This window comes from Pseudomonas fluorescens, assembly GCF_001902145.1.
Lineage (GTDB): Bacteria > Pseudomonadota > Gammaproteobacteria > Pseudomonadales > Pseudomonadaceae > Aquipseudomonas > Aquipseudomonas fluorescens_BV.
The window spans coordinates 57,672-171,591 of sequence record NZ_MRST01000019.1 but is presented as its reverse complement, the minus strand read 5'-3'; the positions used below and the strand labels follow the sequence as shown (position 1 = coordinate 171,591).

General features: G+C 60.3%; 107 protein-coding genes (2 of these 107 only partly in view). 61 read left to right on the top strand and 46 right to left on the bottom strand.

Annotated elements, in window-relative coordinates; translation table 11 throughout:
- From lysS to BUE92_RS06795, 7 genes are all read left to right on the top strand, one after another.
- On the top strand, positions 1–224 hold the final stretch of the coding sequence (gene lysS, locus BUE92_RS06825) for a lysine--tRNA ligase (protein WP_073522705.1). It extends 1,279 nt beyond the left edge of the window; 224 of the gene's 1,503 nt are visible here — the last part of the coding sequence; the start codon falls outside the window, past its left edge; it ends in the stop codon at positions 222–224.
- A gap of 106 nt (positions 225–330) precedes the next feature.
- Positions 331–1,047, top strand: a complete 717-nt coding sequence (locus tag BUE92_RS06820; protein ID WP_073522702.1) for a TetR/AcrR family transcriptional regulator — start codon at positions 331–333, stop codon at positions 1,045–1,047.
- A gap of 128 nt (positions 1,048–1,175) precedes the next feature.
- Positions 1,176–2,453: a flavohemoglobin expression-modulating QEGLA motif protein gene (locus tag BUE92_RS06815; RefSeq protein ID WP_014717201.1), complete on the top strand. Its 1,278-nt coding sequence runs from the start codon at positions 1,176–1,178 to the stop codon at positions 2,451–2,453.
- A 147-nt stretch (positions 2,454–2,600) separates the two neighbouring features.
- Complete coding sequence (locus tag BUE92_RS06810) at positions 2,601–3,506, top strand: alpha/beta hydrolase (protein WP_073522701.1); 906 nt, start codon at positions 2,601–2,603, stop codon at positions 3,504–3,506.
- On the top strand, positions 3,503–3,829 hold the full coding sequence (locus BUE92_RS06805; protein WP_054917825.1) for a hypothetical protein: 327 nt from the start codon (positions 3,503–3,505) through the stop codon (positions 3,827–3,829). Before BUE92_RS06810 ends, BUE92_RS06805 begins: the two co-directional genes overlap by 4 nt.
- Before the next feature lie 109 nt (positions 3,830–3,938).
- Positions 3,939–4,277 carry a hypothetical protein gene (locus BUE92_RS06800; protein WP_073522700.1) on the top strand — a complete coding sequence of 113 codons (339 nt, stop codon included), beginning with the start codon at positions 3,939–3,941 and terminating at the stop codon, positions 4,275–4,277.
- Positions 4,278–4,351: 74 nt separating this feature from the next.
- Positions 4,352–4,546 (top strand): hypothetical protein, encoded by a 195-nt coding sequence (locus BUE92_RS06795; RefSeq protein WP_034126515.1) that lies wholly within the window; start codon positions 4,352–4,354, stop codon positions 4,544–4,546.
- A gap of 24 nt (positions 4,547–4,570) precedes the next feature.
- On the opposite strand, the gene BUE92_RS06790 is transcribed toward BUE92_RS06795, so the two are convergent.
- The 3 genes from BUE92_RS06790 to BUE92_RS06780 form a co-directional block, all read right to left on the bottom strand.
- Positions 4,571–5,356, bottom strand: a complete 786-nt coding sequence (locus BUE92_RS06790) for an OmpA family protein (RefSeq protein ID WP_005785517.1) — start codon at positions 5,354–5,356, stop codon at positions 4,571–4,573.
- A gap of 56 nt (positions 5,357–5,412) precedes the next feature.
- The gene (locus BUE92_RS06785) at positions 5,413–5,838 is read right to left on the bottom strand and encodes a DUF4398 domain-containing protein (RefSeq protein ID WP_034126517.1); all 426 of its coding nucleotides are present in this window, start codon (positions 5,836–5,838) and stop codon (positions 5,413–5,415) included.
- A gap of 283 nt (positions 5,839–6,121) precedes the next feature.
- On the bottom strand, positions 6,122–6,466 hold the full coding sequence (locus tag BUE92_RS06780) for a pilin assembly protein (RefSeq protein ID WP_073522699.1): 345 nt from the start codon (positions 6,464–6,466) through the stop codon (positions 6,122–6,124).
- A gap of 197 nt (positions 6,467–6,663) precedes the next feature.
- On the opposite strand from BUE92_RS06780, the gene ppc reads away from it, so the two are divergent.
- From ppc to BUE92_RS06750, 6 genes are all read left to right on the top strand, one after another.
- A complete protein-coding gene (ppc, locus tag BUE92_RS06775; RefSeq protein ID WP_073522694.1) occupies positions 6,664–9,309 on the top strand; it encodes a phosphoenolpyruvate carboxylase in 2,646 nt (881 codons plus the stop codon).
- A 280-nt stretch (positions 9,310–9,589) separates the two neighbouring features.
- Positions 9,590–10,237: an adenylate kinase gene (adk, locus tag BUE92_RS06770; RefSeq protein ID WP_003189104.1), complete on the top strand. Its 648-nt coding sequence runs from the start codon at positions 9,590–9,592 to the stop codon at positions 10,235–10,237.
- Between the two features lie 90 nt (positions 10,238–10,327).
- Positions 10,328–11,014 carry a tRNA (adenosine(37)-N6)-threonylcarbamoyltransferase complex dimerization subunit type 1 TsaB gene (gene tsaB, locus BUE92_RS06765; protein ID WP_034126520.1) on the top strand — a complete coding sequence of 229 codons (687 nt, stop codon included), beginning with the start codon at positions 10,328–10,330 and terminating at the stop codon, positions 11,012–11,014.
- A gap of 160 nt (positions 11,015–11,174) precedes the next feature.
- Positions 11,175–11,477 (top strand): hypothetical protein, encoded by a 303-nt coding sequence (locus BUE92_RS06760; protein ID WP_034126521.1) that lies wholly within the window; start codon positions 11,175–11,177, stop codon positions 11,475–11,477.
- Complete coding sequence (locus BUE92_RS06755; RefSeq protein ID WP_038449171.1) at positions 11,477–12,337, top strand: DUF72 domain-containing protein; 861 nt, start codon at positions 11,477–11,479, stop codon at positions 12,335–12,337. Before BUE92_RS06760 ends, BUE92_RS06755 begins: the two co-directional genes overlap by 1 nt.
- Before the next feature lie 10 nt (positions 12,338–12,347).
- Complete coding sequence (locus tag BUE92_RS06750) at positions 12,348–13,046, top strand: extensin-like domain-containing protein (protein ID WP_073522692.1); 699 nt, start codon at positions 12,348–12,350, stop codon at positions 13,044–13,046.
- Positions 13,047–13,049: 3 nt separating this feature from the next.
- On the opposite strand, the gene BUE92_RS06745 is transcribed toward BUE92_RS06750, so the two are convergent.
- On the bottom strand, positions 13,050–13,670 hold the full coding sequence (locus BUE92_RS06745) for an energy transducer TonB (RefSeq protein WP_073522690.1): 621 nt from the start codon (positions 13,668–13,670) through the stop codon (positions 13,050–13,052).
- A gap of 96 nt (positions 13,671–13,766) precedes the next feature.
- Between BUE92_RS06745 and BUE92_RS06740 the strand changes: the two genes are divergently transcribed.
- Positions 13,767–14,549: a class I SAM-dependent methyltransferase gene (locus BUE92_RS06740; protein WP_073522689.1), complete on the top strand. Its 783-nt coding sequence runs from the start codon at positions 13,767–13,769 to the stop codon at positions 14,547–14,549.
- Between the two features lie 539 nt (positions 14,550–15,088).
- On the opposite strand, the gene BUE92_RS06730 is transcribed toward BUE92_RS06740, so the two are convergent.
- A complete protein-coding gene (locus tag BUE92_RS06730; protein ID WP_073522687.1) occupies positions 15,089–15,745 on the bottom strand; it encodes a TetR/AcrR family transcriptional regulator in 657 nt (218 codons plus the stop codon).
- 93 nt (positions 15,746–15,838) lie between these two features.
- Between BUE92_RS06730 and BUE92_RS06725 the strand changes: the two genes are divergently transcribed.
- Together BUE92_RS06725 and BUE92_RS06720 are read left to right on the top strand one after the other, a co-directional pair.
- Positions 15,839–16,939, top strand: a complete 1,101-nt coding sequence (locus tag BUE92_RS06725) for an efflux RND transporter periplasmic adaptor subunit (protein ID WP_073522685.1) — start codon at positions 15,839–15,841, stop codon at positions 16,937–16,939.
- A 5-nt stretch (positions 16,940–16,944) separates the two neighbouring features.
- Positions 16,945–20,010 (top strand): efflux RND transporter permease subunit, encoded by a 3,066-nt coding sequence (locus BUE92_RS06720; protein WP_073522684.1) that lies wholly within the window; start codon positions 16,945–16,947, stop codon positions 20,008–20,010.
- Positions 20,011–20,742: 732 nt separating this feature from the next.
- Here the strand turns inward: BUE92_RS06720 and BUE92_RS06710 are convergent.
- From BUE92_RS06710 to plsB, 3 genes are read right to left on the bottom strand one after another with little or no spacing between them, the layout of a single operon-like run.
- Positions 20,743–21,432 carry a DUF4197 domain-containing protein gene (locus BUE92_RS06710; protein ID WP_073522681.1) on the bottom strand — a complete coding sequence of 230 codons (690 nt, stop codon included), beginning with the start codon at positions 21,430–21,432 and terminating at the stop codon, positions 20,743–20,745.
- Between the two features lie 27 nt (positions 21,433–21,459).
- The gene (locus BUE92_RS06705; RefSeq protein ID WP_014717218.1) at positions 21,460–21,861 is read right to left on the bottom strand and encodes a YbaY family lipoprotein; all 402 of its coding nucleotides are present in this window, start codon (positions 21,859–21,861) and stop codon (positions 21,460–21,462) included.
- A 51-nt stretch (positions 21,862–21,912) separates the two neighbouring features.
- Complete coding sequence (gene plsB / locus BUE92_RS06700) at positions 21,913–24,432, bottom strand: glycerol-3-phosphate 1-O-acyltransferase PlsB (protein ID WP_073522680.1); 2,520 nt, start codon at positions 24,430–24,432, stop codon at positions 21,913–21,915.
- 181 nt (positions 24,433–24,613) lie between these two features.
- Here plsB and BUE92_RS06695 point away from each other — a divergent pair, with 181 nt between their 5' ends.
- Entirely contained in the window at positions 24,614–24,823 is a 210-nt protein-coding gene (locus BUE92_RS06695; RefSeq protein ID WP_034126819.1) for a cold-shock protein, read from the top strand.
- Between the two features lie 137 nt (positions 24,824–24,960).
- Here the strand turns inward: BUE92_RS06695 and BUE92_RS06690 are convergent, their stop codons facing one another.
- The 4 genes from BUE92_RS06690 to BUE92_RS06675 all read right to left on the bottom strand — a co-directional run bounded on the left by BUE92_RS06690 (position 24,961) and on the right by BUE92_RS06675 (position 30,169).
- A complete protein-coding gene (locus BUE92_RS06690; RefSeq protein ID WP_073522679.1) occupies positions 24,961–25,338 on the bottom strand; it encodes a hypothetical protein in 378 nt (125 codons plus the stop codon).
- A 54-nt stretch (positions 25,339–25,392) separates the two neighbouring features.
- Positions 25,393–26,202 carry a putative RNA methyltransferase gene (locus BUE92_RS06685; RefSeq protein WP_073522678.1) on the bottom strand — a complete coding sequence of 270 codons (810 nt, stop codon included), beginning with the start codon at positions 26,200–26,202 and terminating at the stop codon, positions 25,393–25,395.
- Positions 26,202–27,353 (bottom strand): succinyl-diaminopimelate desuccinylase, encoded by a 1,152-nt coding sequence (gene dapE, locus BUE92_RS06680; RefSeq protein WP_073522677.1) that lies wholly within the window; start codon positions 27,351–27,353, stop codon positions 26,202–26,204. The genes BUE92_RS06685 and dapE overlap by 1 nt, the downstream gene beginning before the upstream one ends.
- 224 nt (positions 27,354–27,577) lie before the next feature.
- Positions 27,578–30,169 carry a glycosyltransferase gene (locus tag BUE92_RS06675; RefSeq protein WP_073522676.1) on the bottom strand — a complete coding sequence of 864 codons (2,592 nt, stop codon included), beginning with the start codon at positions 30,167–30,169 and terminating at the stop codon, positions 27,578–27,580.
- Between the two features lie 217 nt (positions 30,170–30,386).
- Here BUE92_RS06675 and tcdA point away from each other — a divergent pair, with 217 nt between their 5' ends.
- Positions 30,387–31,196 carry a tRNA cyclic N6-threonylcarbamoyladenosine(37) synthase TcdA gene (gene tcdA / locus BUE92_RS06670; RefSeq protein ID WP_371915182.1) on the top strand — a complete coding sequence of 270 codons (810 nt, stop codon included), beginning with the start codon at positions 30,387–30,389 and terminating at the stop codon, positions 31,194–31,196.
- Positions 31,197–31,312: 116 nt separating this feature from the next.
- Here tcdA and BUE92_RS06665 read toward each other — a convergent pair whose 3' ends face one another.
- The 4 genes from BUE92_RS06665 to BUE92_RS06650 form a co-directional block, all read right to left on the bottom strand.
- Entirely contained in the window at positions 31,313–31,726 is a 414-nt protein-coding gene (locus BUE92_RS06665; protein WP_073522672.1) for a SufE family protein, read from the bottom strand.
- Complete coding sequence (locus BUE92_RS06660; RefSeq protein WP_073522670.1) at positions 31,723–32,928, bottom strand: aminotransferase class V-fold PLP-dependent enzyme; 1,206 nt, start codon at positions 32,926–32,928, stop codon at positions 31,723–31,725. Before BUE92_RS06660 ends, BUE92_RS06665 begins: the two co-directional genes overlap by 4 nt.
- A 68-nt stretch (positions 32,929–32,996) precedes the next feature.
- Positions 32,997–34,031 (bottom strand): 2,3,4,5-tetrahydropyridine-2,6-dicarboxylate N-succinyltransferase, encoded by a 1,035-nt coding sequence (gene dapD, locus BUE92_RS06655; RefSeq protein WP_073522668.1) that lies wholly within the window; start codon positions 34,029–34,031, stop codon positions 32,997–32,999.
- Between the two features lie 31 nt (positions 34,032–34,062).
- Positions 34,063–34,371, bottom strand: coding sequence for an arsenate reductase (locus BUE92_RS06650; RefSeq protein WP_371915183.1), 309 nt, complete (start codon positions 34,369–34,371; stop codon positions 34,063–34,065).
- A 278-nt stretch (positions 34,372–34,649) separates the two neighbouring features.
- Between BUE92_RS06650 and BUE92_RS06645 the strand changes: the two genes are divergently transcribed.
- Complete coding sequence (locus tag BUE92_RS06645; protein WP_073522665.1) at positions 34,650–36,293, top strand: Na+/H+ antiporter; 1,644 nt, start codon at positions 34,650–34,652, stop codon at positions 36,291–36,293.
- Here BUE92_RS06645 and BUE92_RS27755 read toward each other — a convergent pair.
- The 4 genes from BUE92_RS27755 to map all read right to left on the bottom strand — a co-directional run bounded on the left by BUE92_RS27755 (position 36,202) and on the right by map (position 41,944).
- Positions 36,202–36,855: a M12 family metallopeptidase gene (locus BUE92_RS27755; RefSeq protein ID WP_143169952.1), complete on the bottom strand. Its 654-nt coding sequence runs from the start codon at positions 36,853–36,855 to the stop codon at positions 36,202–36,204. The genes BUE92_RS06645 and BUE92_RS27755 overlap by 92 nt on opposite strands.
- A gap of 274 nt (positions 36,856–37,129) precedes the next feature.
- Positions 37,130–38,329, bottom strand: a complete 1,200-nt coding sequence (gene dapC, locus BUE92_RS06635; RefSeq protein ID WP_073522661.1) for a succinyldiaminopimelate transaminase — start codon at positions 38,327–38,329, stop codon at positions 37,130–37,132.
- A gap of 65 nt (positions 38,330–38,394) precedes the next feature.
- On the bottom strand, positions 38,395–41,097 hold the full coding sequence (locus tag BUE92_RS06630) for a [protein-PII] uridylyltransferase (RefSeq protein ID WP_073522659.1): 2,703 nt from the start codon (positions 41,095–41,097) through the stop codon (positions 38,395–38,397).
- A 64-nt stretch (positions 41,098–41,161) separates the two neighbouring features.
- The gene (gene map / locus BUE92_RS06625) at positions 41,162–41,944 is read right to left on the bottom strand and encodes a type I methionyl aminopeptidase (RefSeq protein WP_073522657.1); all 783 of its coding nucleotides are present in this window, start codon (positions 41,942–41,944) and stop codon (positions 41,162–41,164) included.
- Positions 41,945–42,331: 387 nt separating this feature from the next.
- On the opposite strand from map, the gene rpsB reads away from it, so the two are divergent.
- The 23 genes from rpsB (at position 42,332) to ispD (ending at position 68,481) form a co-directional block, all read left to right on the top strand.
- A complete protein-coding gene (gene rpsB / locus BUE92_RS06620; RefSeq protein ID WP_003189158.1) occupies positions 42,332–43,069 on the top strand; it encodes a 30S ribosomal protein S2 in 738 nt (245 codons plus the stop codon).
- 191 nt (positions 43,070–43,260) lie between these two features.
- Complete coding sequence (gene tsf, locus BUE92_RS06615) at positions 43,261–44,124, top strand: translation elongation factor Ts (protein ID WP_003189160.1); 864 nt, start codon at positions 43,261–43,263, stop codon at positions 44,122–44,124.
- A 210-nt stretch (positions 44,125–44,334) separates the two neighbouring features.
- On the top strand, positions 44,335–45,078 hold the full coding sequence (gene pyrH / locus BUE92_RS06610; protein ID WP_003189161.1) for a UMP kinase: 744 nt from the start codon (positions 44,335–44,337) through the stop codon (positions 45,076–45,078).
- Positions 45,075–45,632 (top strand): ribosome recycling factor, encoded by a 558-nt coding sequence (frr, locus tag BUE92_RS06605; protein ID WP_003189163.1) that lies wholly within the window; start codon positions 45,075–45,077, stop codon positions 45,630–45,632. The genes pyrH and frr overlap by 4 nt, the downstream gene beginning before the upstream one ends.
- Before the next feature lie 17 nt (positions 45,633–45,649).
- A complete protein-coding gene (gene uppS, locus BUE92_RS06600) occupies positions 45,650–46,405 on the top strand; it encodes a polyprenyl diphosphate synthase (protein WP_073522656.1) in 756 nt (251 codons plus the stop codon).
- Positions 46,406–47,212: a phosphatidate cytidylyltransferase gene (locus tag BUE92_RS06595; RefSeq protein ID WP_070415440.1), complete on the top strand. Its 807-nt coding sequence runs from the start codon at positions 46,406–46,408 to the stop codon at positions 47,210–47,212. It abuts the gene before it with no gap.
- Complete coding sequence (ispC, locus tag BUE92_RS06590; RefSeq protein WP_073522655.1) at positions 47,209–48,399, top strand: 1-deoxy-D-xylulose-5-phosphate reductoisomerase; 1,191 nt, start codon at positions 47,209–47,211, stop codon at positions 48,397–48,399. Before BUE92_RS06595 ends, ispC begins: the two co-directional genes overlap by 4 nt.
- A gap of 53 nt (positions 48,400–48,452) precedes the next feature.
- Positions 48,453–49,805, top strand: a complete 1,353-nt coding sequence (rseP, locus tag BUE92_RS06585) for a sigma E protease regulator RseP (protein WP_073522654.1) — start codon at positions 48,453–48,455, stop codon at positions 49,803–49,805.
- A gap of 73 nt (positions 49,806–49,878) precedes the next feature.
- Complete coding sequence (gene bamA, locus BUE92_RS06580; protein WP_073522653.1) at positions 49,879–52,266, top strand: outer membrane protein assembly factor BamA; 2,388 nt, start codon at positions 49,879–49,881, stop codon at positions 52,264–52,266.
- 45 nt (positions 52,267–52,311) lie between these two features.
- A complete protein-coding gene (locus tag BUE92_RS06575; protein ID WP_003172279.1) occupies positions 52,312–52,815 on the top strand; it encodes an OmpH family outer membrane protein in 504 nt (167 codons plus the stop codon).
- 3 nt (positions 52,816–52,818) lie between these two features.
- On the top strand, positions 52,819–53,874 hold the full coding sequence (gene lpxD / locus BUE92_RS06570; RefSeq protein WP_073522652.1) for a UDP-3-O-(3-hydroxymyristoyl)glucosamine N-acyltransferase: 1,056 nt from the start codon (positions 52,819–52,821) through the stop codon (positions 53,872–53,874).
- Between the two features lie 111 nt (positions 53,875–53,985).
- Positions 53,986–54,426: a 3-hydroxyacyl-ACP dehydratase FabZ gene (gene fabZ / locus BUE92_RS06565; RefSeq protein WP_003172281.1), complete on the top strand. Its 441-nt coding sequence runs from the start codon at positions 53,986–53,988 to the stop codon at positions 54,424–54,426.
- Entirely contained in the window at positions 54,423–55,199 is a 777-nt protein-coding gene (lpxA, locus tag BUE92_RS06560; protein WP_073522651.1) for an acyl-ACP--UDP-N-acetylglucosamine O-acyltransferase, read from the top strand. The genes fabZ and lpxA overlap by 4 nt, the downstream gene beginning before the upstream one ends.
- Positions 55,200–55,201: 2 nt before the next feature.
- The gene (gene lpxB, locus BUE92_RS06555; protein ID WP_073522650.1) at positions 55,202–56,341 is read left to right on the top strand and encodes a lipid-A-disaccharide synthase; all 1,140 of its coding nucleotides are present in this window, start codon (positions 55,202–55,204) and stop codon (positions 56,339–56,341) included.
- Positions 56,342–56,343: 2 nt separating this feature from the next.
- Positions 56,344–56,970, top strand: coding sequence for a ribonuclease HII (gene rnhB / locus BUE92_RS06550; protein WP_161793220.1), 627 nt, complete (start codon positions 56,344–56,346; stop codon positions 56,968–56,970).
- 76 nt (positions 56,971–57,046) lie between these two features.
- Positions 57,047–60,568: a DNA polymerase III subunit alpha gene (dnaE, locus tag BUE92_RS06545; protein WP_032877369.1), complete on the top strand. Its 3,522-nt coding sequence runs from the start codon at positions 57,047–57,049 to the stop codon at positions 60,566–60,568.
- Between the two features lie 129 nt (positions 60,569–60,697).
- Entirely contained in the window at positions 60,698–61,645 is a 948-nt protein-coding gene (locus BUE92_RS06540; protein WP_003189182.1) for an acetyl-CoA carboxylase carboxyltransferase subunit alpha, read from the top strand.
- Between the two features lie 162 nt (positions 61,646–61,807).
- Positions 61,808–63,127 (top strand): tRNA lysidine(34) synthetase TilS, encoded by a 1,320-nt coding sequence (gene tilS, locus BUE92_RS06535; protein ID WP_073522649.1) that lies wholly within the window; start codon positions 61,808–61,810, stop codon positions 63,125–63,127.
- A 273-nt stretch (positions 63,128–63,400) separates the two neighbouring features.
- Positions 63,401–65,032: a CTP synthase gene (locus BUE92_RS06530; RefSeq protein WP_073522648.1), complete on the top strand. Its 1,632-nt coding sequence runs from the start codon at positions 63,401–63,403 to the stop codon at positions 65,030–65,032.
- 5 nt (positions 65,033–65,037) lie between these two features.
- Positions 65,038–65,883 (top strand): 3-deoxy-8-phosphooctulonate synthase, encoded by an 846-nt coding sequence (gene kdsA, locus BUE92_RS06525; protein ID WP_003189190.1) that lies wholly within the window; start codon positions 65,038–65,040, stop codon positions 65,881–65,883.
- A 157-nt stretch (positions 65,884–66,040) separates the two neighbouring features.
- Entirely contained in the window at positions 66,041–67,330 is a 1,290-nt protein-coding gene (gene eno, locus BUE92_RS06520; RefSeq protein WP_073522647.1) for a phosphopyruvate hydratase, read from the top strand.
- A gap of 171 nt (positions 67,331–67,501) precedes the next feature.
- The gene (ftsB, locus tag BUE92_RS06515; RefSeq protein ID WP_003189195.1) at positions 67,502–67,780 is read left to right on the top strand and encodes a cell division protein FtsB; all 279 of its coding nucleotides are present in this window, start codon (positions 67,502–67,504) and stop codon (positions 67,778–67,780) included.
- Entirely contained in the window at positions 67,777–68,481 is a 705-nt protein-coding gene (ispD, locus tag BUE92_RS06510; protein WP_073522646.1) for a 2-C-methyl-D-erythritol 4-phosphate cytidylyltransferase, read from the top strand. The genes ftsB and ispD overlap by 4 nt, the downstream gene beginning before the upstream one ends.
- A 168-nt stretch (positions 68,482–68,649) precedes the next feature.
- Here ispD and BUE92_RS06505 read toward each other — a convergent pair whose 3' ends face one another.
- Positions 68,650–69,102, bottom strand: a complete 453-nt coding sequence (locus BUE92_RS06505) for a hypothetical protein (protein WP_073522645.1) — start codon at positions 69,100–69,102, stop codon at positions 68,650–68,652.
- A 161-nt stretch (positions 69,103–69,263) separates the two neighbouring features.
- Positions 69,264–70,169: a LysR substrate-binding domain-containing protein gene (locus BUE92_RS06500; protein ID WP_073522643.1), complete on the bottom strand. Its 906-nt coding sequence runs from the start codon at positions 70,167–70,169 to the stop codon at positions 69,264–69,266.
- Positions 70,170–70,278: 109 nt separating this feature from the next.
- Between BUE92_RS06500 and BUE92_RS06495 the strand changes: the two genes are divergently transcribed.
- The 8 genes from BUE92_RS06495 to rpoS all read left to right on the top strand — a co-directional run bounded on the left by BUE92_RS06495 (position 70,279) and on the right by rpoS (position 77,402).
- Entirely contained in the window at positions 70,279–71,391 is a 1,113-nt protein-coding gene (locus BUE92_RS06495) for an S-(hydroxymethyl)glutathione dehydrogenase/class III alcohol dehydrogenase (protein ID WP_003189203.1), read from the top strand.
- Positions 71,392–71,399: 8 nt separating this feature from the next.
- Positions 71,400–72,245: an S-formylglutathione hydrolase gene (gene fghA / locus BUE92_RS06490; protein WP_058410376.1), complete on the top strand. Its 846-nt coding sequence runs from the start codon at positions 71,400–71,402 to the stop codon at positions 72,243–72,245.
- 54 nt (positions 72,246–72,299) lie between these two features.
- Positions 72,300–72,773, top strand: coding sequence for a 2-C-methyl-D-erythritol 2,4-cyclodiphosphate synthase (gene ispF, locus BUE92_RS06485; RefSeq protein ID WP_073522641.1), 474 nt, complete (start codon positions 72,300–72,302; stop codon positions 72,771–72,773).
- Positions 72,770–73,828: a tRNA pseudouridine(13) synthase TruD gene (gene truD, locus BUE92_RS06480; protein WP_034126844.1), complete on the top strand. Its 1,059-nt coding sequence runs from the start codon at positions 72,770–72,772 to the stop codon at positions 73,826–73,828. Before ispF ends, truD begins: the two co-directional genes overlap by 4 nt.
- Complete coding sequence (surE, locus tag BUE92_RS06475; protein WP_003189210.1) at positions 73,816–74,565, top strand: 5'/3'-nucleotidase SurE; 750 nt, start codon at positions 73,816–73,818, stop codon at positions 74,563–74,565. The genes truD and surE overlap by 13 nt, the downstream gene beginning before the upstream one ends.
- A 41-nt stretch (positions 74,566–74,606) precedes the next feature.
- A complete protein-coding gene (locus BUE92_RS06470; protein WP_169850588.1) occupies positions 74,607–75,242 on the top strand; it encodes a protein-L-isoaspartate(D-aspartate) O-methyltransferase in 636 nt (211 codons plus the stop codon).
- 209 nt (positions 75,243–75,451) lie between these two features.
- Complete coding sequence (locus BUE92_RS06465; protein WP_032893170.1) at positions 75,452–76,288, top strand: peptidoglycan DD-metalloendopeptidase family protein; 837 nt, start codon at positions 75,452–75,454, stop codon at positions 76,286–76,288.
- 106 nt (positions 76,289–76,394) lie between these two features.
- Positions 76,395–77,402, top strand: a complete 1,008-nt coding sequence (gene rpoS, locus BUE92_RS06460) for an RNA polymerase sigma factor RpoS (protein WP_003189214.1) — start codon at positions 76,395–76,397, stop codon at positions 77,400–77,402.
- Positions 77,403–77,620: 218 nt separating this feature from the next.
- Here rpoS and BUE92_RS06455 read toward each other — a convergent pair whose 3' ends face one another.
- The gene (locus BUE92_RS06455; protein WP_002554837.1) at positions 77,621–77,830 is read right to left on the bottom strand and encodes a cold-shock protein; all 210 of its coding nucleotides are present in this window, start codon (positions 77,828–77,830) and stop codon (positions 77,621–77,623) included.
- Between the two features lie 388 nt (positions 77,831–78,218).
- On the opposite strand from BUE92_RS06455, the gene dcd reads away from it, so the two are divergent.
- Positions 78,219–78,785, top strand: coding sequence for a dCTP deaminase (gene dcd, locus BUE92_RS06450; RefSeq protein WP_003189215.1), 567 nt, complete (start codon positions 78,219–78,221; stop codon positions 78,783–78,785).
- Between the two features lie 108 nt (positions 78,786–78,893).
- Positions 78,894–79,091, top strand: a complete 198-nt coding sequence (locus BUE92_RS06445) for a hypothetical protein (protein ID WP_005785769.1) — start codon at positions 78,894–78,896, stop codon at positions 79,089–79,091.
- Positions 79,092–79,107: 16 nt separating this feature from the next.
- Here BUE92_RS06445 and pdeM read toward each other — a convergent pair whose 3' ends face one another.
- From pdeM to BUE92_RS06370, 14 genes are all read right to left on the bottom strand, one after another.
- On the bottom strand, positions 79,108–79,758 hold the full coding sequence (pdeM, locus tag BUE92_RS06440) for a ligase-associated DNA damage response endonuclease PdeM (RefSeq protein ID WP_073522640.1): 651 nt from the start codon (positions 79,756–79,758) through the stop codon (positions 79,108–79,110).
- Positions 79,758–82,238: a ligase-associated DNA damage response DEXH box helicase gene (locus tag BUE92_RS06435; protein WP_073522639.1), complete on the bottom strand. Its 2,481-nt coding sequence runs from the start codon at positions 82,236–82,238 to the stop codon at positions 79,758–79,760. The genes pdeM and BUE92_RS06435 overlap by 1 nt, the downstream gene beginning before the upstream one ends.
- A 158-nt stretch (positions 82,239–82,396) precedes the next feature.
- On the bottom strand, positions 82,397–83,161 hold the full coding sequence (locus BUE92_RS06430; RefSeq protein WP_073522638.1) for an ABC transporter ATP-binding protein: 765 nt from the start codon (positions 83,159–83,161) through the stop codon (positions 82,397–82,399).
- A 13-nt stretch (positions 83,162–83,174) separates the two neighbouring features.
- The gene (locus tag BUE92_RS06425) at positions 83,175–84,293 is read right to left on the bottom strand and encodes a succinylglutamate desuccinylase/aspartoacylase family protein (RefSeq protein WP_073522637.1); all 1,119 of its coding nucleotides are present in this window, start codon (positions 84,291–84,293) and stop codon (positions 83,175–83,177) included.
- A 9-nt stretch (positions 84,294–84,302) separates the two neighbouring features.
- A complete protein-coding gene (locus BUE92_RS06420) occupies positions 84,303–85,013 on the bottom strand; it encodes an ABC transporter permease (protein ID WP_073522636.1) in 711 nt (236 codons plus the stop codon).
- Positions 85,010–85,738, bottom strand: a complete 729-nt coding sequence (locus tag BUE92_RS06415) for an ABC transporter permease (protein ID WP_014717254.1) — start codon at positions 85,736–85,738, stop codon at positions 85,010–85,012. The genes BUE92_RS06420 and BUE92_RS06415 overlap by 4 nt, the downstream gene beginning before the upstream one ends.
- 57 nt (positions 85,739–85,795) lie before the next feature.
- The gene (locus BUE92_RS06410; RefSeq protein WP_073522635.1) at positions 85,796–86,575 is read right to left on the bottom strand and encodes a transporter substrate-binding domain-containing protein; all 780 of its coding nucleotides are present in this window, start codon (positions 86,573–86,575) and stop codon (positions 85,796–85,798) included.
- Between the two features lie 227 nt (positions 86,576–86,802).
- Complete coding sequence (locus BUE92_RS06405; RefSeq protein ID WP_073522634.1) at positions 86,803–88,437, bottom strand: ATP-dependent DNA ligase; 1,635 nt, start codon at positions 88,435–88,437, stop codon at positions 86,803–86,805.
- Positions 88,434–89,438 (bottom strand): ligase-associated DNA damage response exonuclease, encoded by a 1,005-nt coding sequence (locus BUE92_RS06400; RefSeq protein ID WP_073522633.1) that lies wholly within the window; start codon positions 89,436–89,438, stop codon positions 88,434–88,436. The genes BUE92_RS06405 and BUE92_RS06400 overlap by 4 nt, the downstream gene beginning before the upstream one ends.
- A gap of 817 nt (positions 89,439–90,255) precedes the next feature.
- The gene (locus BUE92_RS06390) at positions 90,256–92,697 is read right to left on the bottom strand and encodes a penicillin acylase family protein (RefSeq protein ID WP_073522629.1); all 2,442 of its coding nucleotides are present in this window, start codon (positions 92,695–92,697) and stop codon (positions 90,256–90,258) included.
- A gap of 246 nt (positions 92,698–92,943) precedes the next feature.
- Positions 92,944–93,144, bottom strand: a complete 201-nt coding sequence (locus BUE92_RS06385; protein ID WP_003189235.1) for an SEC-C metal-binding domain-containing protein — start codon at positions 93,142–93,144, stop codon at positions 92,944–92,946.
- Positions 93,141–93,623: an LEA type 2 family protein gene (locus BUE92_RS06380; RefSeq protein WP_054897983.1), complete on the bottom strand. Its 483-nt coding sequence runs from the start codon at positions 93,621–93,623 to the stop codon at positions 93,141–93,143. Before BUE92_RS06380 ends, BUE92_RS06385 begins: the two co-directional genes overlap by 4 nt.
- A gap of 21 nt (positions 93,624–93,644) precedes the next feature.
- On the bottom strand, positions 93,645–94,115 hold the full coding sequence (locus BUE92_RS06375) for a YchJ family protein (protein ID WP_073522628.1): 471 nt from the start codon (positions 94,113–94,115) through the stop codon (positions 93,645–93,647).
- Between the two features lie 4 nt (positions 94,116–94,119).
- The gene (locus BUE92_RS06370) at positions 94,120–94,617 is read right to left on the bottom strand and encodes a DUF6231 family protein (RefSeq protein WP_073522627.1); all 498 of its coding nucleotides are present in this window, start codon (positions 94,615–94,617) and stop codon (positions 94,120–94,122) included.
- Positions 94,618–94,796: 179 nt separating this feature from the next.
- On the opposite strand from BUE92_RS06370, the gene BUE92_RS06365 reads away from it, so the two are divergent.
- Positions 94,797–95,555 carry a collagen-like triple helix repeat-containing protein gene (locus BUE92_RS06365; RefSeq protein WP_073522626.1) on the top strand — a complete coding sequence of 253 codons (759 nt, stop codon included), beginning with the start codon at positions 94,797–94,799 and terminating at the stop codon, positions 95,553–95,555.
- Positions 95,556–95,672: 117 nt separating this feature from the next.
- On the opposite strand, the gene BUE92_RS06360 is transcribed toward BUE92_RS06365, so the two are convergent.
- Positions 95,673–96,137, bottom strand: a complete 465-nt coding sequence (locus BUE92_RS06360; protein WP_073522625.1) for a CopD family protein — start codon at positions 96,135–96,137, stop codon at positions 95,673–95,675.
- 99 nt (positions 96,138–96,236) lie between these two features.
- Here BUE92_RS06360 and dinG point away from each other — a divergent pair, with 99 nt between their 5' ends.
- The 6 genes from dinG (at position 96,237) to BUE92_RS06330 (ending at position 104,697) form a co-directional block, all read left to right on the top strand.
- Positions 96,237–98,381, top strand: coding sequence for an ATP-dependent DNA helicase DinG (gene dinG, locus BUE92_RS06355; RefSeq protein ID WP_073522624.1), 2,145 nt, complete (start codon positions 96,237–96,239; stop codon positions 98,379–98,381).
- Between the two features lie 88 nt (positions 98,382–98,469).
- Positions 98,470–100,767: a beta-galactosidase gene (locus BUE92_RS06350; RefSeq protein ID WP_073522621.1), complete on the top strand. Its 2,298-nt coding sequence runs from the start codon at positions 98,470–98,472 to the stop codon at positions 100,765–100,767.
- Positions 100,768–100,849: 82 nt separating this feature from the next.
- Positions 100,850–101,995, top strand: a complete 1,146-nt coding sequence (locus BUE92_RS06345; protein WP_060764380.1) for a serine hydrolase domain-containing protein — start codon at positions 100,850–100,852, stop codon at positions 101,993–101,995.
- 142 nt (positions 101,996–102,137) lie between these two features.
- Positions 102,138–103,292 (top strand): OmpA family protein, encoded by a 1,155-nt coding sequence (locus tag BUE92_RS06340; protein WP_073522620.1) that lies wholly within the window; start codon positions 102,138–102,140, stop codon positions 103,290–103,292.
- A gap of 27 nt (positions 103,293–103,319) precedes the next feature.
- Positions 103,320–103,967 (top strand): pyridoxamine 5'-phosphate oxidase, encoded by a 648-nt coding sequence (gene pdxH / locus BUE92_RS06335; RefSeq protein WP_073522619.1) that lies wholly within the window; start codon positions 103,320–103,322, stop codon positions 103,965–103,967.
- Between the two features lie 265 nt (positions 103,968–104,232).
- Complete coding sequence (locus tag BUE92_RS06330) at positions 104,233–104,697, top strand: glycine zipper 2TM domain-containing protein (protein WP_003189251.1); 465 nt, start codon at positions 104,233–104,235, stop codon at positions 104,695–104,697.
- Between the two features lie 171 nt (positions 104,698–104,868).
- Here BUE92_RS06330 and nhaA read toward each other — a convergent pair whose 3' ends face one another.
- Positions 104,869–106,053, bottom strand: coding sequence for a Na+/H+ antiporter NhaA (gene nhaA / locus BUE92_RS06325; RefSeq protein WP_073522618.1), 1,185 nt, complete (start codon positions 106,051–106,053; stop codon positions 104,869–104,871).
- A gap of 216 nt (positions 106,054–106,269) precedes the next feature.
- Here nhaA and BUE92_RS06320 point away from each other — a divergent pair, with 216 nt between their 5' ends.
- Positions 106,270–107,364 (top strand): PLP-dependent cysteine synthase family protein, encoded by a 1,095-nt coding sequence (locus BUE92_RS06320; RefSeq protein WP_073522617.1) that lies wholly within the window; start codon positions 106,270–106,272, stop codon positions 107,362–107,364.
- Positions 107,365–107,496: 132 nt separating this feature from the next.
- Here the strand turns inward: BUE92_RS06320 and BUE92_RS06315 are convergent, their stop codons facing one another.
- The 3 genes from BUE92_RS06315 to BUE92_RS06305 all read right to left on the bottom strand — a co-directional run bounded on the left by BUE92_RS06315 (position 107,497) and on the right by BUE92_RS06305 (position 110,584).
- Positions 107,497–109,110 carry an NAD(P)/FAD-dependent oxidoreductase gene (locus BUE92_RS06315; protein ID WP_073522616.1) on the bottom strand — a complete coding sequence of 538 codons (1,614 nt, stop codon included), beginning with the start codon at positions 109,108–109,110 and terminating at the stop codon, positions 107,497–107,499.
- 106 nt (positions 109,111–109,216) lie between these two features.
- Positions 109,217–109,888, bottom strand: a complete 672-nt coding sequence (locus tag BUE92_RS06310; RefSeq protein WP_073522615.1) for a COG3650 family protein — start codon at positions 109,886–109,888, stop codon at positions 109,217–109,219.
- 96 nt (positions 109,889–109,984) lie between these two features.
- Positions 109,985–110,584, bottom strand: a complete 600-nt coding sequence (locus tag BUE92_RS06305) for a short chain dehydrogenase (protein ID WP_073522614.1) — start codon at positions 110,582–110,584, stop codon at positions 109,985–109,987.
- 216 nt (positions 110,585–110,800) lie between these two features.
- Between BUE92_RS06305 and BUE92_RS06300 the strand changes: the two genes are divergently transcribed.
- Positions 110,801–111,715 carry a LysR family transcriptional regulator gene (locus tag BUE92_RS06300; protein WP_073522612.1) on the top strand — a complete coding sequence of 305 codons (915 nt, stop codon included), beginning with the start codon at positions 110,801–110,803 and terminating at the stop codon, positions 111,713–111,715.
- Here the strand turns inward: BUE92_RS06300 and BUE92_RS06295 are convergent.
- The 4 genes in view from BUE92_RS06295 to BUE92_RS06280 are tightly spaced (at most 22 nt apart) and all read right to left on the bottom strand, a layout consistent with a single transcriptional unit that may run on beyond the window.
- Positions 111,706–112,191 (bottom strand): DoxX family protein, encoded by a 486-nt coding sequence (locus tag BUE92_RS06295; protein ID WP_073522609.1) that lies wholly within the window; start codon positions 112,189–112,191, stop codon positions 111,706–111,708. The two genes, BUE92_RS06300 and BUE92_RS06295, sit on opposite strands and share 10 nt — an antisense overlap.
- Complete coding sequence (locus tag BUE92_RS06290; protein ID WP_073522607.1) at positions 112,188–112,964, bottom strand: HvfC/BufC N-terminal domain-containing protein; 777 nt, start codon at positions 112,962–112,964, stop codon at positions 112,188–112,190. Before BUE92_RS06290 ends, BUE92_RS06295 begins: the two co-directional genes overlap by 4 nt.
- Entirely contained in the window at positions 112,961–113,839 is an 879-nt protein-coding gene (gene bufB, locus BUE92_RS06285; RefSeq protein ID WP_073522604.1) for an MNIO family bufferin maturase, read from the bottom strand. The genes BUE92_RS06290 and bufB overlap by 4 nt, the downstream gene beginning before the upstream one ends.
- A gap of 22 nt (positions 113,840–113,861) precedes the next feature.
- On the bottom strand, positions 113,862–113,920 hold the end of the coding sequence (locus BUE92_RS06280; RefSeq protein WP_034125953.1) for a BufA1 family periplasmic bufferin-type metallophore. Its footprint extends 238 nt past the window's final position; 59 of the gene's 297 nt are visible here — the last part of the coding sequence; its start codon lies beyond the right edge, outside the window; its stop codon occupies positions 113,862–113,864.

Below are 113,920 nucleotides of genomic sequence, written 5' to 3'. Positions count from 1 at the left end.
ACGCGGAAGACCAGGCCGAGCGCTTCATGGCCCAGGTGGCCGACAAGGACGCCGGCGATGACGAAGCCATGCACTACGATGCCGACTTCGTACGTGCCCTGGAATACGGCATGCCGCCGACTGCCGGTGAAGGTATCGGTATCGACCGTCTGGTGATGTTGTTGACCAACTCGCCGTCGATCCGCGACGTGATCCTGTTCCCGCACATGCGGCCACAAGCGTAACCGTAGCGAAATCCGAAGCCGCCTTTTATAAGGCGGCTTTTTTATGTGGCCTGTACTAGTGTCAAGCAAACAGCGCCAGGTTTTGTTCTATTCAAGGATGTGTGTGGTGAACCGCGTAATGGCTCAAGAAGGTGCCGCCGGCATTGCTGCTGCCGTGGCTGAAAGCGTTCAGTACCAGGGCCGCAAGGCCAGTCGGCGGGGCAGCGAGCAACGCCGGCAAGACATTCTCGATGCGGCCATGCGTATCGTCGTGCGCGATGGCGTGCGGGCCGTACGTCACCGGGCAGTGGCGGCAGAGGCGGGGGTGCCGCTGTCGGCCACCACCTATTACTTCAAAGACATCGACGACCTGCTCACCGACACCTTCGCCCAATACGTGGAGCGCAGCGCCGCTTTCATGGGCAAGTTGTGGGTGCGCAACGAAGGCCTGTTGCGCGAGATGGTCGCCTATGGTGACGGCAGCCCGGAGTCGCGCTCGCAACTGGCCGATGATATCGCGCGCCTGACCGCCGATTATGTGCTGCGCCAACTGACTAACCGCCGCGAATACCTGATGGCCGAGCAGGCTTTTCGCCAGGAAGCCCTGCTCAACCCGCGCCTGGCCGAACTGGTACGCTCCCATCAACAGATCCTGTTGCAGGGCACCGGGCAGTTTTTCCAGGTATTGGGTTCCCGTGAGCCACAGCAGGATGCCAAGGTGTTGACGGCTATCATCAGTCGGATGGAATATCAGGGCCTGTTGGGCGGCGCAGAGCCTCTGACGGGTGACGAGATGCTTGAAATCCTCAAGCGTCACATGCACCTGGTATTGGCCTCGGCCTAGCCCTGTGCGCAATCTGCTTTGGGTGGGTGCAGGCAAGCCAGCTCCCACCTCTGATGGGCCTGCTGCTCAGATGTGAAGCCGTGCGCTACCTGCGCGTGGGCCAATAACGTTTAAAGAGGAAGCATCGGGTGGACGATTACCAGCAGACGATACGCACCTTGTCCGATCGCATTGTGCTGGCGCAAACACCGATCCGCGTCCTCGATGCGGTGAAATGGGACGAGAATATTCGCCAGGGATTTCTCAAGGCCAAGGGCAAGGCGATGCCTGCCGTAGACCGTGATTACTACCTGAACCGGCCGCTGTCGTTCGATTCCAGTGCGGTGAAGCTGGAATTCCAGAACATCGAGCGCGACATTACCCGTCGCCTTGGGCAATTCAGTCCGGTGGGGCAGATCATGCGGCGCATGTGCCGTGAATACCGCATGGTGGTGCGCATGCTTGAAGCGCGCGGCACCGAGGACTTCGGCCTGATTTCCCAAGAGCTTTACGGCGCCGCCTCCGATGCGTTCCACGCCGGCGACCCGACCCTGGCCGACCTTGGCCTGATGCTCTCCGACTACCTGAACAACATCGATGGCCGGGGTGACCTCAAGGACGAAGCCAAGACCCTCACCGCCAAGGACGCGGTCAGCCTGCTGCAAACGCGCCTGAACAAGGTGTTTGGCGAAGCCGAAGAGACCATCCGCGTGTTCGAGTCCGACGGCATCGTCGCCGATGCGGCGGCGGGCGCCGACTACATCAAGATCCGCGCCGATGCGATGTTCAACGACCGCGACGTGCGCGCCCTCGAAGTGCATGAAGGGTTGGTGCATGTGGGCACCACCCTCAACGGCCAGAACCAGCCGATCTGCACGTTTCTGTCCAAGGGCCCGCCGTCGTCTACCGTCACCCAGGAAGGCCTGGCGATCCTGATGGAAATCATCACGTTTGCCTCCTACCCCAGCCGCCTGCGCAAACTCACCAACCGGACTCGCGCCATCCATATGGTGGAGGAGGGCGCCGACTTCCTGCAGGTGTTCGAGTTCTTCCGCGAGCAAGGCTTTGAAATGGCCGAAAGCTATGGGAATGCCAGCCGGGTATTCCGTGGTTCGGTGCCCACCGGCCTGCCATTTACCAAGGATTTGTCCTACCTCAAGGGCTTTATCATGGTCTACAACTACATCCAGCTCGCTGTACGTAAAGGCAAGCTGGAACAAGTGCCGCTGCTGTTCTGCGGCAAGACCACCCTTGAAGACATGCGTACCCTGCGCCAGTTGGTCGACGAAGGCCTGGTGGTGCCGCCCAAGTACCTGCCGGAGCAGTTCCGTGACATGAACGCGCTGGCGGCCTGGATGTGCTTCTCCAACTTCCTCAACCACTTGAGCCTGGACCGGATCGAGGCGGATTACTCCAATATCCTCTGACCAGTGCAATCCTATTTGTAGGAGCGAGCTTGCTCGCGAAGAACTCTCGGGCGCCGCGTTTCTTCAGTATTACTGCGTTATCGTTGACGATCTTCGCGAGCAAGCTCGCTCCTACAGTGGGCGTCAATCACCATGAGGTTTCAACGGATGAGAATCCTCGGCATTGTATGCCTGCTACTCACATTGAACGGCTGCAGCTCCTTGCTGTTCTACCCCGAGCCCGGCCTACCCTTCACCCCGGAAAAAGCCCACCTGCAATACCGCGACATCACGCTCACCACCGCAGATGGCGTGAAACTGCACGCCTGGTGGCTGCCGGCCAAACCCGGTGTACCGCTCAAGGGCACAGTCCTGCATTTGCACGGCAACGGCGGCAACCTCGCCTGGCATCTGGGGGGCAGTTGGTGGTTGCCGGAGCAGGGTTATCAAGTGCTGTTGCTGGACTATCGCGGCTATGGGCTGTCGGAAGGCAAGCCGTCGTTGCCGGCGATCTATCAGGATATCGACGCCGCATTCGGCTGGATCGACAAGGCGCCTGAAACCCAGGGTCAACCGCTGATTATTCTCGGCCAAAGCCTGGGCGGTGCACTGGCGGTGCATTACCTCGCAGCCCACCCGGAGCGTCTAGCCCAACTAAAAGCCTTGGTACTGGATGGCGTGCCTGCCAGTTATCGTGATGTAGGACAATTCGCCCTGAGCACTTCCTGGTTAACCTGGCCGTTGCAGGTGCCGCTGTCGTGGCTGGTGCCCGACGCCGACAGTGCGATCAATGCCATGCCCCGGTTGACCGGTGTGCCCAAGCTGCTGTTCCACAGCCTGGATGACCCGATCGTGCCGGTGGCCAATGGCATCCGCCTGTATCAAGCGGCGCCACCGCCCAGGGTGTTGCAACTGACCCGTGGCGGTCATGTGCAGACCTTTGCCGACAAAACCTGGCAAACCGTCATGCTGCGTTATCTGGACGACCCGCTGCACTTCAACGGCTTGCGCCGCCTGGGCGAAATTCCGAATTACCCTATTCCTAAAGTTGACTCATCAGAGAGCCCGCAATGAGCGAAGAACGCAACATGATCCCGCTGATCCTCACCGGCATCGGAACCATCATCGGCACCGTTGGCTGCCTGTGGTACTACGGCTACCTGCACTTCGCCAAGCCGGAAGATGCGTTGCTGCTCAGCGATTTCACCATGCTCAAGACCATACCGGGCGAAGATTACAAAGTCTCCCTGACCCCTGCCGCGCAAGTGGCGCAGTGTGTTGACGGTGTGTTGGTGATGTTTGATACCGAGCAGAAAGGCTTGAGCGGCGTGCTGGTGAACAACAAGAAGCAGGCCGTGCGTTGTATAGGTCAAGAAACGCCGAAACTGGAGCAATAGGACAGGCAATGTGGGGAAAGCTGGAACCATTTTGAGTGAGTTACCACTGATTTGGGACCGAGCAGCAACGCTGATTCGGTTAACTCTTTAACTTGATTTGGAGTCACATATGTCTATAGGTGGAGTTGGTCCTTCCCAAGGTGGTTTTGGCGCTCAAGATGCAGGTCAACAATCCGGTGACGTGGGCAGCCTCAAGAAAGAGATTGAGGGTCTGAAGAAGCAAATAGGTCAGATGCAATCTCAAGGTGCCGGTGGTTCAGAGGGCGGCGGCGGTTCAGAAGGCGGCGGCGATTCGCAAGGCATTATGGATGAACTTAAAAAATTGCTGAAAGGACTCGAGGAAAAGCTTAAAGCTATGGAAGGCCAAGAGGGTCAAGGCGCTGGTGGCGAAGGGAGTAAGCCTGGTGGCGAGGATGGAACAAAGATTTCCATTGATTTCCAGCAGTAACATGAACAACGGGAACCGTCTTGCGTCAGAAGCCACAAAAAGCGTCATGACTCATAAAGATTGGGGCCGAGACAGTGGCGATTACTATTGCTGCGATACGCAACATGTTGAACATGGCGAGAGGGCATGAAGAACTGGAGCGCAAAGTTGCCCAGACGCATGAGCTTAGCCAGCTGATGGACAAGCTGTCGAGCGCGAAGATAGAAATGCCGCTCGAAGATACACATCGTCCAGTCGGGTTCGACGAACCCAAAAAAAACCCACCGTAAGGTGGGTTTTTTATGCAGCATCAATCAGTTAGCAACGGAAGACCGTGGCTTGACTGGCTGGTTGTCGTTGGAGATGGTCACTTCCACGCGACGGTTCATGGCACGGCCGGAGACACTGCCGTTATCGGCAACCGGGTATTCCTTGCCATAACCCTGGGTCACGATACGCGAGATATCCACGCCTTGTTGAGCCAGTGCACGCTGAACAGAAGCGGCACGACGCTCAGACAGGCTCTGGTTGTACGAGTCGGAACCGGTGCTGTCGGTGTAGCCTTCGACGATCACTTTACGGTCTGGGTTATCGCGCAGGAACTGAGCCAGCTTGGTGATGTTCACCAGGCCGCTGGATTTCAGGTCGGACTTGTTGGTGGCGAACAGCACGTCACCGAAAGTCACCAGGGTGCCTCGATCGGTTTGCTTGGCGTTCAAGCTGTTTTGCAGTTGCTTGATTTGCGCATCACGGGCGTCCAGCAGGGCGCGGGCACGTTCGTCACCGGCGTTTTTCAGCTTGGCTTCGGATTCGCGCAGGACGATGGTGTCCTTGGCTACTTCAACGCGCTGGTTGGTCAGGTAGGCCAGTTGGTCGACTTTCTTCTCGTCTTCGTTGTCGCGATAGGCCTTGTCAGCCTTGTCCAGCCATTCGCTGGCATCTTTGGTTTCAAGCGCCGCCAACTTGGTGGCTTGCGGGTTGGTTTGCAGGGCCGAGAAATTGGTCCGCGCATTTTCCAGGTTCGCGTTAGGCGGGGTGGAGCAGGCCGCCAAGGCAACGCTCATCGCGAGCAGGGCAGGGATCATCAATTGTTTACGCATAGTCGTGTCGTCCTTTCAATTCGATATCAGGTGCGATGCAGTCAAGGGGCTGCGGCTTACTTCTGCATGATTGCAGCTGGGCGCATGCCTTCCTTACGCAGCTCTTCAACAGCCTTCTGGGAATCCTTCACAGCCTGTTGAGCCTTAGCAGCCTGGGCCTTGCGCTCGGCGACGCGGGCATCCCACTCGGCTTGTTCAGCCAATTGGCGAGCCTTGTCGTAGTTCTTGTCGTGCATGGCAATCTCAGCTTCTTTGAGCTTGTCCTGGGCCGACTTCATTTCCACCGCCGCATACTCGGTACCGCCCGCGCTGACTGCGCTGTTGACGGCCGATTGGGTCACGGCGTACTGCTCGGTTGGAGGGTTGCCGGCGCAGCCCGCCAGAACGAAGCTGGTGCCGATTGCCAGCGCGGCCAATTTGAGCCCGCGCAGGTGGTTAAACGAGGATTTGGCAGTGCTGGTGTTCATCGTCTTCAACTCCATTGGATAACTCCTGAAAAACATCAAAATCCATCGGGGCGTATCGATTTCGGGCCCGTCGGTAAAGCACATGGCGTCCGTTCAAACGACCGTTCCACACGTGATGGCTACTGGCTGTGACCGGAGGCTTTTTTCAAAAGTTCAGCGGATATGGCGATTTGCCTAAAAAAATATCTGACTGACTGGTCAGTGTTTGAAAAATGGAACTTTCGCGGCGTGCGGCGGTACCTCCGGGCCCGTAAAAGGCCCGGAATACGCTGGTTTAATTGACGTCAATAAAAGTTTATCAGTGCTTTTGTTCGTCAGTGCCGGCCGACAAATCATGTAAGTGGCGACGGGACAAAGTGAGAAAGCGTGGCGTGGGGCCGACGTCTTCATACAGCGGGTCACCCTCTTCATCGGTGGCGATCACCTGCTGGCCCTGGATGTAGGGAAAGCTGGCTTCCAGCTCTTCAAGGGCGGCGCCGATCAGCTCGCCGAGCAGTTCTTCGACGTGGCGCTTGGGGTACATCTCGGCAATGGCCGCCAGCCGGGCAGCGGCTTCTACATCCAGGTGAATTGCGTACTCAGTCTTTGTCAAACGACCCTTGGCGGTTTCTTCCCAATGCTGGGCCAGTTCTCGAATTTTCATGGCTACCTCAATAAAGCCTGCGATGGCAGGCGGTGATGAGTGACCAGCCGCCTGCGTGGATGACGCGGCGACTCACCGTTGAGACTAGCTGCAAGCGCCAAGGTTTAAAGTCGTTTGCGTTCGGCCTTGTCAGAACCCGACGTCGGCGGCACTCTGAACCCCCTGCGCGTCCCGGATTTCTGGCTGGAGATTGGCTGATGAGTGATATCGATGCACGCTTGCGTGAGGATGTTCACCTGCTGGGTGAGCTGTTGGGCAACACCATTCAAGAGCAGTACGGCGAGGCTTTCCTCGAAAAGATCGAGCAGATCCGCAGAGGCGCCAAGGCCGACCGTCGCGGAGCCGTTTCAGAGAAAGCCGCTGGCGATGAGTTGAGCGCCAGCCTCAACCAGTTGCAGGAGGACGAGTTGCTGCCAGTGGCCCGAGCCTTCAACCAGTTCCTCAACCTGGCCAACATTGCCGAACAATATCAGTTGATTCATCGGCGCGATGAGTCGCAACCGGCGCCGTTCGAATCCCGGGTCTTGCCGGAGTTGCTGGCCCGCCTGCAAAGCGAAGGGCACAGCAATGAATCCCTGGCCCGGCAGTTGGCGCGGCTGGACATCGAGCTGGTGCTCACCGCCCACCCCACCGAAGTGGCCCGCCGCACGCTGATCCAGAAATACGATGCCATTGCCGCGCAACTGGCCTTGCAGGATCACCGTGACCTCACCCCCGCCGAGCGCGAGCAGATCCGCGAGCGCTTGCAACGCTTGATCGCCGAAGCCTGGCACACCGAAGAAATCCGGCGCGTGCGCCCCACGCCGGTGGACGAAGCCAAATGGGGCTTTGCGGTGATCGAGCATTCGCTGTGGCACGCCATCCCCAATTACCTGCGCAAGGCCGACCAGGCTCTGCACGCCGCCACCGGCTTGCGCCTGCCCCTGGAGGCGGCGCCGATTCGCTTTGCTTCGTGGATGGGTGGCGACCGTGACGGCAACCCGAACGTCACCGCGCCGGTCACCCGCGAAGTGCTGTTGCTGGCGCGTTGGATGGCGGCGGATTTGTATCTGCGTGACATTGATCAACTGGCCTCCGAGCTGTCGATGCAACAGGCCAGCCCGGCGTTGCAAGCCAAAGTCGGCGACAGCGTCGAACCCTATCGTGCCTTGCTCAAACAACTGCGTGAACGCCTGCGCGCCACGCGCCAGTGGGCCCACACCTCGTTGACCAGCGCCACCCCGGCGCCGGCCGAGGTGTTGCAGAACAATCGCGACCTGCTGGACCCGCTGGAGTTGTGCTACGAGTCCCTGCACGAATGTGGCATGGGCGTGATCGCCGATGGCCCGCTACTCGACTGCCTGCGCCGGGCCGTGACGTTCGGCCTGTTCCTGGTGCGCCTGGATGTGCGCCAGGACTCCAGCCGTCACTCGGCGGCCATGACCGAAATCACCGATTACCTGGGCCTGGGGCGTTATGAGGACTGGGATGAGGATGCGCGCATCAGCTTCCTGACCCAGGAACTGACCAATCGGCGGCCCTTGCTGCCGGGGTACTTCAAACCCTCGGCGGACACTGCCGAGGTGCTCAATACCTGCAAGGAAATCGCCGCCGCACCAGCCGCATCATTAGGTTCGTATGTCATCTCCATGGCCGGCGCCGCGTCGGATGTGCTGGCGGTGCAACTGCTGTTGAAGGAATCCGGCGTACAGCGGCCAATGCGCGTAGTGCCATTGTTCGAGACCCTGGCCGACCTGGACAACGCCGGGCCGGTGATGGAGCGCCTGCTGCAACTGCCGGGTTACCGCGCGCGCTTGCAGGGCCCGCAGGAAGTGATGATTGGCTACTCGGACTCGGCCAAGGACGCCGGCACCACGGCCGCCGCCTGGGCACAGTACCGCGCCCAGGAGCGCCTGGTGGATATCTGCCGCGAGCAACAGGTGGAGCTGTTGTTGTTCCACGGTCGTGGCGGCACCGTTGGTCGTGGCGGTGGCCCGGCGCACGCTGCCATCCTGTCGCAGCCACCGGGCTCGGTGGCGGGGCGTTTCCGCACCACTGAGCAGGGTGAGATGATTCGCTTCAAATTCGGTCTGCCGGATATCGCTGAGCAGAACCTCAATCTCTACCTGGCCGCGGTACTGGAAGCGACCCTGTTGCCGCCGCCGCCTCCCGAGCCTGCCTGGCGTCATCTGATGGACGAGTTGGCGGCAGACGGTGTCAGCGCATACCGTGCCGTGGTGCGGGAAAATCCGCAGTTCGTCGAGTACTTTCGTCAGTCCACGCCGGAGCAAGAGCTGGGCCGTTTGCCCCTGGGCAGCCGCCCGGCCAAGCGCCGTGCGGGCGGGATTGAAAGCTTGCGCGCCATCCCATGGATCTTTGGCTGGACCCAGACGCGCCTGATGCTGCCCGCCTGGCTCGGCTGGGAAGCGGCACTGAGCAAGGCGCTGGAACGTGGTGAAGGTGAATTGCTGGGGCAGATGCGCGAGCAGTGGCCGTTCTTTCGCACGCGCATCGACATGCTGGAAATGGTCTTGGCCAAGGCCGATGCCGATATCGCCCGTCTTTACGATGAGCGCCTGGTGCAGCCGGACCTGCTGGCATTGGGTGCGCACTTACGCGACCTATTGTCGCAGGCGTGTGACGTGGTGCTTGGCCTGACCGGCCAGTCGCAGCTGCTGGCCCATAGCCCCGACACTCTTGAGTTCATCCGCCTGCGCAACACCTACCTCGACCCCTTGCACCTGTTACAGGCCGAGTTGCTGGCACGTTCGCGCCAGCAGGAGGCTGCCCAAGACAGCCCTCTGGAACAGGCGCTGCTGGTGTCCGTGGCCGGTATCGCGGCCGGTTTGCGCAACACCGGCTGAGGTTTTTTGCGTGTACTCAACGGCTTGCGTATAAGCCGCGACGACCGCCCGGAAACGGGCGGCCGTTGTTTGAGGGGGTGGGTTGCGCTCAGGCACACCCTGGCGCTGACGCATGTGCGGCGCGGGTTTCTCCTACTTTTGGCGGCTTGTATGGTGAGGGCCCGCTGTGTATCTTGATCAGCCTTTGGCCGTTTGATCGGCCTAGAACCACATTTTTACGAGATTGGCCCCACGCGGCGAATCCGAGCGTCATCTCTATAAAAAATTGAGGAGCACATCGATGCGCGTCATTCTGCTGGGAGCTCCCGGGGCCGGTAAAGGTACTCAGGCAAAGTTCATCACTGAAAAATTCGGCATTCCACAAATCTCCACCGGCGACATGCTGCGTGCGGCCGTCAAGGCTGGCACCGAGCTGGGCCTGATCGCCAAGAGCGTGATGGACAGCGGCGGCCTGGTCTCCGATGACCTGATCATCAACCTGGTCAAGGAACGCATCAGCCAGGAAGACTGCAAGAACGGTTTCCTGTTCGACGGCTTCCCACGCACCATTCCCCAGGCTGAAGCCTTGGTGAAGGCGGGCGTGGAGTTGGACGCCGTGGTCGAAATCGCGGTTGAAGACGAAGAGATCGTCCAGCGTATCGCTGGCCGTCGCGTTCACGAAGGCTCGGGCCGTGTGTACCACATCGTCTACAACCCGCCGAAAGTGGAAGGCAAGGACGATGTCACCGGCGAAGACCTGGTGCAGCGTAAAGACGACACCGAAGAAACCGTGCGTCATCGCCTGTCGGTCTACCATTCCCAGACCAAGCCCCTGGTGGACTTCTACCAGAAGCTGTCCGCAGCCCAGGGCAAGCCGAAATACAGCCACATCCCAGGTGTGGGCTCGGTAGAGGCCATCACCGCCAAGGTGCTGCAAGCACTGAGCTGATCCTTTGATCGGCGGCACAGACATCGGCCCGCTTGCGGGTCGTTGTTGTTTATACTGGCGCACTTTTTTCCGACTTGGACACCCACACCGATGAGCACCCTGCTGGCCCTGGACACCGCGACTGAAGCTTGCTCCGTTGCCTTGCTGCACGATGGCAAGGTCACGAGCCACTACGAGGTGATCCCGCGCCTGCACGCGCAGAAATTGTTGCCGATGATCAAGCAATTGCTTGAAGACGCCGGGACCACCCTAGCGGCGGTGGATGCCATCGCGTTCGGCCGTGGCCCCGGTGCATTCACTGGCGTGCGCATTGCCATTGGCGTGGTGCAGGGCCTGGCCTTTGCGCTGGAGCGCCCGGTGCTGCCGGTGTCCAACCTGGCGGTACTGGCCCAGCGCGCGTTGCGTGAGCACGGGGCGTCGCAAGTGGCAGCGGCGATTGATGCGCGCATGGATGAAGTTTACTGGGGTTGCTACCGTGAGACCGCAGGCGAAATGCGCCTGGTCGGTGCGGAAGCGGTGCTGGCCCCCGAAGCGGCGCAGTTGCCCGCTGACGCCAGCGGCGATTGGTTCGGTGCCGGAACGGGTTGGGGTTATGGCGAACGCATCAAGGTGACCTGTGCCGAGCAGGACGCGGCGATGTTGCCCCACGCCGAAGACCTGCTGGCGTTGGCACGTTTCGCATTCGAGCGCGGCGAGGCGATTGCGGCGGACCAGGCAGCACCGGTGTACCTGCGCGATAAAGTCGCACAGACCAAGGCCGAACGCGGGATTATTTGACGCCAAAAATGTGGGCGTTACGCGGCAAATTTCGCCAATCGTCAGAATTTGCCTGGGTTTTTAAACCTTTTACAAATTATGTGTTCTAGTTATCACCAGAGCATTTGCGCGCCATGGAAAGCGCCGCTAAATTGCCATCATTGATACCGAGTCTGCATGTATGCGTATAGACGGTTTTTCCTCACAGTCCTACCCCCTCAAGCGTAAGCCGCGCAAGGCGAGCGTGACGGTAGACGAGTCCGTCGAGGATTCACCGGACTTCATCGAAGTACACACCGACACGCCTTCCAAAGCTCAAGGCGCCTCGAGCGCACGCATCAGCGGCGTTCCTGCCCGTCAGCAAGACATGGTCTTTCCCCGTTCCATGAGCAAAAGCGTTGCCACCGCCTTGGCCAGCTACCTGACCACCGCCGGCTTTGTCGAATGGGATATGGAAGTGCTGGGTCTCGATATCCATATCTGATGCGTTTGCCTTATTACATCGGCTGCCCGTCCTGGAGTGAAAACGCCTGGCGCGAGTACCTGTATCCCGTTGAGGCACGTTCCAGCGATTACCTCGGGCTCTATTCCCAGGTCTTCAACGCCGTTGAGGGCAATACGACTTTTTACGCTCGCCCCTCGGCCGCCACTGTGCAGCGCTGGGCCGAAATCATGCCTGATGATTTTCGCTTCACCGCCAAATTTCCCGGCGATATCAGCCATGCTGGCGATTTGCGTGAACAGTTGCCGGCGGCAGAAAGTTTTGTCGGCCTGATGAGCCCTTTGGGTGAGCGCGTTTCACCGCTGTGGCTGCAGCTCTCGAAGAGCTTTACGCCGCCACGCCTGGCGGAGTTGGCTGGATTTCTCGATGGCATTGATCGGCCGCTGGCCGTGGAGGTGCGTCATGAACAGTTCTTCGCCAAGGGTGATGCTGAGCGCATGCTCAACCGCCTGTTGCGCGATCGCGGTGTCGAGCGCATCTGCCTCGATCCACGTGCCCTGTTCAGTTGTACCTCTACCTCGGAAGCGGTGCTGCATGCCCAGTCCAAAAAGCCCCGGGTGCCACCGCGCCCAGCGGCCCTGACGCAGTTTCCCCAGGTGCGCTTCATCGGGCATCCGGACCTTGAGGCCAATGACCCGTTCCTGATTCCATGGGTAGAAAAGATCGCCAGTTGGATCGAAGAGGGCCGCACGCCCTATATGTTCCTGCACACGTCGGACAACCGTCTCGCGGCACAGCTGGCGCTGCGCTTCCACGCCAAGCTGATGGTGCGTCTGCCAGGGCTACCGCCGCTGCCTGCCTTGCATCGAGAACCCGTGGCGGAGCAGCTCGGGCTACTTTGAGGGTTGAGCCGTGGGTGTGGTCAAGACGTTGAGTGTGTTGCTGGTGCTGGTGGGCGCATTTGCGCTGGCTGTCTGGCGGGGTTGGGTGTCGATGCCGGCTGAGTGGAACCCCTGGGCGCCCTTGGATGTGCGGGCCAGCCCCAACCTGTTGACGCGCTACAAGCTCAGTCGTTTGCAGGACGATCCGGCGCTGTGTGACCAGGTGTTGAACACCTCTGGTCTGCGCGTGAGCCGCCAGGCCGATACACCGGCTGATGCGGCGTGCCCCTTGCGCAATGTCCTGCGTGTGCAGGGCGCTGACGTGGCCTTGAGCAGCAGCTTTCTCGCCAGCTGCCCGCTGGCGGTGGCGTTCGCGTTGTTCGAGCGCCACAGCCTGCAACCGGCGGCCCAGGCCGTGTTCGGCCAGGCGGTGAGTCGCGTCGACCATTTGGGCAGTTTTGCCTGCCGTAATATCTACAATCGCGCCGACGGTCGACTCAGCCAGCATGCATCGGCCAATGCCCTGGATATCGCTGGTTTTCGCCTGGCGGATGGACGCAGCATCAGCGTGCTCAAGGATTGGCCGGGGCAGGGTGACAGCGCGCGTTTCCTGCGTTTGGTACGTGATGGCGCTTGTGAGGATTTCAACGTGGTGCTGAGCCCGGACTACAACGCAGCCCATCGCAACCATTTCCATCTGGACATGGGGCGTTGGTGGGTGTGTCGCTAAGGCTTAGGCGGCCAGGCGCAGGTTGTGGGTCACCAGCGGGCGCGCCCAGTAGTAGTCGAAATCCAGCGCCTTTTGCTGCGCCAGCAGCTCTTCTTCAGGGTACGGCGTGGCGGCCGGTGGCAGCAGGTCCAGCTCGAATTCGGCAATCGGCAGGTGCAGTGGGCGTGGCGTTGGCGCCGGGCCCGGCTCGGGCAACGGTTGGCCGGCATTCAGCACGATGGGGCGCACCCACTCGCTCTCAAAGTCCTGTTGGCGTTGCTGGGCGACTATTTCTTCTTCCGGGAGCGGCGTCGCGGCCGGTGGCAGCAGCTCGGTTTCGAACTCGGCAATCGGCAGGAACAACGGCGCAGGCGGCACGATCTCGGTGTCTTTCACATCGCACTCGCGCTGGGTGAGGATCTGCGCCAGCAGGTCGGCGCCTTCGCGGGGTTCAACCGCCGGGTCTGCTGGGGCAGTTGCCTTGGCGGCGAGCGCGTCAGGCGTTTCACCGAGTTGCTCGGCCAACGCACGGGCGAAGAAGTCCTGCCACACATGACTCACCCCGGCCAGCGCTTGGGTGTTGCGCAGGCCGTAATGGTTGTGGGTCGGCAGTACACCGATGGAAAGGGGAAGAATGTCTGACATTTTTCTCGGTCGACGCTCAGCTCTGGCAAAATACCTGACTGTGATTTTTATCGGCCGTTGTTTGCCGATCCTTAATATTTTTGAGCGTGGCGATTGATGAACGAACAACCAGCGGCCAGCCGCATCCAGGTCCAAGCCTTGGCTGACAGCTTCCAGCCCCGCGCTGAACAGTGGGCTTCGCTGCTGGGGTTGCCCCTGCAGGTGGCGGATGCGGATTTTTCCCTGCAAGTGGGGGAGCACGGCTTGCAGTTGCAACAGCTTGGGCCTGATGCGCCAGGGCCGGTGCGGGTCGACTTTGTCGAAGGCGGCGCGGCGCATCGGCGGTTGTATGGCGGCGGCAGCGGGCAGATGATCGCCAAGGCGGTGGGCATCGCCCAGGGCGTGCGCCCGCGGGTGCTGGATGCCACGGCTGGCTTGGGCAAGGACGCGTTCGTGCTGGCCAGCCTCGGGTGTGAGATGAGCCTGATCGAGCGCCAGCCGTTGATCGGCGCCTTACTCGAAGATGGCCTGGCCCGCGCTGCCGAGGATTTTGACGTGGCGCCGATTGTGGCGCGCATGAAGCTGCTCAAGGGCAACTCCATCGACGTGATGCTCAATTGGCAGGGCGAGCCGCCCCAGGTGATCTACCTGGACCCGATGTTTCCGCATCGTGAGAAAACCGCGCTGGTGAAGAAGGAAATGCGCCTGTTCCGGCCGCTGGTGGGCGATGACCCGGATGCACCGGCGTTGCTTGCGGCCGCCCTGGCCCTGGCCAGCCATCGGGTGGTGGTCAAGCGGCCGCGCAAGGCACCCTGTATTGAGGGGCCGAAGCCGAGCCATGCGTTGGATGGCAAGTCCAGCCGCTACGATATTTATCCAAAGAAAGCGCTCAAGCCATAAGCTGCAAACAGCAGCACTTATCTCGCTGAGGCGGCGAGATCCAACTGTGGGAGCTGGCTTGCCTGCGATGGCGGCCTCACAACCGACACCTATCTCCCTGGCGCCCCGCGATCCAATTGTGGGAGCGGGCTTGCTCGCGAAGGCGGCCTGACAGTCAATACAGTTGGATTGTGTACATATCCATTCCTGCGGTAACGGCCACCTAGGGTTCCGCCCTGACGGCGGCTCACTTTTGAAAAGCGCAAAAGTAAGCAAAACGCTCTTGCCCCACCACTCGGCACCTCGCTTTGGCTCGGTGTGCCCGTAATCCGCCAGTGATTTGGGGGGCCGCCGCCACGCGCCATCCATGGCGCGGGGCGGCTAAACCGGCATCCCTGCCGGTTTACCCCCCAAATCACTGTCGAATTCCGGCCAGCGTGGTTTAACGGGGCGCCTAAGATCAAAAGCAGAGCAAGAGCAAGAGCAAGAGCAAGAGCAAGAGCAAGAGCAAGAGCAACAGCGACTCGCTTCGCATCGTGGTTACCTTCGGTTGTTGCAACCTACGTAGTTGTTTCTAGACCCGGACCGCGATAGGCCCGCATAAACAACTTCACCACGTCCTGCACATGCTCTTCGGCCTCTTGCGCACTCAATTGCCCGCCACACCCGTACAACAAACGAAAGTTCGCCGTACCCTTGAGCAGGCAAAAGAAGTGCTCCGCGGCTTTGAACGGTGTGTCGATGCTCAGGGCGCCGCCCTGGTGAATCTTGCCGAGCAGGCGTTCCATGCCTTGCAGCATGCGCATGGGGCCGGCGTTGAAGAATATCTGGGAGAGTTTCACGTCCTGATTGCCGGTGGTCATCATCAGGCGATGCAGGTTTACCGACTCCTCGCTGTTGATCAGTCGATGAAAGCCGCGTGCGATGTTGAGCAGCACCGTCTCGACGGGCATGCCTTCGGGAAGCTCGAAGTACATCACCGGTAATTGCTCTTCGCATTTGGCCACCACCGCCGCAGTGAACAGCGTCTCCTTGTCGGTGAAGTGACTGTAGACCGTGAGCTTCGATACGCCGGCCGCCAGGGCAACGGCGTCCATGCTGGTGTTCGCATAACCCTTGTCCAGGAACAGCGATTTCGCCGATTCGAGGATTGCCTGGCGTTTTGCCATGTCCTTGGGACGCCCTGGGCTTGCGGTGTTCAGAGGATTGTCGGACATTTTCACCTTTAATACTGGACTGGTGAGTTTGGTATTAATAACATACCGGCCAGTATAATTATTCCAAGCTCTATTTGCGAAAGGTCCTTCAGCATGCGCAGCGCTTTCCTGCCCCTTGCTTTGCCTGTCAGCCTGGTCTTCCTGCTGGCCGCTTGCGGCCATGAAGAAGCGACCCAGGCCACCGTACGTCCGGCCATGGTGGTGCAACCGCAGCCTTCGGCACAGGCGATGGACAGCTACCCCGGTGAGGTGCGTGCCCGTTATGAGCCGGACCTGGCCTTTCGCATCGGCGGCAAAGTCAGCAAGCGCCTGGTGGAGGAGGGCGAGCGAGTCAAGGCCAACCAGCCGCTGGCCGAACTCGACCCCCAGGACGTGCGCCTGCAACTGGAAGCGACCCGCGCCCAAGTGGCCGCCGCGGAGGCCAATCTCAGCCTGGTGCGTGCGGAACGAGACCGCTACAAGACCTTGATGGACCGGCAGATGGTCAGTCGGTCGCAGTACGACAATTCCGAAAACCTCTACCGAGCCGGTGAAGCACGCCTTAAGCAGATCAAGGCCGAGTTCGATGTGTCGAGCAACCAGGCCGGCTACGCCGTGCTGCGTGCGCCTCAGGACGGTGTGGTCGCCAAGCGTGCCGTCGAAGTGGGGCAAGTGGTTTCCGCTGGCCAGACCGTGTTCACCCTGGCCACCGATGGCGAGCGTGAAGTGTTGATCAGCTTGCCCGAACAGGGCTTTGGCCGCTTCAAGATCGGCCAGCCAGTGTCGGTGGAGTTATGGAGCCAGCCAGAGCAACGTTTTGCCGGGCGCATTCGTGAGCTGTCCCCCGCCGCCGACCCCAAATCCCGCACCTTCGCCGCGCGCGTGGCCTTCACCGGCGGCAAAGTGCCCGCCGAACTGGGCCAAAGTGCGCGGGTTTTCATCCAGGCCGACGGGGTCATTGCGCTGTCGGTACCCTTGTCTGCCCTGAGTGCCGAAAACGGCGCGTCCTACGTCTGGCGCGTACAACCGGACAACACCCTTGAACGCACCCCCGTGCGCATTGGCGCCTTTGGCGAAAACACCGTACCGATACTGGAAGGATTGGCCGCCACCGATTGGGTGGTTGCCGCAGGCGTGCATGTGCTCCATGAGGGGCAACCGGTGCGCCCGGTGGATCGCTCCAACCGTGTAGTGAATCTGGCGGCCAAGGAGTAGTCCCCATGGGTTTCAATCTTTCCGAATGGGCGTTGCGTAATCGCCAGATCGTACTGTTCCTGATGATCCTGCTGGCCGTGGTTGGCACCTTGTCCTACACCAAGCTGGGGCAAAGCGAAGACCCGCCCTTTACCTTCAAGGCCATGGTGATCAAGACCAACTGGCCTGGGGCCACGGCCCAGGAGGTATCGCGCCAGGTCACCGAGCGAATCGAGAAAAAACTCATGGAGACCGGTGAGTACGAACGCATCGTGTCGTTCTCCCGCCCCGGTGAATCCCAGGTCACCTTTATTGCCCGTGACTCGATGCGTTCGGCGCAGATTCCTGAGCTTTGGTACCAGGTGCGCAAGAAAATCAGCGACATCCGCCACACCTTGCCGCCGGATATCCAGGGGCCGTTTTTCAACGACGAGTTCGGCACTACCTTCGGCAATATCTACGCCCTGACCGGCGATGGCTTTGACTATGCCGTGCTCAAGGACTACGCCGACCGCATCCAGATCCAGCTGCAACGCGTCCCGGATGTGGGCAAGGTCGAGCTGCTCGGCCTACAGGACGAGAAGATCTGGATCGAGCTGTCCAACCTCAAGCTTGCCACCCTCGGCTTGCCTTTGGCCGCGGTACAGCAGGCGTTGCAGGAACAAAATGCGGTGTCCACCGCCGGCTTCTTTGAAACCCCCACCGAGCGCGTGCAACTGCGCGTGTCTGGCAACTTCAAGACGGTGGAAGAGATCCGCAACTTTCCGATACGCGTGGGGGATCGCACCTTCCGCATCGGTGACGTGGCTGACATCCATCGAGGCTTCAACGACCCACCGGCACCGCGCATGCGCTACATGGGCGCAGATGCCATCGGCCTGGCCGTGGCCATGCGCGACGGTGGCGACATCCTCGTCCTGGGCAAGGCCCTTGAAGCGCAATTCGCACGCCTGCAAAAGAACCTTCCGGCAGGGATGGAGCTGCGCAAAGTGTCGGACCAACCGGCAGCCGTGAAGACCAGCGTCGGCGAGTTCGTCCAGGTACTGGCTGAAGCGTTGGCGATTGTTTTGCTGGTGAGCTTTTTCTCCCTCGGCGTGCGCACCGGCATGGTCGTTGCCCTGGCGATTCCGCTGGTACTGGCGATGACCTTTGCCACCATGTATTACCTGGGCATCGGCCTGCACAAGATTTCCCTTGGCGCCTTGGTCCTGGCCCTGGGCTTGCTGGTAGATGACGCGATCATCGCCGTGGAAATGATGGCGATCAAAATGGAACAGGGCTACGACCGGCTCAAGGCTGCGAGTTTCGCCTGGACCAGCACCGCGTTCCCTATGCTCACCGGCACCCTGATCACGGCGGCGGGCTTCTTGCCGATTGCCACCGCGCAATCGAGCACCGGGGAATACACCCGCTCGATCTTCCAGGTGGTGACCATCGCACTGCTGGCCTCCTGGGTGGCGGCCGTGGTGTTTGTGCCGTACCTGGGAGAAAAGCTCCTGCCCGACCTAGCGAAGATCCACGCCGCCAAACACGGTACCGACGGCCCGGACCCTTACGGCACACCCTTCTACCAGCGTGTAAGACGTCTGGTGGAGTGGTGCGTGCAGCGGCGTAAAACCGTGATCGTGCTGACCTTGCTGCTGTTTATCGGCTCGGTTGCACTGTTCCGCTTCGTGCCGCAACAGTTCTTCCCGGCTTCCGGTCGCCTGGAGTTGATGGTCGACCTGAAACTGGCCGAGGGCGCTTCCCTGAGCAACACCGCCGAACAGGTCAAACGCCTGGAGACGTTGCTCAAGGAACATGCTGGCATCAACAACTATGTCGCCTACGCGGGCACCGGTTCGCCGCGGTTTTACCTGCCACTGGACCAGCAATTGCCCGCTGCCAGCTTCGCCCAGTTTGTGGTGCTGGCTAACACCATCGAGGAGCGAGAAAGCCTGCGAACCTGGCTGATCGAAACCCTCAACGAGCAATTCCCCGACCTGCGCTCGCGTGTCACGCGGCTGGAGAACGGCCCGCCCGTAGGCTACCCGGTGCAGTTTCGCGTGACCGGCGAGCACATCGAAGAGGTGCGAGCGCTGGCGCGCAAAGTGGCGGCCAAGGTTCGCGAAAATACGCATGTGGTCAATGTGCACTTGGACTGGGAAGAACCGAGCAAAATCGTGTACCTGAATATCGACCAGGACCGTGCCCGCGCCCTGGGTGTGAGCACTGCCGACCTGTCCAAATTCCTGCAGAGTTCCCTGACCGGCTCCAGCGTCAGCCAGTACCGTGAGGACAACGAATTGATCGAGATCCTCCTGCGCGGCACCGTGCATGAGCGTAGCGAACTGTCGCGCCTGCCGAGCCTTGCCGTGCCCACCGACAATGGTAAAAGCGTGGCGCTGTCGCAAATTGCCACCCTCGAATATGGATTCGAAGAGGGCATCATCTGGCATCGCAACCGCTTGCCCACGGTGACTGTGCGGGCCGATATCTATGGCAAGGAACAGCCGGCGACCCTCGTGCAGCAGATCTTGCCGACGCTCGCCGATGTGCGTGCCGAACTGCCGGACGGTTATCTGCTGGAAGTGGGCGGCACGGTTGAAGATTCAGCGCGTGGTCAAAACTCGGTGAAGGCCGGCGTGCCGCTGTTTATCGTGGTGGTGCTGACTTTGCTGATGCTGCAACTGCGCAGCTTTTCGCGCACGGCGATGGTCTTTCTCACCGCGCCGTTGGGGCTGATCGGCGTGACCCTGTTCCTGCTGGTATTCCACCAACCCTTCGGCTTCGTCGCCATGCTTGGCACCATCGCGCTGTCGGGAATGATCATGCGTAACTCGGTGATTTTGGTGGACCAGATCGAGCAAGACATCAAGGCCGGCCTGGCACCTTGGCAGGCGATTATCGAAGCTACGGTCCGACGCTTTCGCCCGATTGTTCTGACGGCACTGGCGGCGGTGCTGGCGATGATTCCGCTGTCGCGCAGTGTGTTCTTCGGGCCGATGGCCGTGGCGATCATGGGGGGGTTGATCGTGGCTACGGCGCTGACCTTGCTCTTTCTCCCTGCGCTTTATGCTGCGTGGTTTCGCGTCAAAAAGGACGCTGGATAATCAGGCTGTCATCTCGGTTGTCGGGGCGTGGATAGTACGCGCCCTTCTCCGTTGGCATGCGGCAGAATGAGCAATCTTCCTATGTGAGAGATAGGAAGCTCACTACACGGGGCTAGGAACCTTTCCTTATTGATTGCCACTCAATGTTACCTGGTTGGCAGGTACCTACTGCTCTTGCTCGTCGGCAGAAACAGTAGTGATTGGAATGAATTGAAGGAGTTCGCCATGTGTATAGCTAGTTTGAAGGCTTTTCTGCGTCCGCCCTGCAGGCCAAAACCTCCTGAAAAGTGTAAACCCAAGCCTCCTGAGCGTTGTAAGCCCAAGCGCCCTGGGTATTGCAAACCCAAGCCGCTTGAGAGTTTCAGACCCAAGCCTCCTGAGGAATGCAAACCCAAACCCCCTGAGGAGTGCAAACCCAAACCCCCTGAGTATTGCAAACCCAAGCCCCCTGAGTATTGCGAACCCAAGCCTCCTGAGGATTGCGAACCCAACCCCCCTGAGTATTGCGAACCCAAGCCTCCTGAGGATTGCGAACCCAACCCCCCTGAGTATTACAAGCCCAAGCCTCCTGAGTATTGCAATCCCGAGCCCCCTCCGAAGTGTTGCTACATGAAAACCGTTGAGCTGAAGATTGTCATGAGATCTGCCATAAATTACTGATTTTTAAGCTATTTATACGCAAGCGCCTCGAGAATACGAGGCGCTTGGGGGGCAGGGCAGATCGGTAGGTTTTTACAGCGCGCCAAACACCTTCTTGGCCAAGCTGGTAGCCGCAGCCGCTGGATTCTTGCGAATCGTTTCTTCCTGCTGCGCAATCATCTTGAACAAACCATCCAGGGCCTGCTCGGTCACGTAGTTCTCAACGTTGGCGCTCTTGGCATCCACCGCGCCAAAGGCCGCGGCCTTGCCGGCCAGGGTGTTGTACTGCTGGGCCACGCCAACTTTGTCGGTGGCGGCCTTGACGATAGGCAGGAACTTGGCGCGAATTTCTTCACGGCTGCTTTTGTTCAGGTACTGGGTGGCGGAGTCCTGGCCACCGCTGAGAATGCCCTTGGCGTCGGTCACGCTCATGTTCTTCACGGCATTGACCAGGATCGGCTGCGCCTGGGTCACGGCGGTTTCTGCTGCCTTGTTCATGCTGGTTTCCAGCTGCGTGACCTGGTCACCCATGCCGAACATTTTCAACTTGTCGGCGACTTTGCCGAGTTTGCCCGGCAGGCCGATCTTCACGTCCGGGTTGTTGCTGAAACCACCGGGCGTCCCGAGTTGTTTCACAGCAATCTGTGCACCTTGGGTCAAGGCATCCTTGAGGCCGCCGCTGGCGTCACCCTGGGACAGGCTGCCGAGATCCAGGGCCATGGCGTTGGCGCCGAATAGCAAGCCAGCACACAGGGCGGTGAGGCGAAGAGATTTGCGGAGCATGGGCGCTTCCTTATGAAGTGGGAATGATCAGTGTGCGGCCGCATCCACCCGCAGGCGCAGCGGTTGCGGGTCCTGGCCGTTGAGCTGCACGGTGTGCCGCTCGGTGGTGATAAACAGTAGCTTGCCGTCCAGCTCGATGCGAGCGCTGACCGAGTATGTGTGGCCTGGCTTAACCTGGGCCGGGTCATAGCTCAGGTGAAACGGCAGCGGCACCTGGCCTTTGACCGGGCCTTTCTGTTCGGCGAGGGTCACGGCCGGGGCGTCCATCAGGGACACGTCCTGCAGGCTGACACTCAAGGTGGCGGCTGGCGGCAGGGCGATGCGTTGCAGGTAGAACACTTCGCCGTCCAGGCTGGCCTTCGGGGTTGGGGTCATCGAATGGCAGGCTCCGAGCAGGGCGGTCAGGCCCAGGAGGATGAGTTTTTTCACGGTGCGGCTCCTTTTCAACGGCGCCGGAATCCGCCCGGCGCCTCATTCAGTCTAGCGCTGTGCTTCAGGGTTGACGGCAACCGGTTCGGCCGCAGCCTCGGCTGCGCCGTCCACGCGGTGCAAGGCAACCTGGCGGATCGACAGGCGAATATCCGCCGGCAGTACGCGTTTGGCCGCGCCTTCGGCCAGTTCGCCGAGCAGGTCGTGATAGCCCAGCTTGCCGGCTTCATCACGGCGCAGCACATCTTGCTCCAGCAACGTCTGGATAAAATGTCGGAAAAGACTCTTGTCGAAAAATTCCGGAGCGTTGAGGCCGTGCAGGATCGACAGGCGCTGGGCCATGATCGTGCACAGGTCTTCCAGCTCTTCGGCGCTGATGCTGTTCTGGCCGCTGTTGAGCAGTAACGAGATCGCCATGTAGAAACGTTGCAGGGTCTGGGCGATGCTTTTGGACAGCAGCGTCAGCAGCACAAAGTGCCGCGAACTCGGCGCCGGGCGCAGGTATACGGCGTTTTCGAAACGCAGCAGGCCTTGTTCGACGAACGCGTCCAGCCACTGGTCGACCACGCTGTCCAGGTCCTCCAGCGACCAACGGATAAACAGCTCCGATTGCAGGTACGGGTAGAGTGCATGGGTGTAGCGCAGGATCTGTTCGCGGGTCATGCGCGAACTGCTCTGGAAGAAGCTCGCCAGCAACGCTGGCAGGGCGAAGATGTGTAGCACATTGTTGCGGTAGTAGGTCATCAGGACGGCATTCTGCTCATCCAGATAAACGATTTTGCCCAGGGCATCGCTCTGTTCGGACAACAGGTTCATGTCCTTGACGTGCTTGATCAGCGCCAGGCCATCGCCCTCCGGCAAAGTGGTATGGGGCGAGTAGGGCACGCGACGCAACAACGCCAGGTACAGGTCCAGTTGGCGGGCCATGGCCTGTTCATCCAGCGCCAGGCGGGTGGTGGACAGCAGCGCCAGCGCGACCAGATTCACGGGGTTCACCGCAGCGGCTTCGTTCAAGTGGCGCGCCACCTGTTCGCCGAGGCGATTGGTGGTTTCGTTGAGCCAGGCCGGTTTGTAATTTGGGCCCAGTTCCTGGGCGCGCCAGCCCGGTTGCTCGGCGTCGAGGAACTCTGCCAGTTTGATCGGCTCGCCGAAGTTGACCGCCACTTGGCCGAAGCGCTGCTTGAGCGCGCCGACCACTTTGAAAATATCGAAGATCGACTCTTTCTTCTTGCTCGCGCCACGCAATTCGCCCAGGTAAGTGCGGCCTTCGAGCACACGCTCATAGCCGATATACACCGGCACGAACACGATGGGCATGCGCGAGGAGCGCAGGAAGCTGCGCAAGGTGATCGCCAGCATCCCGGTTTTCGGTTGCAGCATGCGCCCGGTGCGCGAGCGGCCGCCTTCGACGAAGTATTCCACCGGGAAACCCTTGGTAAACAGGGTGTGCAGGTATTCGTTGAACACCGAGGTGTACAAAGGGTTGCCCTTGAAGGTCCGGCGCATGAAAAACGCACCGCCACGGCGCAGCAGGCTGCCGATCACCGGCATGTTGAGGTTGATGCCGGCGGCGATGTGCGGTGGGGTCAGGCCGTTCTTGAACAGCAGGTAGGACAGCAGCAGGTAGTCGATGTGGCTGCGGTGGCAAGGCACGTAGATCACCTCGTAGCCCTGGGCCACCTTTTGCACGCCCTCGATGTTATTGACCTTGATACCGTCGTAGATCTTGTTCCAGAACCAGCTCAATACCACTTCCAGGAAGCGGATCGCGGTGTAGGTGTAGTCCGAGGCAATCTCGTTGCCATAGCGCAGGGCCAGGGCCTTGGCTTTTTCCGGGGCGATCTTTTCGCGTTCGGCTTCATCCGCAATGGCTTGGCGCACCAACGGCATATTGACCAGGCCCTTGACCAGATTACGCCGGTGGGACAGGTCGGGACCGATCACTGCCGTCTTCAGGTTACGAAAGTGCACACGCAGGATGCGCTGGGCCATGCGCACGGTGCGTTCGTGGCCTTTATTGTGCTCGATCAATTCACGCAGGTTGATGGGCGCGGAGAATTGCACGCGAGTCTTGCGCCCCAGGATTAGGATGCTCAACAACCGGCGTAGACGCCCGGTGACCGCCCAGCTGTCGGCGAACAGCAGCTTCCACGGGCTGGACTCGCTTTCGGGAGATTGGCCCCAGAACACACTGACCGGAATGATTTGTGCATTCTCTTCGGCGTGCTCGGTGAGGGTGTTGACCAGGCGCGTCAGGGTAGGCGGCGCACCGCGCTTGTCCTGGCGGCCGAGCCAATCCGGGTCCGGCGTGAGGTAGAAGAACGCCGCAGGCTCCATCAGCGGCCCCACCGATACCGGCAGCACCGGACGTGGCAGGCCAGCCTTGGTGCACTCGGCATCGACCACCGCCAACTCGGTGAGGGAGGGTGATTGCAGGACGTAGAAAACCGGCCGGCTGCGGTCCAGGTTGAGGGTTAGGGACGACTGGTTGATCGTCTCCGAGCGAACCCAGAGGTACAACAGTCGGCGCAAGGTGCCAAACACCAGACGGCGGAACGGGGAGCGGGTCATAGGCGAGCTGCTTCAAGTGGAAAAAACCGAGCAGGCGCTCGGGCGGGTAGTGTGCCGTATTCGCCGAAAATCGGCAAAAAAGCAGCGATGTAAAGTTGAGTTGATGGTTTTTGAGCCTGTCTTATACTCGGCAGTTCAATGCAAGCGACTCAACAATAAAAAAACCAGTGGGAGTGAACAGATGTCAACGCGCGAAACCGGCAATGTGAAGTGGTTCAACGATGCAAAGGGCTACGGCTTTATCCAGCGTGAGGATGGCAAGGATGTGTTTGTGCACTACCGCGCCATTCGCGGTGAAGGCCACCGTTCGTTGGCCGAGGGCCAGCAGGTGGAGTACGCCGTGGTGACGGGCGAGAAGGGCTTGCAGGCGGAGGATGTGGTGGGCCTGTAACAACTTTGTTTTGCTAACCCATTCAACTGTGGGAGCTGGCTTGCCTGCGATAGCATCACTGTGGTCTGACTGATAGACCAAGGTGTCTGCATCGCAGGCAAGCCAGCTCCCACATTGATTGGGTTAGCAAACCGCTGTCAGGCAGTTTTCCAAGTGATCTGCTCTTCACCGTCTTCGCTGATGCGAATCCAGGTGTCGGCGCTTTCCTCACCTTCTTCCTCAACCCAGGTACCCGGCGCGCAACGCACTTCGACGTTCAGCGCGGCAAACGCGGCGCGGGCGCAGGCGATGTCGTCGTCCCATGGGGTCTGGTCGCTTTCCAGGTACAGGCTGTTCCATTTGCCCACCGCCCTGGGCAGCCAGGTAACCGGCACGCTGCCGGCCTTGCACTTGTAGGTCTGGCCTTTCTGGACCCAGTCGGTACACGGGCCCAGGGCGGCGCCCAGCCAGGCGGCGATGGCCTTGTGATCGACGTCGGCGTCCTTCAGGTAAATCTCAATATCGGGTTGGCGCATGGATGTTCCTCGTTGCGGGATTCGAAAATCCATTCGCGGATGGGTGAACGTCAGTCATTGAAGCACGAAATAATCGTAGCGCATCGACACCGTGACCTGCAGCGGCTCCGCCGCCTCGATCACCTCGTGGCGGCGCTCGGCACTGGCCCGCCAGCCGTGGGGCGTCATCGCCAGCAGGTTGGCGCGGTCCTGGGCTTCGGCCAGGCTCAGGGTGAATTCCAGGGTTTCACTGTGAGCAAGGCTCATGCCGTCCGGAACCAGGGCCAGGTGTTTGTCGTCGGTGTACTCGCGCACTTCGTCGTACAGGCGCTCGCGCAGTTCCATCAAGTGGCCGCGGGTGGGGCCGACTTTCATCAAGCCGCCGCCGGGGCTGAGCAAGCGCTTGGCCTCTTGCCAGTCCAACGGGCTGAACACGCTGGCGAGGAACTGACAGCTGGCATCGGCCAATGGCACGCGGGCCATGCTGGCGATCAACCAGGTCAGCGCCGGGTTGCGTTTGCACGCGCGCTTGACCGCTTCCTTGGAGATATCCAGCGCGTAGCCATCGGCATCGGGCAGGGCCTGGGCGATTTGCGCGGTGTAGTAACCCTCGCCACAGCCAATGTCTACCCAGCGCTGCGGTGCCCGCTCGGCGGCCAGTTCGGCCAGGCGCTTGGCCACTGGCGCATAGTGCCCGGCGTTGAGAAAGTCGCGGCGTGCCTCGACCATGGCCAGGTTGTCGCCTGGGTCGCGGCTGTTCTTGTGCTGCACCGGCAACAGGTTCAAATAACCCTGGCGCGCGCGGTCGAAGCGGTGCCCGGTCGGGCACGCCACGCCATTGTCCACGGTATTGAGCGGTGCACTGCAAATGGGGCAGGCAAGCATCAGGCGAGCAACTTGATCAGGGTCTGGTAGTAGATTTCGGTCAGTACGTCGAGGTCGCTGGCCAGGATGCGTTCGTTGACCTGGTGGATCGTCGCGTTGACCGGCCCCAGTTCGACCACCTGGGTGCCCAACGTCGCAATGAACCGCCCATCGGAAGTACCGCCGCTGGTGGACGCCTGGGTCTCGCGCCCGGTGATCGCCAGGATGCTGGCCGACACCGCATCCAGCAGAGCGCCTGGCTCGGTGAGGAACGGCAGGCCCGACAGCGCCCAGTCCACATGCCAGTCCAGGCCATGTTTGTCGAGAATGGCCGCGACGCGTTGTTGCAGGCCCTCGACGGTGGACTCGGTGGAAAAACGGAAGTTGAACACCGCCGTCAGGTCACCCGGAATCACGTTGGTGGCACCGGTACCGGAGTTGAGGTTGGAAATCTGGAAGCTGGTCGGCGGGAAGAACGTGTTGCCGTCATCCCAATGTTCGGCGGCGAGTTCGGCCAGCGCCGGTGCTGCCAGGTGGATCGGGTTCTTCGCCAGGTGCGGGTAAGCCACGTGGCCCTGTACACCGCGCACGGTCAAAGTGGCGCCGAGGGAGCCACGGCGGCCGTTCTTGACCACGTCGCCCACCAGGCTGGTGCTCGACGGTTCGCCGACGATGCACCAGTCCAGGCGCTCCTTGCGTGCGGCCAGGCGCTCAATCACGGCCTTGGTGCCATGGTGCGCCGGGCCTTCTTCGTCGCTGGTGATCAGGAAGGCGACCGAGCCCTTGTGGTCCGGGTAGTCGCTGACGAAACGTTCCGCCGCCACCAGCATCGCCGCCAGGCTGCCTTTCATGTCCGCCGCGCCACGGCCACAGAGCATGCCGTTTTCATCGATCAACGCGTCGAACGGGTCGTTCAGCCAAGCCTGTACCGGGCCGGTCGGCACCACGTCGGTGTGACCGGCAAAGCACAGCACCGGGCCTTCGTGCTTGCCGTGGGTGGCCCAGAAGTTATCCACATCTTCGATGCGCATCGGTTCAAGCGCAAAACCGGCGTCGCCCAGGCGCTGCATCATCAGCTTCTGGCAATCGGCATCGATCGGTGTGACCGACGGGCGACGGATCAGGTCGATGGCAAGTTGAAGGGTCGGCGAAAGGTCGGCATGGGCCGTCATGGGGGGAACTCCGGAAATCGAGGCGGCGACGTTCTAACTGTAGGAGCGAGCCCGCTCGCGAAAAACTCAAAGGCACCGCGTGCATTCAGGATGCCCGCGTCATCGTTAACGATTTTCGCGAGCAAGCTCGCTCCTACAGTGATGGGTGTAAGGCACGCAAAAGGGCCGTTATCTTATAGCAAAACGGCGGCCAAGGGCCGCCGTTTAGTGCATTGCGTCACTTTTTACGCCGCCGGCGCGGGCTCAGGCGCCGCCGAAGGTTTGGGCAGCGACGACAAGAACGCCATGATCAGCGCCGCCACATACGGCAGCGACTGCACCAGCAACATTACCACCCAGAAGCGAATGTCATTGCTCGGCAGGCCTTGCACCAAGTAGATCCCCAGCGCCGCGCCCCACAGCAGCAGCATGATGAACATTTCTTCGCGAGCTTCGGAAATCGCCACCCAGAAGCCGTGGTTATCCGCGTTTTTCGGTGTACGAAAGAACGGAATGCTGCTGGTGAAGAAGCCGTACAACACCGCCTTGGCGATGGTATGAGACAGCGCCAACCCGGCCAGCGCCGCGCAGAACGCATCTTTCAGGTTCACACCTACCGCACGACGGTAGAGGAAGATGATCTTGCCGACTTTGAACACAAACAACGCCAACGGCGGGATTGCGAAAATCAGCAATGGCGGGTCGACCCGAGTCGGCACGATGATCATCGCCGCAGACCACAACAGGGCGCCGACGGTAAAGAAGATGTTCATGCCATCGGCCACCCACGGCAACCAGCCCGCGAGGAAGTGATAGCGCTGGCCACGGGTCAGTTCGGTGTCCTTGCCGCGCAACAGGCTGGCGGTGTGGCGCTTGATGATCTGGATCGCGCCATAGGCCCAGCGGAAACGCTGTTTCTTGAAGTCGATAAAGGTATCCGGCATCAGGCCCTTGCCGTAGCTGTCGTGGTAGTACGCTGCCGACAAGCCTTTCTCGAACACACGCAGGCCCAGTTCGGCGTCTTCACAGATGCACCAGTCGGCCCAGCCCAGTTCCTCAAGCACTGAGCGACGGGTCATGGTCATGGTGCCGTGCTGGATGATCGCGTCACGGTCGTTACGGGTGACCATACCGATATGGAAGAAGCCCTTGTATTCGGCGTAGCAGAGCTTCTTGAAGGTGCTTTCGTTCTGGTCGCGGTAATCCTGGGGCGACTGCACCACGGCGATTTTCGGGTCGGCGAAGTGCGGCACCATGTGCTTGAGCCAGTTCGGCGATACGCAGTAGTCCGAGTCGATCACCGCGATCACTTCGGCATCCTTGGCGGTGTGCGGGATCAGGTAGTTCAGCGCACCGCCCTTGAAACCGGCCAGGGGCGCGACGTGGAAGAACTTGAAGCGCGGGCCCAGGGTTTCGCAGTAGTCGCGCACCGGCTCCCACACCGCCGGGTCCTTGGTGTTGTTGTCGATGATCAGGACTTCGTAGTCCGGATAGTCGAGGGCGGCCAGGGCGTCGAGGGTCTGTTTGACCATTTCCGGTGGCTCGTTGTAGCACGGCACATGGATCGACACTTTTGGACGGTAGTCCGAGTCGCCTTCCACGGGCAGGAATTCACGCCGGCGCTTGTGGGTCCACACTGCTTCCGCCAGCTCGTGGGCTTCGGTCAGCAACACAATGAACACGCCCAGGGCGCCGAGTGCCAGCAACACGCCAACTGTCAGGCTGAACCAGGTGCTGTACTGCTGGCTGTAGTCGTAGCCGATCCAGACCAGCACCGACCCGCACAGGAACGCAATGAAGGTCAGAAAGGTACGGCCACGCTGGCGCAGGGCCGAGCCATCGATCATCAACAGGGTCAGGGACAGCAGCGCAAGCACCACCGAACCAATGGCCAGTACCCGCCATTGCGGAATCGCCACCACCGGGCCGTCAAAATTGAATTTCTGCTGGCGCGCGGCATTGAATACACCCCAATACGCCCCCGCCGAACCTTCGTCGCTGACCTTCCACGGTTGGTCGAAGGCCTCGATCACAAAGTAGTTGTAACCCTGGCGGTTGAGCTTGTTCACCAGCGTACGCAGGTAAATCGCCTGGTCGGCGGGCGACGACTCATTGCCACCGCGCATACGGCCGTTGCTCGGCCAGCCCACTTCCGATAGCAGCAGTTGCTTTTTCGGGAAGGCTTTCTTCAGGTCCTTGGCGCGGTCGAGGACGTACTGGCCGGCCTTGTCCATCGGGATGTATTCCCAGAACGGCAGGATGTGCGCGGCGATCAGGTCGACGTGCTTGGCCAGTTGCGGGTTCTTTTCCCAGATGTGCCATTGCTCGGAGGTGGTCACCGGGACTTTCACGGCGGCGCGCACGCGGTCGAGCAGCACGATCAGGGCTTCGGGGGTGATTTCTTCACGGAACAGCGCTTCGTTGCCGACCACCACGCGCACGACACTGCGCGAGGTGTTGGCGATCTCGATAGCGCGCTGGATCTCCCGCTCGTTACGCTCAAGGTCCGGGCTGATCCAGATCCCCAGGGTCACGCGCAGGCCGAACTCTTCGGCCAGCTTGGGAATATCGCCCAGGGGGCCGTCGACCGAGTAGGTACGGATGTTGTCCGTCAGCTTGCTCATGATCGCAAGGTCCTGACGCATCTGTTCGTCGGTAGGGTACTGGCCTTTCTGCGGGTACTGGCCTTGCTGGAACGGCGAGTAGGAAAAACCGGAGATCTGATCTGGCCAGTTGGGAGCGGTGACCGGGCGGTTGATCAGCGCCCAGAAACCGGTGAACAGCGCGGCAATTGCCAGCACCACCACCAGGTTGAGTCCAAATTTACGCGATGCCATGGTTATGTCGGGTTCCAAAGGGTGCGGAACGAAAGAGGTGTCGGCCTGCGCCGAACGGCGCGCATCCTACACTGGCGCTTCCCTGAGCGTACAGCAGACAGAGAAAAGCCGGACGTTAGTCTGCGAAACTCCAGCTAAGTTCTTCACTTGTAACTTGTAGCTTAAAACTTGGCGCTGCGTAGCCCTATAATGCGCGCCGGTTTTTGGGGTAATGATGATGAGTACAGAAGATCCGCGGTTTGCAGGCGTTGCCCGCTTGTACGGACTTGAGGGCCTGGAACGCTTGAAAGCGGCCCATGTGGCGATTGTCGGCGTCGGCGGCGTAGGTTCCTGGGCGGCGGAAGCGATTGCCCGCTGCGGGGTGGGCGAGATTTCGCTGTTTGACCTGGACGATGTCTGCGTCAGCAACAGCAACCGCCAGTTGCATGCCCTGGACAGCACCGTGGGCAAGCCCAAGGTCGAAGTGATGGCCGAGCGACTGCGCGGTATCAATCCTGAGTGCACCGTGCACGCGGTGGCAGACTTCGTCACCCGCGACACCATGGCCGAGTACATCACCCCGACTATCGACTGCGTGATCGACTGCATCGACGCGGTCAACGCCAAGGCGGCGCTGATTGCCTGGTGCAAGCGCCGCAAGATCCAGATCATCACCACCGGCGGCGCCGGCGGGCAGATCGACCCCACCTTGATCCAGGTGTGCGATTTGAACCGCACCTTCAATGACCCGCTGGCCTCGAAAGTACGCTCTACCTTGCGTCGCGATTATGGCTTCTCGCGCACCGTGACCCGTCATTACAGCGTGCCCTGCGTGTTTTCCACCGAACAACTGCGCTATCCCAAACCCGATGGCAGTATCTGTTTGCAGAAAAGTTTTGTCGGCGACGGGGTCAAGCTTGACTGCGCGGGAGGGTTTGGCGCGGTGATGATGGTCACCGCCACGTTCGGCATGGTGGCGGCGACCAAGGCGGTGGATAAGATTGTGGCGGGAGTGCGCAGGCCGTCGGAGCGGGTCAAGCCCACCTAGATCTCACTACCCTACAGAGATCCAAACTGTGGGAGCGGGCTTGCTCGCGAATGCGGACTGTCAGTCAAAGTTGTTGTGACAGATACACTGCATTCGCGAGCAAGCCCGCTCCCACATTAGTTTTGTGTACGCGTCAGGTCTCGCATGCGTTGCAGTACGGCATTCAAGCCATTGCTGCGCGACGGCGATAGTTGGCGCGACAGGCCCAGTTGATTGAACCAGCCAGGCAGGTCGACCGCTTGCAATTGATCAGCCGACAAGCCGTTGACCCGCGCCAGCAGCAACGCCACCAGCCCGCGGATCATGCGCGCCTCGCCGCTGGCGGCAAACTGCCAATGACCGTCCTGCAGGCGGCCCACCAACCACACTAGGCTTTCACAACCTTGCACCAGGTTGGCATCGACCTTTTCGTCATCAGCCAAGACGGGCAAGCGTTCGCCCCATTGCATCAGCATCCGCGCGCGCTGTTCCCAACTGCCGACGGCCTGGAATGCCTCCAGGGCGGCCATCGCGTCCACTGGCAAGCTCATCGCAACATATCCAGCGCCTGGTCCAACGCTTCAAAGAAGCGCTCCAGGTCATCGGAATCGTTGTACAGCGCCAGGGATACGCGAATGGCGCCGGATAAGCGCATCGCCTTGAGCAGTGGCATTGCACAATGGTGCCCGGCGCGCACGGCAATGCCTTGCTCGGTCAACAGGTGGGCGAGGTCAGCGTTATGCACGCCTTCGATCACGAAACTCACCAACGCTGCCTGCGGTGATCCCAGTACGCGTACGCCGTTGCGTGCTTTGAGCCCACGCAGCAAATAGTCGTGCAGTGCCGCTTCATGGGCGATCACGGCTTGCTGATCCAATGAGCTCAGGTAATCCAGGGTGGCACCCAGGCCGATCACGCCGGCGATAGGCGGCGTGCCGGCTTCGAACCCCAGTGGGGCAGGGCGGAAGCTCGCAGCTTGATAATCTGCCTGCTGCACCATCTCGCCACCAAACTGCCAGTGACGCAGGTGATGCAGGGCTGCGTTGCGGCCGAACAGCACGCCTACGCCGTCCGGGCCGTAAAGCTTGTGGCTGGAAAAAACGTAGAAATCGCAGCCCAGGGCCTGTACGTCATGGCGACCATGCACGATGCCTTGGGCGCCATCCACAACGGTCAGGGCACCGTGTGCCTGAGCCAGCGTCAGTAGCGCTTCGAGCGGCTGCCAGGTGCCCAGCACGTTGGACAACTGGCTCACCGCCAGCAGGCGCGTGCGCGGGCCAATCAAGGTGGCCGCGGCGTCCAGGTCGATCACGCCGTCATCGCCCAGGGGCAACACCACCAGCGTGAGCGCGAGACGTTTGGCCAACTGCTGCCAGGGCAACAGGTTGGCGTGGTGCTCCAGGGCGCTGATAGCTATCTCATCGCCCGCATTGAATAGGTGCTCAAGACCATAGGCCAAGAGGTTCAGCGCAGAGGTTGCGCCGTGGGTGAACACGATCTGCCCGCTGTCGCCTGCATTCAACCACTGCGCGACCTTGCTGCGGCTGTCTTCAAAGGCCTGGGTAGCATGGGCCCCGGGCAAATGCTGGGCACGGTGCACATTCGCTGCGCCGTTGGCGTAGTAATGACTGATGGCATCCAGCAGGGCTTGGGGTTTTTGCGTGGTGGCGGCGCTGTCCAGATAGGTCTGGTCTTGCCGTTGCAGGGTGGCGATAGCCGGGAAATCGGCGCGCCAGGGGGAGGGCACAAGCATGGTGATCAAGACTCGTATAAGCGCGCCGCCCCCGAAGGTGCGGCCCGCTAGTGGCATCGAGTGGCTGCTTAGTTGTGAGCGTGCAGCGCTTCGTTCAGTTCGATGGCCGATTTGTGGGTTTTGCACTCCACGGCACCGGTTACGGAGTTGCGACGGAACAGCAGGTCTGACTGGCCAGCCAGCTCGCGCGCCTTGACCACTTTGACCAGTTGGTTCTGCTCATCCAGCAGGGCAACCTTGGTGCCGGCGGTGATGTACAGGCCCGACTCCACGGTGTTGCGGTCGCCCAATGGGATACCGGTACCGGCGTTGGCGCCGATCAGGCAACCTTCGCCCACCTTGATCACGATATTGCCGCCGCCCGACAGGGTGCCCATGGTGGAGCAACCACCGCCCAGGTCCGAGCCCTTGCCGACGAATACGCCCGCCGATACGCGGCCTTCGATCATGCCCGGGCCTTCGGTGCCCGCGTTGAAGTTGACGAAGCCTTCGTGCATCACGGTGGTGCCTTCGCCCACGTACGCGCCCAGGCGGATACGTGCAGCGTCAGCGATACGCACGCCAGCCGGTACGACGTAGTCGGTCATTTTCGGGAACTTGTCCACCGAGAACACTTCCAGCAGGTCGCCACGCAGGCGCGCTTCCAGTTGGCGCTCGGCCAGTTCATTGATGTCGATAGCGCCCTGGCTGGTCCAGGCCACGTTCGGCAACTGCGGGAACACACCGGCCAGGCTCAGGCCGTGGGGCTTGACCAGGCGATGGGACAGCAGGTGCAGCTTGAGGTAGGCCTCAGGCGTGGAGGTCAGTGCGGCGTCTTCGGCCAGCAAGGTCGCGACCAGCGGCGTGTGGCTTTCAGCCAGACGGCTGAGCAGGGCGGCCTGGGCAGCATCGACGCCTTTGAGCGCGTCGGCCAGTTGCAGGGCCTGGCTCACGGTGAAGGTGATCGCCTGGTTGCCTTCGGTGTAACCGAGGATCGGTGCGATGGCGGCAACGATTTCAGCCGATGGATTGAGCAAGGGTTGTGCGTAAAACACTTCCAGCCAAGCACCTTGGCGGTTCTGAGTGCCGACGCCGAAGCCCAGGCTGAACAGGGAATTGGACATGCTGTTACCTCTACAAAAATGGAAGGCTGGCCTACTTGAGGGCCGCCGAATAACTATCTGGCTTGAAGCCAATCAGGGTTCTGTCACCGAGATCGAGCACCGGGCGCTTGATCATCGAGGGTTGTGCGAGCATCAATTCAATGGCTTTCGACTGATCGAGATCGGCTTTGCGTTCGTCTTCGAGTTTGCGAAAGGTGGTGCCCGCACGGTTCAAAATCACCTGCCAACCGTGCTCGTTGCACCATTGGGTCAAGTGTTCGCGGTCGATACCGGCCGTTTTATAGTCATGGAACTCATAGCTCACCGCGTGCTCATCGAGCCAGGTGCGCGCCTTTTTCATGGTGTCGCAGGCTTTGATGCCGAAAAGGTGCAAGGTTTTGCTTGAAGCACTCAAGGAATTGCCCCCCTTTGGACGTATGAAAATGAAAGGTCACGGATTATGCCACGACCAGCGGGTTTCGGCGCCGCTCGTCAACAGCGTGCGACTTTTGTGCAAAAGCCAGCGCATAGCATAGGCGAGTAACATAGCGAGGTAACATAGCCGGGTAATATGGCACTTCAACGGCCAGTTGTTGCCTGATGTGTCGTTGCAAGTCGATTGTCCGGGAAAACCGCGTTATGCAAACCGCCTACACCGTTCTTATCCTGCTGATGCTGGTAAGCCTTTCGCGCCTGGTCGGGCGCATCATCCCACTGCCGTTGCCCCTGGTGCAGATCGCCGCCGGCGCCTTGCTGGCCTGGCCCACGTTGGGGCTGCATGTGGCGCTGGACCCGGAGCTGTTCCTGTTTCTGTTCCTGCCACCGCTGCTGTTCTCCGATGGTTGGCGTATGCCCAAGCGCGAGTTGTGGCGCCTGCGTGGCCCGATCCTGACATTGGCGGTGGGGCTGGTGCTGTTCACCGTGGTGGGCGCCGGTTACTTCATTCATTGGTTGCTGCCCTCGATTCCCTTGCCGGTGGCCTTTGCCCTGGCAGCGGTACTCTCGCCGACGGACGCCGTGGCGGTGTCGGCCATTTCCCAGAATCGTTTGCCCAAGCCGCTGATGCACATGCTCCAGGGCGAAGCCTTGATGAATGACGCGTCGGGCCTGGTGACTTTCAAGTTCGCCCTGGCCGCGGCGTTGACCGGGGTCTTTTCCCTGGCGGATGCCAGCCTGACGTTTGTGTTGGTGGCGGTGGGCGGGCTGGCGATCGGCGTGGCGTTGAGCTGGCTGGTCGGCCGCCTGCGCGCCTGGATGATTGCGCGCGGTTGGGATGACCCGGCGACCCATGTGGTGTTCATGTTGTTGCTGCCCTTTGCTGCGTACGTACTGGCTGAACGCCTGGGCGCTTCTGGCATTCTCTCGGCGGTGGCAGCAGGCATGATGCAAAGCTGGCTCGACCTGCTGCCCCGCCAGACCAGCACGCGCCTGCTCAACCGCAGCGTGTGGTCGTTGCTGGAATTTGCCTTCAACGGCCTGATCTTCCTGCTGCTCGGCCTGCAACTGCCAGACATCATCAAAGCGGTGGTCAGCCATGAGCCGACGCTGTGGCCAACCCTGTTGTATCGCTGCCTGGATGTGATCGCGATTTTTCTGGTGCTGGTGGTGTTGCGCTTTATCTGGGTGCAGAGCATCTGGCGGCTGTCGGGGTTGCTGCGCAGGCTACGTGGCAAAAGCGCGCTGACCCTGGTGCCGACGGCCCGTTCCTGCTGGTTGTTGACCGTCGGCGGTGTACGCGGTGCGGTGACCCTGGCGGGCGTCATGTCGGTGCCCTTGCTGTTGGCGCCTGGCCAGGATTTTCCCGAACGCGACCTGCTGATCTTTATCGCTGCCGGGGTGATTCTGCTGTCGCTGGTCGCTGCCTGCATCGCGCTGCCGTTACTGTTGCGTGGTGTCGAAAAAGGCCCGGATGAACAGCGCCACAACGAAGTGCGCGAGGCTTGGAAGAAGACCGCCGTGGCGGCGATCCATGCGCTGGAGGCCCAAGAGCCCGCCGAAGCCGAAACCCCGGATGCCGCTCAAGCTGCGCTGGCCACCGAGCTCAAGGCGCGGCTGATGGCGGAGTATCGTCATCAATTGGACGTGTTCAATGATTCGGCCGAAGCCCAGGCGCTGGCGTTTCGAATGGACCAACTGGAGCGCAAGTTACGGCTCAAGGCCCTGCGATCTCAACGCCTGGAGCTATACAGGCTCAGTCGGAATCACGCCATAGGCGACGATATTCTTCGGGAAGTTCTGGCAGAGTTGGATATGAGCGAGGCGAACTTGGGGTCGCAGAAGTGATCCTGGGGTAAGCCTTGCTTGCCAATGCAATATCGCCAGCGCTGAGTTCCCAGCTCTCCCTTTGCTCCCATCCCCCAGAGGTTGTGAGCTTATTGATGTCGTAATGCATTATCGAGTGGCGATCATAGGGCTCGTATTGGTAAGTGTCCTTCCTGGGAAGCGGCAGAATCTGGGCGTCGACCTGGTCCTTGGACTTTCCCAAACCCAGGTTGTAGGCCGAATACGCCACAGACGTCTTCCAGGGGATTTCTGTATCTGGATGTTGATGCGCATGCAGTGCCCCGATCACATGACCGAACTCGTGGGTTACAACATAAGCGAACCTTGGGTCTTGATGGTCATGGGGCAGCAGCATAGTCGGACCGTCTTCCGGCATTTTCAGTGCGTCAGTGCCTATCGCCGAGCTGCCTTGTTTGCTTATGCGCGTTTGTGCAATACGAATATCTCCCTCATCGCCCGATACAAAATCAAATTTCAGATTGATGTGGGGCAGCCATTTGCTGGCGGCTTCTTTCACCTTCTTGACAAAGGCTGGGTCGGCGTCATACATGGCGATTTTCAAGGTTTTACCCTGTGGCCAGTACCTTTCGTAATCACCGACATTTCGTTTGGGTCTTGAAACAGGCTCGGAAGAGTGGGAAGTCGCATGGAACGTTGAGGGCGGGGGGAGCACGCTGGTAGCGGGCGATATCATGATGGTTACTCCGATCTATGGCACATGGTTGTGCTCTTTGAGTGATCGTGTTGGGAGAAGTGTTCCAGGTGGGTGTAAGGCGAATTATTACTTATGCAGATGATTAGAAAACCGCCCCCGTTGCAGGGGCGGGTTTCGATTGTCATCGGCTGCGGATGATGAAGTCGCGAATCCGCTCAGCTGCCTCTACACACTCCGCCAGCGGCGCAACCAGTGCCATACGCACACGCCCGGCGCCGGGGTTGGTGCCGTCTACCTCTCGCGACAGGTACGAGCCTGGCACCACGGTCACGTGCTCTTCCACGAACAGGTCGCGGCAGAAGGCGGCGTCATCGCCTTGTACATTCGGCCACAAGTAAAAGCCGCCGTCCGGGCTTTGCACGTCCAGCACCGGCTTGAGGATCGCGAGCACCGCGTCAAACTTCTCGCGGTACAGGTCACGGTTGGCCAGTACGTGGGCCTCGTCCTGCCAGGCCGCAATGCTTGCAAGCTGGGTTTGCACTGGCATCGCGCAGCCGTGGTAAGTGCGGTACAGCAAAAAGGCCTTGAGGATGTCGGCGTCGCCGGCCACGAAGCCTGAGCGCAGGCCTGGCAGGTTGGAGCGCTTGGACAGGCTGTGAAACACCACGCAACGCTTGAAGTCCTGACGCCCTAGCTCGACGCAGGCGCTGAGCAGGCCCGGTGGTGGGGTTTGTTCGTCGAAGTACAGTTCGCTGTAGCATTCGTCGGCGGCGATGACGAAATCGTATTCATCGGCCAGGGCGATGAGTTTTTTCAGGGTGGCGACCGGAATCAGCGCACCAGTCGGGTTGCCGGGGGAGCACAGGAACAGGATCTGGCAGCGTTTCCAGATATCGGGGGAGACAGCATCGAAGTCTGGATTGAAGCCGTTGCTATCCAGGCACGGCAGGTAATGCGGCTTGGCCCCGGCCAGGAACGCGGCGCCTTCGTAGATCTGGTAGAACGGGTTGGGGCTCACTACCAGCGCATCGTCGCCACGGTTGACCACGGTCTGGGTGAAGGCAAACAGCGCCTCGCGCGTACCGTTGACCGGCAGGATGTTGCGCGCCGGGTCCAGCCAGCCCTTGGGCACGTTGAAGCGGCGTTCGCACCAGGCGCCGATGGCTTCACGCAGTGCCGGGATGCCCAATGTGGTGGGGTACACCGCCATTTGATCGAGGTTATTGCTCAAGGCCTCGGCAACGAAGGCCGGTGACTTGTGCTTGGGCTCGCCGATGGACAGTGCGATCGGGCGTTTGTCCGGGTTCGGCGTCACGCTGCCGAGCAGGGCGCGCAGCTTCTCGAAGGGGTAGGGCTGCAACTGGTTAAGGGCGTTGTTCATATAAGCCTCTATCACGGTGAGCGCGGACCCTGTGGGAGCTGGCTCGTGTTCACAAAGTTAAGAATTCAAATAGTCAGTCTGGTCAGCTCGACACCGGGTTCCTGGGTCACGCTCAACTGCTCCACGATTGCCGCCTGTAAACGCAGGCACAGCTCCGGGTCGGACAGTGGCTGGTTGTCGGCATCGGTGATAAAGAACACGTCTTCCACCCGCTCGCCCAGGGTCGCAATCTTGGCATTTTGCAATGACAGGTCGAACTCCAGGAAAATTCCGCCGATACGCGCCAGCAGGCCTGGGCGATCCGGTGCGCTGAGCTCCAGCACCGTCACCGGTCGCTGTGCGTCGTTGGAAATGGTCACTTGGGGCGCAAAGGCAAAATGCTTGAGCTGGCGCGGCACCCGGCGCTGGATGATGGTGGGGTAGTCGTCGGGGTTGCGCAGGGCTTCGGTGAGGCCCTCGCGGATCTTTTTCACACGCGCCGGGTTGTCGCCAATCGAGTCGCCGTCGGCGTCGAGCACGATGTAGGTGTCGAGGGTGAACTGGCTGCTGGAGGTGATGACCCGGGCGTCATGGATGTTCAGGTTGAGCTGGTCCATGGCCGCCACGGTCACGGCGAAGAAGTCGTGCTGGTCGGGCGCGTAGATGAAGATCTGCGTGCCGCCTTCGAATTCGCGCTGGGTGGTTTCCTTGATCAAGACCAACGGGCCGCCATCGGCGGGTTGCTGCAGGATTGCGTCACTGTGCCAGGCTACGTCGCCGGCGGTGTGGCGCAGGAAGTAATCGTCACCCAGTTGCGACCAGAGTTGCTCGACGTCGTCCGGGTCGTTACCGCCGCGCACCAGGATATCCAGGGCTGCGCTTTGGGTGCGGCGGATCTGCTCTTCGCGGTCCACCGGGTTCTCCAGGCCACGGCGCAGGGCGCGCTTGGTCTCGGTGTACAGCTGGCGCAGCAGGCTGGCGCGCCAGGAGTTCCAGAGCGTGGGGTTAGTGGCGTTGATATCGGAGACGGTCAGCACATACAGGTAGTCGAGACGGGTCTCATCGCCGACGATGCCGGCAAAGTCGTGAATCACCTGTGGGTCGGACAAGTCCTTGCGCTGGGCCGTGGTCGACATCACCAGGTGGTTCTGCACCAGCCAGACAATCAGGCGGCTGTCCCACAATGGCAACTGGTGGCGCTGGCAGAAGGATTCGGCATCCACCGCGCCGATCTCCGAGTGGTCGCCATGCCGGCCCTTGCCGATGTCGTGGTACAAGCCGGCCAGGTAAATCAACTCGGGCTTGGGCAGCTTGGCCATCAGCTTACTGGCCAGCGGGAATTTCTCTGACACCTGGGTGTACTGCAACTTTCGCAGGTGCTTGATCAGGTTCAGGGTGTGGGCATCGACGGTGTAGATGTGGAACAGGTCGTGCTGCATCTGCCCGACGATAAAGCCGAACTCCGGCAGGTAGCGCCCGAGAATGCCGTAGCGGTTCATGCGCCGCAGGTTGCGGTGGATGCCGATGCGGCACTTGAACAGCTCGATAAACAGGCTGGTATTGCGAATGTCGTTGCGAAAATCGTCGTCGATCAGGTGACGGTTTTCCCGCAGCAAGCGGATGGTGTCGGCGCGCACGCCTTTGATCTCCGGCTGCTGGGCCATCAACACGAAGATTTCCAGCATGGCGAACGGCGTGCGGCGGAACACGTTGTCGTTGCGTGCTTCGATATAGCCGTCGTGCAACTGGAAACGCGCATTGATCGGCTGCGGCGGCGCTTCGTTTTCGGGGGCCAGGATCACTTCTTCGAAGTGCTGGATGATCAAGTCGCTGAGCTGGGCAATGCTCATGACTACCCGGTAATACTGCTGCATGAAGCTTTCGATGCTGGTCTTCGCATCTTCGCCTTCAAAGCCCAGCAGGGTGGCGATAGAGCGCTGGTGATCGAAGAGCAGGCGGTCTTCGGAACGACCGGCCAGCATGTGCAGGGCGTAGCGCACCTTCCACAGGAATTCCTGGGACGAGGCCAGCAGGGAATTTTCGCTCTCCACCAGAAAGCCTTCGCCGGCCAGGGCGCGCAGGTTCAGCGTGCCGTATTGGCGGCGCGCCACCCACAAAATTGTCTGGATATCCCGCAGCCCGCCGGGTGAGCCTTTGACGTTGGGTTCCAGGTTGTATTCGGTGTCGTTGTACTTGTGGTGCCGGGCTTTTTGCTCGGCGCGCTTGGCCAGGAAAAAGTCTTTGCTTGGCCACATGTGTGCGGTGCTGGTGACTTCGAGCATGCGCTGGCGCAGGCGCTCGGGGCCGCAGATGGTGCGGCTTTCCATCAGGTTGGTGACCACCGTCAGGTCGGCACGGGCCTCTTCGGCACATTCGTCCACCGAGCGTACGCTCTGGCCGACTTCCAGGCCGATGTCCCACAGCAACGTCAGAAAACGCTCGATGGAATCGCGAAAGGTCTCATGATCGGCCTGGTCCAGCAGGATCAGCAGGTCGATGTCGGAGTAGGGGTGCAGTTCGCCGCGGCCGTAGCCGCCAACCGCCACCAGGGCGATATCGGCGTCGAAACTCCAATTGAACTGCTCCCAGGCCTTTTGCAGGATGTTATCGACGAACCAGGCGCGGTCTTCGATCAGGCGGCGAATATCCCGACCGCTGCGAAAGCGCGCATCGAGCACCTCGCGGGCTTGGCGGATGGCCTTCTTGAAGGCGGCGATGGGGCTTGCCTTCAGTGCCAGCTCGGCCTGGAACTGGCCACGGTCGAAGAGTTCGGGATCCACCTGGGGCATCGTTCGGCTTTCCTTTCTATCTATCAGTCAGTCACAACACGCTGCGGGAAAACCTGGGCAACCTTCAGGCCGAAACGCGTGGGATGGTATCGTCGGCGCGCAGGGTGAAGATCTCGTAGCCGGTCTCGGTGACCAGCAGGGTGTGCTCCCATTGGGCCGAGAGCTTGCGGTCCTTGGTGATGGCGGTCCAGCCGTCGCCCAGCACCTTGGTGTCGGCCTTGCCCTGGTTGATCATCGGTTCGATGGTGAAGGTCATGCCAGCCTTGAGTTCCATGCCGGTGCCGGCGCGGCCGTAGTGCAAAATCTGCGGCTCTTCGTGGAACACCTTGCCGATACCGTGGCCGCAGAATTCGCGTACCACCGAGAAGCCGTTCTTTTCCGCGTGCTTCTGGATCACTTCACCGATGTCACCCAGGCGGCAGCCGGGCTTGACGATCTCGATGGCCTTGTACATGCATTCCTGGGTGACCTGGGACAGGCGCTCGGCCCACACCGGCACAGTGCCGACGTGGAACATGCGGCTGGTGTCGCCGTGGTAGCCATCCTTGATCACCGTGACGTCGATGTTCAGGGTGTCGCCGTCCTTCAGTGGCTTGTCACCGGGAATGCCGTGGCAGACGACGTGGTTGATCGAGGTGCAGATCGACTTGGGAAAGCCTTTGTAATTCAGCGGGGCAGGGATGGCTTTTTGCACGTCAACTATATAGTCGTGGCAAATACGGTCCAGCGCTTCGGTGGTGACGCCGGGCTTGACGTGTTCGGCGATCATTTCCAGCACGTCGGCAGCCAGTTTGCCGGCAACGCGCATGCCTGCGATGTCTTCGGCGGTTTTCAAGGTAACGGTCATACAGGCTCTCTCTAGCGCGACGCGCTGAAATCAATACGGTTCACGGGGGCGCGACAAAAGGTTACAGCATTCGCACAAGTCCCAAAAAACGCGATTCTAACAGACGATGCTGGCAAATCATGCGCGTCTGGTGATCGCTTCTCTCTATGAGGTAGAGGCATGCTGGCTGTATTCAAGGGCTTACGCAAAGGTGACGACGGGCAAGTGTGATTGCGGGTTTCGTTTTTGCCGATGCTGTGGTATAAAATGCGCCGCTTTCCGGGGATACCCCGCAAAGCTTAAATCCACACACGTGTCGACACGATGACCTGGGTGCCGGAGGCCTTGATGCCGCTGGTTGGTCATTGGGATACGTGGAGGCCAAACCCGACTTATTAAGGAACTATCATGTCCCAAGTCAACATGCGCGATATGCTGAAGGCCGGTGTGCACTTCGGTCACCAGACCCGTTACTGGAACCCGAAAATGGGTAAGTACATTTTCGGTGCGCGTAACAAGATTCACATTATCAACCTTGAAAAAACCCTGCCAATGTTCAACGAAGCGCTGACTTTCGTAGAGCGTCTGGCCCAGGGCAAAAACAAGATCCTGTTCGTCGGCACCAAGCGTTCCGCTGGCAAGATCGTTGCTGAAGAAGCAGCACGTTGCGGTTCGCCGTACGTCGATCACCGCTGGTTGGGCGGCATGCTGACCAACTTCAAAACCATCCGTGCTTCCATCAAGCGTCTGCGTGACCTTGAAGTGCAAGCCGAAGACGGTACTTTCGCCAAGCTGACCAAGAAAGAAGCGCTGATGCGCTCCCGTGACCTGGAAAAGCTCGATCGTTCCCTGGGTGGTATCAAGGACATGGGCGGTCTGCCTGACGCACTGTTCGTTATCGACGTTGATCACGAGCGCATCGCGATCACCGAAGCCAACAAGCTGGGCATCCCGGTTATCGGCGTAGTCGATACCAACAGCAGCCCGGAAGGCGTTGACTACATCATCCCAGGCAACGATGACGCAATCCGCGCTATCCAGCTGTACATGGGTTCGATGGCTGACGCTGTAATCCGTGGTCGCAACCACGTTGCTGGTGGTACCGAGCAGTTCGTTGAAGAAGCTCCGGTAGCTGCCGCTGAGTAACTGACGCCCTGGCGTTGACTCAGTAAGCAAAAAGGGGGCTTGGCCCCCTTTTTGCCACCTCGAAAACCATTTGTCGGCAGCGCAGCTACAGCATTTGTAACGTGCAGCGGCCTACAGCGGAGATTCGGGAAGAATTGATCGCCCGTTTGATCGGGTGGAATGGTTGAAAACCTATCCAAGAGGATTTTGAAATGGCAGAGATTACTGCAGCGTTGGTTAAAGAACTGCGTGAGCGTACCGGCGAAGGCATGATGGATTGCAAAAAGGCCTTGACCAAGGCCGGCGGCGACATCGAAAAAGCCATTGATGACATGCGTGCTTCCGGCGCCATCAAGGCTGCCAAGAAAGCAGGCAACGTGGCTGCTGAAGGCGCTATCGCTCTGAAAGAAGACGGCAAGTCCGCCGTTCTGCTGGAAGTGAACTCCCAGACCGACTTCCTGGCTCTGCAGGACGACTTCAAGGCATTCGTTGCTGCCAGCGTTGAAAAAGCGTTCGCCGAGAAAATGACTGACGCCGCCCCGCTGATCGAAGCTCAAGAAGCTGATCGCCTGGTACTGGTCGGCAAGGTTGGCGAAAACGTCAACATCCGTCGCCTGGTTCGCGTTGAAGGTGATGTGGTTGGTGGTTACCTGCACGGCAACAAGATCGGTGTTGCAGTTGTTCTGAAAGGCGGCGACGTTGAGCTGGCTAAAGACATCGCAATGCACGTTGCTGCAAGCAACCCTGAGTTCCTGCTGCCTTCGGAAGTGTCTGCCGACGCAATCGAACGTGAAAAAGCTGTGTTCCTGAGCCTCAACGCCGACAAGATCGCCGGCAAGCCAGAGAACATCGTTGAAAACATGATCAAGGGCCGCATCAGCAAGTTCCTGGCTGAAGCGAGCCTGGTTGAGCAGGCGTTCGTCAAGAACCCTGAAATCAAGGTTGGCGAACTGGCCAAGAAAGCCGGTGCTGAAATCGTTTCCTTCACTTACTTCAAAGTAGGCGAAGGCATCGAGAAGCCGGTCGACAACTTCGCTGAAGAAGTTGCTGCCCAGCTGGCTGCCGCCAAGCAATAAGACAGTTCCAAACTGTCGCCGAAAGAGGCTGCCCGCTCACGCGCGCAGCCTCTTTTCAAATGGGAAGGCCAATTTTATTTGGTTTCCTCTCGGAACTGGCTTACAAAGCCGTGTTCCGATGGCGCTGTGACAGCGTCCAGCTAGAGTGAACGCAAGCCGTAAACGGCTCGCCAAGAATTTTTAAAAAATACGCCGCAGGAGAGATTCGCAATGGCTCAGCAGGGCAGTGGTTATCAGGCTCGCTATAAACGCATTCTACTCAAGCTCAGCGGCGAGGCCCTGATGGGCTCGGAAGAGTTCGGGATCGACCCCAAGGTGCTTGACCGCATGGCGCTGGAAGTCGGCCAATTGGTCGGTATCGGCGTGCAGGTCGGCCTGGTGATTGGTGGTGGCAACCTGTTCCGCGGTGCGGCACTGAGTGCGGCCGGTATGGACCGGGTTACCGGCGACCACATGGGCATGCTGGCCACTGTGATGAACGCCCTCGCCATGCGCGACGCCCTGGAGCGCGCCAACATCTCGGCCATCGTGATGTCGGCAATTTCCATGGTTGGCGTGACCGATCACTATGATCGCCGCAAAGCCATGCGCCACCTGAACTCCAAGGAAGTGGTGATCTTTGCCGCTGGCACAGGTAACCCGTTCTTCACCACTGACTCGGCCGCATGCCTGCGTGCTATCGAAATCGATGCCGACGTGGTGTTGAAGGCGACCAAGGTGGATGGCGTATACACTGCAGACCCATTCAAAGACCCGCATGCCGAGAAGTTCGATCATCTGACCTACGATGAAGTACTGGATCGCAAGCTGGGTGTCATGGACCTGACCGCTATCTGCCTGTGCCGCGACCACAAGATGCCGCTGCGCGTATTTAACATGAACAAGCCCGGCGCCCTGCTGAATATCGTACACGGCGGCGCAGAAGGGACTCTGATCGAGGAAGGCCAACAATGATCAACGAAATCAAGAAAGACGCCCAGGCGCGTATGCAGAAATCCCTGGAATCCTTGAGCCACGCCTTTGGCCAGATCCGTACTGGCAAGGCCCACCCAAGCATCCTGGGCAGCGTGATGGTGCCTTACTACGGTTCCGACACCCCGCTGAGCGGTGTGGCCAACGTGACCGTGAAGGATTCGCGTACCCTGCAAGTCGTGGCGTTCGAGCGTAACATGCTCGCGGCTGTCGACAAGGCTATCCAGAGTGCCGGCCTGAACCTCAACCCGACCAACCTGGGCGAGTTGCTGCTGATCTCCATGCCAGCCCTGACCGAAGAGACCCGCAAGGGCTTCACCAAGCAGGCGCGCAGTGCTGCTGAAGATGCGCGCGTTGCCGTGCGTAACATCCGCCGCGATGCGCTGGGCGACCTGAAGAAGCTGGTCAAGGACAAGGAAATCAGCGAAGACGAAGAGCGCCGTGCCGTCGCTGATATCGACAAGCTGACCAAAGACGCCGAAGCCCAGATCACCAAGGCGACCGAAGAAAAAGAAAAGGACCTGATGGCCGTATAAGGGGTCAGGACGCCTTCATGGAAAAGACCAAGCAGACTGTGCCCTCCGTGGTGCCGCGCCATGTCGCGATCATCATGGATGGGAATAATCGCTGGGCGAAAAAACGCTTTATGCCGGGTGTGGCCGGGCATAAAGCGGGTGTTGACGCGGTAAGGGCGGTGATTGAGGTGTGTGCCGAGGCCAAGGTCGAAGTATTGACCTTGTTCGCGTTCTCCAGTGAGAACTGGCAGCGACCCGCCGATGAAGTCAGTGCCTTGATGGACCTGTTCTTCAAGGCTCTGCGTCGTGAGGCCAAGCGCCTCAATGACAACAACATCAGTCTGCGTATCATCGGTGATCGCTCGCGGTTCCATCCGGAACTGCAAGCCGCCATGCGCGAAGCCGAGGCCATCACTGCCGGTAGTAACCGTTTTGTGTTGCAGATCGCAGCCAACTACGGTGGCCAGTGGGACATTGCCCAGGCTGCGCAGCGGCTGGCCCGCGAAGTGCAGGCCGGTCATCTGCGTGCGGACGACATCACGCCCCAACTGTTGCAAACCTGCCTGGTGACCGGCGACCTGCCGTTGCCGGACCTGTGCATTCGTACCGGTGGCGAGCATCGCATCAGCAATTTCCTGCTGTGGCAGCTGGCCTACACCGAGCTGTACTTCTCCGACCTGTTCTGGCCGGACTTCAAACACGATGCCATGCGTAATGCACTGGCTGATTTCGCTTCCCGTCAGCGTCGCTTCGGTAAAACGAGCGAGCAGATCGAAGCTGGAGCCCGGGTTTAAATGCTTAAACAACGAATCATCACGGCGCTGATCCTGCTGCCGATTGCCTTGTGCGGTTTTTTCCTGCTCGACGGTTCCGGCTTTGCGCTGTTCATCGGCCTGGTCGTGACCCTTGGTGCGTGGGAGTGGGCGCGCCTGGCAGGCTTCGTCAACCAGTTGCCGCGTGTGGCCTATGCCGCCTTGGTCGCGCTGCTGTTGTTCTTCATGTACATCCTGCCGGACATCGCGCCCTGGGTGCTGGGGGCAGCAGTGTTGTGGTGGGCGTTGGCGACTTTCCTGGTGCTCACCTATCCGCGCACCAGTGGCCAATGGTCCAGCGTGGCCTGCAAGCTGGTAATTGGCCTGGCGATCCTCTTGCCGGCCTGGCAAGGGCTGGTGGAGATCAAGCGTTACCCTCTGGGCAACGAATTGATCCTGGCTGTGATGGTGTTGGTATGGGGCGCTGACATTGGTGCCTACTTCTCGGGTAGAGCCTTTGGCAAGCGCAAGCTGGCCCCGGCCGTCAGCCCAGGCAAGAGCTGGGAAGGCGTATACGGCGGCCTGGCCTTGACGCTGCTGATCACCCTGGTGGTCGGTGTGGTGCGTGACTGGTCGGTAAAGGAAGTGCTCCTGGCCTTGCTGGGGACGGCTATCGTCGTCTTCATCTCGGTGGTGGGTGACCTTACCGAGAGCATGTTCAAACGCCAGGCTGGCATCAAGGACAGCAGTAACCTGCTGCCAGGTCATGGCGGTGTGCTTGACCGTATCGACAGCCTCACCGCCGCGCTGCCGATCTTTGCCGTGCTGTTGTGGATGATCGCTTCGTGAGCCGCCTGCAGCAGGTTACGGTGCTGGGCGCGACCGGCTCGGTCGGGCTCAGTACGCTGGACGTCATTGCGCGTCACCCCGATCGCTATCAGGTTTTCGCCCTGACCGGCTTCACGCGTTTGCGCGAGTTGCTGGCCTTGTGCGTGCGTCACTCGCCGCGTTTTGCCGTGGTGCCAGAGGCGGCTGCGGCTCGCAGTCTGCAGGATGATCTGCGGGCTGCCGGGCTGGCCACTCAGGTATTGGTTGGCGAGGCAGGGTTGTGCCAGGTCTCGGCCGATGCGCACGTGGATACCGTAGTGGCGGCGATTGTCGGTGCGGCAGGTTTGCGCCCGACCTTGGCGGCAGTCGATGCTGGCAAGAAAATCCTGCTGGCCAACAAAGAAGCCTTGGTCATGTCCGGTGCGCTCTTCATGCAAGCGGTGCGTAAGAGCGGCGCGGTGCTGTTGCCTCTGGACAGCGAGCACAACGCAATCTTCCAGTGCATGCCCGGTGATTTCGCCCGCGGCTTGAGCCAGGTCGGCGTGCGCCGGATTCTGCTGACGGCATCGGGTGGCCCATTCCGCCAGACTCCGTCGGCCGAGCTGGAACATGTGTCTCCCGATCAGGCATGTGCCCACCCGAACTGGTCCATGGGGCGCAAAATCTCGGTGGACTCGGCAAGCATGATGAACAAAGGCCTGGAGTTGATCGAGGCATGCTGGCTGTTCGATGCGCGGCCCGACCAGGTTGAGGTGGTCATTCACCCACAAAGTGTGATCCATTCACTGGTCGATTACGTGGATGGTTCGGTGTTGGCGCAATTGGGTAACCCGGACATGCGCACACCGATCGCCAACGCCTTGGCGTGGCCTGAGCGGATTGATTCCGGCGTAGCACCGTTGGACTTGTTTGCAATCGCGCGCCTGGACTTCGAAGCCCCGGACGAGCAGCGTTTCCCTTGTTTGCGCCTGGCGCGGCAAGCGGCCGAGGCGGGCAACAGTGCCCCGGCGATGCTTAACGCGGCCAACGAAGTGGCCGTGGCGGCGTTTCTTGAGCGGCGCATCCGCTTTCCGCAGATCGCGAGTATCATCGAGGACGTCCTGGCGCTTGAGCCGGTAGTGGCAGTGAATGACCTGGAGGCGGTGTTCGAGGCCGACACCAAGGCCCGAGCCCTGGCCGGGCAATGGTTGAATCGCAATGCGGGTTAGGCCGCAGGCAGGTTTGAGTCTTCAGGCATTGGATTGAAATGCGGAGAAATTAGATGAGTGCGCTCTACATGATTGTCGGCACCCTGGTTGCTCTGGGTGTGTTGGTCACCTTCCACGAATTCGGCCACTTCTGGGTGGCGCGTCGTTGCGGCGTCAAGGTATTGCGCTTTTCCGTCGGTTTCGGCATGCCGTTGTTGCGCTGGCATGATCGCCGCGGCACTGAGTTTGTCATTGCTGCTATCCCGTTGGGCGGCTACGTCAAGATGCTTGATGAGCGCGAAGGCGAAGTGCCTGCAGACCAGCTGGACCAATCCTTCAATCGCAAGACCGTTCGTCAGCGTATTGCGATTGTTGCGGCGGGGCCGATTGCCAACTTCCTGTTGGCGATGGTGTTCTTCTGGGTCTTGGCCATGCTGGGCAGCCAGCAGGTGCGCCCGGTCATTGGCGCGGTCGAAGCCGACAGCATCGCGGCCAAGGCTGGCCTGACGGCAGGGCAGGAAATTGTATCCATTGATGGCGAACCCACCACGGGGTGGGGCGCGGTCAATTTGCAGTTGGTGCGTCGTCTGGGCGAGAGCGGCACCGTCAATGTGGTGGTGCGTGATCAGGATTCCAGCGCCGAAACCCCGCGGGCATTGGCGCTGGACCATTGGCTCAAGGGCGCCGATGAGCCCGATCCGATCAAATCCCTGGGGATTCGTCCTTGGCGTCCGGCCTTGCCGCCGGTGCTGGCCGAGCTCGATCCGAAAGGCCCGGCCCAGGCTGCTGGCCTGAAAACGGGTGATCGCTTGCTGGCCCTCGATGGCCAGGCGCTGGGTGACTGGCAGCAGGTGGTCGACCTGGTGCGTGTGCGCCCTGATACCAGAATTGTGCTGAAAGTTGAGCGCGAGGGTGCTCAGATCGACGTCCCCGTGACCCTGTCGGTGCGAGGCGAAGCCAAGGCGGCCGGGGGCTACCTGGGGGCTGGGGTCAAAGGTGTCGAATGGCCGCCATCGATGGTGCGAGAGGTCAGCTACGGGCCTTTGGCAGCGATTGGAGAGGGCGCGAAACGCACCTGGACCATGAGCGTGCTGACCCTCGAATCCCTCAAGAAAATGTTGTTCGGTGAGCTCTCGGTAAAAAACTTGAGTGGACCGATAACCATTGCTAAAGTGGCGGGCGCTTCTGCCCAGTCGGGTGTCGCGGATTTCCTGAATTTCCTGGCTTATCTGAGTATTAGCCTTGGGGTTCTGAATTTGCTGCCCATTCCAGTATTGGATGGGGGGCATCTGCTGTTTTATCTGGTCGAGTGGGTGCGTGGTCGCCCCTTGTCGGATCGGGTGCAGGGTTGGGGGATACAGATTGGTATCAGTTTGGTGGTCGGGGTGATGTTGTTAGCCCTGGTCAACGATCTGGGACGTCTGTAACGCTTCGCTGAATTGCGAATCTGCCGCATTTGCGGCAGTTTGTTTATTGCCAGTTGGAATAAGAAAGGACTTCATGAAACGTCTGCTGCTAACTGCGGTTCTCACCGTATTGATGATCGCCGAAGTTCACGCCGAGTCCTTCACCATCTCCGATATTCGCGTCAACGGCCTCCAGCGGGTTTCCGCGGGTAGCGTCTTTGGTGCCTTGCCGTTGAACGTCGGGGAACAGGCGGATGATCGTCGCCTGGTGGAATCCACTCGTGCGCTGTTCAAAACCGGGTTCTTTCAAGATATCCAACTGGGTCGCGAAGGCAACGTCCTGGTCATCACGGTCGTCGAGCGACCTTCCGTCGCGAGTATCGCGATCGAAGGTAACAAGGCCATCTCCACTGAAGACCTGATGAAGGGCCTGAAGCAATCGGGCCTGGCCGAGGGCGAGATCTTCCAGCGCGCTACCCTTGAGGGTGTGCGTAACGAGCTGCAACGCCAGTACGTTGCCCAGGGCCGCTACTCCGCGACCGTGGAAACCGAAGTGATCCCCCAGCCTCGTAACCGTGTGGGCCTGAAGGTCAACATCAACGAAGGCACCGTGGCCGCCATCCAGCACATCAACGTCGTGGGCAACACCAAGTTCCCTGATGAAGACCTGGTCGACCTGTTCGAACTCAAGACCACCAACTGGTTGTCGTTCTTCAAGAACGATGACAAGTACGCCCGTGAAAAGCTCTCCGGTGACCTGGAACGCCTGCGCTCCTACTACCTGGACCGTGGCTACATCAACATGGACATCGCTTCGACCCAGGTGTCCATCACCCCGGACAAGAAGCACGTCTACATCACCGTCAACGTCAACGAAGGCGAGAAGTACAAGGTTCGTGACGTCAAGCTCAGCGGCGACCTGAAAGTTCCTGAAGACCAGGTCAAGTCCCTGTTGCTGGTGCAGAAGGACCAGGTGTTCTCGCGCAAGCTGATGACCACCACCTCCGAATTGATCACCCGCCGCCTGGGTAACGAAGGCTATACCTTCGCCAACGTCAACGGCGTGCCGACCCCGAATGATGAAGACCACACCGTGGACATCACCTTCGTCGTAGATCCAGGCAAGCGTGCCTACGTCAACCGCATCAACTTCCGTGGCAACACCAAGTCCGCGGACGAAGTGCTGCGTCGTGAAATGCGTCAGATGGAAGGTGGCTGGGCGTCGACCTACTTGATCGACCAGTCCAAGACCCGTCTTGAACGCCTTGGCTTCTTCAAGGAAGTCAACGTCGAAACCCCGGCCGTACCGGGTGTGGATGACCAGGTTGACGTGAACTACGCCGTAGAAGAACAGGCCTCGGGTTCGATTACCGCCAGCGTCGGTTTCGCCCAGAGCGCCGGTTTGATCCTGGGTGGTTCCATCACGCAGAACAACTTCCTGGGTACCGGTAACCGCGTGTCCATCGGCCTGACCCGCAGCGAATACCAGAGCCGATACAACTTCGGCTACACCGACCCCTACTGGACTGCAGACGGTGTGAGCCTGGGCTACAACGCCTTCTATCGCACCACCGACTACAAAGACCTCGATGTTGACGTTGCAAGCTATGCGATCGACAGCCTGGGTGCCGGTGTCAACGTGGGTTACCCGATCAGCGAGACCTCGCGCCTGACCTTCGGCTTTACCGCCCAGCAGGATGAGATCAAGACCGGTGTGTACACCGTGGATGAAATCTTCGACTTCACCCGTCGTGAAGGCGACAAGTTCCTGAACTTCAAGGCGTCTGCCGGCTGGTCCGAGTCGACCCTGAACAAAGGCGTACTGGCAACCCGCGGTCACTCCCAGAGCCTGACCGCGGAAGTCACCACGCCGGGCAGCGACCTGTCGTTCTTCAAGCTCGACTACCGCGGCCAGTTGTTCCAGCCGTTGAGCGATAACTACACCATGCGCCTGCACACAGAGCTGGGCTATGGCGACGGTTATGGTTCGACCGATGGCTTGCCGTTCTACGAGAACTACTATGCAGGTGGTTTCAACTCGGTACGTGGCTTCAAGGACAGCACCTTGGGTCCGCGTGGTACGCCGAGCCGCGGCCAGGCATTTACGGGTAACCAGGGTACGCAAGTGGACTCCGACAACGACCCGCTTCCGTTCGGTGGTAACGTGCTGATCCAGGGTGGTGCGGAAATTCTATTCCCGCTGCCATTCGTGAAAGACCAGCGGTCGCTGCGTACGTCGGTCTTCTGGGATGTGGGTAACGTGTTCGACTCCAAGTGCGAGCAGATCAAAAACCCAAGTGGCGTGAAGTCCAACACCCAATGCAACGACGTGAGCCTCAGCAACCTGGCGAGCTCTGTGGGCGTGGGTGTGACCTGGGTGACTGCGCTGGGCCCGTTGAGCTTTGCTCTGGCCATGCCGATCAAGAAACCGGATAACGCTGAAACCCAGATTTTCCAATTCTCCCTCGGCCAGACGTTCTAAGCGTCTGACCTAAGATAACGACAACGGATTCTGTAGGAGTACATCGTGCGTAAGTTGACTCAATTGGTCTTGCTGGCCACTGTGCTGGTCACCACCCCGGCCTTCGCCGAAATGAAAATCGCCGTCCTGAACTATCAGATGGCCCTGCTGGAATCCGATGCGGCCAAGAAGTACGCCGTGGATGCCGAGAAGAAGTTCGGTCCGCAACTGACCAAGCTCAAGACGCTGGAAAGCAGCGCCAAGGGTATCCAGGACCGTCTGGTAGCCGGTGGCGACAAGATGCAGCAAGGCGAGCGCGAGCGTCTGGAGCTTGAATTCAAGCAAAAGGCCCGTGACTACCAGTTCCAATCCAAGGAGCTGAACGAAGCCAAGGCTGTGGCCGACCGCGAAATGCTCAAGCAGCTCAAGCCGAAATTGGACAGCGCTGTGGAAGAAGTCATCAAGAAGGGTGCCTTTGACCTGGTGTTCGAGCGTGGCGCCGTGATCGACGTCAAGCCTCAATACGACATCACCCGCCAGGTGATCGAGCGCATGAACCAGCTGAAGTAAACCATGACAGCGACTATCAAGCTCGGCGAGTTGGCCGAGTTCCTGGGGGCCACCTTGCGTGGCTCCAAGGAGAAAGAAATCACTGGGCTAGCCACCTTGCAGGAGGCTGGCCCAGCTCAGTTGAGCTTCCTCGCAAATCCTCAATACCGTAAATACCTGGTCGACTGCCAGGCCGCAGCCGTGTTGCTGAAGGCCGCTGACGCCGAAGGGTTTACCGGGGATGCGCTGGTGGTGGCCGACCCGTACCTGTCGTACGCCAAGGCGTCGCACCTGTTCGATCCCAAGCCGAAGGCGGCTGGCGGTATTCACCCGTCTGCCGTGATCGCCGATGATGCCCAGGTTGACCCTGCGGCCAGCATCGGCGCGTTTGCCGTGATCGAGAGTGGGGCGCGTATTGGTGCAGGCGTCACCGTGGGTGCCCACTGTTTCATCGGCGCGCGCTGTGAAATTGGTGCCGATGGCTGGCTGGCTCCCCGAGTGACCCTGTACCACGATGTGCGTATCGGTCAGCGTGTGGTCATCCAGTCGGGCGCCGTGATCGGCGGTGAAGGCTTCGGCTTTGCCAATGCCAAGGGCATCTGGCACAAGATCGCACAGGTCGGTGGCGTATTGATCGGGGACGACGTGGAGATCGGCGTTAACACCGCTGTGGATCGCGGGGCCCTGGCCGATACCGTGATCGGTAACGGTGTGAAGCTCGATAACCAGATCCAGATCGCCCACAACGTACAGATTGGCGATCACACCGCCATGGCTGCCTGCGTGGGTATTTCCGGCAGCACCAAGATCGGCAAGCACTGCATGCTCGCCGGTGGCGTAGGGCTGGTGGGGCATATCGATATTTGCGACAACGTCTTCATCACCGGCATGACCATGGTGACCCACTCGATCACAGAGCCAGGGGCCTACTCGTCCGGTACCGCGATGCAACCTGCGGCTGAATGGCGCAAGAGTGCCGCGCGTTTGAGGAAGATCGACGACATGGCGCGACGTATCAAACAGCTTGAAAAGCGTGTCGGGGACGTGACCCCTGGCGGTAATGCTTCATCAGAAGGCTGATACCATTTCCATATCAAGTGTGCGCAGCCGCTAGACGGCCTCCTTGATTTGCTAGCGGGGCGTGCGCCTAGTGCGCCCGCCCCCAATCTTTATTACAGGCTTCCCCCCGAAATGATGGACATCAACGAGATTCGCGAATACCTGCCTCACCGTTACCCGTTCCTGCTGGTGGATCGCGTAGTGGACCTCAACGTCGAGGAAAAGCGCATTCGTGCCTACAAGAATGTCAGCATCAACGAACCATTCTTCAACGGTCACTTCCCTGCGCATCCAATCATGCCAGGTGTGTTGATCATCGAAGCGATGGCCCAGGCTGCCGGTATCCTTGGTTTCAAAATGCTCGACCTCAAGCCTGCCGACGGCACGCTCTACTATTTCGTGGGCTCCGACAAGTTGCGTTTCCGCAATCCGGTCACCCCGGGTGACCAGTTGATCCTGGAAGCCAAGTTCATCAGCTGCAAACGCCAGATCTGGAAGTTCGAATGCCAGGCCTCGGTAGATGGCAAGCCGGTGTGCTCTGCCGAGATCATCTGTGCGGAACGCAAACTATGAGTTTGATTGACCCTCGCGCAATCATCGATCCGTCGGCCGTACTGGCCGCCGACGTTGAGGTCGGCCCTTGGTCGATCGTCGGCGCAGGTGTGGAAATCGGCGAGGGGACTGTCATCGGGCCGCACGTGATCCTCAAGGGTCCGACCCGTATTGGCAAACACAATCGCATCTACCAGTTTTCCTCGGTAGGCGAAGACACCCCGGACATGAAGTACAAGGGTGAAGAAACACGCCTGGTAATCGGTGACCACAATATTATCCGTGAAGGCGTCACCATTCACCGTGGCACCGTGCAGGATCGCGCCGAAACCACCTTGGGTGATCACAACCTGGTCATGGCCTATGCGCACATCGGCCATGACAGCGTGATCGGCAACCATTGCATCCTGGTCAACAACACAGCCTTGGCGGGCCATGTGCACGTTGATGACTGGGCGATCCTTTCCGGCTTCACCCTGGTACATCAATACTGCCATATCGGCGCCCACAGCTTTTCCGGCATGGGCACCGCCATCGGCAAGGATGTCCCTGCATTCGTCACGGTGTTCGGCAACCCTGCCGAAGCCCGAAGCATGAACTTCGAAGGCATGCGTCGTCGCGGTTTCAGCGAAGAAGCCATCCACGCCCTGCGCCGTGCCTACAAGACGGTTTACCGCCAAGGGTTGACCGTGGAGCAGGCCCTGGCCGAGTTGGCCGAGCCTGCCGCGCAGTTCCCGGAAGTCGCGGTGTTCCGTGATTCTATCCAGACCTCGACTCGCGGCATCACCCGCTGATCATGGCCACTCTGCGTATTGCGCTCGTGGCCGGTGAAGCTTCCGGCGATATCCTGGGTGCTGGCTTGATGCGAGCGCTCAAGGCCCAGCATCCGGCGGTGGAATTTATCGGGGTCGGTGGCCCGTTGATGCAGGCCGAAGGCCTGACCTCCTACTTTCCGATGGAGCGCCTGTCGGTCATGGGGCTGGTGGAAGTCTTGGGGCGCCTGCGTGAGCTGCTGGCTCGCCGCAAGCTGCTGATCAAGACGCTGATCGAAGAAAAGCCTGACGTCTTTATCGGCATCGATGCGCCGGACTTCACGCTCAATATCGAACTCAAGTTGCGCCAGGCCGGGATCAAGACCGTGCACTACGTCAGCCCATCCGTGTGGGCGTGGCGCCAGAAGCGTGTGTTGAAAATCCGCGAAGGCTGCGACCTGATGTTGACGTTGCTGCCATTCGAAGCCCGGTTCTACGAAGAGAAGGGCGTGCCGGTGCGGTTTGTCGGCCACACCCTGGCTGACGCCATTCCCTTGCAGGCTGATCGTGCGGCTGCGCGCGCCGAGCTGGGCTTGCCCGATGGCCCGTTGGTAGCGTTGATGCCAGGCAGTCGTGGCGGCGAGGTAGGACGTTTGGGCGCGCTGTTTTTTGATGCCGCCGAACGCCTCCAGGCGCAAAAGCCGGGAATCCGCTTTGTGCTGCCTTGCGCCAGTCCACAACGCCGTGCGCAGATCGAAACGCTGCTGGAAGGTCGCAACCTGTCGTTGACCCTGCTCGATGGCCAGTCCCACCTGGCCCTGGCAGCCTGCGATGCGGTGTTGATCGCCTCGGGCACTGCCACGCTTGAGGCCCTGCTGTACAAACGGCCGATGGTGGTAGCCTATCGCCTGGCGCCGCTGACCTTCTGGATCCTCAAGCGCATGGTCAAGAGCCCTTACATTTCCTTGCCCAACCTGCTGGCCCAGCGCCTGCTGGTGCCGGAGTTGTTGCAGGACGATGCAACGCCCGAAGCGCTTGCGCAAACCCTACTACCCTTGATCGATGGCGGTGAAGAGCAGACCCGTGGTTTCGACGACATTCACCGCACGTTGCGTCGTGATGCCTCGAACCAGGCGGCTGACGCGGTGTTGACCTTGATTGGCCATAAACAGGAAGCCTTATGACCATGCAAATGGGCCTGGATTTCAGCCTCGTTGCCCAAGCCCACGAACTGGTGGCGGGTGTTGACGAAGTCGGGCGCGGCCCGCTGTGTGGCGCAGTGGTCACGGCGGCGGTGATCCTTGATCCGAACCGCCCGATCCTGGGGCTCAACGATTCGAAGAAGCTCACCGAAGCCCGTCGCGAAAAGCTCTATGACGAGATCTGTGAAAAGGCCCTGAGCTGGCATATCGCCCGGGCTGAAGTCGAAGAAATCGACGAGCTGAATATCCTGCACGCCACCATGCTGGCGATGCAGCGCGCTGTGGAAGGGCTGCACATCACCCCGAAAATGGCGATGATCGACGGTAACCGCTGCCCCAAGCTGACGATGCCGTCCGAAGCGGTGGTCAAGGGCGATAGCAAGGTTCCCGCCATTGCCGCCGCCTCGATCCTGGCCAAGGTCAGCCGCGACCGTGAAATGGCCGCGTTCGAATTGATCTATCCCGGCTACGGAATTGGTGGCCATAAAGGCTACCCGACGCCCGTTCATCTGGAAGCCCTGGCTCGGCTCGGTCCCACCCCGATCCATCGCCGCTCGTTTGCCCCGGTACGCCAGGCTTATGAGGCCCGTGAAAGTCTGATCGAGGTTTAGCAGCAAGGCTGATGTTTTTACCCAGGCCCGGTACAATCCGGGCCTTGTTGTTTTCATGTATCAAGACAGGATCACTATGCCGGCTTCATTCGTTCATCTACGCCTGCACACTGAGTACTCCCTGGTCGACGGCCTGGTACGGATCAAACCGCTGGTCAAAACCCTGGTGGGCATGAACATGCCTGCGGTCGCGGTTACCGACCAGAACAACATGTGTTCCCTGGTCAAGTTCTACAAGAACGCCATGGGCGCCGGCATCAAGCCGATCTGCGGCGCCGATCTGTGGCTGTCCAACAAAGACCCGGATAACCCCCTGAGCCGCATCAGCCTGCTGGCGATGAACGGCGTGGGTTATCGCAACCTCACCGAACTGATCTCCCGTGGCTTTATCGATGGGCAGCGCAACGGCTCGATCATCATCGAGCGCGAGTGGGTGGCCGAAGCCAGCGAAGGCCTGATCATGCTCTCGGCGGCCAAAGAGGGTGAAATCGGTATCGCGCTGCTGGGCGGCAACCCTCAGGAAGCCGAAGTGCTGGCGCGTGAGTGGATGCAGGTTTTCCCAGACCGGTTCTACCTGGAAGTCCAGCGCACTAACCGCCCCAACGATGAAGAGCATCTGCACGCTGCCGTAGCCCTGGCCGATAAACTGGGTGCGCCGCTGGTAGCGACCAACGATGTGCGCTTTATCAAGAAAGAAGATTTCGAAGCCCACGAGACCCGCGTGTGTATCGGAGAAGGCCGGGCCCTGGACGACCCGCGCCGCTCGAAGAACTACAGCGAAGAGCAGTACCTCAAAAGCGCCGATGAAATGGCGCAGCTGTTCAGCGATTTGCCCGAGGCCCTGGAAAACTCCGTCGAGATCGCCAAACGCTGCAATATCGAAGTGAAACTGGGCAAGCACTTCCTGCCCAACTTCCCGATTCCCGATGGCATGACCATCGACGAATACTTTCGCAAAGTGTCCTTCGATGGCCTTGAAGAACGCCTCAGCGTCCTGCTGCCCAAGGACACCACCGAGGACTACGAAGCCAAGCGCCAGGTGTATGTCGATCGGTTGAATTTCGAGCTGGATATCATTATCCAGATGGGATTCCCCGGCTACTTCCTGATCGTAATGGACTTTATCCAGTGGGCCAAAAACAACGGCGTACCGGTAGGCCCCGGCCGGGGGTCAGGTGCTGGCTCGCTGGTGGCCTACGTACAGAAGATTACCGACCTTGACCCGCTGGAATATGACCTGCTGTTCGAACGGTTCCTGAACCCGGAACGTGTATCCATGCCCGACTTCGACGTCGACTTCTGCATGGATGGCCGTGACCGCGTAATTGAATACGTGGCCGAGAAGTACGGCCGCAACGCGGTAAGTCAGATCATCACCTTCGGTTCCATGGCGGCTAAAGCGGTAATCCGCGACGTGGCGCGGGTGCAGGGCAAGTCCTACGGTTTGGCGGACCGCCTGTCGAAGATGATCCCGTTCGAAGTTGGCATGACCCTGGAAAAAGCCTACGAGCAGGAAGAAATCCTGCGCGACTTCATCAAGGTCGATGAAGAAGCCGCCGAAATCTGGGACATGGCGCGCAAGCTCGAAGGCGTGGTGCGTAACGTCGGTAAGCACGCCGGTGGTGTAGTTATCGCCCCGACCAAGCTCACCGATTTTTCGCCGATCTATTGCGATGAAGAAGGCGACGGCCTGGTCACCCAGTTCGACAAGGATGACGTGGAGGCCGCTGGCCTGGTGAAGTTCGACTTCCTCGGCCTGCGTACCCTGACGATCATCGACTGGGCACTCAAGACCATCAACCGCGACCGTGCCAAGGTCGGCGAAGAACCGCTGGATATCGCGTTTATCCCGCTGGACGACAAACCGACCTACAGCCTGCTGCAAAAAGCCGAAACCACCGCAGTGTTCCAGCTTGAATCCCGGGGCATGAAGGAGCTGATCAAAAAGCTCAAGCCCGACTGCCTGGAAGACTTGATCGCACTGGTGGCCTTGTTCCGTCCGGGCCCGCTGCAATCGGGCATGGTTGACGACTTTATCAACCGTAAGCACGGCCGGGCCGAGCTGGCTTACCCGCACTCCGACTACCAATACGAAGGCCTCAAGCCGGTACTGGCACCGACCTACGGCATCATCCTGTACCAGGAACAGGTGATGCAGATCGCTCAGGTGATGGCTGGCTACACCCTAGGTGGTGCGGACATGCTGCGTCGCGCCATGGGTAAGAAAAAACCCGAGGAAATGGCCAAGCAGCGCGGCGGGTTCATTGAAGGTTGCGCCACCAACAACATCGATGCCGACCTAGCCGGTAACATCTTCGACCTGGTAGAAAAATTTGCCGGTTATGGCTTCAACAAATCCCACTCCGCCGCCTATGGCCTGGTGTCGTACCAGACCGCCTGGCTGAAAGCCCACTACCCGGCACCGTTCATGGCGGCGGTACTCTCGGCGGATATGCACAACACCGACAAGGTCGTGACCTTGATCGAGGAAGTGCGCACCATGAAGCTGCGCCTCGACGCGCCGGACGTGAACGCTTCGGAGTTCAAGTTCACGGTGAACGACGAAGGTCGCATCATCTATGGCCTCGGCGCGATCAAGGGCGTGGGCGAAGGCCCAGTGGAGGCCATTACCGAAGCGCGTCAGGACGGGCCGTTCAAGGACCTGTTCGATTTCTGCGCCCGGGTGGACCTCAAGCGCATCAACAAGCGTACCCTCGACGGCCTGATCCGCAGCGGCGCACTCGACCGTCTTGGCCCGTATTTCCATGATGAGCCGAAAGCTTACCAGGCCAATATCGACCGCAACCGTGCGGTGCTGCTTACCGCCATGGAAGAGGCGATCAAGGCCGCCGAACAGACCGCCCGTACCCATGACAGCGGCCACGCCGACCTGTTTGGCGGGCTGTTCGTCGAAGAAGATGCGGATGTCTACGCCAACCATCGCAAGGCCAAGGAACTGACCCTCAAGGAGCGCCTGAAAGGTGAGAAAGACACCTTGGGTCTGTACCTCACCGGCCACCCGATTGACGAGTACGAAGGCGAAATCCGCCGTTTTGCCCGCCAGCGCATCATCGACCTGAAACCGGCGCGGGATACCCAGACCGTCGCCGGTATGATCATCGCCCTGCGGGTGATGAAAAATAAGAAGGGCGACAAGATGGGCTTCATCACCCTTGATGACCGCTCGGGCCGCATCGAAGCGTCATTGTTTGCCGATGCGTTTCACTCCGCCCAGTCGCTGCTGCAGACCGACGCCATGGTGGTGGTGGAAGGGGAGGTCAGCAACGATGACTTCTCCGGTGGCCTGCGCCTGCGCATCAAGCGCGTGATGAGCATGGAAGACGCCCGCACCAACCTGGCCGAGAGCCTGCGCCTGAAGGTCAAGACCGAAGCGCTTAAAGGCGATCAGCTACGCTGGTTGGGTGACCTGCTCAAACGCCACCGTGGCGCGTGCCCGGTGACCATGGAGTACACCGGCAGCGATGCCAAGGCCATGTTGCAGTTTGGTGAGACGTGGCGAATTGATCCCGCCGATGGCTTGATTCAAGCTTTGCGTGACCAGTTCGGGCGAGACAACGTCTTCCTCCAATACCGTTGACGGTCAGATAGATCTGATCTCGACTAAACATTTAATCTCGACCTAAACGCGCCTCTCCCTTAAGGTAGGGCGCGAATAGACAACCGGCTGGCCAGGCACCCCTTGGCCGTCGACCCAAGACGGACGCTTATGAACCCGAATTTTCTTGATTTCGAACAGCCGATCGCTGACCTGCAAGCCAAGATCGAAGAGCTGCGCCTGGTCGGCAATGACAATTCGCTGAACATCGGTGATGAAATCGCTCGCCTGCAAGACAAGAGCAGCACGCTCACCGAAGACATCTTCGGCAAGTTGACCAGCTGGCAGATCGCGCGCCTGGCTCGCCACCCGCGCCGTCCCTACACCCTGGACTACATCGAGCACATCTTCACCGAGTTCGACGAGTTGCATGGCGACCGCCACTTCTCCGACGACGCAGCCATCGTGGGCGGTATCGCTCGCCTGGACGACCAGCCGGTGATGGTGATCGGTCACCAGAAAGGCCGTGAAGTGCGCGAGAAAGTACGCCGCAACTTCGGCATGCCGCGCCCGGAAGGCTATCGCAAGGCGTGCCGCCTGATGGAGATGGCCGAGCGCTTCAAGATGCCGATCCTGACCTTCATCGACACGCCGGGTGCCTACCCGGGTATCGACGCCGAAGAGCGCAACCAGAGCGAAGCGATTGCCTGGAACCTGCGCGTCATGGCCCGCCTGAAAACCCCGATCATCGCCACCGTGATCGGTGAAGGTGGTTCCGGCGGTGCGCTGGCCATTGGTGTCTGCGACCAACTGAACATGTTGCAGTACTCGACCTACGCAGTGATCTCGCCGGAAGGTTGTGCCTCGATCCTGTGGAAAACCGCCGAAAAGGCGCCGGACGCTGCCGAAGCCATGGGCATCACCGCCGATCGCCTCAAAGGCCTGGGTATCGTGGACAAGGTCATCGCCGAGCCACTGGGCGGCGCCCACCGTGACCCGGCTGCCGCCGCTGCGACCATCCGTGCCGAGTTGGGTTCGCAACTGGCGATGCTCAAGAAGCTGGATAACGAAGCGCTGCTGGCTCGTCGTTATGAGCGCCTGATGAGCTACGGCCTCTAAGAGCGACGTAGTACTAAAATGTGGGAGCGGGCTTGCTCGCGAAAGCGGTGTATCAGACACATATACAGTGGCTGACAATCCGTATTCGCGAGCAAGCCCGCTCCCACATTTGTTTTGTGCAGGCTGGTTTATTTCATTCCAGATGAATGGCGGTACTTTGTCATGACACCCAGCTTATCCGCCAAATGCCTGCAAGCCCTGTCCCCCTGGCGCAACGCCCCGGCGTGGCATATCGCTTTCTCCGGCGGGCTCGATTCCACCGTGCTGCTGCATCTTCTGGCTACCCTGGCAAAATCCGAAACATTACCGTCCCTCAGCGCTGTCCATGTCCACCATGGTCTGCAAGCTGCTGCTGATGCGTGGCCTGCTCATTGCCAATCGGTCTGCGACAGCCTGGAGGTCCCCCTGCGCGTCATGCGCGTGCAGGTCATGCCTGGCGCGAGTCTTGAGCGGGCGGCCCGCGATGCGCGCTACCAAGCGTTCATGCAGGTCATGGGGGCAGGGGAGGTGCTTTTCATCGGCCAGCATCGCGACGATCAAGCCGAAACCCTGCTGTTTCGCCTGCTGCGTGGCGCCGGTGTGCGAGGGCTGACGGCTATGCCTGAGCATCGCCCCTTAGCGCGGGGTCACTTGGTGCGGCCGTTGTTGGCATTTTCCCGTAGCGAGCTGGAAGCCTACGCGCAACATCATCAGTTGCAATGGATCGAAGATCCCTCCAACGTTGATCCACGGTTTTCCCGCAATTACCTGCGTCACCGTGTACTCCCTACTCTGACGGAGCGCTGGCCACAGGCGATCATCCACTTGGCTCGCACGGCTGAACACATGGCTGAGGCTCAAGGGTTGCTCGACGAGTTGGCGGTGATGGACCTGCGGAGCGCCGATCAGCCTTCGGCTTTTCCCTGGTTGCCTCTGCTGTCCCTGGCGCTTGAACCATTGCGCGAATTGTCCGATGCGCGCCAGCGCAACGCCCTGCGGCATTGGCTGACTCCGCTGACTCGTTTGCCCGACAGCGATCATTGGGCCGGTTGGCATGCCCTGCGCGATGCCAAGAGTGACGCACAGCCTCTGTGGCGCCTGGCCGACGGCCAAATACAGCGTAGCGGTGAACGCATCTGGTGGTTGCCCTCAACATGGTCGGAGTTTTCCGACGCATCGGTGAGCTGGCCCGATCCGCAAGATCCACTAGAGTTAACGGGCAATGGTCAACTGAGATTTATCGGCAAGGCCCCCGAAGGCCCGCTGGAGGTTCGTTATCGCCAGGGTGGCGAAATCATCGACGTCCCGGGCCGAGGCCGGCGGGATCTCAAGCGTTTACTGAATGAAAGTGGCATGCCGGGCTTCGCCCGTGGCAGATTGCCGCTGGTCTATCGGGGCGAGCAATTGCTGGCTGTGCCAAGCGTTGCGGGGGCATGGTCCAGGTCGGTGGGTGAGGTGCAATTGGATTGGTTGCCACAGACCTGCGATCAAGGTTTGAGCTGATAGCGCCTTTCCGGTAGACTACGCTCCCTTCTTGATACAACTTCTGTGGATTCGCCTGAATCGCAGTCGTTGCCGATTACCAAGCAGTCTTTGCTGGGCGATTCCAAAAAATGTGTAGCGATCAACGTACCGGTGCTTCATTGCTGGTCTGTCACAACGCGGCGGTTTTTTTGAAAGGTGCACTGTGATTAATGCAGGTGATCGGGGGCTTCGGCCTTCCTTCGCTTTCCCCGGCGGCTCGGACCGCTTTAACGCAGACTTCTAGGGTTTTTCATGACGCGCTACATATTCGTCACGGGCGGTGTTGTTTCTTCATTGGGGAAAGGCATTGCCTCCGCTTCATTGGCGGCCATCCTGGAGGCGCGGGGACTTAAGGTCACCATGCTCAAGCTGGACCCGTACATCAACGTTGACCCGGGCACCATGAGCCCGTTCCAGCACGGTGAAGTGTTCGTCACCCACGACGGCGCCGAGACCGACCTGGACCTGGGCCACTACGAGCGGTTCATCCGCACGACCATGACCCAGAACAACAACTTCACCACCGGCCGTGTCTACGAGCACGTACTGCGCAAAGAGCGCCGTGGTGACTACCTGGGTGCAACCATCCAGGTGATTCCGCACATCACCGACGAAATCAAGCGCCGTATCATCAAGGGTGCAGGCGATGCCGACGTGGCGATGGTCGAGATCGGTGGCACCGTGGGTGACATCGAGTCCCAACCGTTCCTCGAAGCCATCCGCCAGTTGCGTTTCGAAGTCGGCGCCAAGCGCGCGATGCTGATGCACCTGACACTGGTGCCGTACATCGCCACTGCCGGCGAAACCAAAACCAAGCCTACCCAGCATTCGGTCAAGGAACTGCGTTCCATCGGCCTGCAGCCGGATGTGCTGGTATGCCGCTCCGATCACCCGATCGACATTTCCTCGCGCCGCAAGATCGCGCAATTCACCAACGTTGAAGAACGTGCGGTGATTGCCCTGGAAGACGCCGACACCATCTACAAGATCCCGGGCATCCTGCATTCCCAGGGGCTGGATGATTTTGTGGTCGAGCGTTTCGGCCTGCAGTGCGGCGGCGCCGACCTGTCCGAGTGGGAAGCGGTTGTCGACGCCAAGCTCAACCCTGAGCATGAAGTCACCATCGCCATGGTCGGCAAGTACATGGAACTGCTGGACGCGTACAAGTCGCTGATCGAAGCCATGAGCCACGCCGGTATCAGCAACCGTACCAAGGTCAACCTGCGCTACATCGACTCCGAAGACATCGAGAACCAGGGCACCGCGCTGCTCGAAGGTGTTGACGCTATCCTCGTTCCCGGCGGTTTCGGCCTGCGTGGCGTGGAAGGCAAGATCACCGCAGTGCAGTACGCCCGTGAAAACAAGGTGCCGTACCTGGGTATCTGCCTGGGCATGCAAGTGGCTGTTATCGAGTTCGCCCGTAACGTGCTGGGCTGGAAAGACGCCAACTCCACCGAGTTCGATCACACCAGCGGCCATCCGGTCGTGGGCCTGATCACCGAGTGGGAAGACGCCACCGGCGCCGTTGAAACCCGTACCGAAACCTCCGACCTGGGCGGCACCATGCGTCTGGGTGCACAGGATTGCCTGCTGGAAGCCGGCTCGCTGGTACACGGCTGCTACGGCAAGGACGTGATCGTCGAGCGCCATCGTCACCGCTACGAAGTGAACAACAACCTGCTGCCGCAGATCAAAGAAGCTGGCCTGAAAATCTCCGGTCGTTCCGGTGATGGCAAGCTGGTTGAAGTGGTCGAGGCACCGGATCATCCGTGGTTCGTGGCCTGCCAGTTCCACCCGGAGTTCACCTCGACGCCGCGCGACGGTCACCCGTTGTTCAGTGGTTTCGTCAAAGCTGCACTGACGCAACATCAGAAGAAGGCGTAAACCTGATGGCCCAGAAGATCATTCGTGTAGGCGATATCGAGATTGCCAACGACAAGCCCATGGTGCTGTTCGGCGGCATGAATGTGCTGGAAAGCCGCGACATGGCGATGCAGGTGTGTGAGGAGTACGTGCGGGTCACCCAGAAACTGGGTATCCCTTACGTCTTCAAGGCCAGCTTCGACAAGGCCAACCGTTCGTCCGTGACCTCCTATCGCGGCCCGGGCCTTGAAGAAGGCATGCGGATCTTCCAGGACATCAAGCAAGCCTTCGGTGTGCCGATCATCACCGACGTCCACGAGCCTGAGCAGGCTGCCGTGGTCGCCGAGGTGTGCGACATCATCCAGTTGCCGGCCTTCCTGTCACGCCAGACCGACCTCGTGGTCGCCATGGCCAAGACCGGCGCTGTGATCAATATCAAGAAAGCCCAGTTCCTCGCACCCCAGGAGATGAAACACATCCTGAGCAAGTGCGTGGAAGCTGGTAACGACCAGTTGATCCTCTGCGAGCGGGGTTCGAGCTTCGGCTACAACAACCTCGTGGTGGACATGCTCGGTTTCGGCATCATGAAGCAGTTCGAATACCCAGTGTTCTTCGACGTGACCCACGCGCTGCAAATGCCCGGTGGTCGTTCGGACTCCGCTGGCGGGCGTCGTGCCCAGGTAACGGACCTGGCCAAGGCGGGCATGAGCCAGTCGCTGGCGGGCCTGTTCCTTGAAGCCCACCCGGACCCGGACAACGCCAAATGTGATGGCCCATGCGCCCTGCGCCTGGACAAGCTGGAGCCATTCCTGGCCCAGCTCAAGCAGTTGGACGAGCTGGTCAAGAGTTTTCCGACGGTAGAGACCGCGTAACTGGCATTTCTCCGGTAGAATTTCCCACGCTTTACGCTCAGGCCCCCGGGCCTGAGCCTTGTCGTCTGCAAGCCTGCCCCGTTGTTCCACCCTTGCGGTCGGTCAAAAGATTTCCTTCAGCTGCGTCGTTTTCGTCAACTTTGGAGTGTTTACAACAATGGCAAAAATCGTCGACATCAAAGGTCGTGAAGTTCTCGACTCCCGTGGCAACCCCACCGTCGAAGCCGACGTGCTTCTCGATAACGGCATCATCGGCAGCGCCTGCGCGCCGTCCGGTGCTTCCACCGGTTCGCGCGAAGCGCTGGAACTGCGTGATGGCGACAAGAGCCGTTACCTGGGCAAGGGTGTACTCAAGGCTGTAGCCAACATCAACGGTCCGATTCGTGACCTGTTGCTGGGCAAGGACCCGCTGGACCAGAAAGCCCTGGACCACGCGATGATCAAGCTCGACGGCACTGAAAACAAAGGCAGCCTCGGCGCCAACGCCATCCTCGCGGTATCCCTGGCGGCTGCCAAGGCGGCTGCGCAGGACCAGGACCTGCCGTTGTACGCGCACATTGCCAACCTGAACGGCACTCCGGGCGTCTACTCGATGCCGGTGCCGATGATGAACATCATCAACGGTGGCGAGCACGCGGATAACAACGTCGACATCCAGGAATTCATGGTGCAGCCAGTGGGTGCCAAGTCCTTCTCCGAAGGCCTGCGCATGGGCACCGAGATTTTCCATCACCTCAAGGCTGTACTGAAGGCCCGTGGCCTGAGCACTGCCGTGGGTGACGAAGGTGGTTTCGCGCCGAACCTGGCCTCCAACGAAGATGCACTGAAAGTCATCTCCGAAGCTGTGGCCAACGCTGGCTACAAGCTGGGCACCGACGTGACCCTGGCCCTGGACTGCGCCGCCAGCGAATTCTATGAAGACGGCAAGTACAACCTGTCCGGCGAAGGCCAGGTGTTCAACTCCGAAGGCTTCGCTGAATACCTCAAGGGCCTGACCCAGCGCTACCCGATCATCTCGATCGAAGACGGCCTGGACGAGTCCGACTGGGATGGCTGGAAGATCCTCACCGACAAGATCGGCGAAAAAGTCCAGCTGGTGGGCGACGACCTGTTCGTGACCAACACCAAGATCCTGAAAGAAGGCATCGACAAGAAGATCGCCAACTCGATCCTGATCAAGTTCAACCAGATCGGCACCCTGACCGAAACCCTGGAAGCCATCCAGATGGCCAAGGCTGCAGGCTACACCGCCGTGATCTCCCACCGCTCCGGCGAAACCGAAGATTCCACCATTGCCGACCTGGCCGTGGGCACTTCGGCGGGCCAGATCAAGACCGGTTCCCTGTGCCGTTCCGATCGCGTCTCCAAGTACAACCAATTGCTGCGCATCGAAGAGCAATTGGCAGGTAAAGCCAAGTACAACGGTCGCGGCGAGTTTCGCGGCTAAGCAGTAAATGGTAAAAAGTCGGCGGATTGCGTCAGAAATCTCACGGAAGTGTGAATTTCGGCGCTAATCTGCTGACTGACAAGCGCAAGCCTGGTTTTTCCAGGCTTTGTGCTATCAGTTGCTGCAAAAGGTTTGCATGACTGTCTTTATTCAATGGATACCCGGATTTCGATGCGCAGTCCCAATTGGTTGTTCCTCGTCTTGCTCTTGTTGCTGGCTGGCCTGCAGTACCGCCTATGGGTCGGTAATGGCAGCTTTGCGCAGGTGGAAGAGTTGACCCAGCAAATTGCCGACCAGCGTGCCGAAAACGAACGCCTGCTGGAGCGTAATCGCGTCCTCGATGCCGAAGTGCTTGAGCTGAAAAAAGGTACGGAGACCGTTGAAGAGCGGGCTCGTCATGAGTTGGGCATGGTCAAGGAGGGCGAGACCCTCTACCAGTTGGCCCAATGAACCACGATTTACCGGCCTTCTGGGCCGTGATTCCTGCTGCGGGCGTCGGTGCCCGTATGGCTGCGGACCGTCCCAAGCAATACCTGCAATTGGGCGGGCGCACTATTCTCGAACACAGCCTCGGCTGTTTTCTCGACCATCCATGCCTCAAGGGCCTGGTGGTCAGTCTTGCAATTGACGATCCTTATTGGCCCACCTTGGCATGCGCCAATGACCCGCGTATCCAGCGTGCCGACGGGGGCTCGGAACGTTCCGGCTCGGTACTCAATGCGCTGCTGCAACTCAATGCCCTGGGCGCCAGTGATGAAGACTGGGTGTTGGTGCATGACGCTGCGCGACCTAACTTGAGCCGTGATGACCTCGACAAATTGTTGGCGGAACTGGCTGACGATCCGGTAGGCGGCCTGCTGGCGGTGCCGGCGCGCGACACCCTCAAACGTGTCGACAAGCACGGCCGTGTGGTGGACACCATTGATCGCAGCCTGATCTGGCAGGCTTACACGCCGCAGATGTTCCGCCTGGGCGCCTTGCATCGCGCCTTGGCCGACAGCCTGGTAGCCGATGCGGTGATCACCGACGAGGCTTCGGCGATGGAATGGTCCGGCCAGGCGCCGCGCCTGATCGAAGGGCGTGCGGACAACATCAAGGTCACCCGCCCCGAAGACCTCGAATGGCTGCGGCTGCGATGGATCAACCGGTGATGACGGTTCGTCATTTACCTGTGTTGGTGTTATGAGAGGGGTGGGCTCGGGTATATCGAGGCTTTATAGTTTAGTCGTTGCTAATTTTAAAGTGCCCATTAGCGACAATGGACACAGCCTCGCAACTGAAGTGATCAGAGTTTCTGACTGGGTAGGCTTCAATCTATGTTAGGGCTTTGTGAGGTTGAAGTGCGCATTGACATGATAGTCGGCCTTAGTGATAGTGCTTCCTCCGAGAACAATGCCTTCTATTTTTTTATCGTCAACGACCAAACATAAGTGACCACTGTTTATTTGGGCGTGAACATAGCTAGAGAACACGCTGAAAATCACGATGTTGGGGTGTTCATATAGGTCGAAAATTCCAGTTTTAAAAGGTTCGCCCGCTGACAGAATGCTTAGTTCTGAATGGTAGCTTTGCCCATCGGCGTCAAGTTCGAAAAATACTCTTATTAAACTTAAGTCGCCGGAATTCTCCAGTAATACTTGGTCGGTGTTCAGTGTCGTAGCGTAGCTGAACGTAGACTGGGCCGAACCGGTAGTCTTGGTATTTGGCTGTTGGCTATTCAGTGGGTGCTGGGCAAGATAGTCTTTGCATCTTTGCGTATTTTGGCTGTTCATGTTATTAGTCCTCTCCGGATGAATGGATGCTCCAGCCAACAAGTACGGTCTAACAACTCTTTTAAATATGTTCTGCTGGGCCGCTTTAGAAAAACATCACTGACCCAGAATGGCAACTGTCATAGTTGACAGTTGCTGTGGGCGTGGAGTTGTGTTTGGGCTTAAGTTGTAGGTGGTTGGTATTCCGCCCTTTCTGAAAGGCCTTTTTTAAGATAGTCCACCAGCTTGCGTACTTTAGGCGACAAATGCCGTTGCTGCGGATACAACGCCCAGACCGCCGTATTCGGTGGCTGATGCGCCTCCAATAACGACACCAGCGCACCACTGTGCAAGTGCTCCAACACGTAATAGTCCGGCAGTTGGCACAGCCCCGCGCCTTGCAACGCAGCATCCAGCACTGCCTGCCCACTGTTGCAGCGCCAGTTGCCTTGCACGCGTTGGGAGAACTCCCGCCCGTCCTGGGCCAGTTGCCAAATGTCAGAGCTGCCAATCAGGCAGTTATGCCGGCTCAATTCCGACAAGCTATGCGGTCGACCATAGCGCGCAAGGTAGGACGGCGACGCACACAAGTACATGCGTCGAGGAGCCAGGCGACTGGCAACCATGCGAGAGTCTTGTAAGCGACCCAGGCGAATGGCCATATCGAGGCCTTCATGCACCAGATCCAACTGGCGATTCGTCAGTTCTATATCCACGCGTAGCTGCGGATACAACCCCATGAACCGCGTGACCAGCGGCACGATAAAGCGCTCGCCATAAGCCACTGCGCAGGTCATGCGCAACATGCCCTTGGGCTCGCTAGTGAGGTCGCCCACTGCGCGCAGCGCTTCTTCGCGGCCGTCCTGCAAACGCTGGCAGTGCTGCAGGAAGGTCTGGCCGGCTTCGGTCAGCGTCACCTTGCGCGTACTGCGATACAGCAATCGCGTCTGCAGCCGCTCTTCCAGGCGCGCCACCTGCCGGCTGATATGCGACGAAGATACCCCTAGCCGCTCGGCTGCCGCCGTGAACTGGCTGCATTCGGCCACGGCGACAAACTCATCGATGCCTTCCCAGCGATTTTCCAGCATATCGATTATCCCTGTGCAGCAATAAAGTTTTGCTTTTGGCTGGATTATTAATCACTGAGCCATGTTTTACACTCATCAGCTCAGTTTTTAACTCCCTGGAGAAACCCGGATGATCAAGTCCCGTGCCGCCGTAGCCTTCGAAGCGAAAAAGCCCCTTGAGATTGTTGAAGTGGATGTCGCCATGCCCAAGGCCGGCGAGGTGCTGTTGCGCGTGGTCGCGTCCGGCGTGTGCCATACCGACGCCTATACCTTGTCGGGCGCCGACCCGGAAGGCATCTTCCCGTCGATCCTTGGCCATGAAGGCGGTGCGGTGGTTGAAGCCATCGGCGAGGGCGTGACCTCGGTCGCTGTGGGCGATCACGTGATCCCGCTGTACACCCCGGAATGCGGCAAGTGCAAATTCTGCCTGAGTGGCAAGACCAACCTGTGCCAGGCCATTCGCGCCACGCAGGGCAAGGGCTTGATGCCGGATGGCACCACGCGTTTCTCCTATAAGGGCCAGCCGATTTTCCACTACATGGGCACCTCGACGTTCTCCGAGTACACCGTGCTGCCGGAAATCTCCGTGGCCAAGATTCCTAAAGAAGCGCCGTTGGAAAAAGTCTGCCTGCTCGGTTGCGGTGTCACTACCGGTATCGGTGCGGTGATCAACACTGCCAAGGTCAAACCGGGCGACACCGTGGCCGTCTTCGGTCTGGGCGGCATTGGTCTGTCGGCGATTATCGGTGCAGTCAAGGCCAAGGCCGGGCGCATCATCGCCATCGATATCAACCCGGCCAAGTTCGAAATCGCCAAGCAGCTGGGGGCTACCGACTGCATCAACCCGAAAGACTACGATCGCCCAATCCAGGATGTGATCGTGGATTTGACCGACGGCGGCGTGGACTTTTCCTTCGAGTGCATCGGCAACGTACAACTGATGCGTGCGGCCCTTGAGTGCTGCCACAAAGGCTGGGGCGAGTCGGTGATCATCGGTGTGGCCGGTGCTGGCCAGGAAATTGCCACTCGCCCATTCCAACTGGTCACCGGGCGCGTCTGGCGTGGGTCGGCGTTTGGTGGCGTGCGCGGTCGTACCGAATTGCCAAGCTACGTGGAAATGGCCCAGACCGGCGAAATCCCGCTGGATACCTTCATCACCCACACCATGGGCCTGGAAGATATCAACAAAGCGTTTGACCTGATGCATGAAGGCAAGAGCATTCGTACCGTCATTCACTTCTGAGGTCGGCCATGAGTCTGGAAAACCTGTCATGCCAGAAGAGCTTCGGCGGCTGGCATAAACGCTACAAGCATCATTCCGATGTGCTCGGTTGCGACATGACCTTCGCCGTCTATCTGCCGCCGCAAGCAGAGCAGGGCGGCAAGTTGCCGGTGCTGTACTGGCTGTCCGGCTTGACCTGCACCGATGAGAACTTCATGCAGAAGGCTGGCGCCCAGCGCATGGCCGCCGAACTGGGCTTGATTATCGTCGCGCCGGACACCAGTCCCCGTGGCCCCGGCGTGCCGGGCGACCCGGACAATGCCTGGGACTTCGGCCTCGGCGCCGGCTTCTACCTCAATGCCACCCAGGAACCCTGGGCCAAGCACTATCGGATGCATGACTACGTGGTGCAGGAATTGCCGGCACTGGTGGAGGCGCATTTCCCTGCGTCGGATAAACGCGGCATCAGCGGCCACTCCATGGGCGGTCACGGTGCGCTGGTCTGTGCATTGCGCAACCCTGGACGTTACCTGTCGGTGTCGGCGTTTTCGCCGATCAACAACCCGATGGACTGCCCCTGGGGCCAGAAAGCCTTTTCCCGTTATTTGGGTGAAGAGCGCTCGAAGTGGCGTGAATGGGATGCCTGCGTGCTGATCAGCGAAGCCTCGGAAAAGTTGCCGCTGTTGGTGGACCAGGGCGATCGGGACGATTTCCTCGCCGTTCAGCTAAAGCCCGAAGCCCTGCTGCAGGCGGCCAAGGCAGCCAACCATCCGCTGGAACTGCGCCTGCAGCCCGGCTACGATCACAGCTACTTCTTTATCGCCAGCTTCATCGAAGACCATTTGCGACATCATGGTCGTGCTTTGCTCGGTTAATCTGAGGCAAAAGTAGGTAGAATCACGCCCTGAATTAAATCGGGGCGTTTTTTTATGCGTATTGGCCACGGCTACGATGTGCACCGTTTCGCTGAAGGCGATTTCATCACCCTGGGCGGCGTGCGCATTGCGCACCACCATGGGTTGCTGGCTCATTCCGACGGCGACGTGGTCTTGCACGCCTTGAGCGATGCCTTGCTCGGCGCGGCTGCATTAGGCGATATCGGCAAGCACTTTCCGGACACCGACCCCACTTTCAAGGGCGCGGACAGCCGTGTGTTGCTGCGCCATGTGGTTGGCCTGATCCATGCCAAGGGCTGGAAGGTCGGCAACGTCGACAACACCATCGTCGCCCAGGCGCCGAAAATGGCCCCCTATATTGAAGCGATGCGCGCAGCGATCGCCGCAGACCTTCAAATTGAATTGGATCAAGTCAACGTGAAAGCCACCACCACCGAAAAGCTCGGGTTTACCGGTCGTGAAGAGGGCATTGCGGTGCACTCCGTCGCCTTGTTGCTGCGCGCATGAACGACCTGCAACTGCTGGGCCCGCGGGCCTATGGCGAGGCCCTGGGCAGCGCGGTACTGAAGGCCACGGCCGAAGACTTCCAGGTTGATGAGGTGCTGGACATCCCGCTGACCGGCGATGGGGAGCACCTGTGGCTGTGGGTGGAAAAGCGCGGCTTGAACACTGAGGAAGCGGCACGGCGTATCGCCAAGGCTGCTGGGGTGCCATTGCGCACCGTCAGCTATGCCGGGCTCAAGGATCGTCAGGCCCTGACCCGCCAGTGGTTCAGCGTGCAATTGCCCGGCAAGGCCGACCCGGACATGAGCGGCGCGGAAAACGACACCCTCAAGATCCTGAAAACCGCCCGTCACAAGCGCAAGTTGCAGCGTGGGGCCCATTCGGCCAATGGTTTCACCTTGCGCCTGACCCAACTGGCCGGCGACACCGCTGCCATCGACGCACGTCTGCAGTTGATTGCCCGGCACGGCATCCCCAATTATTTTGGCACCCAGCGTTTTGGCCACAACGGCGGCAACGTGGTGGATGCTCGCGAGTGGGCTGCCCGCAAGGCCCTGCCCGAGCAGCGCAACGTGCGCTCGCGCTTGCTGTCCACGGCTCGCAGTTACCTGTTCAACCAAGTGTTGGCGGCTCGCGTCGCCGACGGTTCATGGCAGCGTGCCCAAGTTGGCGATCTGCTGGCGTTTACCGACAGTCGCAGTTTTTTTCCGGCCGGGGAAGCTGAATGCAGTGACCCGCGTCTGGCGATCCTGGACCTGCATCCCACCGGCCCGCAGTGGGGCGAAGGCGACTCGCCGGCGAAAGGTCTTACGTACGAGCTGGAACAATCTGTCGCCGCTGGCGAAGCAGACCTACGTGATTGGTTGGTGAAGGCGGGAATGAGCCAGGAACGTCGCATTCTGCGACTGCCCATTGGCGGGTTGACGTGGCATTATCCCGGGCCTGACATTCTGCAATTGGAATTCGTCCTGCCGGCCGGATGCTTCGCCACTGTCTTGGTGCGCGAGCTTGTTGATCTGGTGCCGGTGGGGCAGACGGACAGCCCATGCGTATTCTGATATCAAACGATGACGGTGCCACCGCACCCGGTCTTGCCGCGCTCCATGCTGCGCTGCAGGATTACGCCGAGTGCGTGGTGGTTGCCCCCGACCAGGACAAGAGCGGCGCCAGCAGTTCGCTGACGCTCGACCGTCCGCTGCATCCGCGGGTCCTGGCCAATGGCTTTATCAGCGTTAACGGCACCCCCACCGACTGCGTGCACCTGGCAATCAACAGTCTGCTGGAGCACCAGCCAGACCTGGTGGTCTCGGGGATCAACCTGGGCGCCAACCTGGGTGATGACGTGCTGTATTCCGGCACTGTGGCGGCCGCCCTTGAAGGGCGCTTCCTGGGCCGCACCGGCTTTGCTTTTTCCTTTGCTTCGCGGCAACTGGATAACCTGGCGACGGCGGCCTACTACGCGCGCAAGTTGGTGGAGGCCCATGCTTCCCTGGACCTGCCGCCGCGTACGGTGCTCAACGTCAATATTCCCAACTTGCCCCTCGACCATATTCGCGGTATCCAACTCACGCGCCTGGGCCATCGCGCCCGTGCGGCGGCGCCCTTGAAGGTGGTCGACCCTCGCGGCAAGGAAGGGTACTGGATCGCCGCCGCCGGCGACGCCGAAGATGGCGGCGAGGGCACGGACTTTCATGCGGTGATGCAAGGCTATGTCTCCGTCACCCCTCTGCTGTTTGATCGTACCTTCAGTGATGCCTTCAGTGGCCTTGATGGCTGGCTGGAGGGACTGCGTTGATGGCTCGTGAACAAGACGACTTGTTGCGCCGTGGCATCGGGATGACCTCCCAGCGCACCCGAGAGCGGTTGATCCAGCGCCTGTATGAAGAAGGCTTGTCCAACGCACAGGTGCTGGAAGTGATCCGGCGCACGCCGCGACACCTGTTTGTCGATGAGGCGCTGGCGCATCGCGCCTATGAAGACACGGCGTTGCCCATCGGCCACAACCAGACCATCTCCCAGCCCTATATGGTCGCGCGTATGAGCGAGCTATTGCTGGCGGCGGGTCCGTTGGACAAGGTGCTGGAGATCGGTACCGGCTCCGGCTACCAGACGGCCGTGCTGTCGCAGCTGGTAGAGCGGGTGTTTTCGGTCGAGCGCATCAAGGTGCTGCAGGACCGGGCCAAAGAGCGTCTGGTGGAGCTGAACCTGCGCAACGTGGTATTCCGCTGGGGCGATGGTTGGGAGGGCTGGCCGGCGCTGGCGCCCTACAACGGTATCATCGTCACCGCCGTGGCCACCGATGTGCCGCAAGCCTTGCTGGATCAATTGGCACCTGGCGGGCGGCTGGTCATCCCGGTGGGCTCCGGCGAAGTGCAACAGTTGATGCTTATTATCCGTGAGGACGAAGGTTTTTCCCGGCATGTACTCGGTGCCGTGCGTTTCGTACCCTTGCTCAACGGCCCGCTGGCCTGATCATTTATTCGCGGGCAGTGAATTCTGTAAGCGGGGATGTGTCTTACGGCGGGGTCCATTGAATCAACATGCCTGGCAGCCACGATTAAACATGATGAATTTTTCCTTTCAGTCAGGTGCCAGTAAAAAGCCAATGCCCAGTTATACTTGCGTCATATTTCAAGCCTGATACAGGCGTTAACGTTCAGCCACCACAAAGGGAGCGGCGGGTGAGTCTCACAGGTCCTGCGCAGCGAATGAGTAAAACAAGCTTTCAGCGACTGGTGCTTGGCCTTGTCTTGAGTTCCTTATTGGCAGCCTGCTCGAGCACGCCATCCGGCGGTGCTCGGGTCGTTGACCGTACCAACGCAACCCCCCAGAGACCCACGGTCACCACCGGCCAATACGTGGTGCGCAAAGGCGACACACTGTTCTCGATTGCTTTCCGTTATGGCTGGGACTACAAGGCACTCGCCGCCCGTAACAACATTCCTGTGCCGTATACGATCCATCCTGGGCAGACCATTCGTTTCGATGGTCGCTCAGGCTCTGCACCTACGGCAGTTGTGACAAAGTCGGGATCTTCGCCATCGTCGTCGAGCAAGACCACCATCATTACCCGGCCTGCAGGCAGCGCGGCGCCTACGGTTGCGAGCAAGCCGGCGCCCGCGCCGCTGCCACCCGCCGGGCCTGCGCCGACAGGCTGGGGATGGCCTTCAAACGGAGTGTTGATTGGAAAATTCTCTTCAAACGGTAGTTTGAATAAAGGCATTGATATCGCCGGGGATTTGGGACAGCCTGTTTTAGCTGCGTCTGATGGGACGGTGGTGTACGCCGGGAGTGGTTTGCGGGGCTACGGCGAGCTGGTCATCATCAAACACAGCGATACCTACGTCAGTGCCTACGGTCATAACCGCAGGTTGTTGGTTCGGGAGGGGCAGCAGGTCAAGGTCGGACAGACGATTGCCGAAATGGGGTCAACGGGCACAGACCGGGTGAAACTGCACTTTGAGATTCGCCGCCAAGGGAAGCCTGTAGATCCGCTGCAATTCCTGCCCCGTCGTTGATGTGTTGCACAGCCTGTTCCCTCACGTAGAAGGAACAGGCTCCAGCGTTGCCAAGGATAGAGGCGTCGCTTGAGCTTGAGGTCGAACTCACCAAAGGACTATAACAATGGCTCTCAGTAAAGAAGTGCCGGAGTTTGACATCGACGATGAGGTTCTCCTTATGGAGGCCGGCATCGATTTGGAAACGATGTCAGATAATGAAGGGGTCTCACCACCTTCAGTTCGCACCAAATCCAAAAATGCTGCCGCGTTGAAGCAGCACAAGTACGTTGACTACACGCGGGCGCTCGACGCGACCCAGCTGTACCTCAATGAAATCGGCTTTTCCCCTCTGTTGACCCCCGAAGAAGAAGTCCATTTTGCGCGTCTGTCGCAGAAGGGCGATCCGGCCGGTCGTAAGCGCATGATTGAAAGCAACCTGCGCCTGGTGGTGAAAATCGCCCGACGCTATGTCAATCGTGGGCTTTCCCTGTTGGACCTGATCGAGGAGGGCAACCTGGGCTTGATCCGGGCTGTGGAGAAGTTCGACCCTGAGCGGGGCTTCCGTTTCTCCACCTATGCCACCTGGTGGATTCGCCAGACCATCGAACGGGCGATCATGAATCAGACCCGCACGATCCGGTTGCCGATCCATGTGGTCAAGGAGCTCAACGTCTACCTGCGGGCAGCGCGTGAGCTGACGCAAAAACTCGATCATGAACCTTCGCCTGAAGAAATCGCCAACCTGCTGGAAAAACCGGTAGGGGAGGTCAAGCGCATGCTGGGCCTTAACGAGCGTGTCTCTTCGGTCGATGTCTCGTTGGGGCCGGATTCGGATAAGACCCTACTGGATACCCTGACTGATGATCGTCCGACGGATCCTTGTGAGCTGTTGCAGGACGATGATCTTTCCCAAAGTATTGACCAGTGGCTGTCAGAGCTCACGGACAAGCAGCGTGAAGTGGTGATTCGCCGCTTCGGCCTGCGCGGCCATGAGAGCAGCACCCTGGAGGATGTAGGCCTGGAGATTGGCCTGACTCGTGAGCGGGTGCGGCAGATCCAGGTGGAGGGCCTCAAGCGTTTGCGTGAGATCCTGGAGAAGAATGGTTTGTCGAGCGAGTCGTTGTTCCAATAAGCGACGCACGACGAAATACCGGAGCGGGCTTGTGTGGGAGCGGGCTTGCTCGCGAATGCGCTGGATCAGTCGACAGTTTCAGTGACTGACACACCGCATTCGCGAGCAAGCCCGCTCCCACATAAGTTCCGCTCCTGTTTTTATGTGTGCCACCAAAATCCAGGCATAAAAAAACCCCGCTTTTAAGGGCGGGGTTTTTTCGACTAAGTCAGTACAAGTTAGATAACTTGAACTTCTTCAGCTTGCATGCCTTTCTGACCGCGGGTAGCGATGAAAGAAACCTGTTGGCCTTCTTTCAGGCTTTTGAAGCCGTCGGATTGGATAGCTTTGAAGTGAACGAACAGGTCGTCACCGGATTGTGGAGTGATGAAGCCGAAGCCTTTTTCATCGTTGAACCACTTAACGGTACCAGTTTGGCGATTAGACATGGTGTATCTCCTTGGACAAAGTTAACTGCGACTCAGGAAAAGCCCTGGCCGAGACTGAGTGCAAAGAGCAGGAAAAATTCTTGGAGATGGTTGGATCGAAATTCAACATATCGTGTAGAGATTCTCAGTGACACAAGCAGCACAGTGACGCCACCTTAACCCTTTTTCCGGAACGTGCCAATGGTATTTCCGAAGGTTTCTCTAATTTCGTGACTGGCGGTGGTATTTACAGTCATTGGCGCCTGCCGTCCGGGCCCCGGCCACGCTGGCTGCGGCTTATAGCTGGCAGTACATTCATCAAGAAAACCCGTGCGGCCTTTGAACCCCAACGCCGCCCCCGGTAAGATGGCCCACAGATTTTTTTCGCCTCGCTATTCAGGACACCGCCATGAGCATCAAATCGGACAAGTGGATTCGCCGCATGGCGCAGGAACACGGCATGATCGAGCCGTTCGTCGAGCGCCAGATTCGTGGCGAAGGCGACGAGCGCGTGATTTCGTACGGCGTTTCCAGCTATGGCTACGACGTGCGTTGCGCCGATGAATTCAAGGTGTTCACCAACATCAATTCGGCGATCGTCGATCCGAAAAACTTCGACGAAAAGAGCTTCGTCGACGTCAAGAGTGACGTGTGCATCATCCCGCCCAACTCTTTCGCCCTGGCGCGCACCGTGGAATTCTTCCGTATTCCTCGCGACGTGTTGACCATCTGCCTGGGGAAAAGCACCTATGCCCGCTGCGGCATTATCGTGAACGTCACGCCGCTTGAGCCGGAGTGGGAAGGCCACGTGACCCTGGAATTCTCCAATACCACCACCTTGCCGGCGAAAATCTACGCCAACGAAGGCGTGGCACAGATGCTGTTCCTGCAGTCCGATGAGGCCTGTGAAGTGTCCTACAAAGACCGCGCGGGCAAGTATCAGGGCCAACGCGGCGTCACTCTCCCACGCGCTTGATCGAAAGCGCCTACGGGTAAAGGGAATTTGTCTGCAGAAAGTGACTCTATCTAGGTGTACTGCTTCGGCGCGTGTGAAACGCGCCGGGCCATACTTGAGGAGTACCCTATGAAGATCGACCCGCGAATCAGCGCAGAACTCGCCCGGCTTGAACCCAACCAGATTGGTGTTCTGGCCTGGTCCTTGATGGCCAACCCCGCGCACGCGGGGGGCATCCCTGGTCAGCCCGAACCTGATTACCCGCAGCCTACCGAGCCGGGTGAGCCGACCCTACCGGATGAGCCGCCACCCGCGCCTGTTGCCTGAGCAGGCCTGTCTCGATTCATTGAATCGGCCAGACCTGGTGATCGCCAATCACAAAGATTCGGCGGTCCTGGGCCTGCTCCACGGCATAACCCCCTGTAAACGCGCCAAAGGCTGGCAGCAGGCTGATCTGAGTGCCGATCTGGAAGCACGGCAGGCGTAGCCGCTGGCGCCCTTTGCCGCGCAGGTGGTACACCGGATGCACATGCCCCGCCAGTACATGATGGCTGGCGTGGGCGTCTGGCTCATGTTGCAAGGCGAAAGGGCCCATCAGCAGAGGCTCCGCGACCACGTCGATGCCCAAGTCCAGTGGTGGGTCGCCGGCGCGTTTGTCGTGATTGCCTCGAATCAAGGTCAAGGCCAATGTGCGATTGCGCTCACGCCAGGCCCGGATTGCGTTCAGGGTGCCGCTGGCGTGAGAGCCGGGACCGTGCAGGAAATCGCCGAGAAAGATCAACTGCGCGCACGGCAGGGCCCATAAAAGCCTGTCCAGGCGTTCCAGGTTGGCCGTAGTCGTGCCCTGTGGCACCGGTTGCCCCAGGCTGCGATAGGCCGAAGCCTTGCCAAAATGCGCATCGGCAATCAGCAGGCATCGACGTGCGGGCCAATACACGGCCTTGTCCGGCAACAGCCATAGATCTTCGCCTTCCAGCGTGAGGGGATAATGCATCAGCCTTGCCCTTTGTCGGCGACTTTTTCCAGGTCCTTGACCATCCGCGCGATGCGCTCCGAGAGTTTTTCCGAACTCATGCTTTCGCGCATCCGTTCTACCAGCAGCGCAAAGGCCAGGGGCGTGGGACGCTGGATCCTGTGCAGGTCCAACGTCAATGTCGACAGATGATTCAGCGTCTGTTCCAGCCGGCGAATATCCAGCTCGTCCCGCAGAACTTCTTCCCCTGCCTGGGCCAGCAGCAGGTTCTGTGGGTCATATTGCTTGAATACTTCAAAGAACAAACCACTGGAAGCCTGCACTTGTCGCGTGCTTTTCGGCGCGCCGGGATACCCGGCAAATACCAGCCCGGCGATTCGCGCAATCTCGCGAAAGCGGCGCAGGGCCAGTTCGCCGGCATTGAGGCTGGCGACCACGTCCGCCAGCAGGCCTTGGGGGCTCAGCACCCTAGTATTCAACAACTGAGGCCACTGCACCTCGGTGGCGCTCAACAGCTCCAGGCCATAATCATTCACCGCAATCGAAAAGGTCAGCGGCTGCTGCTGGCTGACCCGCCATGCCAGCAAACTGGCCAAGCCCAGATGTACCTGGCGGCCAGCGAACGGATACAGAAACAAGTGCCAGCCCTCTCGCGACCGCAGGGTTTCAGCCAGCAAATGCTCGCGGGTCGGCAGCCCCGACCAGCGCAATTGGGTGTGCAGCAACGGTTGCACCGCCTTCATCTCTGGGCCGTCGAAGTGCCCATGCGCGGCGGCATCAAAACGCTCGACCACCGCCTGGGCCAGTTCGTTGGAAAGTGGCATGCGCCCGCCATTCCAGCGTGGCACGGCGGCTTTTTTCGCGTTGCTGCGGCGTACATAGGCGGTCATGTTTTCCACACGCACCAGTTCCAGCAAGCGTCCGGCGAACAGAAACCCATCCCCCGGCTTGAGCCTTGCAATAAACCTTTCCTCGACACTGCCCAGGTTCTTGCCGCCGCCGCCTTTGCTCCAGAACTTGAGCTGGATACTGGCATCACTGACGATGGTGCCGACGCTCATGCGATGGCGGCGTGCCAGGCGGGCATCCGGAACACGCCAGATGCCGTGCTCATCGGGCTCCACGCGGCGGTAATCCGGATAAGCGGTGAGTGACAGGCCACCATGGCGCACAAACCCCAGGGCCCAGGCCCAATCCGCTTCGGTGAGGTCGCGATAGGCCCAGGCGCCGCGCACTTCGTCCAGCAGTGCCGCCGGGGTAAAGCCGCCGCCCAAGGCTATGCTGACCAGGTGTTGTACCAGCACATCCAGTGGTTTGTACGGTGATTCCCGCGCTTCGATGTGCCGTTGGGCGATCGCATCCTGGGCGGCCGCGGCTTCCACCAGCTCCAGGCTGTGGGTTGGCACCAGCGTTACCCGTGAGGGCCGCCCTGGCGCATGGCCGGAACGCCCGGCGCGTTGCATCAGCCGCGCCACACCCTTGGCTGAGCCGATTTGCAGCACCCGTTCCACCGGCAGGAAGTCCACGCCCAGGTCGAGGCTGGAGGTGCACACCACCGCCTTGAGTTGCCCGTCTTTCAACGCTCGCTCCACCCAGTCCCGGGTCTCCCGCGATAGCGAGCCGTGGTGCAGTGCAATTAATCCGGCCCAGTCCGGTCGGGCGTCGAGAATCGCCTGATACCAGATTTCCGATTGGGCCCGGGTGTTGGTAAATACCAGGCAACTGCTGCTGGCCTCTACCTCGGCGACCACTTGCGGCAACATCTTCAAGCCGATATGCCCGGCCCAGGGAAAGCGCTCGGTGACGGGCGGCAGCAAGGTGTCGACCTTCAGTACCTTGGCCGTTTGCCCCTGCACATTGATGCCCCCGCCCTGTGGGACCAGTACCTCCAAAGCGTGGGCCTGATTACCCAGCGTCGCGGAAACTCCCCACACCATCAACTCAGGATGCCAGCGCCGCAAGCGTGCCAGCGCCAGTTGCAACTGCACCCCGCGCTTATTGCCGATCAGTTCGTGCCATTCATCCACGATGACCATGCGCAGGTGCGCCAGGCTGGTTTCACTGTCGGCACAGGCCAGCATCAGGGTCAGGCTTTCCGGAGTGGTGACCAGAACGGTGGGTTGGCGGCGGGTCTGGCGCGCGCGTTCACTGCTGCTGGTGTCACCGGTGCGCAGACCTACACTCCAGGGAATCTGCAGGGACTCCAGCGGGGCTTGCAGGGCACGTGCGGTGTCGGCGGCCAGGGCGCGCATCGGCGTGATCCACAGGACAGTCAACGGCTCGGCAGGCGGTTTGCGTTTGCCTGTGGCGGGCGGGCGGGTGATGGCGAAACGGTTGAGTGCGGCAAACCACAGGGCATAGGTTTTACCCGCCCCGGTGCTGGCATGCAGTAGCCCCGACTGGCCGGCCTTGACCGCGGCCCATACCTCTTTCTGAAAGGCGAACGGTTTCCAGCCTTGAGTGGCAAACCATTGCTTGGCGAAATCGTGGGTTTTTGCCATGCGGCAGCGGACGCTCTGGAAGGGTTAGTTCAAAGACCCTTCAAGCAGTGCCGACGTTCCAACTGTAGGAGCGGGCTTGCCCGCGAAAAAAGCCCAGGCGCCGCGTTTAACCTGGATGCCCGCGTTATCGTTGACGATTTTCGCGAGCAAGCTCGCTCCTACTTCAAATTGCCACTCAGAAACTGCTGCAGGCGTTCGCTTTTCGGATTGCCCAGCACATCCTCCGGCAAGCCTTGCTCCTCCACCAGGCCCTGGTGCAGAAACAGCACCTGGCTTGAAACCTTGCGCGCAAAGCTCATCTCGTGAGTCACCATGATCATGGTGCGACCTTCCTCGGCCAGGCCCTGGATCACCTTCAAAACTTCGCCCACCAGCTCCGGGTCCAGGGCCGATGTGGGTTCATCGAACAGCATCACCTCCGGCTCCATGGCCAGGGCGCGGGCGATGGCGACACGCTGCTGCTGGCCGCCGGAGAGGAACGCCGGGTATTGATCAGCCACTCGCGCCGGCAGCCCGACTTTGTCCAGGTAGCGGCGCGCACGGTCTTCGGCGTCCTTCTTGTTGCAACCCAGCACGCGGCGGGGGGCCATGGTGATGTTTTCCAGCACGCTCATGTGACTCCACAAGTTGAAGTGCTGGAACACCATCGCCAGCCGTGTGCGCAAGCGTTGCAGCTCGGCGTCGTCAGCCACCCTCATGCCCTGGCGATCGCTGACCATGCGGATCGCTTGGCCGTCCAGGGTCATGGCGCCATCGTTGGGGGTTTCCAAAAAGTTGATACAGCGCAGGAAGGTACTCTTGCCTGAGCCACTGGCGCCGATCAAGCTGATCACATCACCGGTCTTGGCCTTGAGCGACACACCTTTGAGCACTTCATTGTCGCCATAGCTTTTATGCAGGCCTTCAACGGTCAGTTTGTACATGGGGCGTGCATCCTCAAGGCGAAAGTAGATAACCGCTGCGGTAGGCCTGTGTGCCGGCGACATGGCAGATCACCATGCCGGCAGTGGCCATGCGGCGTAGCGAACGGGCGTAAAGCAGCCCGGCGTGCTGGCAGTGCACGGGCGTCACGCGGTCTGTAATGGGGTCGATGATTTCAGCGACCAATTGCCCCGCCTCCAGGTATTCCCCCGGCAGGGCGCTGAATACCAGCAAGCCACCCACCGCAGTGGTCACCGGCTCCACCGCCGCCAGCGGCGTAGCCGGGTAGGCCAGGGCAGGCAAGGGGGCTGCATCGCCGCGAATGGCGCCGAAGTGGATCAAATAATCAATGATGGCCTGGCAGTCCAGCGCGGCGAGGCCGTGGTTGACATCGCCCTGGCCACGCAGCTCGACGGTCACCGACAAGCTGCCCATGGGGATCGGGTAGCGTTCGCCGAAGCGTTGCTGCAATTGCCACCACACCAGGGTGAAACATTCATCAAAAGACTGCCCGCCGGAATCGGTGGCCAACAGGTTGGCCTCCGAACCCAGGTAGCGTGCCAACGGCTCTACCTGCGGCCAGGCTTCGGGCGTGGTGTACAGGTGCGCCACGGCTTCGAAATCGCAATGCAGGTCCAGCACCACGTCAGCATCACAAGCCAGGCGTTGCAGCCCCAGGCGTTGGGAGTGCAACTGGGTCTGGGCGGTGTGCGCAGCCAGGGCGTTGGACAGTGCGCTGCGGATCAATTGGGCATTGCGCTGGGGATCATCGCCCAGCAGGTCTTCGACCTGGTTACCGACGTCTTCGCTGAGGTCGACGAACAGGCGATTGAAGTTCTGCCCGCTTTCCAGTTCGTAGCGGCCCAACGGGATATCCATCAATACCTGTTCGAGACCCACCGGGTTGGCGACGGGCACCAGCACGATTTCGCTGCGCAAGCGCCCGGCCGTTTCAAGTTCTGCCAGGCGTGCCTTCAGATGCCAGGCCACCAGCATGCCCGGCAATTCATCGGCATGCAGGGAGGACTGGATGTACACCTTGCCTTCGGGCTGCTGCGGGCCGAAGTGAAAACTGTGGATCTGCCGCGCCGTGCCGGGCACCGGCGCGATCAGGTCATGTAGCTGATGGTGCATGCAAGCTCCTTAGTGGCTCGGCCCGAGGAAGGCCAGCCAACGCCGCTCTGCCAAGCGAAACAGGCCGACCAGGGCAAAGGTCACCGTCAGATAGATCAGTGCGGCAATGCCGAATGACTGAAAGGTCATGAACGTGGCGGAGTTGGCATCCCGCGCCACTTTGAGGATGTCCGGGATCGTCGCGGTAAACGCCACGGTGGTCGAGTGCAGCATCAGGATCACTTCGTTGCTGTAGTAGGGCAACGAGCGTCGCAACGCGGACGGCATGATCACGTAGGCGTACAGCTTCCAGCCGCTGAGGCCGTAAGCCTTGGCCGCCTCGACTTCGCCGTGGGCCATGCTGCGGATTGCCCCGGCGAAAATCTCCGTGGTGTAGGCGCAGGTGTTGAGGGCGAAGGCGAGCAGGGTGCAGTTCATCGCGTCGCGAAAGAACGCATCCAGCACCGGTTGTGCGCGTACGGCGGCAAGGCTGTAGATGCCGGTGTAGCAAATCAGCAATTGGATATAGAGCGGCGTACCGCGAAACAGGTAGGTGTAGAACTGCACGGGCCAGCGCACCAGGCGCTTGCGCGAAACGCGGGCGATGGACAGTGGAATAGACACCAGAAAACCGATGACCAGTGAGGCGCTGAGCAGCCACAAGGTCATGGCCAGACCGGTGATGTGCTGGCCGTCGCTGTAAAGAAAGGGGCGCCAGTATTCCTGCAATAGGTCGATCATCGCACTGCCTCCCGGGCGCCTGCGGAGTAGCGACGTTCAAGTCGGCGCAAGACAAAGTTGGAGGCGCTGGTGATCAACAGGTAGATCAGCGCCGCCAGCACCAGGAAATAAAACAGTTGATAGGTGCTCTTGCCAGCGTCCTGGGCGGCTTTTACCAAGTCTGCCAGGCCGATGATCGACACCAGCGCGGTGGCCTTGAGCATTACCATCCAGTTATTGCCGATGCCCGGCAGCGCAAAGCGCATCATCTGCGGGAAGGTCACGTAGCGAAACCGCTGCCCGCGCTTGAGCCCGTAAGCGGTGGCGGCTTCGAGTTGGCCGCGGGGCACGGCGAGGATCGCACCGCGAAAGGTTTCGGTGAAATACGCACCGTAGATAAAGCCCAGGGTGATCACCCCGGCGCTGAATGGGTCGATCTCGATGTATTCCCATTCCATAAAGTCGGTAAAGCCACTGAGCCAGGTTTGCAGGCTGTAGAAAATCAACAGCATCAGCACCAGGTCCGGCACACCGCGAATCAGAGTGGTATAGAGCTGGGCGGGGATACGCACAATGGCCAGGCTGGACAGTTTGGCGCTGGCGCCGAGCAGGCCCAGCACTACGCTGACGGCCAGGGACAGCACCGACAACTTGATGGTCATCCAGGTGCCTTGCAGCAACAGCGGGCCGAAACCCTTCAGGCTGAATGCGCTCAGCCCGAGGGTTTGCAACAGATCTTCGAACATAAATCAGGACCTATGGCGATAAAAAAGCGCCCCACCCGAAGCAGGGCGCCCCAGGCATTACTTGCCGCTGTACAGGTTCAGATCGCCAAAGTGTTTCTTCTGGATAGTGGCGTAGGTGCCATCATCGTGTAACGCTTTGATACCTTTATCCAAAAGCGCCTTGAGTTCAGTGTTACCTTTTTTGATACCGATGGCGGTTTTCGACGGCAGCAGCGGGTCGTCGATAGCGGCGCTCACTTCATAGCCAACACCGGCTGGCGACTTGAGAAAGCCCAGTTCGGCTTGGAGCATGTCCTGCACGGAAGCGTCGAGGCGCCCGGAGGTCAGGTCGGCGTACACCTGGTCCTGGTTGGCGTAAGCCTTGGTGGTCACCCCGGCTTTATCCAGTACGGCCTTGGCGTAGGCTTCCTGGATGGTGCCTTGCTCGTAACCTACGGATTTGCCCTTGAGAGATTCTGGCGTCGAATAGCCAGCGCCTTTCTTGAACACCAGCGAAGTCGGGCCCGAGAACAGCTCGGAGGAGAAGTCGATGGCCTTCTCGCGTACTGGGGTCACGGTCATCGACGAAATCACGCCATCGAATTTATTGGCTTTCAGGCCCGGGATCATGCCGTCGAAGTCACTTTCGACCCACTTGCACTTGACCTTCAGCTCCGCGCAGATCGCATTGCCCAGGTCGATGTCGAAGCCCACCAGGCTGCCGTCGGCGGCCTTGGATTCGAACGGTGCGTAGGAAGGGTCGACACCAAAACGCAATTCCTTGTATTCCTTGGCCGTAGCTACACCAGCGGCCATGCACAGAGCCAGTGCAGAAAGGGTCAGCAATGCTTTTTTCATTATGTAATCCCTGGAAACCAAGATAAGCGCTTGTGGCGCGATTAGGACTGTTACTGAACGGTGTCAGACGCATCACAAGTAGCAATTTCTGCACCATAGTTCCGGATGGGCTTTTTAAACGGTGGGATAAGGCAGTTCCAAGTGTAGGCGGCGCCCAAAAATGGGCATGGAATTTCCACTGCACCATTCTGGAACTGTCACTTATCAAAAGGTGGGAGCTGGCTATATCAGGCCAACAGGTCTTGGAGCGTGGCCAGGTTGTCCGCTTCCTCCACCGCCTTGTCCTGGCGCCAGCGCAGCATCCGCGGAAACCGCACCGCAATCCCGCTCTTGTGCCGCTTGGACAGGGCAATCCCTTCGAAACCCAGCTCAAACACCATGCTCGGCGTCACGCTGCTGACCGGGCCGAACTTCTCCACTGTGGTTTTGCGCACAATGGCGTCGACCTTGCGCATTTCCTCGTCGGTCAGCCCGGAATACGCCTTGGCGAACGGCACCAGTGTGCGCTCGCTGCCCGGTGGGCCGTCCCATACGGCGAAGGTGTAGTCGCTGTAGAGGCTGGCGCGTCGGCCATGGCCGCGCTGGGCGTAGATCAACACGGCGTCGACGCTGAAGGGGTCGACCTTCCATTTCCACCACAGGCCCATGTCCTTGGTGCGGCCTACACCGTAGAGGCCGTTGCGGTCCTTTAGCATCATGCCTTCCACGCCCAGGCTACGAGAGGCTTCGCGCTGTTCGGCCAAGGCTGCCCAGGTTTTGCCTTCCAGCAACGGCGAAGGCAATAACACCGGTTGGTTGCACGCAGCGATCACTTGTTCCAATTGGGTGCGGCGTTCGGCCTGGATGTGGTTGCGCCAATCGTCGCCCTGATACTCCAGCAAGTCGTAGGCGAGCACCGCCACTGGCGCATCCTCAAGGACTTTTTTACTCAGGGTCTTGCGGCCAATGCGCTGTTGCAACAGCGCGAAGGGTTGTACCGAGTCTTTCCACACCACGATTTCGCCATCGATCACCGTTCCGTCGGGCAGGCCACTGACCAGGCTATGGAGTTCAGGGAAGCGTTCAGTCAGCAACTCTTCACCGCGAGACCAGACCCACAGGCGTCCCTCGCGCTTGACCAGTTGTGCGCGAATGCCATCAAACTTCCATTCCACCTGCCAATCGGCGGGTGAACCGAGCAGCGTGTCGAATTGCTCCACTGGTTGCGCCAGCCCGTGGGCAAGAAAAAACGGATAGGGCTGCCCGCCACGTTGCGCGTGCTCGTCGGATGATTCGGCGGCGATCAGCTTGAGGTAGCCCTCGGCTGTCGGACGGTTCGACAGGTCGGTGTAGCCTACCAACCGTTGCGCCACGCGTTTGCTGTCGAGATCGGCCATGGCGGCGAGGGCGCGGGTCACCAGCAGTTTGGATACCCCGACCCGGAAGCTGCCGGTGATCAACTTGATGCACACCATCAGGCTCGGTTGGTCCAGTTGCGCCCACAGCGCTGGCAGCCTTTCTGCCAGGTCCATGGGTGGCAGACCGCGCAGGGGCAGGAGTTTTTCTTCCAGCCACACGGCCAGGCCGTCTTCGGAGGTATAGGTGGATTCTGGCAGGAGCAGGGAGATGGTCTCGGCCAGGTCACCTACGGACTGGTAGCTCTCTTCGAACAGCCAGGGTTCGATACCGGCCGCTTCGGTGGCCATGTCCCGTAGCAGGCGCGTCGGCACCAGTTGCCGTGGCCTCCCGCCGCTGAGAAAGTACACCGTCCAGGCCGCATCGGCCGGCGGCGCCTGCAGGAAATAGGCTTGCAGGGCCGCGAGCTTGGCATTGCTGGATGTGGTGGCGTCGAGATTGGCGTACAGCTCGGCGAAGGCTTTCATGCAGTGGCCTCTTCTTCGTCATCGCCGTATTCGGTGCTGAAGCCTTGGGCATCCAAGCCCTTTTCCCGCAGGTGACGCACCAACACACCGACCGAACCATGGGTGACCATCACCCGTTGTGCGCCGGTTTGTTCGATGGCCCATAACAGGCCCGGCCAGTCGGCGTGGTCCGAGAGCACGAAGCCACGGTCCACGCCGCGCCGCCGTCTGGTACCGCGCAGGCGCATCCAGCCGCTGGCGAAGGCGTCGCTGTAGTCGCCAAAGCGGCGCATCCAGGTACTGCCTCCAGCGGAGGGCGGGGCGATGATCAGGGCTTGGCGCAGCAGTGGGTCGGTCTTTTTGAAGTCGCCGGCATACAGCGTCTCGGGGATGTAGATGCCCGCTTCGCGGTACACCCGGTTCAACGGTTCGACCGCGCCGTGGCTGAGGATCGGGCCGATACTGGCGTCCAGCCCATGGAGGATGCGTTGGGCCTTGCCGAAGGAGTAGCAGAACAACACGCTGGCTTTGCCGCTGGCGATATTGGCCTGCCACCATTCATTGATCCCGGAAAAAATCTTCGCCTGGGGCTGCCAGCGGTATATCGGCAGGCCGAAGGTGGATTCGGTGATAAAGGTATGGCAACGCACCGGTTCGAAGGGCGCGCAGGTACCATCGGGTTCGACCTTGTAGTCGCCGGACGCCACCCAGACCTCGCCCTGGTATTCCAGGCATACCTGGGCCGAGCCCAGTACATGTCCGGCCGGATGGAAACTCAAGGTCACCCCGTGATGCACCAACCGTTCGCCGTAGGCCAGGGTTTGCAGGTTGATGTCCTGCCCCAGGCGCCAGCGCAGGATACCTTCGCCGGGGGCGGCGGCCAGGTAGTGTTGATTGCCGGTGCGGGCGTGGTCGCCGTGGGCGTGGGTGATGACCGCACGATCCACTGGGCGCCAGGGGTCGATATAAAAATCACCGGCAGGGCAGTAGAGGCCTTCGGGGCGGGCGATGACGAGGTCCATGGGGTTGCCGGGGCGGTGGGCTTGTTACTTATGAGGCGGGGCTGGGTATAGAAGTTCTATCTGAATGCAGGTAGTGCAAAGGTGGCTTGCCTTCAATGCCGGCCTGAAAGCCGACACCTATCTACCTGACACCCCGCGATCTAAATGTGGGAGCTGGCTTGCCTGCGATGACGGCCCCACAGCCGATGCATATCTACCTGACACCCCAACGATCCCACTGTGGGAGCGGGCTTGCTCGCGAAGGCGGCCTGGCAGGCGACGCTGTTATACCGAGTACATATCCATTCCTGCGGTAACGGCCACTTAGGGTTCCGCTTTTACAGCGGGTCACTTTTGGAAAAGAGCCCCAAAAGTAACCAAAAGGGCTCTTGCCCCACCACTCGGCACCTCGCTTAGGCTCGGTGTGCCCGAAATCCGCCAGTGATTTGGGGGGGCGCCGCCACGCGCCATCCATGGCGCGGGGCGGCTAAACCGGCATCCCTGCCGGTTTACCCCCCAAATCCCTGTCGAATTCCGGCCAGCGTGGTTTGACGGGGCGCTTCAGATCAAGAGCAAGATCAAGAGCGGCTCGCTTCGCATCGTGGTTACCCTCGGCTGCTATCGCAGGCAAGCCACAATGCCAGTCAGTCAAGCGGTCATCGCCTACTGGAGCGAGCTTGCTCGCGAAAAACGTCAACGATAACGCGTGCTTGCTGAATGAGCGCGGCGCCTGTGAGTTCTTCGCGAGCAAGCTCGCTCCTACAAAAAGCCCTTAGCTGACTGGCATTGAGGCAAGCCAGCTCCCACAGCGTTATCAGGTTTCGTCAGGGAAGCCCGGTTACTTACCGGGCGTCAGGGTCAACCTGGACTTGCCATACACCTTTTCAAAGTTCTGCGGCTGCATCGGGAAGCTCAGGTACTGCGCTTTCAGCGACGGGTCGATGCCGTTGGCATAGTTCGGGCTGGCCGGGTTGCCGGATTGGCCGATGCCACCCTGGCCCATCATCGGTTCCGCCTGGCCGAAGTCTATGATCATGCGCAGCGCCGACACCTGGGTCGCGTTGAAATCCTGGCCCCAGCTATACGGCGCCGGGTTCAAGGTATTGTGGTCGCCACCGCTGGCAAAGGGACCGCGGATGACCTGGCCGCTGGTATTTTTCCAGGTGGTGCTGTGCAGCTTGCCCCACTGCCAGGCCTTGTGGTCGGCGCCCAGTTGGCTGTCGCCAGTCGTGATGGCGGCGGCCAGGGTGCGAGCCAGGATCGCGGGTTTGTCTTCTTTTTGCGCTGTACGCGTGTCATCCCAGAATGGGCTGTCTTCACGGCCCAGCAGGTGGTCGGCGATGGCCGAGTAGGACAGGCTGGCGTTGCTGACGAAGGCTTTCCAACTGGCGCTGTTTTCCGGGCCGAGTTTGTCCAGGAAGATCTGCCGGGCGCTTTCCTGCAGGAACAGTTCGTAGATTGCCGCGTCAGCCGAGGTGGTTGCCAGCCGACCATCGAAGGCCATCAGGCGCTCCAGTGCTTCGCGGGCCTTGGCACGTTCCGCTGTCGGCAGGGCCTCGATGGCCTGCTTGAGCGGCTGGGCCATGCCGGGAGCCTGGAACATGTTCTTGAGTTTGGCGGCGAAGAGGGTGGTCTGGTCGTATTGCATGGCGATCAGGCTGCGGCTGTCATGCTTGCCGGCGTTGGCCAGTTGCGCCAGGCGCTCGCTGCGCTCCGGTGCATCCCAGGCGTTGGACAGTTGCATACCGTAGCCACGCGGCGCGGTGCGCTGATTGGCGGTGCCGATCCAGCCCTGGGCCGGGTCCTGGTCGTACGGGTGCAACATCGCGTCGGCGTAGCCGTCCCAGTCAAAGCGCGTGTCCCAGCCCGGCGATGGCAACAGGCCTTCGCCTTCGCGGCGGTTGGGAAAACGGCCGGTGACCTGCCAGCCGATGTTACTGGCGTCGGCGAAGATCATGTTCAAGGCGATGGCGCGAATCTCACGGGTGGCGTCCGAGGCCTTGCCGGCGTTTTGTGCGCGGGACAGGTCGAAGAACGCATCCAGGCTCTTGTCGTCCTTGAAGTCGGCGGTTTGCAAGGCCAGGCCAAGACCGCTGGTGAGCGCCTGGCTGCTGTTGAGCAGGGCACCGTGGCGGGTTTCGTATACGACTTCGCGAATCGAGCGCTGGCCCTTGATGAAGAAGGTTTCGTTGCGCACGCCGGCCGGCAGCCATTTGCCGTTGTTCTCGTAGTACAGCGCACTGCCCTGGCGTTTGACCTTCTCCAGGAACAGGTCCTGGGTGTCGCCCTTGACCGCGCTCATGCTCCACGCCACTTTGCCGTTGAAACCCGCCAGCAGGGTCGGCAGGCCGGCAATCGAAGCACCGACGGCCTGGTATTTGGGTGCACGAATCTGCACGTAGTTCCACGGCGACGGTACTTGTGGCTGGGCGGCGATATCGTTGGCCAACAGGCTTTTGCCGCTGCGGCTGCGTTGCGGGCCGATGGCCCAATTGCTTGAGGTGGTGACGCCCAGGGCATTGAGGCCGCGCAATTGCTGGCCCACCGTCTCCAGCCCGGCGAGGCCGGTGATCTGGTTCAGGTTGACGCCTTTGAGCTTGTCGGCTTCGGCCAGCGGGACGGGTTCGTCCGGTGCGCTTGGGGTGAGCCAGGCCAGCTTGTCGACGCCGACCTTCTGCGCCAGCACCAGGGACGAAAGCTCTTCCTGCAGATTGCTCGACTGGCTGAAATTGAGCAGGCAGAACAGCAGCGCCGAATCTTCCGGCTTCCAGTACTCGGGCTTGTAGCCGCTCTGGGCCAGGTCCGTCGGCAACTTGTCGCGGTAGCGGAACAGGTAGGCGTTGACGCCTCGGGCATACACTTCAAAGAAGCGTTTGAGGCGCGGCGATGAGGCGTTATACAACTCGCCAGCGCTTTTCTTGAGGTTGACCGCCCGCATAAAACGGTCGACGTCCAGCACTTGCGGCCCCGACATTTCCGCCAGACGGCCCTGGGCCAGCAGGCGCAGGGTGACCATCTGGGTGATGCGGTCGCTGGCATGCACGTAACCGAGGCTGAACAGTGCGTCGTGGAAGGTGTTGCTTTCGATCAGCGGCATGCCTTGGGCATTGCGGCGCACCGACACATTCTGTGCCAGGCCCTTGATTGGCTGCACGCCAGCAACGGGCGGCAGGGTGTCCTGGGTGTTCTGAAGCTGGCAACCGGCCAGGCCCAAGGCACTGACCACTGCCGCGGCAACGCCGAACCGGGGAAGAAAATGTAAGAGGGCTGGCGAGGCCATGGCAAAGCTCCTGCGGGGGGTAGCGTCAGTAAAGGCGCTACGTTAGTGAGCGCGGCGAAACGACGCAAGCGGGAGTTTTGGCAATTGCGTGAGAACTTGAAACAGCCACCAATCGAGGTGGGGGTTGGCTCAAGGCTTTGTAGGAGCGAGCTTGCTCGCGAGAAAACCATAGGCGCCGTGTTTATTCAGGAAACACGCGTTATCGTTGACGTTTTTCGCGAGCAAGCTCGCTCCTACTCGTGCGGTTTAAGCGCCGTGGCACTTCTTGAATTTCTTCTCGCTGCCGCACGGGCAAGGATCGTTGCGACCGACGTCCTTCAACGCATTGCGCACCGGCTCTTGGTGAGCGTGGCCGCAGTTCGGGCCGTGGACATGGCCGTGGTCGTGATCATGATGGTCATGATCGTGGTTGCAGTCAGGACCATGGACATGGGGTTGCTGTGTCATCGATGTTGCTCCGGAATAAAATCGCCGGGGATTATCTCGCCATTGTGTGCCACCTGCACGTCATTACCGATGAATAATCCGGTTTTCAGTTCGCCTTCCAAACGATAAGGCACGGGCCGGTCGGGATTTTTCAGCATCTGCACCACCTCACGCACCTGTGGCCAGAGGTTGGTGCGCACAGAGACCTTGAAGAATTTATGACCGCGTGGCGGTACGGTCAGCCACTCGTTGGACTCGCCTTCGGTCAACACCAGATTGCCCAGGCTGACCTTGTAGACCAGGCCACGCACGGTAAGGTCGGCGTCGTCGCGGTTGTCCACGCGAAAGTACAGCTTGAACTTCTGCTCCAGCAGCTTGGCCCGTACAACTTCGACCTTTACCAGGGAAACGTGGGGTGGCGGCGCGTCGTCTTCGAACCAGGACGCGCAGCCGGTCAGGCCCAGGGTCAACGCCAGCATCAAGCTATACATCCGAAGCATGGCGCTATCCCCGTCGGGTGATTAGAAGTAACTGGAACAGCACTTCTTGAATTTCTGCCCACTGCCACACAAACAGGCATCGTTACGTCCGGCCCTCACTTCTACCGTTGGGTCTATGAAGTACCAGCGCCCCCCATTCTGTACGAAAGAAGACTGCTCGCGGTGACTATGTTCACCAGTAGCGTCGTGCCAGCGCGCGGTAAAGGTGACAAAGGCGTGTTCCGGTTGGCCGCCGAACACCTCGGAGCTTTCCACCTCCAGGCCCAGCCAGGTGCTCTGGGCACTCCAGGCGGCAATGGCGTCGCGGTCCAGGCCGGCCCGTTGCGCAGGCAGCGTAGTGGCGACCAGGTAATCGACCAGGCCCAGTACATAGGCGCTGTAGCGCGAGCGCATCAGCGCGCTGGCACAGGGCGCCGGGTGACCGGCGTGATAATGGCCGCAGCAGGCATCCAGCAGATTGCCGCTGCCGCACGGGCAAATGGATGTACTCATCGGGTTACCACCAATACTTTCCGAAGTTTTCCGGGTTGGCCCAGAAGCGGGCGTTGAGCCAGTCCGGCACCTGTTTATAGTCAAGCAGATCATAGGTAAACAGCGTCAGCACCTGATCATCGCGTTGGAAGCGTTCGCCGGCTTGCAGGGCCAGGGAGAAAAAGTCGGTGTCCTTCCAGCCGCAGGCGACCAGGTCGGCCAGCACGGCAATGCGGCTGGCGTTGAGGTTACGGATGCCTCCGAGCAGGGTCAGGCCTTGGGGTTTGGACAGGTGCTCCAGGCAGTCGACCACCAGCGCGAGGTCAAAGCGCTGCACAGCGAGGTCTTCCGGCAACGGCCCTGGCGCGGCATAGAACACCTCGGTATCCGGGTGCGCAGCCCGGAAGGCATCCAGCGCCGGAAATTGGCTGGCGCCCACTAACAGCAGACGTTTTGGCCTGTGAAGGTCCAGCAGGGCCGCCAAGGCTTGTTGGGGCGTACGGGCAGAAATTCCAGCGGTCATTGCAGATCCTCGCATCAAGACCGTAGAGACTAGCGCGGCTGGGCGCGTGGGCCTAGAGCGCGGCGGTCGATACCCACCGAGGTGGAACTGAAGTTTTTTGATCCTTCACTGGCAAATCGCCGGTAGAAGTCGTTACTGTGCGCTCAAAGAAAAATTTGAAAACAGTCAGGAGCCCCATGATGCGTAAGGTTTTTCTGTTGGCCCTGTTGGTCAGCCCCGTTGCCCTGGCCCAGAGCGTCAGTGTCGAAACCCATTCGTTGATGCGCTTGCCCAGCAGCACCAGCGTGTTGCAGCTCGAGCGCCTGGACGTCGCGGACTACGGCACCTTGCTGATTCCGGCCACCATCAGCCAGGTCACGGTGGACGAGTTGCACTTGGGGCGCGACGCACGTATCACCATTGTGCCCGGCAATACCGCCTTGCAAATGCAGGTACGCGAGGCGCAGTTGGAGCACGGTAGCCAGATCACTTCTCGGGGCGCTCCCGGCACCCACGAAAAACCCGCCAAGGCTGGGCGTGATCTGACCTTGCGCATTAATTCGCTGACCGCCGAAGCGCTGTCGGTGGATGCCCGTGGTGGCGCTGGGGCCCAAGGGTATGCTGGCCTGGATGGTGCCAACGGCGTGGACCCGGGTTGCACCTGGGGTTCAGCCGGGCGCGGTTTCAATGGCGATAACGGCGGCGATGGCCGGCCAGGGGCGGCGGGCGCGCAGGTGCGCCTGGAGTTGCCGCAGGAGTTCCCGGCTGACCAGATCAAGGTGTTGGTCGATGGCGGGCCGGGTGGCCTGGCGGGGGTTGCGGGTAAACCCGGCAAGGGCGGGCAGTCCAAGGGCTGCCTGGTGTACCGCGCGGACGGCGGCGAAAAGGGCCGGCCAGGGTTGGAAGGGCAACCGGGGCCGGCTGGGCCTGCGGGGTCTGTGACTATTCAGCGGCTGTAGGAGCGAGCTTGCTCGCGAAAAACGTCAACGATAACGCGTGCTTCCTGAATAAACGCGGCGTCTGTGAGTTTTTCGCGAGCAAGCTCGCTCCTACAAGCGTTAGGGCAAGCCAACAGCTCAGAACATCGGCCGAGCCGAAGCCACCGCCACCACCACCAACCCCACGACCAAGTTAATCCCCACCAACCTGCGAATCTGCCCCAGCGCAGCCGCGCCCGCCGGCCAATCTTCAGCCGCCACCGCTGCCTTCAGCTCCGGGAGCTTCAACGCCTGGATGCGGATAAACAAAGCCGTCATCACCAGATACAACCCCATCATCACCTGCACATAACGCGGCGCGGTCTCAAAACCACTGAAGCGCAGTTGCAGCAAACCAATGCCACTGATCGGTAAAAGCACCACCGCCACCCATACCCATACAAAAAAACGTTGAAACACATTTGCCCATAGCTTGAGCCGCGCAGGGCCCTCAAGCGCCGCCATGGCGGCGGGGCGCAGGATCATCCAGGCGAAAAACATGCCGCCGACCCAGATCAGGGCGGCCAGTACATGCAGGGTGTAAGCGAGGCTAAACGCGGTCATTGTGGTACTCCGTTCTGCGCGGGATTAATTAGCGGGGTATGATAGCGGCCGATCCGAACCACTGAAAATTTATCCAGCGTTTTTTGCGCCCGACTATCCATGATCAGCACTGAACTCAAAACCACGATCCAGGGCGCCTATTCGCGTTTTCTCGAAGCCAAGAGCTTGAAACCGCGCTACGGCCAACGCCTGATGATCGCCGAAGTGGCAAAGGTCCTCGGGGATATCGACACCGACGACGAAGGCCGCCGCGAGGGTGAGCCTGCGGTAGTGGCCGTCGAGGCCGGTACCGGTACCGGCAAGACCGTGGCCTACAGCCTGGCCGCGATCCCCACGGCCAAGGCCGCTGGCAAGCGCCTGGTCATCGCCACCGCCACCGTCGCGCTGCAAGAGCAGATTGTCTACAAAGACTTGCCCGACCTGATGCGCAACAGCGGCTTGAACTTTACCTTCGCCCTCGCCAAGGGCCGTGGCCGCTACATGTGCCTGTCCAAGCTCGACGTATTGCTGCAGGAAGGCCACGCACAAACGGCCACCGCCTCGCTGTTCGAAGAAGAAGGCTTCAAGATCGAGGTGGATGAGGCCAGCCAGAAGCTGTTTACCAGCATGATCGAGAAGCTGGCCGGCAACAAATGGGACGGCGACCGCGACAGTTGGCCCACCGCCCTGGAAGATTCCGACTGGGCGCGCCTGACCACCGACCACAGCCAATGCACCAACCGCCATTGCCCCAACTTCGGCCAGTGCGCCTTCTACAAGGCGCGCGAAGGCATGGGCAAGGTAGATGTCATCGTCACCAACCACGACATGGTATTGGCTGACCTGGCCCTGGGTGGCGGCGCGGTACTGCCCGACCCACGCGACACCCTCTATGTGTTCGACGAAGGCCACCACCTGCCAGACAAGGCCATTGGCCATTTCGCCCATTACACCCGCTTGCGCTCCACGGCCGACTGGCTGGAAACCACTGCCAAGAACCTCACCAAGTTGCTGGCCCAGCACCCATTGCCCGGCGACCTGGGCAAGTTGATTGAGCAAGTGCCGGAGCTGGCGCGCGAGATCAAGACCCAGCAGCAGTTCATGTTCAGCGCCTGCGAGCAGGTTGCAGACTTCAAGCCCGGCGAAGACGTCGAGGGCCGCGAGCGCCCGCGCCACCGTTTTGTCGGCGGAATGATTCCCGAGCACATGCGCGAAATGGGCATCGAGCTTAAGAAAGGCTTTTCGCGCCTCACCGACCTGTTCACCCGCCTGACGGATTTGCTCAAGGAAGGCATGGATGGCGAGGTCAATATCGGCATCGCCAGCAACCAGGCCGAAGAGTGGTATCCCTTGTTCGGCAGTTTGCTGTCTCGTTCCCAAGGCAATTGGGAGCTATGGACCGCCTTCACCGTCGAAGACCCGGAAGACAACCCGCCCATGGCCCGTTGGCTGACGTTGTCGGAAAGCGGTGCGCTGTTCGACATCGAGGTCAATGCCAGTCCGATCCTCGCCGCCGAAATGTTGCGCCGCAACCTGTGGAACGTCGCCTACGGCTGCCTGGTAACCTCCGCCACGCTGACGGCCCTGGGCACCTTTGACCGCTTCCGCATGCGCGCCGGCCTGCCGAAAAAGGCCGTCACGGCCGTGGTGCCCAGCCCGTTTCATCACGCCGACGCCGGCGTACTGCGGGTGCCAGACCTCAAGGCCGACCCACGGGACGCGGCGGCGCACACGGCCGCGATCATCCGTGATCTGCCGTCCCTGGTGGAAGGTTCGCGGGGCACCCTGGTGTTGTTCTCATCACGCAAGCAGATGCAGGACGTGTTCGACGGCCTCGACCGCGACTGGCGCAAGCAGGTGTTTATCCAGGGTAACCTGTCCAAGCAGGAAACCCTGAACAAGCACAAGGCGCGGGTCGACGGTGGGGATTCCAGCGTGTTGTTCGGCCTGGCCAGTTTTGCCGAAGGCGTGGACTTGCCCGGTGCCTACTGCGAACACGTGGTGATCGCCAAGATCCCGTTCTCGGTGCCGGATGACCCGGTCGAGGCCGCACTGGCCGAATGGATCGAAGCCCGGGGCGGCAACCCGTTCATGGAAATCTCGGTGCCGGATGCCTCACTGAAGCTGGTGCAGGCCTGCGGGCGTCTGCTGCGTACCGAAGAAGACCGCGGCACCATCACCTTGCTCGACCGTCGCCTGGTCACCCAGCGCTATGGCAAGGCGATCCTCAATGCATTGCCGCCATTCAGGCGCGAAATTTCTTAAGCCACCGTGGGCGGATTCGCCCACTCTGTGGTCTATCTCATCACTATCACCAGGCCAGTCACCGGCCGTTTGGGAGAACCTTGTTCGTATGATTCGCACGCTGCCCGCTCTTTTTGCCCTGCTGTTCGCGACGCCCTTGATGGCGGCGCCCGAGGGGCAACAAACGCTGTTCAACTTCGTCCGGCCTGCCGATGTGGTCAAGGTGGCGACCCAGGACGCCAGCCTGCCGCAATACAACGCCGAACAAACGCCCGAAGGCGAGGTGCTGCGCCGCATCACCTTCAACCCAGCGGCCGAGCCGAGCCTGGTGCTCAGCCCGCAGACGGGTACCTGGGATTGGTCGCAATCGAGCGCCATGAGCCTGCGTATCCAGAGCGCGATGAACTGGGCGCTGACCCTTTACGTCAAGGTGCAGAGCGCCGACGGCAAGACGCTCGTCAGCCGCATCGACCTTCCGGCCGGCCCGGCCCAGACGTTGCTCGTCCCGCTGCAAGCCAACTCACCGCTGAGCCAGGGCATGAAGGCCGGCCCGCCGATGCCGATGACCGTGGATGGCCAGCGGGTATTGCTGGCCGCCAGCGCCGGGGAAATCGACCGCAGCCAGGTCGTCTCGGTGACCCTGTCGATGCTCAAGCCCAATGCCGCTCAAAGTATCCTGCTGGAGCGCTTTGGCGTGCAGGACAGCGAACCGGTATTGAAGGCTGCCTACACTGAACTGGTGGATGCCTATGGCCAATCCAGCCGCGCACGCTGGCCGGAGAAGGTCAGCAGCGACGAGCAACTCAAGGCATCGGCCGCCAAGGAACAACAGCAGCTCAAGACCTGGCTGGCCGAGCGGGACAAGTCCTCCCTGGATCAATACGGTGGCTGGAAAAAGGGCCCGGCCTTCGACGCCAGCGGTTTTTTCCGCACCCAGAAGCGCGACGGCCGCTGGTACCTGGTGACGCCGGACGGGCATCCGTTCTACTCCCTGGGGGTGAACACCGTGGCGCCGGACAACAGCCAGACCTACGTGGCGGGGCGCGAGTGGATGTTCGCGGCGCTGCCCAAGGCCGGCGAACCCTTTGATAAGTACTACGGCAGCGACGACAGCCGCACCGGCAACGGCGCCGGTGAAGGCCGAGGTTTTGGCTCGGGGCGTTGGTACGATTTCTATGGGGCCAACTTGCAGCGCACTTACGGCGGTGACGCGTTGAACCAGCCACGCTGGGTGACCCATACCCTCGATCGCCTGCAAGCCTGGGGCTTCAACACCGTCGGCAACTGGAGCGATCCGGACCTGGCCACTGCCGACCGCGTGCCGTACACCTTGCCGCTGTCGATTGTCGGTGACTATGCCAGCATCAGCACCGGCACCGACTGGTGGGGCGGCATGCCCGACCCGTTCGACCCGCGCTTTGCCATGGCCACCGAGCGCGCAGTGGCTATTGCCGCACGCGATCACCGCGACGATCCTTGGCTGATCGGTTTCTTTGCCGACAACGAACTGGCCTGGGCCGGTCCTGGCGAGGATGCAAAATCCCGCTACGCCCTGGCGTACGGCACCCTGCGCATGACCACCGACGTGCCGGCCAAGCGCGCCTTCCTCAAGCAACTGCGCGATAAATACCGCAATGAAGAGGGCCTTTCCAAAGCCTGGGGTATTCACCTGGCCGGTTGGGAGCTGATGGAAGACCCAGGCTTCGAGCCGCCGATGCCCAGCCCTGAACACCCGGAAATCGAAGCCGACTTCAAGTATTTCCAGAAGACCTTCGCCGATGCTTACTTCAAGACCATTTCCGATTCGCTGAAGTGGCATGCGCCCAACCAGCTGTTGCTGGGCGGCCGTTTTGCGGTGAGCACGCCCGAGGCCGTCGCTTCGTGCGCGCAGTATTGCGACGTGCTGAGCTTCAACATGTACACCTTGAAACCCCAGGACGGTTATGACTTCGCCGCGCTGCGTGCGCTGGACAAACCGGTACTGATCACCGAATTCAACTTTGGCTCCGCCGACCGCGGCCCGTTCTGGGGCGGCGTGACGCAACTGGCCCGCGAAGAGGACCGCGGCGCGGCGTACTCCACCTTCCTCAAGCAGGCGGTGGCCGAGCCGTCGATTGTCGGAGTGCATTGGTTCCAGTATTTGGACCAGCCGGTAACCGGGCGTCTGCTGGATGGTGAAAACGGCCATTTCGGCCTGGTCGGCATCACCGATGTACCCTTCCAGGGCTTTGTCGAGATGGTGCGCAAGAGCAACCTGGCCGCGCTCGACCAATTAGGGCGTGAGGCGCAAAAAGCCAAGGCCACCCAAGCGACGCGTGAAAGTGACGCCGGCAAACCGGGGCGCGACGGCAATGGCGCGGGGCAGGGCGCTGGGCATGCCGGTGGGCACGCTGGGAATGGGCATTGATTCATCGTTGACGGGTTCACAAAACCTACAATGGCTGAAAGAATGGCGACCACTTTTGATGGCGTTTTCCTAGGGGGTTCAGGTGCAGATTCAGGGTCATTACGAGCTGCAGTTCGAAGCGGTGCGCGAAGCTTTCGCCGCCCTGTTCGATGACCCCCAGGAGCGTGGTGCCGGGCTGTGCATCCAGATCGGTGGGCAAACCGTCGTCGATCTGTGGGCCGGCACGGCCGACAAGGACGGTGCCGAGGCCTGGCACAGCGATACCATCGTCAACCTGTTCTCCTGCACCAAGACCTTCACGGCAGTGACTGCCCTGCAACTGGTGGCCGAAGGCAAGCTCAAGCTTGATGCGCCGGTGGCCGAGTACTGGCCGGAGTTTGCCGCTGCTGGCAAGGACGCGATCACGTTGCGCCAGTTGCTCTGCCACCAGGCCGGGCTGCCTGCCATCCGCGAAATGCTGCCCACCGAGGCTCTGTACGACTGGCAGTTGATGGTCGATACCCTGGCGGCCGAGGCCCCGTGGTGGACACCGGGCCAGGGCCACGGCTATGAGGCGATCACCTACGGCTGGCTGGTTGGCGAATTGTTGCGCCGCGCCGACGGGCGCGGGCCGGGGGAGTCGATCGTGGCGCGGGTGGCACGCCCATTGGGGCTGGACTTCCATGTAGGCCTGGCGGATGAAGAGTTTTATCGAGTCGCTCATATAGCGCGCAGCAAAGGCACTATGGGGGATGAAGCCGCGCAACGGTTACTTCAAGTAATGATGCGCGAGCCGGCGGCGATGACTACCCGTGCATTTGCCAACCCACCGTCTATTCTGACCAGCACTAATAAGCCCGAATGGCGACGCATGCAGCAGCCTGCGGCGAATGGCCACGGTAATGCGCGCAGCCTGGCCGGGTTTTATAGTGGTTTGTTGGACGGTAGTTTGCTGGAAAGCGACATGCTCGAACAATTGACCCGCGAGCACAGTATCGGGCTGGATAAAACCTTATTGACCCAAACCCGCTTCGGCCTGGGCTGCATGTTGGATCAACCGCAGTTGCCCAATGCCACGTTCGGCCTTGGGCCACGTGCATTCGGGCATCCCGGGGCAGGAGGCTCGGTCGGGTTTGCCGACCCAGAACATGATGTAGCCTTCGGTTTTGTGACTAATACCCTGGGGCCTTACGTACTTATGGACCCGCGGGCCCAGAAGTTGGTCGGAATATTGGCCGGTTGTCTATAAACCCCTTGCTGTTTCACAATTTTTTGTTACAAAGGCAAGTATAAAAAAGATGCTGAACGACATGTTGTAACTTGAATGTTCTTTTAGCGTCTATTTAACGGGTCCCGCGACCCTCTGGTTTTTCTCATTTTGTGGATATCTCATGTTATCGAACAAGTCTTTGGCACTGGCGCTGTGCCTCACTATTACGGGTTGTGCACAAACTCCACAGAATGATGCCGAAGGTGGGCATTGGTGGTCATTTGGATCTGAAAAAGCTGCGACCAAGGATCCAGTGGCCCAGACCGACGCCAAGCCAGATGCCAAACCCGACGCCAAGCCGGCCGCCGGTGCCAAGCCTGTTGAACCTGTCGCCGCTGCTGCTGCACCTGCCCCGGCCGCCAAGGCTGACACCGGTTACAGCTGGTGGCCGTTTTCCACCAAGAGCGCCGAAGAAAAAGCCGCCGACGCCAAGGCCGACCTGAAAGCCGACCTCAAGGCGGCAACCCCGGCCTCGGACGCGGCGCCTGTCGTGGCCAAGACCGACAGCGAGCCGCGCTGGTGGTGGCCGTTCGAAAGCAAGCCAAAGCCATTGGCCAAGGTCGATGTGACCAATGTACAAATGCCTGACCCGAAGATCACCCAAGCCTGGCTGGACGAATACGAACCACGCCTGCGTGCGGCGATCAAGGACAGCAACCTGCAACTGGAGCGCCGTGACAACACCCTGGTGGTGATTGCCCCGGTAGACGGTTCCTACAACCCGAAGCGTCCGGCCATGTTGCTGCCGGTGACCCTGGGCCCGTTCACGCGGGTGGCCAAGGCCGTTGAAGCTGACCCGAAGACCGCCGTACTGGTGCTGGGCCACGTTGATGCCACGGGCAGCGCCCCGGCCAGCCAGGCGTTGAGCAAGGAACGCGCGCAGTCCATTGCCTCGATTTTCAGCCTGAGTGGTCTGAAACAGGATCGCTTGATGCTGCGTGGCATGGGCGACCTTATGCCGCGTGCCGCCAACGACAGCAATCAGGGGCGTGCGCTGAACCGTCGCATGGAAATCATGTTCACTCAGCGTACAACGATGTTGGCACTGCTGAGCAAGTACAACTCCGGCAAGACCCCGCCCGTAGCCGAAATGGTCGCGGTGCAGAATGTGCCTGCGCCAGCACCGGCGGCAAAAGCGCCTGCCAAAAAGGCCACGGCCAAGAAAGCGGCGGCCAAGCCAGCGGCTAAAAAGGCTGCGGCCAAGCCGGCAGCGAAGAAACCTGCCACGGCAAAAGCCAAGGCGGCACCCGCTTCGAACGACCAGGCGAAAAACTGAGCTGTCGAACCACAAGGATAAAGCCGCATGACCCAGGCACTGGCCGATATGCGCCGTGACTACACACGGGACGGTTTGAGCGAGGCCCAGGCCCCGGACGAGCCGTTTGCGTTGTTCCACCAATGGTTTGGCGATGCGGTGAAAACCGAACAGCCCCCGGTGGAGGCCAATGCCATGACGCTGGCGACGGTCGACCAGGACGGTCGCCCGCACTGCCGTATCCTGCTGCTCAAGGGCCTGGATGCACAGGGCTTTACCTTCTTCACCAACTATCAGAGCGCCAAAGGTGAGCAACTCGCGGCGCGGCCGTTTGCGGCCATGACCTTCTTCTGGCCAACCCTGGAGCGCCAGGTACGCATTGAAGGACGCGTGGTCAAGGTCGCGCCTGAAGAGTCGGATGCTTATTACCAGGTGCGCCCGTTGGGCAGCCGCCTGGGCGCCTGGGCCTCTCCGCAGAGCAAAGTCATTCGTGATCGCGAAGAGCTGCAGGCGCTGCTCAAGGCCACTGAAGAGCGTTTCAGCGATACCCAGCCCGATTGCCCCGAGCATTGGGGTGGGTACCGTTTACTGCCTGAGCGCATCGAGTTCTGGCAAGGCCGCGCCAGCCGCCTGCATGATCGCCTCAACTACCGCTTGCAAGACGGCCAATGGTGCCGCGAGCGCCTGGCGCCCTGAGCGTCACCTTTCGTCATCCCACCTGAATCAGCACCGTTGCGTCGAAGTCTCTGTTCAAGAGACTTCGGACGCTTTCGGCTGTGCGGCTACACTGATCGAGCCGGTTATGGCATCGTTCTGTACCCTGGCTTGGTTACCGTTCGTCGAGTTCTCTGGTGCTGGCAGTCTGTACTCAGGCTGAATGAAAGCAAGTTTCTGCCTGGTGCGCCGTGACACGCGCCAAGCCACAGCGTTTAATGAATACCTGTCCTTTGGAGTTGATGCTATGCGTAAGTCCGTTTTACTAGTTGCCTGCTTTACCACCCTGTCGTTGCTGTTGGGTGGCTGCGCCTCGAGTCTGACCGGCGACTCGTACTCTCGTGATGAGGCGCGTCGTGTACAGACCGTTCGCATGGGCACCATCGAATCCCTGCGTCCAGTGAAAATCGAAGGCACCAAAACCCCAATCGGCGGCGCCGCGGGCGCAGTCATTGGCGGCGTTGGCGGCAGCGCCATCGGTGGCGGCCGTGGCAGCATCGTGACTGCTGTGATCGGCGCAGTTGCGGGCGGCCTGCTGGGCTCGGCCACCGAAGAAGGCCTGACCCGTACCCAGGGTGTGGAAATCACCGTGCGCGAAGACGACGGCAGCATGCGTGCCTACGTACAAGCCGTGCAGGAAAATGAAATTTTCCGCATTGGCGACCGCGTACGCATCATGACCGTCGACGGTACCAGCCGCGTTACTCGCTAAGCCTTAAGCTACAGGCGAAGAAAAACCCCCAACCGGGTGACCGGTTGGGGGTTTTGTTTGGGAGCGAGCTTGCTCGCGAAAAACGTTAACAATAACGCGTGCTCAATGAATGAACGCGGCGCCTGTAAGTTTTTCGCGAGCAAGCTCGCTCCTACAACTGACTGACTTCAATCATGCAACGACGGCTTTCTTGCGACTTGCCATCGCCGTCACCGCGTATCCGATAAAGGCCGCCAGGATCGACCCGGTCAGAATCCCCATGCGATCTTCACCGGCAAACTCACTGGCGCCTGGCACAAACGCCAGGGAGCCGACAAACAGGCTCATGGTGAAGCCGATCCCGCACAGGATCGCCACACCCAGTACCTGGCCCCAATTGGCGCCGCTAGGCAGTGAGGCGATGCCGGTCTTGATCGCCAGCCAGGTGAGGCCGAACACACCGACAGTCTTGCCTATCAACAGGCCGGCGGCGATGCCCATGGGTACGGAGTGGGTGAAGCTCTCCAGGCTGACACCGGTGAGGGACACACCGGCATTGGCGAACGCGAACAGCGGCAGGATGGCATAGGCCACCCACGGATGCAGGGCGTGTTCCAGGCTCAGCAGCGGTGAGGTTTCGGCATTCTTGGTGCGCAGTGGAATGCAGAACGCCAGGGTTACACCCGCCAAGGTCGCATGCACACCGCTCTTGAGCACGCACACCCACAGGATCAGGCCGATGATCATATACGGCCCCAGTTTGATCACGCCCAGGCGGTTCATCGCAATCAGCGCAATCAAGCACGCCCCCGCGCCCACCAGGGATGCCGTGGACAAGTCAGCGGAATAGAACAAGGCAATGACGATGATGGCGCCAAGGTCATCAATGATCGCCAGGGTCATCAGGAACAGCTTCAGCGACACCGGTACGCGCTTGCCCAGCAGGGCCAGAACGCCCAGCGCGAAGGCAATGTCGGTGGCCATAGGGATCGCCCAGCCGGCCAGGGCGGCCGGGTTGTCCTTGTTAAGCGCCCAGTAGATCAGCGCCGGCACCACCATGCCGCCGATGGCCGCTGCGCCAGGCAGCACCACTTGGGAAGGCTTGGACAGGTGACCATCCAGGAGCTCGCGTTTGACCTCCAGGCCGATCAGCAGGAAAAACAGGGCCATCAGGCCATCGTTGATCCATAGCAGCGCTGGCTTGGCGATTTTCAACGCGCCCACCTGTGCCACTACCGGCGTGTCGAGAAAGGCGTTGTACAGGTGCGACAACGGAGAGTTGTTGATGATCAGCGCCAAGGCGGCAGCGGCGATCAACAACAGGCCGCTGGCGGCTTCCAGCTGGAAGAAACGGGTGAAAGTGCTACGCAGAGGCAAGGGATGCTCTCCAATCCAGGTTCAATAGGTGGGTACCCTAACCCGTACCGTTAGTTGTTAAAACAAAAGTTATATTCTTATTTGTTATAAGAGATGGGCCAGGGCATCGGTGGGCCAAAGACTAGCAATTGTGTGTCCAATTGCGTCGTCACTGTATCTGTGTGAAGTGTAGGAAACATCCTAAGATCACCGCTGAAAACCTTTAGAGAACCCACCATGAGCGACCACCGTACCTGGGCCCGCGAAGCCATTCGTATCATTGAAGCGGACTTCCAGCGGAGCGCCGATACCCACCTGATCCCGCTGCCATTACCGGGTTTGCCAGGCATCGAGTTGTACTTCAAGGATGAGTCCAGCCACCCCACCGGCAGCCTGAAACACCGGCTGGCGCGCTCGTTGTTTCTGTATGCGCTGTGCAATGGCTGGCTCAAGCCGGGTGCTCCTGTGATTGAAGCGTCCAGCGGCTCCACGGCGATCTCGGAAGCCTATTTCGCGCGCTTGCTCGGCTTGCCGTTTATTGCCGTCATGCCCGCTACGACGTCCCAAGAGAAGATCGCCCAAATCGCCTTCTACGGTGGCGAGAGCCATCTGGTCCAGGACCCGACGCAGATCTATGCCGAATCCGAACGCCTGGCCCAGGAAAGCGGTGGTCACTTCATGGACCAGTTCACCTACGCCGAACGTGCCACCGACTGGCGTGCGAACAACAACATCGCCGAGTCGATCTTCCAGCAGATGCGCTTTGAACAACACCCGGAGCCGAGTTGGTTGATTTCCAGCCCTGGCACCGGCGGCACCACCGCGACCCTGGGCCGCTATGTGCGTTATCGCCAGCATTGCACGCGGGTGTTGTGTGCCGATGCCGAACGCTCGGTGTTCTTCGACTTCTACCAGAGTGGTGACGCCAGCCTGCGCCTGGACTGTGGCTCGCGGATTGAAGGGATTGGTCGCCCACGGGTGGAGGCATCGTTTCTGCCGGCGGTGATTGACGCCATGGTCAAGGTGCCGGATGCATTGTCCCTGGCGGCCATGCATTACCTGGCTGAGCGTCTGGGGCGACGGGTTGGCGGTTCCAGCGGGACCAACCTGATCGGTGCGCTGATGGCGGCGCAACAGATGAAAGCGGCGGGGGCGTCGGGGTCGATCGTCGCGATCTTGTGCGATGGCGGTGAGCGCTATGCCACGACCTATTACGATCAAGCGTGGCTGGCGGGGCAGGGCTATGAGCTGGAAGGGTTGATCGCGGCAGTTGCGGCGAGTGTCGAACGCGGTGAGGCGCTACCCGCTAACATCCTGCGCGCTAATATCTGACATCCTACAAAGCAGTGTGGGAGCTGGCTTGCCTGCGATAGCGGAATGTCAGTCGACAAGTTTATCGACTGGACCACCGTATCGCAGGCAAGCCAGCTCCCACACTGGATTTATGCTTGCCGACAGAGTGCTTCAGGCCTCGATGCCGAGCATATCCCGCGCCAACGCCTCGGCGATCCGAATCCCGTCGACACCCGCCGACAGAATCCCACCTGCATACCCCGCGCCTTCACCGGCCGGGAACAAGCCTTTGACGTTCAGGCTCTGCATCGACTCATCGCGGGTAATGCGCAAGGGTGACGAAGTGCGAGTCTCGATGCCGGTCAGCACCGCATCGTGCAGCGAGTAACCTTTGATCTGCTTCTCGAACGCCGGCAAGGCTTCGCGGATGGCTTCGATGGCGAAGTCCGGCAAGGCCAGGGCCAGGTCGCCCAACGACACGCCAGGTTTGTAGGACGGCTCCACACTGCCCAGTGCGGTGGAGGGTTTGCCGGCAATGAAGTCACCTACCAGTTGCGCCGGGGCCTCGTAGTTACTGCCGCCGAGGATGTAGGCGTGGGACTCCAGGCGCTCCTGCAACTCGATACCGGCCAGCGGGCCACCTGGGTAATCCACCTCGGGGGTAATGCCTACCACGATGCCGGAGTTGGCATTGCGCTCGTTACGCGAGTATTGGCTCATGCCGTTGGTCACGACACGATGGGGTTCCGAGGTCGCAGCCACGACGGTGCCGCCCGGGCACATGCAGAAGCTGTAGACCGAACGGCCATTCTTGGCGTGGTGCACCAGCTTGTAGTCCGCTGCGCCCAGCTTGGGGTGGCCAGCGTATTTGCCCAGGCGTGCGGCGTCGATCAGCGACTGCGGGTGCTCGATACGGAAACCCACCGAGAACGGCTTGGCTTCCATGTACACGCCACGGTCGTGGAGCATGCGGAAGGTGTCACGGGCGCTGTGGCCCAAGGCAAGAATCACGTGCTTGGAAAGGATCTGCTCGCCGCCATCGATGACCACGCCGTTCAACTGGCCGTCTTCGATCAACACGTCGGTGACCCGCTGCTCGAAGCGCACTTCACCGCCCATGGCGATGATCTGCTCGCGCATGTTTTCCACCACGCCGGTCAGGCGGAAGGTGCCGATGTGCGGCTTGCTGACGTAGAGGATTTCTTCCGGCGCGCCGGCCTTGACGAACTCGTGCAGCACTTTGCGACCGTGGAATTTCGGGTCCTTGATCTGGCTGTACAGCTTGCCGTCGGAGAAGGTGCCTGCGCCGCCTTCTCCGAATTGCACGTTGGACTCGGGGTTGAGCACGCTTTTGCGCCACAGGCCCCAGGTGTCCTTGGTGCGTTGGCGCACTTCCTTGCCGCGTTCGAGGATGATCGGCTTGAAGCCCATCTGTGCCAGCAGCAGCCCGGCGAAGATCCCGCAGGGACCGAAGCCCACCACGATTGGCCGCTCAGCCAGGCCTTCCGGCGCCTGGCCCACCACCTTGTAGCTGACATCCGGTGCCGGATTGACATTGCGGTCGTCGGCAAACTTGAGCAGCAGGGCGGCTTCACCCTTCACGTTCAGGTCGACGGTGTAGATGAAGCACAGCTCAGAGGTCTTTTTACGCGCGTCGTAGCTGCGCTTGAACAGGGTGAAATCGAGCAGGTCATCACTGGCGATGCCCAGGCGCTGCACGATGGCAGTGCGCAGGTCTTCTTCGGGATGGTCGATGGGCAGCTTGAGTTCGGTGATTCGTAACATGACAGGATCCGGTAGGCGGCGGGCAAGGAGGCCGGCTGTTTTGCAAACCGGCGATTATAAGCCCCAATGGCAAGTTTCCGTCAGGTTAAAACAGCACAGGGCCTAATCAGTCGTCCCGCGAGCCGCCGAATGCTGCGCAACCACGCTGCACCTGGCCGTTCACACGCAACTCGGCGCTCATGTGTTGCAGGCTGCCGCTCACACTGTCGACGCAGCGCTGGGGCGCCACCCACAGTTCGATGTGCTGGTTATTGGCTTCGGTCATCAGGTTGAAGCGGCCGTCGCCCAGTTGTTCCTCGACGTACGGCACTGCCAAAGGTGGCTGGCCTTCGCGTTCCAGTACCATGCCCTTGGCCGTGACATTCATTGCCCAGGCGGGTTTATGGCCGTTGGCCCGCAGGATCATGCGCTTGAAGTCCGGGTCGGAGCACGCTGAGGTCGAGCGTTCGACGCGATACAGCTGTTGCAGGTCTACTGAACCCTGGGTGCCGCTGGCGACCCCGGAAAACTTGCCACGCAGGTCGGCAAACAGCATGCCCTGCTGGCCGGCCAGCGAGGCGGCTTCCTGCAGGACGCTGGTGCCGCCGGTGTCGTTGACCACGTAGCTACGCTGGTCGCCGCAGGGCTGGAACAGCAGTTTGCCGTCCACCGCGGTCAACTCACCCTGCATACGGGTCAGCCCGACAGTCGATGGCTTGGCCGGCTCGCTTTCGAACAACTGGCAGGCGGCGAATACAGGAAGCAAGGCAAACAGGACGAGGGTACGGGCGGCGCGCATTATCGGGTCTCCAGGCAAGTGCCGCCACGTTACGCAGGCTGGCCGTGCATCACAAGCCCGCTTGCCAGCTTCAGGCGTTTCTTACAGCACTCACCCTCACCCCACGATAAAAGTCTGACCAGTTTGTAGGCCCTCGACGCTTTTTGCGTAAGCCAGCGCCACATCGGCGGCGGGGGCAGGTTTGTAGCCACGGAAATAAGGGGCATAGCTGCCCATGGCTTCCAGCAGCACAGTCGGGCTGACCGAGTTGATACGCAGGCCGCGTGGCAATTCAATGGCCGCCGCTTTGACGAAGGCGTCCAGAGCACCGTTGACCAACGCCGCGCAAGCGCCGGTGCGGATCGGATCACGGTTCAGGATGCCGCTGGTGAAAGTGAATGAAGCGCCATCGTTGGCGTACTCACGGCCGATCAACAGCAGGTTGACCTGGCCCATCAGCTTGTCACGCAGGCCCAATTCGAAATCGCTGTCGTTCATGTCTCCCAGGGGCACGAAGTTGACGCTGCCTGCCGCGCAGATCAGGGCGTCGAACTTACCGGTCTGCTCGAACAGCTTACGGATCGAGGCGCTATCGCTGATATCCACCTGAAAGTCGCCGCTGGTGCGGCCGATGCTGATCACTTCGTGGCGTTGGGCCAGTTCCGCTTTGACCGCTGAACCGATGGTGCCGCTGGCACCGATCAATAGGATTTTCATCGTTCTGTTCCTCTGGGTTAACGACCTGTAGGAGCGAGCTTGCTCGCGAAAAACTCACAGACGCCGCGTTTCTTCGGGTAGCCCGCGTTATCGTTGACGTTCTTCGCGAGCAAGCTCGCTCCTACAGTGGTATGGGTTCGCATTCAGTTTAGTGTGGCTTTTTAGCCGGATAAACGTGCTAATAGGCAACCTTTGGTTTTCAAATGGAAACAGTCCATGAGCGAAATGGATGACCTGGCGGCGTTCGCCGTGCTGATCGAAGCCGGCAGTTTCACCGTGGCGGCCGCACAATTGGGCTGCAGCAAAGGGCAGTTGTCCAAGCGCATCAGCCAGTTGGAAGCGCAGTTTGCCGTGGTTTTGCTGCACCGCACCACGCGCAAGCTGAGCCTTACCGCTGCCGGCGCGGCGTTGCTGCCCCAGGCACAAGCATTGGTGGTGCAGGTGGAACGCGCTCGCCAGGCATTGGCGCGGCTCAAAGATGATTTGGCTGGCCCTGTGCGTATGACCGTTCCAGTGTCGTTGGGTGAAACCTTCTTCGATGGCTTGCTGCTGGAGTTCTCCAAGCAATACCCGCAGGTGCAAATCGAGCTGGAGCTCAATAACAGCTACCGAGACTTGGCACGGGATGGCTTTGACTTGGGGGTACGTTCGGGCGCCATCGAACATGAACGCTTGGTGGCTAAACCTTTGCTGGCCTGGCATGAGATGACCTGCGCCAGCCCGGCTTATCTGGAACAGCATGGCGAGCCGCAGACCCCGGCGGACCTGGCGGCGCACAGCTGTTTGCTCAACAGTCATTACAGTGGCCGCGAGGAATGGTTGTACCACCAGCAACACGAATTGCTGCGGGTGAAGGTGAGCGGCACCTTCGCCTCCAACCACTACAACCTGCTGAAAAAAGCCGCGTTGGTCGGCGCCGGTATTGCCCGCCTGCCGTCCTACGTTCTACCCACGGAGCTGGCTGACGGCCGATTGCGCTGGCTGCTGCGCGACTATCAGACACGCAGCATGCCGATGTACCTGGTGCATCCCTATCAGGGCGGCTTGCCACGGCGTACCCAGGTGTTGGCCGACTACCTGGTGGACTGGTTCAAGCGCAGCGGCGAAGCGCTGGATCGGCTTCAGCGATAGCGACGGGCAATCAGGTGGTCGATGGACAGGCAGCCTGGGCCTTTGGCAAGCAACAGCAATAACAGCGCAAGCCAGGTGCCGTGAGTGGGATAGGCGTCAGGGTAGACGAACAGCTGGATGGTCAAGGTCATGCCGATCAAGGCCAGGGCCGAGAAGCGCGTGGCGAACCCCAGCAGAATCAATACCGGGAAAAAGTGCTCGGCAAAGGTTGCCAGGTGCGCGGCCACCTGCGGCGACAGCAGAGGCAATTGGTATTCGCTGCGAAACAAAAAGAGTGTCGAGGCGGCAAGTTTGGGCTCACCCCATTGGAAGGTGCCGCTGATCAGGTCAATGGCAAAGCCTTCGACCTTGGTCTGGCCAGACTTCCAGAACACCGCCGCAATGGAGAAGCGCGCGATAAAGGCGATCAGGCTGTAGGGGATTTTTTCAAACAGTGCGACGGTTCGCTTTACCAGGCAGGGAGCGGGAATGTTCATGGCAATACCTCTGGTTGCAGATGCAAATGGGTGATGGCGTCGTGGCTGATCAACAGCGTGAGACATTGGTGCAAATCGAATTCGTCGCAGGCCTGCAGGGCGTCAGCGATGGCCATTTCCAGCCCGGCGCCTTGGATGAGTCGGTTGATAAAGGTCACAGACCCGCTGTCGATGGCGAATACCTTGACCGCCAACCCTTGGCGCAAGACCAGCCCGCCTTGGGCATACCAGGGGTTCAAGCTGGCGATGGTCCCGTCGGCCTGGTGCGCCGCCCAAACCGATACCACCGCGTAGGAAGATTCCAGCGTGGCAAGTGACGGATGCAGTCGTACACGCAGTTGCCCCAGTTGCGCGCAGCCTTGCAGTTGCTCAAGTACGCAGTGCTGATTCAGAACCTGGCAATCCGCCGCGTGATAAGCGCGAACCCTCAAGCGTTCCAGCCGGGCGACGTCGGCCAGGTAGGGCACGCTCGATGCCGGTTCGAAACCCTGGATAAAGTCAGAGAACGTGCTGCCGTACTCACTGATCAACGGGCTAGTGGGCGGGTGAGCCTGGGCATACAGGCCGGCCATGGCGCGGAAAAACTCATCACCGACCAATTGCCGCGCCACCGGGTAGGCGGCTGCCAAAGCATTGATCAAAGCGCTATGGACATTGTTTCGATACACCGCAAAGCGGCTCGCCGGCTCGGCACCGTTGCTGCTGAACACGCCCTCGGGGCAGGTTGCTTGCGGGGCCAGTAGAGCCTCGGCGAATGTTTGCTGAATACTCATCGGGCCACCTGCGACAAATACCATTCGGCCTGCCGGGCCTCTGCTTGCAACACGCCGAGCGCAGGCACCTGGTTATCCCGCTCGATCAGCGTCGCCACCGCTCCGGTTCGCGCCAGTACCTGTGCGTACAGCTGCCACACGGCGTTATCGATCGGCGCGCCGTGGTCGTCGATCAGCAGGCGGTCGCCCAGGCTGTCGGTGTCCTCGGCAAAACCGGCCAGATGAATCTCACCCACTGCGTGCAACGGCAAGGCATCGATGTAGGCCAGCGGGTCGCGCTGGTGATTGATGCAGGACACGTAGACGTTGTTGACGTCGAGTAGCAGGCCGCAACCGGTACGGCGGATGATCTGGCTGATGAAGTCGGTTTCGTCCAGGGTAGAGCGCTGAAACTGCAGATAAGTGGAGGGGTTTTCCAGCAGCATCGGCCGCTTGAGCGTGCTCTGTACCTGGTCCACGTGTTCGCATACCCGCTCCAGGGTGCAGGCGTCGTAGGCCAGGGGCAGCAGGTCGTTGAGAAACACCGGGCCGTGGCTGGACCAGGCCAGGTGTTCGGAGAAAGATTGGGGTTGATAGCGTTCGATCAGTGTGGCCAGGCGTGCCAGGTGCTCGCGGTCCAAGGGGCCTTCTCCGCCGATCGACAGGCCGACGCCGTGCAGTGACAGGGGGTACTGCGCACGAATCAATCCCAGGTAGTGATGAAACGGGCCGCCGGCCACCATGTAGTTTTCGGCGTGTACTTCGAAAAAACCGATGTCGGGGCGGGTCTCGAGCACCTCGGTGAAGTGCTCGGTCTTGAGCCCCAGCCCGGCCCGATAGGGAAGGCCGGGCACCTGAGCCGGTGAGACCGCGTGTTGGGCTGTAAGCGTCATCATCAGTACTCAGGCTGCGTGGGGTTCAGGATTTGGCGGTGAAAGCCGCTTCCTGGCCAAAACCTGTCGGCGAGGTGGTGCTTG

Bases quoted from the DNA above. Each gene is read 5' to 3' on its own strand.
- BUE92_RS06810 (WP_073522701.1), top strand. From the start codon at position 2,601: ATGAGAATCCTCGGCATTGTATGCCTGCTACTCACATTGAACGGCTGC.
- BUE92_RS06805 (WP_054917825.1), top strand. From the start codon at position 3,503: ATGAGCGAAGAACGCAACATGATCCCGCTGATCCTCACCGGCATCGGA.
- BUE92_RS06800 (WP_073522700.1), top strand. From the start codon at position 3,939: ATGTCTATAGGTGGAGTTGGTCCTTCCCAAGGTGGTTTTGGCGCTCAA.
- BUE92_RS06790 (WP_005785517.1), bottom strand. From the start codon at position 5,356: ATGCGTAAACAATTGATGATCCCTGCCCTGCTCGCGATGAGCGTTGCC.
- BUE92_RS06785 (WP_034126517.1), bottom strand. From the start codon at position 5,838: ATGGAGTTGAAGACGATGAACACCAGCACTGCCAAATCCTCGTTTAAC.
- BUE92_RS06780 (WP_073522699.1), bottom strand. From the start codon at position 6,466: ATGAAAATTCGAGAACTGGCCCAGCATTGGGAAGAAACCGCCAAGGGT.
- ppc (WP_073522694.1), top strand. From the start codon at position 6,664: ATGAGTGATATCGATGCACGCTTGCGTGAGGATGTTCACCTGCTGGGT.
- adk (WP_003189104.1), top strand. From the start codon at position 9,590: ATGCGCGTCATTCTGCTGGGAGCTCCCGGGGCCGGTAAAGGTACTCAG.
- tsaB (WP_034126520.1), top strand. From the start codon at position 10,328: ATGAGCACCCTGCTGGCCCTGGACACCGCGACTGAAGCTTGCTCCGTT.
- BUE92_RS06760 (WP_034126521.1), top strand. From the start codon at position 11,175: ATGCGTATAGACGGTTTTTCCTCACAGTCCTACCCCCTCAAGCGTAAG.
- BUE92_RS06755 (WP_038449171.1), top strand. From the start codon at position 11,477: ATGCGTTTGCCTTATTACATCGGCTGCCCGTCCTGGAGTGAAAACGCC.
- BUE92_RS06745 (WP_073522690.1), bottom strand. From the start codon at position 13,670: ATGTCAGACATTCTTCCCCTTTCCATCGGTGTACTGCCGACCCACAAC.
- BUE92_RS06740 (WP_073522689.1), top strand. From the start codon at position 13,767: ATGAACGAACAACCAGCGGCCAGCCGCATCCAGGTCCAAGCCTTGGCT.
- BUE92_RS06730 (WP_073522687.1), bottom strand. From the start codon at position 15,745: ATGTCCGACAATCCTCTGAACACCGCAAGCCCAGGGCGTCCCAAGGAC.
- BUE92_RS06725 (WP_073522685.1), top strand. From the start codon at position 15,839: ATGCGCAGCGCTTTCCTGCCCCTTGCTTTGCCTGTCAGCCTGGTCTTC.
- BUE92_RS06720 (WP_073522684.1), top strand. From the start codon at position 16,945: ATGGGTTTCAATCTTTCCGAATGGGCGTTGCGTAATCGCCAGATCGTA.
- BUE92_RS06710 (WP_073522681.1), bottom strand. From the start codon at position 21,432: ATGCTCCGCAAATCTCTTCGCCTCACCGCCCTGTGTGCTGGCTTGCTA.
- plsB (WP_073522680.1), bottom strand. From the start codon at position 24,432: ATGACCCGCTCCCCGTTCCGCCGTCTGGTGTTTGGCACCTTGCGCCGA.
- BUE92_RS06695 (WP_034126819.1), top strand. From the start codon at position 24,614: ATGTCAACGCGCGAAACCGGCAATGTGAAGTGGTTCAACGATGCAAAG.
- BUE92_RS06690 (WP_073522679.1), bottom strand. From the start codon at position 25,338: ATGCGCCAACCCGATATTGAGATTTACCTGAAGGACGCCGACGTCGAT.
- BUE92_RS06685 (WP_073522678.1), bottom strand. From the start codon at position 26,202: ATGCTTGCCTGCCCCATTTGCAGTGCACCGCTCAATACCGTGGACAAT.
- dapE (WP_073522677.1), bottom strand. From the start codon at position 27,353: ATGACGGCCCATGCCGACCTTTCGCCGACCCTTCAACTTGCCATCGAC.
- BUE92_RS06675 (WP_073522676.1), bottom strand. From the start codon at position 30,169: ATGGCATCGCGTAAATTTGGACTCAACCTGGTGGTGGTGCTGGCAATT.
- tcdA (WP_371915182.1), top strand. From the start codon at position 30,387: ATGAGTACAGAAGATCCGCGGTTTGCAGGCGTTGCCCGCTTGTACGGA.
- BUE92_RS06665 (WP_073522672.1), bottom strand. From the start codon at position 31,726: ATGAGCTTGCCAGTGGACGCGATGGCCGCCCTGGAGGCATTCCAGGCC.
- BUE92_RS06660 (WP_073522670.1), bottom strand. From the start codon at position 32,928: ATGCTTGTGCCCTCCCCCTGGCGCGCCGATTTCCCGGCTATCGCCACC.
- dapD (WP_073522668.1), bottom strand. From the start codon at position 34,031: ATGTCCAATTCCCTGTTCAGCCTGGGCTTCGGCGTCGGCACTCAGAAC.
- BUE92_RS06650 (WP_371915183.1), bottom strand. From the start codon at position 34,371: ATGAAAAAGGCGCGCACCTGGCTCGATGAGCACGCGGTGAGCTATGAG.
- BUE92_RS06645 (WP_073522665.1), top strand. From the start codon at position 34,650: ATGCAAACCGCCTACACCGTTCTTATCCTGCTGATGCTGGTAAGCCTT.
- dapC (WP_073522661.1), bottom strand. From the start codon at position 38,329: ATGAACAACGCCCTTAACCAGTTGCAGCCCTACCCCTTCGAGAAGCTG.
- BUE92_RS06630 (WP_073522659.1), bottom strand. From the start codon at position 41,097: ATGCCCCAGGTGGATCCCGAACTCTTCGACCGTGGCCAGTTCCAGGCC.
- map (WP_073522657.1), bottom strand. From the start codon at position 41,944: ATGACCGTTACCTTGAAAACCGCCGAAGACATCGCAGGCATGCGCGTT.
- rpsB (WP_003189158.1), top strand. From the start codon at position 42,332: ATGTCCCAAGTCAACATGCGCGATATGCTGAAGGCCGGTGTGCACTTC.
- tsf (WP_003189160.1), top strand. From the start codon at position 43,261: ATGGCAGAGATTACTGCAGCGTTGGTTAAAGAACTGCGTGAGCGTACC.
- pyrH (WP_003189161.1), top strand. From the start codon at position 44,335: ATGGCTCAGCAGGGCAGTGGTTATCAGGCTCGCTATAAACGCATTCTA.
- frr (WP_003189163.1), top strand. From the start codon at position 45,075: ATGATCAACGAAATCAAGAAAGACGCCCAGGCGCGTATGCAGAAATCC.
- uppS (WP_073522656.1), top strand. From the start codon at position 45,650: ATGGAAAAGACCAAGCAGACTGTGCCCTCCGTGGTGCCGCGCCATGTC.
- BUE92_RS06595 (WP_070415440.1), top strand. From the start codon at position 46,406: ATGCTTAAACAACGAATCATCACGGCGCTGATCCTGCTGCCGATTGCC.
- rseP (WP_073522654.1), top strand. From the start codon at position 48,453: ATGAGTGCGCTCTACATGATTGTCGGCACCCTGGTTGCTCTGGGTGTG.
- bamA (WP_073522653.1), top strand. From the start codon at position 49,879: ATGAAACGTCTGCTGCTAACTGCGGTTCTCACCGTATTGATGATCGCC.
- lpxD (WP_073522652.1), top strand. From the start codon at position 52,819: ATGACAGCGACTATCAAGCTCGGCGAGTTGGCCGAGTTCCTGGGGGCC.
- fabZ (WP_003172281.1), top strand. From the start codon at position 53,986: ATGATGGACATCAACGAGATTCGCGAATACCTGCCTCACCGTTACCCG.
- lpxA (WP_073522651.1), top strand. From the start codon at position 54,423: ATGAGTTTGATTGACCCTCGCGCAATCATCGATCCGTCGGCCGTACTG.
- lpxB (WP_073522650.1), top strand. From the start codon at position 55,202: ATGGCCACTCTGCGTATTGCGCTCGTGGCCGGTGAAGCTTCCGGCGAT.
- rnhB (WP_161793220.1), top strand. From the start codon at position 56,344: ATGCAAATGGGCCTGGATTTCAGCCTCGTTGCCCAAGCCCACGAACTG.
- dnaE (WP_032877369.1), top strand. From the start codon at position 57,047: ATGCCGGCTTCATTCGTTCATCTACGCCTGCACACTGAGTACTCCCTG.
- BUE92_RS06540 (WP_003189182.1), top strand. From the start codon at position 60,698: ATGAACCCGAATTTTCTTGATTTCGAACAGCCGATCGCTGACCTGCAA.
- tilS (WP_073522649.1), top strand. From the start codon at position 61,808: ATGACACCCAGCTTATCCGCCAAATGCCTGCAAGCCCTGTCCCCCTGG.
- BUE92_RS06530 (WP_073522648.1), top strand. From the start codon at position 63,401: ATGACGCGCTACATATTCGTCACGGGCGGTGTTGTTTCTTCATTGGGG.
- kdsA (WP_003189190.1), top strand. From the start codon at position 65,038: ATGGCCCAGAAGATCATTCGTGTAGGCGATATCGAGATTGCCAACGAC.
- eno (WP_073522647.1), top strand. From the start codon at position 66,041: ATGGCAAAAATCGTCGACATCAAAGGTCGTGAAGTTCTCGACTCCCGT.
- ftsB (WP_003189195.1), top strand. From the start codon at position 67,502: ATGCGCAGTCCCAATTGGTTGTTCCTCGTCTTGCTCTTGTTGCTGGCT.
- ispD (WP_073522646.1), top strand. From the start codon at position 67,777: ATGAACCACGATTTACCGGCCTTCTGGGCCGTGATTCCTGCTGCGGGC.
- BUE92_RS06505 (WP_073522645.1), bottom strand. From the start codon at position 69,102: ATGAACAGCCAAAATACGCAAAGATGCAAAGACTATCTTGCCCAGCAC.
- BUE92_RS06500 (WP_073522643.1), bottom strand. From the start codon at position 70,169: ATGCTGGAAAATCGCTGGGAAGGCATCGATGAGTTTGTCGCCGTGGCC.
- BUE92_RS06495 (WP_003189203.1), top strand. From the start codon at position 70,279: ATGATCAAGTCCCGTGCCGCCGTAGCCTTCGAAGCGAAAAAGCCCCTT.
- fghA (WP_058410376.1), top strand. From the start codon at position 71,400: ATGAGTCTGGAAAACCTGTCATGCCAGAAGAGCTTCGGCGGCTGGCAT.
- ispF (WP_073522641.1), top strand. From the start codon at position 72,300: ATGCGTATTGGCCACGGCTACGATGTGCACCGTTTCGCTGAAGGCGAT.
- truD (WP_034126844.1), top strand. From the start codon at position 72,770: ATGAACGACCTGCAACTGCTGGGCCCGCGGGCCTATGGCGAGGCCCTG.
- surE (WP_003189210.1), top strand. From the start codon at position 73,816: ATGCGTATTCTGATATCAAACGATGACGGTGCCACCGCACCCGGTCTT.
- BUE92_RS06470 (WP_169850588.1), top strand. From the start codon at position 74,607: ATGACCTCCCAGCGCACCCGAGAGCGGTTGATCCAGCGCCTGTATGAA.
- rpoS (WP_003189214.1), top strand. From the start codon at position 76,395: ATGGCTCTCAGTAAAGAAGTGCCGGAGTTTGACATCGACGATGAGGTT.
- BUE92_RS06455 (WP_002554837.1), bottom strand. From the start codon at position 77,830: ATGTCTAATCGCCAAACTGGTACCGTTAAGTGGTTCAACGATGAAAAA.
- dcd (WP_003189215.1), top strand. From the start codon at position 78,219: ATGAGCATCAAATCGGACAAGTGGATTCGCCGCATGGCGCAGGAACAC.
- BUE92_RS06445 (WP_005785769.1), top strand. From the start codon at position 78,894: ATGAAGATCGACCCGCGAATCAGCGCAGAACTCGCCCGGCTTGAACCC.
- pdeM (WP_073522640.1), bottom strand. From the start codon at position 79,758: ATGCATTATCCCCTCACGCTGGAAGGCGAAGATCTATGGCTGTTGCCG.
- BUE92_RS06435 (WP_073522639.1), bottom strand. From the start codon at position 82,238: ATGGCAAAAACCCACGATTTCGCCAAGCAATGGTTTGCCACTCAAGGC.
- BUE92_RS06430 (WP_073522638.1), bottom strand. From the start codon at position 83,161: ATGTACAAACTGACCGTTGAAGGCCTGCATAAAAGCTATGGCGACAAT.
- BUE92_RS06425 (WP_073522637.1), bottom strand. From the start codon at position 84,293: ATGCACCATCAGCTACATGACCTGATCGCGCCGGTGCCCGGCACGGCG.
- BUE92_RS06420 (WP_073522636.1), bottom strand. From the start codon at position 85,013: ATGATCGACCTATTGCAGGAATACTGGCGCCCCTTTCTTTACAGCGAC.
- BUE92_RS06415 (WP_014717254.1), bottom strand. From the start codon at position 85,738: ATGTTCGAAGATCTGTTGCAAACCCTCGGGCTGAGCGCATTCAGCCTG.
- BUE92_RS06410 (WP_073522635.1), bottom strand. From the start codon at position 86,575: ATGAAAAAAGCATTGCTGACCCTTTCTGCACTGGCTCTGTGCATGGCC.
- BUE92_RS06405 (WP_073522634.1), bottom strand. From the start codon at position 88,437: ATGAAAGCCTTCGCCGAGCTGTACGCCAATCTCGACGCCACCACATCC.
- BUE92_RS06400 (WP_073522633.1), bottom strand. From the start codon at position 89,438: ATGGACCTCGTCATCGCCCGCCCCGAAGGCCTCTACTGCCCTGCCGGT.
- BUE92_RS06390 (WP_073522629.1), bottom strand. From the start codon at position 92,697: ATGGCCTCGCCAGCCCTCTTACATTTTCTTCCCCGGTTCGGCGTTGCC.
- BUE92_RS06385 (WP_003189235.1), bottom strand. From the start codon at position 93,144: ATGACACAGCAACCCCATGTCCATGGTCCTGACTGCAACCACGATCAT.
- BUE92_RS06380 (WP_054897983.1), bottom strand. From the start codon at position 93,623: ATGCTTCGGATGTATAGCTTGATGCTGGCGTTGACCCTGGGCCTGACC.
- BUE92_RS06375 (WP_073522628.1), bottom strand. From the start codon at position 94,115: ATGAGTACATCCATTTGCCCGTGCGGCAGCGGCAATCTGCTGGATGCC.
- BUE92_RS06370 (WP_073522627.1), bottom strand. From the start codon at position 94,617: ATGACCGCTGGAATTTCTGCCCGTACGCCCCAACAAGCCTTGGCGGCC.
- BUE92_RS06365 (WP_073522626.1), top strand. From the start codon at position 94,797: ATGCGTAAGGTTTTTCTGTTGGCCCTGTTGGTCAGCCCCGTTGCCCTG.
- BUE92_RS06360 (WP_073522625.1), bottom strand. From the start codon at position 96,137: ATGACCGCGTTTAGCCTCGCTTACACCCTGCATGTACTGGCCGCCCTG.
- dinG (WP_073522624.1), top strand. From the start codon at position 96,237: ATGATCAGCACTGAACTCAAAACCACGATCCAGGGCGCCTATTCGCGT.
- BUE92_RS06350 (WP_073522621.1), top strand. From the start codon at position 98,470: ATGATTCGCACGCTGCCCGCTCTTTTTGCCCTGCTGTTCGCGACGCCC.
- BUE92_RS06340 (WP_073522620.1), top strand. From the start codon at position 102,138: ATGTTATCGAACAAGTCTTTGGCACTGGCGCTGTGCCTCACTATTACG.
- pdxH (WP_073522619.1), top strand. From the start codon at position 103,320: ATGACCCAGGCACTGGCCGATATGCGCCGTGACTACACACGGGACGGT.
- BUE92_RS06330 (WP_003189251.1), top strand. From the start codon at position 104,233: ATGCGTAAGTCCGTTTTACTAGTTGCCTGCTTTACCACCCTGTCGTTG.
- BUE92_RS06320 (WP_073522617.1), top strand. From the start codon at position 106,270: ATGAGCGACCACCGTACCTGGGCCCGCGAAGCCATTCGTATCATTGAA.
- BUE92_RS06315 (WP_073522616.1), bottom strand. From the start codon at position 109,110: ATGTTACGAATCACCGAACTCAAGCTGCCCATCGACCATCCCGAAGAA.
- BUE92_RS06310 (WP_073522615.1), bottom strand. From the start codon at position 109,888: ATGCGCGCCGCCCGTACCCTCGTCCTGTTTGCCTTGCTTCCTGTATTC.
- BUE92_RS06305 (WP_073522614.1), bottom strand. From the start codon at position 110,584: ATGAAAATCCTATTGATCGGTGCCAGCGGCACCATCGGTTCAGCGGTC.
- BUE92_RS06300 (WP_073522612.1), top strand. From the start codon at position 110,801: ATGAGCGAAATGGATGACCTGGCGGCGTTCGCCGTGCTGATCGAAGCC.
- BUE92_RS06295 (WP_073522609.1), bottom strand. From the start codon at position 112,191: ATGAACATTCCCGCTCCCTGCCTGGTAAAGCGAACCGTCGCACTGTTT.
- BUE92_RS06290 (WP_073522607.1), bottom strand. From the start codon at position 112,964: ATGAGTATTCAGCAAACATTCGCCGAGGCTCTACTGGCCCCGCAAGCA.
- bufB (WP_073522604.1), bottom strand. From the start codon at position 113,839: ATGATGACGCTTACAGCCCAACACGCGGTCTCACCGGCTCAGGTGCCC.